This is a genomic window from Serratia sp. CMO1 (assembly GCF_015689115.1).
Classification (GTDB): domain Bacteria; phylum Pseudomonadota; class Gammaproteobacteria; order Enterobacterales; family Enterobacteriaceae; genus Serratia; species Serratia marcescens.
In genome coordinates, this window is the sequence record NZ_CP065032.1 from 2,099,076 (window position 1) to 2,211,807 (window position 112,732).

109 protein-coding genes, 3 tRNA genes, 1 other RNA gene and 1 pseudogene (2 of these 114 only partly in view) are annotated in these 112,732 nt (G+C 59.6%); 55 read left to right on the forward strand and 59 right to left on the reverse strand.

The genetic code is table 11. From position 1 onward, the window contains the following. The 3 genes in view from pheS to ihfA are tightly spaced (at most 14 nt apart) and all read left to right on the forward strand, a layout consistent with a single transcriptional unit that may run on beyond the window. A protein-coding gene (pheS, locus tag IT763_RS10070; protein WP_004931416.1) for a phenylalanine--tRNA ligase subunit alpha crosses the window boundary here: on the forward strand, window positions 1-102 show its 3' portion. 882 nt of this gene lie to the left of the window's left edge; 102 of the gene's 984 nt are visible here — the last part of the coding sequence; its start codon lies beyond the left edge, outside the window; its stop codon occupies window positions 100-102. Between the two features lie 14 nt (window positions 103-116). Next, window positions 117-2,504, forward strand: a complete 2,388-nt coding sequence (pheT, locus tag IT763_RS10075; RefSeq protein ID WP_206195383.1) for a phenylalanine--tRNA ligase subunit beta — start codon at window positions 117-119, stop codon at window positions 2,502-2,504. A 4-nt stretch (window positions 2,505-2,508) separates the two neighbouring features. After that, on the forward strand, window positions 2,509-2,805 hold the full coding sequence (gene ihfA, locus IT763_RS10080) for an integration host factor subunit alpha (RefSeq protein WP_004931414.1): 297 nt from the start codon (window positions 2,509-2,511) through the stop codon (window positions 2,803-2,805). A gap of 187 nt (window positions 2,806-2,992) precedes the next feature. On the opposite strand, the gene IT763_RS23445 is transcribed toward ihfA, so the two are convergent. Beyond that, window positions 2,993-3,124: a hypothetical protein gene (locus IT763_RS23445; RefSeq protein ID WP_016927963.1), complete on the reverse strand. Its 132-nt coding sequence runs from the start codon at window positions 3,122-3,124 to the stop codon at window positions 2,993-2,995. Window positions 3,125-3,356: 232 nt separating this feature from the next. On the opposite strand from IT763_RS23445, the gene IT763_RS10085 reads away from it, so the two are divergent. The 15 genes from IT763_RS10085 (at window position 3,357) to IT763_RS10155 (ending at window position 18,764) form a co-directional block, all read left to right on the forward strand. Next, window positions 3,357-3,773, forward strand: coding sequence for a DUF2502 domain-containing protein (locus tag IT763_RS10085; protein WP_206195384.1), 417 nt, complete (start codon window positions 3,357-3,359; stop codon window positions 3,771-3,773). 179 nt (window positions 3,774-3,952) lie between these two features. Next, window positions 3,953-4,960 carry a vitamin B12 ABC transporter permease BtuC gene (btuC, locus tag IT763_RS10090; protein ID WP_016927961.1) on the forward strand — a complete coding sequence of 336 codons (1,008 nt, stop codon included), beginning with the start codon at window positions 3,953-3,955 and terminating at the stop codon, window positions 4,958-4,960. 45 nt (window positions 4,961-5,005) lie between these two features. Then, window positions 5,006-5,557: a glutathione peroxidase gene (locus IT763_RS10095; protein WP_004931411.1), complete on the forward strand. Its 552-nt coding sequence runs from the start codon at window positions 5,006-5,008 to the stop codon at window positions 5,555-5,557. A gap of 5 nt (window positions 5,558-5,562) precedes the next feature. Next, a complete protein-coding gene (gene btuD, locus IT763_RS10100) occupies window positions 5,563-6,318 on the forward strand; it encodes a vitamin B12 ABC transporter ATP-binding protein BtuD (protein ID WP_176063296.1) in 756 nt (251 codons plus the stop codon). 396 nt (window positions 6,319-6,714) lie between these two features. After that, complete coding sequence (gene arnB, locus IT763_RS10105; RefSeq protein ID WP_033640509.1) at window positions 6,715-7,869, forward strand: UDP-4-amino-4-deoxy-L-arabinose aminotransferase; 1,155 nt, start codon at window positions 6,715-6,717, stop codon at window positions 7,867-7,869. Continuing rightward, complete coding sequence (arnC, locus tag IT763_RS10110) at window positions 7,856-8,836, forward strand: undecaprenyl-phosphate 4-deoxy-4-formamido-L-arabinose transferase (protein WP_015377702.1); 981 nt, start codon at window positions 7,856-7,858, stop codon at window positions 8,834-8,836. Before arnB ends, arnC begins: the two co-directional genes overlap by 14 nt. Next, on the forward strand, window positions 8,836-10,818 hold the full coding sequence (gene arnA / locus IT763_RS10115; RefSeq protein WP_206195452.1) for a bifunctional UDP-4-amino-4-deoxy-L-arabinose formyltransferase/UDP-glucuronic acid oxidase ArnA: 1,983 nt from the start codon (window positions 8,836-8,838) through the stop codon (window positions 10,816-10,818). The genes arnC and arnA overlap by 1 nt, the downstream gene beginning before the upstream one ends. Continuing rightward, window positions 10,815-11,720 (forward strand): 4-deoxy-4-formamido-L-arabinose-phosphoundecaprenol deformylase, encoded by a 906-nt coding sequence (gene arnD, locus IT763_RS10120; protein WP_016927957.1) that lies wholly within the window; start codon window positions 10,815-10,817, stop codon window positions 11,718-11,720. The genes arnA and arnD overlap by 4 nt, the downstream gene beginning before the upstream one ends. Beyond that, window positions 11,717-13,381, forward strand: coding sequence for a lipid IV(A) 4-amino-4-deoxy-L-arabinosyltransferase (arnT, locus tag IT763_RS10125; protein WP_016927956.1), 1,665 nt, complete (start codon window positions 11,717-11,719; stop codon window positions 13,379-13,381). The genes arnD and arnT overlap by 4 nt, the downstream gene beginning before the upstream one ends. Next, entirely contained in the window at window positions 13,378-13,722 is a 345-nt protein-coding gene (arnE, locus tag IT763_RS10130; RefSeq protein WP_206195385.1) for a 4-amino-4-deoxy-L-arabinose-phosphoundecaprenol flippase subunit ArnE, read from the forward strand. Before arnT ends, arnE begins: the two co-directional genes overlap by 4 nt. Further along, window positions 13,719-14,111: a 4-amino-4-deoxy-L-arabinose-phosphoundecaprenol flippase subunit ArnF gene (arnF, locus tag IT763_RS10135; RefSeq protein WP_016927955.1), complete on the forward strand. Its 393-nt coding sequence runs from the start codon at window positions 13,719-13,721 to the stop codon at window positions 14,109-14,111. The genes arnE and arnF overlap by 4 nt, the downstream gene beginning before the upstream one ends. A gap of 171 nt (window positions 14,112-14,282) precedes the next feature. Beyond that, window positions 14,283-14,747: an NlpC/P60 family protein gene (locus IT763_RS10140; RefSeq protein WP_016927954.1), complete on the forward strand. Its 465-nt coding sequence runs from the start codon at window positions 14,283-14,285 to the stop codon at window positions 14,745-14,747. Window positions 14,748-14,806: 59 nt separating this feature from the next. Next, the gene (locus tag IT763_RS10145) at window positions 14,807-15,820 is read left to right on the forward strand and encodes a lipoate--protein ligase A (RefSeq protein ID WP_033640505.1); all 1,014 of its coding nucleotides are present in this window, start codon (window positions 14,807-14,809) and stop codon (window positions 15,818-15,820) included. Between the two features lie 513 nt (window positions 15,821-16,333). Beyond that, window positions 16,334-17,065 (forward strand): EAL domain-containing protein, encoded by a 732-nt coding sequence (locus IT763_RS10150; protein WP_016927951.1) that lies wholly within the window; start codon window positions 16,334-16,336, stop codon window positions 17,063-17,065. 256 nt (window positions 17,066-17,321) lie between these two features. After that, window positions 17,322-18,764, forward strand: coding sequence for a protein adenylyltransferase SelO (locus tag IT763_RS10155; RefSeq protein WP_206195386.1), 1,443 nt, complete (start codon window positions 17,322-17,324; stop codon window positions 18,762-18,764). Window positions 18,765-18,797: 33 nt separating this feature from the next. On the opposite strand, the gene IT763_RS10160 is transcribed toward IT763_RS10155, so the two are convergent. From IT763_RS10160 to IT763_RS10200, 9 genes are all read right to left on the reverse strand, one after another. Then, window positions 18,798-19,583, reverse strand: a complete 786-nt coding sequence (locus IT763_RS10160) for a heme ABC transporter ATP-binding protein (protein WP_016927949.1) — start codon at window positions 19,581-19,583, stop codon at window positions 18,798-18,800. Beyond that, entirely contained in the window at window positions 19,576-20,580 is a 1,005-nt protein-coding gene (locus IT763_RS10165; protein WP_016927948.1) for an iron ABC transporter permease, read from the reverse strand. The genes IT763_RS10160 and IT763_RS10165 overlap by 8 nt, the downstream gene beginning before the upstream one ends. After that, window positions 20,580-21,410 (reverse strand): hemin ABC transporter substrate-binding protein, encoded by an 831-nt coding sequence (locus IT763_RS10170; protein ID WP_049300238.1) that lies wholly within the window; start codon window positions 21,408-21,410, stop codon window positions 20,580-20,582. The genes IT763_RS10165 and IT763_RS10170 overlap by 1 nt, the downstream gene beginning before the upstream one ends. Beyond that, the gene (locus IT763_RS10175) at window positions 21,407-22,444 is read right to left on the reverse strand and encodes a hemin-degrading factor (RefSeq protein WP_049300239.1); all 1,038 of its coding nucleotides are present in this window, start codon (window positions 22,442-22,444) and stop codon (window positions 21,407-21,409) included. The genes IT763_RS10170 and IT763_RS10175 overlap by 4 nt, the downstream gene beginning before the upstream one ends. Before the next feature lie 66 nt (window positions 22,445-22,510). Next, window positions 22,511-24,583: a TonB-dependent hemoglobin/transferrin/lactoferrin family receptor gene (locus tag IT763_RS10180; protein WP_016927945.1), complete on the reverse strand. Its 2,073-nt coding sequence runs from the start codon at window positions 24,581-24,583 to the stop codon at window positions 22,511-22,513. Between the two features lie 94 nt (window positions 24,584-24,677). After that, entirely contained in the window at window positions 24,678-24,860 is a 183-nt protein-coding gene (gene hemP, locus IT763_RS10185; protein WP_016927944.1) for a hemin uptake protein HemP, read from the reverse strand. Window positions 24,861-25,031: 171 nt separating this feature from the next. Further along, the gene (locus IT763_RS10190) at window positions 25,032-25,517 is read right to left on the reverse strand and encodes a glutathione peroxidase (RefSeq protein ID WP_015377714.1); all 486 of its coding nucleotides are present in this window, start codon (window positions 25,515-25,517) and stop codon (window positions 25,032-25,034) included. 105 nt (window positions 25,518-25,622) lie between these two features. Next, window positions 25,623-26,669 (reverse strand): 3-deoxy-7-phosphoheptulonate synthase, encoded by a 1,047-nt coding sequence (locus tag IT763_RS10195; RefSeq protein WP_015377715.1) that lies wholly within the window; start codon window positions 26,667-26,669, stop codon window positions 25,623-25,625. A gap of 196 nt (window positions 26,670-26,865) precedes the next feature. After that, window positions 26,866-27,726, reverse strand: coding sequence for a pyruvate, water dikinase regulatory protein (locus tag IT763_RS10200; protein ID WP_161544659.1), 861 nt, complete (start codon window positions 27,724-27,726; stop codon window positions 26,866-26,868). A 460-nt stretch (window positions 27,727-28,186) separates the two neighbouring features. Here IT763_RS10200 and ppsA point away from each other — a divergent pair, with 460 nt between their 5' ends. Then, the gene (gene ppsA / locus IT763_RS10205; protein WP_206195387.1) at window positions 28,187-30,565 is read left to right on the forward strand and encodes a phosphoenolpyruvate synthase; all 2,379 of its coding nucleotides are present in this window, start codon (window positions 28,187-28,189) and stop codon (window positions 30,563-30,565) included. Between the two features lie 109 nt (window positions 30,566-30,674). Here the strand turns inward: ppsA and rprA are convergent. Beyond that, window positions 30,675-30,786: antisense sRNA RprA (gene rprA, locus IT763_RS10210), an RNA gene on the reverse strand. Between the two features lie 256 nt (window positions 30,787-31,042). Further along, complete coding sequence (gene ydiK, locus IT763_RS10215; protein ID WP_049191420.1) at window positions 31,043-32,143, reverse strand: AI-2E family transporter YdiK; 1,101 nt, start codon at window positions 32,141-32,143, stop codon at window positions 31,043-31,045. A gap of 245 nt (window positions 32,144-32,388) precedes the next feature. Here ydiK and IT763_RS10220 point away from each other — a divergent pair, with 245 nt between their 5' ends. Next, window positions 32,389-35,445, forward strand: coding sequence for an FAD-binding and (Fe-S)-binding domain-containing protein (locus IT763_RS10220; protein ID WP_028128173.1), 3,057 nt, complete (start codon window positions 32,389-32,391; stop codon window positions 35,443-35,445). Then, on the forward strand, window positions 35,442-35,858 hold the full coding sequence (gene menI, locus IT763_RS10225; protein WP_016927938.1) for a 1,4-dihydroxy-2-naphthoyl-CoA hydrolase: 417 nt from the start codon (window positions 35,442-35,444) through the stop codon (window positions 35,856-35,858). Before IT763_RS10220 ends, menI begins: the two co-directional genes overlap by 4 nt. A 45-nt stretch (window positions 35,859-35,903) precedes the next feature. Here the strand turns inward: menI and IT763_RS10230 are convergent, their stop codons facing one another. After that, entirely contained in the window at window positions 35,904-36,308 is a 405-nt protein-coding gene (locus tag IT763_RS10230; RefSeq protein ID WP_004931369.1) for a hypothetical protein, read from the reverse strand. 526 nt (window positions 36,309-36,834) lie between these two features. On the opposite strand from IT763_RS10230, the gene sufA reads away from it, so the two are divergent. The 7 genes from sufA (at window position 36,835) to IT763_RS10265 (ending at window position 43,753) form a co-directional block, all read left to right on the forward strand. Beyond that, on the forward strand, window positions 36,835-37,206 hold the full coding sequence (gene sufA / locus IT763_RS10235; RefSeq protein WP_004931368.1) for a Fe-S cluster assembly scaffold SufA: 372 nt from the start codon (window positions 36,835-36,837) through the stop codon (window positions 37,204-37,206). A 14-nt stretch (window positions 37,207-37,220) separates the two neighbouring features. Continuing rightward, complete coding sequence (gene sufB / locus IT763_RS10240; protein WP_025302644.1) at window positions 37,221-38,717, forward strand: Fe-S cluster assembly protein SufB; 1,497 nt, start codon at window positions 37,221-37,223, stop codon at window positions 38,715-38,717. A gap of 43 nt (window positions 38,718-38,760) precedes the next feature. Then, window positions 38,761-39,507, forward strand: coding sequence for a Fe-S cluster assembly ATPase SufC (gene sufC / locus IT763_RS10245; RefSeq protein WP_016927936.1), 747 nt, complete (start codon window positions 38,761-38,763; stop codon window positions 39,505-39,507). Continuing rightward, entirely contained in the window at window positions 39,482-40,768 is a 1,287-nt protein-coding gene (gene sufD, locus IT763_RS10250) for a Fe-S cluster assembly protein SufD (RefSeq protein WP_049300241.1), read from the forward strand. The genes sufC and sufD overlap by 26 nt, the downstream gene beginning before the upstream one ends. Beyond that, window positions 40,765-41,991, forward strand: a complete 1,227-nt coding sequence (sufS, locus tag IT763_RS10255) for a cysteine desulfurase SufS (RefSeq protein WP_206195388.1) — start codon at window positions 40,765-40,767, stop codon at window positions 41,989-41,991. The genes sufD and sufS overlap by 4 nt, the downstream gene beginning before the upstream one ends. A gap of 35 nt (window positions 41,992-42,026) precedes the next feature. Further along, window positions 42,027-42,443 carry a cysteine desulfuration protein SufE gene (gene sufE / locus IT763_RS10260; protein WP_206195389.1) on the forward strand — a complete coding sequence of 139 codons (417 nt, stop codon included), beginning with the start codon at window positions 42,027-42,029 and terminating at the stop codon, window positions 42,441-42,443. A gap of 296 nt (window positions 42,444-42,739) precedes the next feature. Next, on the forward strand, window positions 42,740-43,753 hold the full coding sequence (locus IT763_RS10265; RefSeq protein ID WP_004931356.1) for a L,D-transpeptidase family protein: 1,014 nt from the start codon (window positions 42,740-42,742) through the stop codon (window positions 43,751-43,753). 143 nt (window positions 43,754-43,896) lie between these two features. Here IT763_RS10265 and IT763_RS10270 read toward each other — a convergent pair whose 3' ends face one another. From IT763_RS10270 to IT763_RS10300, 7 genes are all read right to left on the reverse strand, one after another. Beyond that, the gene (locus IT763_RS10270; protein WP_004931354.1) at window positions 43,897-44,133 is read right to left on the reverse strand and encodes a major outer membrane lipoprotein; all 237 of its coding nucleotides are present in this window, start codon (window positions 44,131-44,133) and stop codon (window positions 43,897-43,899) included. Between the two features lie 308 nt (window positions 44,134-44,441). After that, complete coding sequence (pykF, locus tag IT763_RS10275) at window positions 44,442-45,854, reverse strand: pyruvate kinase PykF (RefSeq protein ID WP_143778926.1); 1,413 nt, start codon at window positions 45,852-45,854, stop codon at window positions 44,442-44,444. A 393-nt stretch (window positions 45,855-46,247) separates the two neighbouring features. Beyond that, window positions 46,248-46,553: a hypothetical protein gene (locus tag IT763_RS10280; RefSeq protein WP_016927932.1), complete on the reverse strand. Its 306-nt coding sequence runs from the start codon at window positions 46,551-46,553 to the stop codon at window positions 46,248-46,250. 121 nt (window positions 46,554-46,674) lie between these two features. Next, window positions 46,675-46,751: transfer RNA gene (locus IT763_RS10285), tRNA-Val, on the reverse strand. A 20-nt stretch (window positions 46,752-46,771) separates the two neighbouring features. After that, window positions 46,772-46,848: transfer RNA gene (locus tag IT763_RS10290), tRNA-Val, on the reverse strand. Between the two features lie 20 nt (window positions 46,849-46,868). Beyond that, window positions 46,869-46,945: transfer RNA gene (locus tag IT763_RS10295), tRNA-Val, on the reverse strand. A 181-nt stretch (window positions 46,946-47,126) separates the two neighbouring features. Continuing rightward, window positions 47,127-48,503: an MATE family efflux transporter gene (locus tag IT763_RS10300; RefSeq protein ID WP_049300311.1), complete on the reverse strand. Its 1,377-nt coding sequence runs from the start codon at window positions 48,501-48,503 to the stop codon at window positions 47,127-47,129. Window positions 48,504-48,742: 239 nt separating this feature from the next. On the opposite strand from IT763_RS10300, the gene IT763_RS10305 reads away from it, so the two are divergent. Together IT763_RS10305 and IT763_RS10310 are read left to right on the forward strand one after the other, a co-directional pair. Next, a complete protein-coding gene (locus IT763_RS10305) occupies window positions 48,743-49,393 on the forward strand; it encodes a riboflavin synthase (RefSeq protein ID WP_016927930.1) in 651 nt (216 codons plus the stop codon). 54 nt (window positions 49,394-49,447) lie between these two features. Further along, a complete protein-coding gene (locus IT763_RS10310; protein WP_016927929.1) occupies window positions 49,448-49,741 on the forward strand; it encodes an I78 family peptidase inhibitor in 294 nt (97 codons plus the stop codon). 70 nt (window positions 49,742-49,811) lie between these two features. Here the strand turns inward: IT763_RS10310 and cfa are convergent, their stop codons facing one another. Further along, the gene (gene cfa / locus IT763_RS10315; protein ID WP_004931341.1) at window positions 49,812-50,963 is read right to left on the reverse strand and encodes a cyclopropane fatty acyl phospholipid synthase; all 1,152 of its coding nucleotides are present in this window, start codon (window positions 50,961-50,963) and stop codon (window positions 49,812-49,814) included. A 344-nt stretch (window positions 50,964-51,307) separates the two neighbouring features. Then, window positions 51,308-52,519: a purine nucleoside transporter PunC gene (punC, locus tag IT763_RS10320; RefSeq protein WP_028128175.1), complete on the reverse strand. Its 1,212-nt coding sequence runs from the start codon at window positions 52,517-52,519 to the stop codon at window positions 51,308-51,310. A gap of 123 nt (window positions 52,520-52,642) precedes the next feature. On the opposite strand from punC, the gene punR reads away from it, so the two are divergent. Beyond that, complete coding sequence (punR, locus tag IT763_RS10325) at window positions 52,643-53,599, forward strand: DNA-binding transcriptional activator PunR (protein ID WP_089184537.1); 957 nt, start codon at window positions 52,643-52,645, stop codon at window positions 53,597-53,599. Here punR and purR read toward each other — a convergent pair. Continuing rightward, on the reverse strand, window positions 53,587-54,612 hold the full coding sequence (gene purR / locus IT763_RS10330) for an HTH-type transcriptional repressor PurR (RefSeq protein ID WP_004931336.1): 1,026 nt from the start codon (window positions 54,610-54,612) through the stop codon (window positions 53,587-53,589). The two genes, punR and purR, sit on opposite strands and share 13 nt — an antisense overlap. 324 nt (window positions 54,613-54,936) lie before the next feature. Here purR and IT763_RS10335 point away from each other — a divergent pair, with 324 nt between their 5' ends. Continuing rightward, window positions 54,937-55,026: a YnhF family membrane protein gene (locus tag IT763_RS10335; RefSeq protein ID WP_004931335.1), complete on the forward strand. Its 90-nt coding sequence runs from the start codon at window positions 54,937-54,939 to the stop codon at window positions 55,024-55,026. 64 nt (window positions 55,027-55,090) lie between these two features. Here the strand turns inward: IT763_RS10335 and sodB are convergent, their stop codons facing one another. Both sodB and IT763_RS10345 read right to left on the reverse strand, forming a co-directional pair. Beyond that, window positions 55,091-55,669, reverse strand: coding sequence for a superoxide dismutase [Fe] (sodB, locus tag IT763_RS10340; RefSeq protein WP_004931333.1), 579 nt, complete (start codon window positions 55,667-55,669; stop codon window positions 55,091-55,093). Window positions 55,670-55,868: 199 nt separating this feature from the next. Then, window positions 55,869-56,687, reverse strand: a complete 819-nt coding sequence (locus IT763_RS10345; RefSeq protein WP_049300308.1) for a C40 family peptidase — start codon at window positions 56,685-56,687, stop codon at window positions 55,869-55,871. Between the two features lie 416 nt (window positions 56,688-57,103). Between IT763_RS10345 and IT763_RS10350 the strand changes: the two genes are divergently transcribed. Continuing rightward, window positions 57,104-57,451, forward strand: coding sequence for a Grx4 family monothiol glutaredoxin (locus tag IT763_RS10350; protein WP_004931329.1), 348 nt, complete (start codon window positions 57,104-57,106; stop codon window positions 57,449-57,451). Window positions 57,452-57,519: 68 nt separating this feature from the next. Here IT763_RS10350 and rnt read toward each other — a convergent pair whose 3' ends face one another. From rnt to IT763_RS10380, 6 genes are all read right to left on the reverse strand, one after another. Next, window positions 57,520-58,203, reverse strand: coding sequence for a ribonuclease T (gene rnt / locus IT763_RS10355; protein ID WP_016927925.1), 684 nt, complete (start codon window positions 58,201-58,203; stop codon window positions 57,520-57,522). 79 nt (window positions 58,204-58,282) lie between these two features. Next, window positions 58,283-58,690, reverse strand: coding sequence for a lactoylglutathione lyase (gene gloA / locus IT763_RS10360; RefSeq protein WP_004931325.1), 408 nt, complete (start codon window positions 58,688-58,690; stop codon window positions 58,283-58,285). Window positions 58,691-59,032: 342 nt separating this feature from the next. Next, entirely contained in the window at window positions 59,033-60,136 is a 1,104-nt protein-coding gene (locus IT763_RS10365; RefSeq protein ID WP_016927923.1) for an alkene reductase, read from the reverse strand. Between the two features lie 89 nt (window positions 60,137-60,225). Next, window positions 60,226-60,846 carry a TetR/AcrR family transcriptional regulator gene (locus IT763_RS10370; RefSeq protein ID WP_079449299.1) on the reverse strand — a complete coding sequence of 207 codons (621 nt, stop codon included), beginning with the start codon at window positions 60,844-60,846 and terminating at the stop codon, window positions 60,226-60,228. A gap of 103 nt (window positions 60,847-60,949) precedes the next feature. After that, window positions 60,950-62,587 (reverse strand): phosphoethanolamine transferase EptA, encoded by a 1,638-nt coding sequence (eptA, locus tag IT763_RS10375; protein WP_016927921.1) that lies wholly within the window; start codon window positions 62,585-62,587, stop codon window positions 60,950-60,952. A gap of 139 nt (window positions 62,588-62,726) precedes the next feature. Next, entirely contained in the window at window positions 62,727-63,368 is a 642-nt protein-coding gene (locus IT763_RS10380) for an NAD(P)-dependent oxidoreductase (RefSeq protein WP_016927920.1), read from the reverse strand. Between the two features lie 139 nt (window positions 63,369-63,507). Between IT763_RS10380 and IT763_RS10385 the strand changes: the two genes are divergently transcribed. The 3 genes from IT763_RS10385 (at window position 63,508) to IT763_RS10395 (ending at window position 65,696) form a co-directional block, all read left to right on the forward strand. After that, the gene (locus IT763_RS10385) at window positions 63,508-64,437 is read left to right on the forward strand and encodes a LysR substrate-binding domain-containing protein (protein ID WP_187178368.1); all 930 of its coding nucleotides are present in this window, start codon (window positions 63,508-63,510) and stop codon (window positions 64,435-64,437) included. A gap of 23 nt (window positions 64,438-64,460) precedes the next feature. Beyond that, window positions 64,461-64,700 (forward strand): DUF1289 domain-containing protein, encoded by a 240-nt coding sequence (locus tag IT763_RS10390; protein ID WP_015377731.1) that lies wholly within the window; start codon window positions 64,461-64,463, stop codon window positions 64,698-64,700. 99 nt (window positions 64,701-64,799) lie between these two features. After that, a complete protein-coding gene (locus IT763_RS10395; RefSeq protein ID WP_004931312.1) occupies window positions 64,800-65,696 on the forward strand; it encodes an aldo/keto reductase family oxidoreductase in 897 nt (298 codons plus the stop codon). A gap of 59 nt (window positions 65,697-65,755) precedes the next feature. Here IT763_RS10395 and IT763_RS10400 read toward each other — a convergent pair whose 3' ends face one another. Next, window positions 65,756-67,600, reverse strand: a complete 1,845-nt coding sequence (locus IT763_RS10400) for a polyurethanase (protein ID WP_049300536.1) — start codon at window positions 67,598-67,600, stop codon at window positions 65,756-65,758. A gap of 241 nt (window positions 67,601-67,841) precedes the next feature. Between IT763_RS10400 and sodC the strand changes: the two genes are divergently transcribed. Continuing rightward, window positions 67,842-68,363, forward strand: a complete 522-nt coding sequence (gene sodC, locus IT763_RS10405) for a superoxide dismutase family protein (RefSeq protein ID WP_033640491.1) — start codon at window positions 67,842-67,844, stop codon at window positions 68,361-68,363. Here the strand turns inward: sodC and IT763_RS10410 are convergent, their stop codons facing one another. From IT763_RS10410 to IT763_RS10420, 3 genes are read right to left on the reverse strand one after another with little or no spacing between them, the layout of a single operon-like run. Continuing rightward, window positions 68,364-70,394, reverse strand: a complete 2,031-nt coding sequence (locus IT763_RS10410) for an FUSC family protein (RefSeq protein ID WP_049300533.1) — start codon at window positions 70,392-70,394, stop codon at window positions 68,364-68,366. It abuts the gene before it with no gap. Window positions 70,395-70,397: 3 nt separating this feature from the next. After that, entirely contained in the window at window positions 70,398-71,261 is an 864-nt protein-coding gene (locus IT763_RS10415; RefSeq protein ID WP_004931305.1) for an HlyD family secretion protein, read from the reverse strand. Between the two features lie 3 nt (window positions 71,262-71,264). After that, window positions 71,265-71,501, reverse strand: coding sequence for a DUF1656 domain-containing protein (locus IT763_RS10420; protein WP_197758028.1), 237 nt, complete (start codon window positions 71,499-71,501; stop codon window positions 71,265-71,267). A gap of 180 nt (window positions 71,502-71,681) precedes the next feature. Here IT763_RS10420 and slyA point away from each other — a divergent pair, with 180 nt between their 5' ends. Next, on the forward strand, window positions 71,682-72,113 hold the full coding sequence (slyA, locus tag IT763_RS10425) for a transcriptional regulator SlyA (protein ID WP_004931301.1): 432 nt from the start codon (window positions 71,682-71,684) through the stop codon (window positions 72,111-72,113). 92 nt (window positions 72,114-72,205) lie between these two features. On the opposite strand, the gene IT763_RS10430 is transcribed toward slyA, so the two are convergent. Further along, entirely contained in the window at window positions 72,206-72,670 is a 465-nt protein-coding gene (locus tag IT763_RS10430) for a glycine zipper 2TM domain-containing protein (RefSeq protein WP_028128178.1), read from the reverse strand. A 359-nt stretch (window positions 72,671-73,029) separates the two neighbouring features. Here IT763_RS10430 and anmK point away from each other — a divergent pair, with 359 nt between their 5' ends. The 4 genes from anmK to tyrS all read left to right on the forward strand — a co-directional run bounded on the left by anmK (window position 73,030) and on the right by tyrS (window position 76,654). Continuing rightward, complete coding sequence (gene anmK / locus IT763_RS10435; RefSeq protein ID WP_016927911.1) at window positions 73,030-74,151, forward strand: anhydro-N-acetylmuramic acid kinase; 1,122 nt, start codon at window positions 73,030-73,032, stop codon at window positions 74,149-74,151. 44 nt (window positions 74,152-74,195) lie between these two features. Continuing rightward, complete coding sequence (locus IT763_RS10440; protein ID WP_016927910.1) at window positions 74,196-74,498, forward strand: MliC family protein; 303 nt, start codon at window positions 74,196-74,198, stop codon at window positions 74,496-74,498. Between the two features lie 89 nt (window positions 74,499-74,587). Beyond that, window positions 74,588-75,241, forward strand: coding sequence for a pyridoxamine 5'-phosphate oxidase (gene pdxH / locus IT763_RS10445; RefSeq protein WP_028128179.1), 654 nt, complete (start codon window positions 74,588-74,590; stop codon window positions 75,239-75,241). A 138-nt stretch (window positions 75,242-75,379) separates the two neighbouring features. Further along, entirely contained in the window at window positions 75,380-76,654 is a 1,275-nt protein-coding gene (gene tyrS, locus IT763_RS10450) for a tyrosine--tRNA ligase (RefSeq protein ID WP_049300531.1), read from the forward strand. Window positions 76,655-76,730: 76 nt separating this feature from the next. Here the strand turns inward: tyrS and IT763_RS10455 are convergent, their stop codons facing one another. Both IT763_RS10455 and IT763_RS10460 read right to left on the reverse strand, forming a co-directional pair. Next, window positions 76,731-79,835 carry a DUF4214 domain-containing protein gene (locus IT763_RS10455; RefSeq protein ID WP_206195390.1) on the reverse strand — a complete coding sequence of 1,035 codons (3,105 nt, stop codon included), beginning with the start codon at window positions 79,833-79,835 and terminating at the stop codon, window positions 76,731-76,733. 139 nt (window positions 79,836-79,974) lie between these two features. Then, entirely contained in the window at window positions 79,975-82,329 is a 2,355-nt protein-coding gene (locus tag IT763_RS10460; protein WP_164052863.1) for a hypothetical protein, read from the reverse strand. Window positions 82,330-82,634: 305 nt separating this feature from the next. Here IT763_RS10460 and pdxY point away from each other — a divergent pair, with 305 nt between their 5' ends. Continuing rightward, a complete protein-coding gene (gene pdxY, locus IT763_RS10465) occupies window positions 82,635-83,495 on the forward strand; it encodes a pyridoxal kinase PdxY (RefSeq protein ID WP_033640488.1) in 861 nt (286 codons plus the stop codon). A 39-nt stretch (window positions 83,496-83,534) separates the two neighbouring features. Here pdxY and gstA read toward each other — a convergent pair whose 3' ends face one another. From gstA to IT763_RS10485, 4 genes are all read right to left on the reverse strand, one after another. Beyond that, window positions 83,535-84,140, reverse strand: a complete 606-nt coding sequence (gene gstA / locus IT763_RS10470; protein WP_016927904.1) for a glutathione transferase GstA — start codon at window positions 84,138-84,140, stop codon at window positions 83,535-83,537. 92 nt (window positions 84,141-84,232) lie between these two features. After that, complete coding sequence (dapA, locus tag IT763_RS10475) at window positions 84,233-85,117, reverse strand: 4-hydroxy-tetrahydrodipicolinate synthase (RefSeq protein WP_049300527.1); 885 nt, start codon at window positions 85,115-85,117, stop codon at window positions 84,233-84,235. Window positions 85,118-85,478: 361 nt separating this feature from the next. Next, entirely contained in the window at window positions 85,479-85,742 is a 264-nt protein-coding gene (locus tag IT763_RS10480) for a DUF3811 domain-containing protein (RefSeq protein ID WP_004938373.1), read from the reverse strand. A gap of 95 nt (window positions 85,743-85,837) precedes the next feature. Next, the gene (locus IT763_RS10485) at window positions 85,838-86,533 is read right to left on the reverse strand and encodes an HD domain-containing protein (protein ID WP_079449294.1); all 696 of its coding nucleotides are present in this window, start codon (window positions 86,531-86,533) and stop codon (window positions 85,838-85,840) included. A 202-nt stretch (window positions 86,534-86,735) separates the two neighbouring features. Here IT763_RS10485 and IT763_RS10490 point away from each other — a divergent pair, with 202 nt between their 5' ends. Continuing rightward, a complete protein-coding gene (locus tag IT763_RS10490; protein WP_004938379.1) occupies window positions 86,736-87,128 on the forward strand; it encodes a nuclear transport factor 2 family protein in 393 nt (130 codons plus the stop codon). Here IT763_RS10490 and IT763_RS10495 read toward each other — a convergent pair. Then, window positions 87,125-87,394, reverse strand: coding sequence for a hypothetical protein (locus IT763_RS10495; protein WP_004938382.1), 270 nt, complete (start codon window positions 87,392-87,394; stop codon window positions 87,125-87,127). The two genes, IT763_RS10490 and IT763_RS10495, sit on opposite strands and share 4 nt — an antisense overlap. Window positions 87,395-87,670: 276 nt before the next feature. On the opposite strand from IT763_RS10495, the gene IT763_RS10500 reads away from it, so the two are divergent. Then, window positions 87,671-88,051 (forward strand): nuclear transport factor 2 family protein, encoded by a 381-nt coding sequence (locus tag IT763_RS10500; protein WP_015377744.1) that lies wholly within the window; start codon window positions 87,671-87,673, stop codon window positions 88,049-88,051. Window positions 88,052-88,058: 7 nt separating this feature from the next. On the opposite strand, the gene IT763_RS10505 is transcribed toward IT763_RS10500, so the two are convergent. Further along, window positions 88,059-88,439 (reverse strand): RidA family protein, encoded by a 381-nt coding sequence (locus IT763_RS10505; protein WP_028128181.1) that lies wholly within the window; start codon window positions 88,437-88,439, stop codon window positions 88,059-88,061. Between the two features lie 188 nt (window positions 88,440-88,627). Here IT763_RS10505 and IT763_RS10510 point away from each other — a divergent pair, with 188 nt between their 5' ends. After that, window positions 88,628-89,473, forward strand: coding sequence for an aminoglycoside phosphotransferase family protein (locus tag IT763_RS10510; protein ID WP_370446670.1), 846 nt, complete (start codon window positions 88,628-88,630; stop codon window positions 89,471-89,473). Here the strand turns inward: IT763_RS10510 and IT763_RS10515 are convergent. Both IT763_RS10515 and IT763_RS10520 read right to left on the reverse strand, forming a co-directional pair. Further along, on the reverse strand, window positions 89,438-89,941 hold the full coding sequence (locus IT763_RS10515) for a cupin domain-containing protein (protein ID WP_004938395.1): 504 nt from the start codon (window positions 89,939-89,941) through the stop codon (window positions 89,438-89,440). The two genes, IT763_RS10510 and IT763_RS10515, sit on opposite strands and share 36 nt — an antisense overlap. 100 nt (window positions 89,942-90,041) lie before the next feature. Next, window positions 90,042-91,229, reverse strand: coding sequence for a benzoate/H(+) symporter BenE family transporter (locus IT763_RS10520; protein ID WP_164052860.1), 1,188 nt, complete (start codon window positions 91,227-91,229; stop codon window positions 90,042-90,044). A gap of 115 nt (window positions 91,230-91,344) precedes the next feature. On the opposite strand from IT763_RS10520, the gene IT763_RS10525 reads away from it, so the two are divergent. Next, the gene (locus IT763_RS10525) at window positions 91,345-91,908 is read left to right on the forward strand and encodes a helix-turn-helix domain-containing protein (RefSeq protein WP_049300525.1); all 564 of its coding nucleotides are present in this window, start codon (window positions 91,345-91,347) and stop codon (window positions 91,906-91,908) included. 194 nt (window positions 91,909-92,102) lie between these two features. Next, the gene (locus IT763_RS10530) at window positions 92,103-94,196 is read left to right on the forward strand and encodes a prolyl oligopeptidase family protein (RefSeq protein ID WP_049300524.1); all 2,094 of its coding nucleotides are present in this window, start codon (window positions 92,103-92,105) and stop codon (window positions 94,194-94,196) included. A 75-nt stretch (window positions 94,197-94,271) separates the two neighbouring features. Here the strand turns inward: IT763_RS10530 and IT763_RS10535 are convergent, their stop codons facing one another. The 5 genes and pseudogenes from IT763_RS10535 to IT763_RS10555 form a co-directional block, all read right to left on the reverse strand. Beyond that, complete coding sequence (locus IT763_RS10535; RefSeq protein ID WP_241005498.1) at window positions 94,272-95,168, reverse strand: oligopeptide:H+ symporter; 897 nt, start codon at window positions 95,166-95,168, stop codon at window positions 94,272-94,274. Next, window positions 95,090-96,313: pseudogene (gene rsxC, locus IT763_RS10540) on the reverse strand (electron transport complex subunit RsxC); the annotation flags it as partial. The gene IT763_RS10535 and the pseudogene rsxC, both read right to left, overlap by 79 nt. After that, window positions 96,306-96,878: an electron transport complex subunit RsxB gene (rsxB, locus tag IT763_RS10545; protein ID WP_004938428.1), complete on the reverse strand. Its 573-nt coding sequence runs from the start codon at window positions 96,876-96,878 to the stop codon at window positions 96,306-96,308. The gene rsxB and the pseudogene rsxC, both read right to left, overlap by 8 nt. Next, window positions 96,878-97,459 carry an electron transport complex subunit RsxA gene (gene rsxA, locus IT763_RS10550; protein WP_004938443.1) on the reverse strand — a complete coding sequence of 194 codons (582 nt, stop codon included), beginning with the start codon at window positions 97,457-97,459 and terminating at the stop codon, window positions 96,878-96,880. Before rsxA ends, rsxB begins: the two co-directional genes overlap by 1 nt. A 135-nt stretch (window positions 97,460-97,594) precedes the next feature. Continuing rightward, on the reverse strand, window positions 97,595-98,035 hold the full coding sequence (locus IT763_RS10555; protein WP_016927891.1) for a DUF2569 domain-containing protein: 441 nt from the start codon (window positions 98,033-98,035) through the stop codon (window positions 97,595-97,597). Between the two features lie 222 nt (window positions 98,036-98,257). Here IT763_RS10555 and IT763_RS10560 point away from each other — a divergent pair, with 222 nt between their 5' ends. Then, on the forward strand, window positions 98,258-99,298 hold the full coding sequence (locus tag IT763_RS10560; protein ID WP_033640475.1) for an oxidoreductase: 1,041 nt from the start codon (window positions 98,258-98,260) through the stop codon (window positions 99,296-99,298). Between the two features lie 72 nt (window positions 99,299-99,370). Next, window positions 99,371-100,375 (forward strand): bile acid:sodium symporter family protein, encoded by a 1,005-nt coding sequence (locus IT763_RS10565; RefSeq protein WP_016927889.1) that lies wholly within the window; start codon window positions 99,371-99,373, stop codon window positions 100,373-100,375. Between the two features lie 11 nt (window positions 100,376-100,386). On the opposite strand, the gene IT763_RS10570 is transcribed toward IT763_RS10565, so the two are convergent. From IT763_RS10570 to IT763_RS10580, 3 genes are all read right to left on the reverse strand, one after another. Next, window positions 100,387-100,932, reverse strand: a complete 546-nt coding sequence (locus tag IT763_RS10570; RefSeq protein ID WP_016927888.1) for an AAA family ATPase — start codon at window positions 100,930-100,932, stop codon at window positions 100,387-100,389. A 110-nt stretch (window positions 100,933-101,042) separates the two neighbouring features. Continuing rightward, window positions 101,043-102,041, reverse strand: coding sequence for an adenosine deaminase (gene add / locus IT763_RS10575; RefSeq protein ID WP_049298931.1), 999 nt, complete (start codon window positions 102,039-102,041; stop codon window positions 101,043-101,045). Window positions 102,042-102,176: 135 nt separating this feature from the next. After that, window positions 102,177-102,932 carry a DeoR/GlpR family DNA-binding transcription regulator gene (locus IT763_RS10580; protein WP_033640472.1) on the reverse strand — a complete coding sequence of 252 codons (756 nt, stop codon included), beginning with the start codon at window positions 102,930-102,932 and terminating at the stop codon, window positions 102,177-102,179. A gap of 96 nt (window positions 102,933-103,028) precedes the next feature. Between IT763_RS10580 and IT763_RS10585 the strand changes: the two genes are divergently transcribed. Then, the gene (locus IT763_RS10585; RefSeq protein ID WP_016927885.1) at window positions 103,029-103,625 is read left to right on the forward strand and encodes an NUDIX domain-containing protein; all 597 of its coding nucleotides are present in this window, start codon (window positions 103,029-103,031) and stop codon (window positions 103,623-103,625) included. Then, window positions 103,622-103,990 (forward strand): NUDIX hydrolase, encoded by a 369-nt coding sequence (locus IT763_RS10590; RefSeq protein WP_143778939.1) that lies wholly within the window; start codon window positions 103,622-103,624, stop codon window positions 103,988-103,990. Before IT763_RS10585 ends, IT763_RS10590 begins: the two co-directional genes overlap by 4 nt. Window positions 103,991-104,022: 32 nt before the next feature. On the opposite strand, the gene IT763_RS10595 is transcribed toward IT763_RS10590, so the two are convergent. Beyond that, window positions 104,023-105,204 (reverse strand): MalY/PatB family protein, encoded by a 1,182-nt coding sequence (locus IT763_RS10595; RefSeq protein WP_143778940.1) that lies wholly within the window; start codon window positions 105,202-105,204, stop codon window positions 104,023-104,025. Next, window positions 105,197-106,816, reverse strand: a complete 1,620-nt coding sequence (malX, locus tag IT763_RS10600) for a maltose/glucose-specific PTS transporter subunit IIBC (RefSeq protein WP_033640468.1) — start codon at window positions 106,814-106,816, stop codon at window positions 105,197-105,199. Before malX ends, IT763_RS10595 begins: the two co-directional genes overlap by 8 nt. Before the next feature lie 223 nt (window positions 106,817-107,039). Between malX and IT763_RS10605 the strand changes: the two genes are divergently transcribed. Then, window positions 107,040-108,071 carry a Mal regulon transcriptional regulator MalI gene (locus IT763_RS10605; protein ID WP_033640467.1) on the forward strand — a complete coding sequence of 344 codons (1,032 nt, stop codon included), beginning with the start codon at window positions 107,040-107,042 and terminating at the stop codon, window positions 108,069-108,071. Here the strand turns inward: IT763_RS10605 and IT763_RS10610 are convergent. Beyond that, window positions 108,068-108,949 (reverse strand): LysR family transcriptional regulator, encoded by an 882-nt coding sequence (locus IT763_RS10610; RefSeq protein ID WP_049298939.1) that lies wholly within the window; start codon window positions 108,947-108,949, stop codon window positions 108,068-108,070. The genes IT763_RS10605 and IT763_RS10610 overlap by 4 nt on opposite strands. Window positions 108,950-109,155: 206 nt before the next feature. Here IT763_RS10610 and blaSRT point away from each other — a divergent pair, with 206 nt between their 5' ends. Next, window positions 109,156-110,292, forward strand: a complete 1,137-nt coding sequence (gene blaSRT, locus IT763_RS10615) for an SRT/SST family class C beta-lactamase (protein WP_016927879.1) — start codon at window positions 109,156-109,158, stop codon at window positions 110,290-110,292. 29 nt (window positions 110,293-110,321) lie between these two features. On the opposite strand, the gene IT763_RS10620 is transcribed toward blaSRT, so the two are convergent. After that, window positions 110,322-111,227 carry a LysR family transcriptional regulator gene (locus IT763_RS10620; RefSeq protein ID WP_033640465.1) on the reverse strand — a complete coding sequence of 302 codons (906 nt, stop codon included), beginning with the start codon at window positions 111,225-111,227 and terminating at the stop codon, window positions 110,322-110,324. A 102-nt stretch (window positions 111,228-111,329) separates the two neighbouring features. Between IT763_RS10620 and IT763_RS10625 the strand changes: the two genes are divergently transcribed. Beyond that, the gene (locus tag IT763_RS10625; RefSeq protein WP_206195391.1) at window positions 111,330-112,484 is read left to right on the forward strand and encodes a serine hydrolase; all 1,155 of its coding nucleotides are present in this window, start codon (window positions 111,330-111,332) and stop codon (window positions 112,482-112,484) included. 44 nt (window positions 112,485-112,528) lie between these two features. Here the strand turns inward: IT763_RS10625 and IT763_RS10630 are convergent, their stop codons facing one another. Next, window positions 112,529-112,732, reverse strand: the end of a protein-coding gene (locus IT763_RS10630; protein ID WP_028128187.1) for a YdgA family protein. The gene runs 1,329 nt beyond the window's last position; only the last 204 of its 1,533 coding nucleotides appear in the window; its start codon lies off the right edge, out of view — the gene reads right to left on this strand; the stop codon is at window positions 112,529-112,531.

Genomic DNA, 112,732 nt, shown 5'->3' on the forward strand with positions numbered 1-112,732 from the left:
TTCGGCATGGGCATGGAGCGCCTGACGATGCTGCGTTACGGCGTCACCGATCTGCGCGCATTCTTCGAAAACGATCTGCGTTTCCTCAAACAGTTTAAGTAAGGCGGGAATATCACATGAAATTCAGTGAACTCTGGTTGCGCGAGTGGGTAAACCCGGCCATCAGCAGCGAAGCATTATCCGATCAAATCACCATGGCCGGCCTGGAAGTGGACGGCGTGGATCCTGTCGCCGGCGCGTTTAACGGCGTTGTGGTGGGTGAAGTGGTCGAGTGCGGTCAGCACCCGAACGCCGACAAACTGCGCGTCACCAAGGTCAACGTCGGCGGCGATCGCTTGCTCGACATCGTCTGCGGCGCGCCGAACTGCCGTACCGGCCTGAAAGTGGCGGTCGCCACCGTGGGCGCGGTGCTGCCGGGCGATTTCAAAATCAAGGCCGCCAAGCTGCGCGGCGAGCCTTCGGAAGGCATGCTGTGCTCATTCTCCGAGCTGGGCATTTCCGACGATCATGACGGCATCATCGAGCTGCCGCTGGATGCGCCGATCGGCACCGACATCCGTGACTACCTGAAACTGAACGACAACACCATCGAGATCAGCGTTACCCCGAACCGCGCCGACTGCCTGGGCATCATCGGCGTTGCGCGCGACGTGGGCGTACTGAACCAGGTGGCGCTGACCGAGCCGGATATGAGCCCGGTGGCTGCCACTATCGACGCCACGCTGCCGATCCGCGTTGACGCGCCGCAGGCGTGCCCGCGTTATCTGGGCCGCGTGGTGAAAGGCATCGACGTCAAGGCGCCAAGCCCGCTGTGGATGCGTGAAAAACTGCGTCGTTGCGGTATCCGTTCTATCGATGCCGTCGTCGACGTCACCAACTATGTGCTGTTGGAACTTGGCCAGCCGATGCACGCCTTCGATCTGAGCCGCATCGACGGCGGCATAGTGGTGCGCATGGCGGAAGAAGGGGAAACCTTGACGCTGCTGGACGGTAACGAAGCCAAACTGAACGCCGATACCTTAGTGATCGCCGATCATCAAAAAGCGTTGGCGATGGGCGGCATCTTCGGCGGCGAGCATTCCGGCGTCAACGGGGAAACTCAGGACGTGCTGCTTGAGTGCGCCTTCTTCAGCCCGCTGTCGATCACCGGCCGCGCGCGCCGTCACGGCCTGCACACCGACGCTTCTCACCGCTATGAGCGCGGCGTCGATCCGGCGCTGCCGTACAAAGCGATGGAGCGCGCCACGCGCCTGCTGCTCGACATCTGCGGCGGCCAGGCCGGCCCGATTATCGACGTGACCCACGAGAACGAACTGCCGAAGCGCGCCACCATCACGCTGCGCCGCGAGAAACTGGATCGCCTGATCGGCCACGTGGTGCCGAGCGAGCAGGTCAGCGACATTCTGCGCCGCCTGGGTTGCCAGGTGACCGAGCAGGGCGACAGCTGGCAAGCGGTCGCGCCGAGCTGGCGTTTCGATATGGAGATCGAAGAGGATCTGGTGGAAGAAGTGGCGCGCGTTTACGGCTACGACAACATCCCGGATGTGCCGGTCCGCGCAGATCTGGTGATGACCCAGCATCGCGAAGCCGATCTGACGCTGAAGCGCGTGAAGACCATGCTGGTCGATCACGGTTATCAGGAAGCGATCACCTACAGCTTCGTCGATCCGAAGGTGCAGGCGTTGTTGCACCCGAATGAAGAAGCGCTGATCCTGCCAAGCCCGATTTCGGTAGAAATGTCGGCGATGCGTCTGTCGCTGTGGACCGGCCTGCTGTCTGCGGTGGTGTATAACCAGAACCGCCAGCAGACGCGTCTGCGTCTGTTCGAAAGCGGTCTGCGCTTTGTGCCTGATAGTGCGGCAGATCTGGGTATCCGTCAGGATGTCATGCTGGCGGGCGTGATCGCCGGCCATACACACGATGAACATTGGGATCTGGCGCGCAAGCCCGTCGACTTCTATGATTTAAAAGGGGATCTGGAGTCTGTCCTCGAGCTGACCGGTAAATTATCCGAAATTCAGTTCCGGGCGGAAGCCAATCCGGCCCTGCATCCAGGGCAAAGTGCGGCGATTTATTTGCATGGCGAACGCGTTGGTTTCATCGGTGTGGTTCACCCGGAACTTGAACGTAAACTGGATCTTAACGGCCGCACCGTGGTGTTTGAACTGGAGTGGAACAAGCTTGCGAGCCGCGCCGTGCCTCAGGCGCGGGAGATTTCGCGCTTCCCGGCAAACCGCCGTGATATCGCCATTGTGGTGGCTGAAAACGTCCCCGCAGAAGATATTTTGGCCGAGTGTAAGAAAGTTGGCGCAAATCAGGTAGTTGGCGTAAACTTGTTTGACGTGTACCGTGGCAAGGGCGTGGCAGAAGGTGACAAGAGCCTGGCTATCAGTCTGGTATTGCAGGATACCGCTCGTACACTGGAAGAAGAGGAGATAGCCGCTACCGTTGCAAAATGCGTAGAGGCTCTAAAACAGCGATTCCAAGCATCCTTGAGGGATTGAACCTATGGCGCTTACTAAAGCTGAAATGTCAGAACACCTGTTTGAGAAGCTTGGGCTTAGCAAACGGGACGCCAAAGACCTGGTGGAACTGTTCTTTGAAGAGGTCCGTCGGGCCCTTGAGAATGGCGAACAGGTAAAACTGTCGGGTTTTGGCAACTTTGATCTGCGTGACAAGAACCAACGTCCGGGGCGTAACCCGAAGACCGGCGAAGACATTCCGATTACGGCGCGCCGCGTGGTGACCTTCCGTCCGGGGCAGAAGCTGAAAAGCCGGGTAGAAAACGCCAGCCCGAAAGGGTGAGTGACGTGACATCAAAAAAGGCCGCTTGCGCGGCCTTTTTCTTTTCTGAGACAAAATTCAGTTTATTCCTAATCGATAAGACAAGACGTCATTGAGCCGTTAAGTTGGCACGGCGAAAATCATCTCCCTTAATTGCAGAATATTCTCATATCTTATTTCGTATAATGCGTGGCTTTTATTTCCCGCTTCAATAACGGCCGTAATAATGGCCAGGGCCGTCGCCGCGATGGCCGCCGCCCCCGTGCGGGCCCCAGCAGCAGGCGCTAAGGGTTGAGGCGAGGGCGACCACGGCCAGCAGCATACCGATACGTTTAATCATCTTATTATCCTCCGGTGGGGATCCGTTTAATTATCATTGTCGTGCCGCTTAAGCGATGTCAGTTATTCGTTAAGCCTTGGCAGAGGCAATAATAATTAAAGGCGGCGGCAAACAGTGTCGGGATTGTGTAAGGCCGTCGAAAACGATCTGAAAATAGGCGCCGGTGAGATAGTCGCTAAATAAGCGCACTGATATAACCACTGCAGCAAGAAAAATAGAGTGAGAAGGCAAAATGAAAAAGATCCTGTTGCTGGTGTGTTTCCCGCTGTTGCTGCCGCTGGCGGCACAGGCCGATGTCTCCGTCGATATCAACGTGCCGGGCGTTTCCCTGCATTTGGGGGATCAGGACCGCCATGGCTATTACTGGGATGGCTACGACTGGCGTCCCCCGCAGTGGTGGCATGCGCACCAGGGCCGCGGCCTGGGTGAGCGCAATGCGCGCGGTATGTACTGGGACGGCGGACGCTGGCAACCTTCGCCGCCGCGTGGCTATGCGCATCGTGAACCGGAACGCAGCGGCAATCCATTCCACGGCGATCGCGATAGTCGCGACCACGACCGCCGTCATGACGATCGCGGTGACCATGACCGCCGCGATGACGGCCGCGGCCAACCTTATCCGCCGGGCAACGCCGGCCCGCATCGTTAATCCCTGAGTTTATCGGCGGCTGGTTTTGCCATCATTGCTGCGATGACGGGCAAGGCCAGCCGCTGCTTTCCTGAGCCACGATCCACGCAAGACTTCCCCTTGCGGCGTTAACCCCCTAATATTCGACTCAAACGTCAATTATCCGGCCACGACAGCGGCCGGCAGGGAACCGCCGCGCCATGCCAACCAGCCGTACCTTCACCTTACTGTTGCAACATCAACGCTACCGCGATAAACGCCAGCTCGGTCTGTTGGCGCTGGGCGTGGCGGTGGCGTTGCTGGTCAGCCTTTGCGCCGGCGACCAATGGATATGGCCGTCAGCGTGGTTCAGCGATCGAGCGCAACTGTTCGTTTGGCAACTGCGTTTGCCGCGCGCGCTGGCGGTGATGCTGGTCGGCGCCGCCCTGGCGGTGGCGGGCGCGGTGATGCAGGCGCTGTTTGAAAATCCTCTGGCAGAGCCCGGTCTGCTGGGCGTCGCTAACGGCGCCGGCGTAGCGTTGGTGCTGACGGTGTTGTTGGGGCACGGTTTGTTGCCGGTGGCGCTGATGAGCGCCGCCGCGATAGCCGGTGCGCTGGCGATGACCTTCTTGCTGCTGGGTTTCGCTCGCCGGCGACGTCTGACCAATGCAAGGCTATTGCTGGTCGGCGTGGCGCTGGGCATCGTGTGCAGCGCGCTGATGACCTGGGCGGTCTATTTCAGCACCAGCCTCGATCTGCGGCAGCTGATGTACTGGATGATGGGCGGTTTCGGCGGCGTCGACTGGCGCCAAAAGTGGCTGGTGCTGGCGCTGCTGCCGGTGTTGCTGTGGCTGTGTGGCCAGGGCCGAGCGCTCAATCTGATGGCGCTGGGCGAGGTGCAGGCGCGCCAGCTCGGGCTGTCGCTGCATTTGTGGCGTAACCTGCTGGTGCTGGCGATCGGCTGGCTGGTTGGCGTCAGCGTGGCGCTCGCCGGGGTGATCGGCTTCGTTGGGCTGGTGATCCCGCATATTTTGCGGCTCACTGGCCTGACAGACCAGCGTTATCTGCTGCCGGCCTGCGCGCTGGCGGGGGCCGGGGTGTTGCTGGTGGCCGATGTGATCGCTCGCGTTGCGCTGCTGGCGGCCGAGCTGCCGATCGGCGTGGTGACCGCCACGCTGGGGGCGCCGCTATTTATCTGGTTACTGACCCGGACAAAAGGCGTAAGGTAGTTTTCTTCATTCACCTGCCATTAAAAAACCAAAGGATGACAACCGATGAGCAAGCCAATCGACAACCTGCCGTTACAAACCATCGAAAATCAGACGACCACGCTGGGTGCCTATCAGGGCAAGGTGCTGCTGGTGGTCAACGTGGCCTCGGAGTGCGGCCTGACCAAGCAGTACGAAGGGCTGGAAGCGCTGTACGAAACCTATCGCGAACGAGGGCTGGAAGTCTTGGGGTTCCCGTCCAATGAATTCCTGGGCCAGGAGCCGGGCAGCAACGAAGAGATCCTGGCGTTTTGTCGCGGAACCTTCGGCGTGCAATTCCCCATGTTTGCCAAGATTGAGGTGAACGGCGAACACCGTCATCCGCTGTATCAAGCGTTGATTGCCGCACAGCCGGAGGCTGTCGCGCCGGAAGGCAGCGAGTTCCTGGCGCGGATGACCAGCAAGGGGCGTGCGCCGAAGCACCCCGGCGACATTCTGTGGAACTTCGAGAAATTCCTTATCGCGCGCGACGGCACGGTGATCCAGCGCTTCTCGCCTGACACCACACCTGAGGATCCGGCGCTGGTGGCGGCGGTGAAACAAGCGCTGGCAGGATAATACGGATGCTGCAACTCGTTGAGGTTGGGGTGGCGGGGCGCCTGGCGCCTTTTTCGGCACAGATTGACGGCGGGTTGCAGGTTCACCTGATCGGCCCAAATGGCGCAGGGAAGAGTACCCTGCTGGCGCGGGTGGCGGGCATGCTGCCGGGGCTGGGCGAAGTCTGCCTGGACGGACGCGCGTTAGCCGATTATCCGGGGAGCGAGCTGGCGCGCCGACGCGGTTATCTCAGCCAGCAACAGCCGCCGGTGTCGCTGATGCCGGTGTTTCAGTATTTGGCGTTGCACCGGCCTGCCGGCGCGGCGCAAACCGAAGTGGAGCACACCATCCTCTATCTGTGCCAGCGGTTGAAGCTGGTGGATAAACTGTCACGCATGCTGACACAGCTTTCCGGTGGCGAATGGCAACGGGTGCGGCTGGCGGCGGTATTGCTGCAGGTATGGCCCAGCGTCAACCCGCACAGCCGATTGTTGATGCTGGATGAACCGACCAATAGCCTGGATGTGGCGCAAAAGGTCGCGCTGGATCGCCTGCTGCGCGAATTCTGCCAAAGTGGGCGAAGCGCGCTGGTATGCGCGCACGATCTGAATCATACCCTGCAGCAGGCCGATCGGGTTTGGTTGTTGCACGCTGGGCAGTTGGTCGCGCAGGGCATCACCCGTGAGGTGATGGCACCCGCACTGTTGTCGCAGATCTATGAAGTGGATTTCCACCTGCAATGGGTGGGGAACCAGCGTTGGATCATGACCCGCACGGCTTAATTCGTCCCGCGGCATAAATGTAAACGAAAACTAAACATAGTGAATATAAATAGCCGGGTAATCATCGGCTATTATTGTTCTGCCTCTCATTTTTTCGTGAGTTTTCTTGAAAAACGCCAATGACGTGCTACGCTTGATTCGGCAAAAATAAAATAAGTAAATAATTATTAATAAATATAATTACTTGATTTACATAATAAACTTAAATTAATGATGACGGCACCTATCCATCAGTTCTCCTACTGATGACAATCCTCGTCTTAAGGTTTAGTTAAGCTTGCGGCCTTACATTGGCAGTTAATCCACGGAAACGATTCTTCTCTGGCGTTTAATATTCGTTAAACGAAAGGGATTTACAGTGTCATCAAAAGCAGTTCGATACGTTTGGGGTTAACTATGGATCAATTTTTGCCTTTCTCTCGTCCGGCCATCGGCGACGAAGAAATCGCCGCGGTAGAGAAAGTGCTGCGTTCCGGCTGGATCACCACCGGGCCGCAAAACCAGCAACTGGAAAATGACTTCTGTTCCACTTTCGGCTGTAAGCACGCCATCGCCGTCAGTTCCGCCACGGCGGGCATGCACATCACGCTGATGGCGCTGGGCATCGGCCCCGGCGACGAAGTCATCACCCCTTCGCAAACCTGGGTTTCCACCCTCAACATGATTGAGTTGCTGGGCGCCACGCCGGTGATGATCGACGTTGACCGTGATACGCTGATGGTCAGCGCCGCCGATGTCGAGGCTGCCATCACCCCCAATACCAAAGCGATTGTTCCGGTGCATTATGCCGGTGCTCCCCTGCAGATGGATGCGCTGCGCGCCGTGGCCGAACGCCACCGCTTACCGCTGATCGAAGACGCCGCCCATGCGGTCGGCACGCGCTACAACGGCGAATGGGTCGGCGCGCGCGGCACGGCGATTTTCTCTTTCCATGCGATTAAAAACGTGACCTGCGCCGAAGGCGGCCTGATAGCCACCGATGACGATGCGCTGGCGGATCGCCTGCGTTGTCTGAAGTTCCATGGTCTGGCCGTCGATGCCTTCGATCGCCAGCAGCTAGGCCGCAAACCGCAGGCCGAAGTGGTGGAGCCGGGTTACAAGTACAACCTGTCCGACATTCACGCGGCGATCGCCGTGGTGCAGCTGTCACGCTTCGCTGAGCTGAACGCACGGCGTAAGGCGCTGGCACAGCGCTACCTGAGCGCGTTGGAAGGCTCGCCGTTCCAACCGTTGGGCGTGCCGGATTATCCGCATGACCACGCCTGGCACCTGTTCATGGTCCGCGTCGATCCGGCGCGTTGCGGCATCGATCGCGACCAGCTGATGGAGCGCCTGAAAGAGGTTGGCGTCGGCACCGGGCTGCATTTCCGCGCCGCGCACACCCAGAAATTCTACCGTGAGCGTTATCCACAGCTTTCTTTGCCGAATACCGAATGGAACTCGGCGCGGCTGTGCACCTTACCGCTATTCCCTGACATGACCGACGCCGACGTGGATCGCGTGGTCAATGCCTTGTCTTCTGTTGTGGAGTCTTTACGTGTCTCGCGTTGAACCGATTAAAAAAGTGTCGGTAGTCATCCCGGTATACAACGAGCAGGAAAGCCTGCCGGCGTTGCTGGAGCGTACTACTGCCGCCTGTAAGCAGTTATCTCAACCTTATGAAATCATCCTCGTCGACGATGGCAGCAGCGACAACTCCGCTGACATGCTGACCGCGGCGGCGGAAAAGCCGGACAGCCACGTGATCGCCGTTTTGCTGAACCGCAACTACGGCCAGCACTCGGCGATCATGGCCGGTTTCAACCAGGTGACCGGCGATCTGGTGATTACGCTGGACGCCGATCTGCAGAACCCGCCGGAGGAGATCCCTCGTTTGGTCAGCGTGGCGGAAGAGGGCTATGACGTGGTGGGCACCGTGCGCGCCAACCGTCAGGACTCCTGGTTCCGCAAAAGCGCCTCGCGCGTGATCAACATGATGATTCAACGCGCCACCGGCAAGTCGATGGGGGACTACGGCTGCATGCTGCGCGCCTACCGTCGTCATATCGTTGAGGCGATGCTGCACTGCCATGAGCGCAGCACCTTTATCCCGATTCTGGCGAACACCTTCGCCCGCCGCACGACCGAGATCGACGTGCGTCACGCCGAACGCGAGTTTGGCGACTCCAAGTACAGCCTGATGAAGCTGATCAACCTGATGTATGACCTGATCACCTGCCTGACCACCACACCGCTGCGTTTGCTCAGCGTGGTCGGCAGCATTGTGGCGCTGTCCGGATTTGTGCTGGCGCTGGTGCTGATTGCACTGCGTCTGCTGCTCGGCCCTGAATGGGCCGCCGGCGGCGTGTTCACCCTTTTCGCCGTCCTGTTCACCTTTATCGGCGCCCAGTTTGTCGGCATGGGGCTGTTGGGTGAATACATCGGCCGCATCTATACCGACGTGCGTGCGCGTCCTCGCTATTTTGTTCAGAAAGTGGTCGGTGCACAGCATGACCACAATACTCAGGAAGAAGAATGATGAAAGCTATTGTATTTGCTTACCATGATATTGGCTGCGCAGGTCTGAAAGCGCTGACTGAGGCGGGTTATGACGTGCAGGCCGTGTTCACGCACACCGACGACCCTGGTGAGAACAACTTCTTCTCCTCTGTGGCCCGTTTGGGCGCCGAATTGGATCTGCCGGTCTATGCGCCGGAAGACGTAAATCACCCGCTGTGGGTTGACCGCATTCGCGCACTGCAGCCGGACGTGATCTTCTCGTTCTATTACCGTCACATGCTGAGCGACGAGATCTTGTCGCTGGCGCCGCAGGGCGGTTTCAACCTGCACGGCTCGCTGCTGCCGCGTTACCGCGGCCGCGCGCCGGTGAACTGGGCGCTGGTGAATGGCGAAACCGAAACCGGCGCCACGCTGCATAAAATGGTGAAACGCCCGGACGCCGGCGACATCGTCGGTCAGCAGAAAGTGACCATCGCAGACAACGACACCGCGCTGACGCTGCACAAAAAAGTGCTGGAAGCCGCGCAGGTCGTGTTGAAAGAGCAACTGCCGAAACTGAAGAACGGCACCGCCACCTTCACCCGGCAGGATGAGTCTCAGGCCAGCTACTTCGGCCGTCGCACCGCGGCGGACGGCGAGATCCTGTGGCACAAATCCGCTAAAGAGATCAATAACCTGGTGCGCGCAGTCACGGAGCCGTACCCGGGCGCGTTCAGCTACCTCGGCCAGCGCAAACTGATTGTCTGGCGCTCTCGCGTGCTGGACACCCAACACGATAAACAGCCGGGCACCGTGCTGAGCACCTCGCCGCCGGTCATCGCCTGTGGCGAAGGCGCGCTGGAGATCGTCGCCGGTCAGAACGACAGCGGTCTGTACGTGCAGGGCAGCCGCCTGGCGCAGGAAATGGGCATCGTCACCGACGTGCGTTTGGCCGCCAAGCCGAACGCCGTAATGAAACGCCGCACCCGCGTGCTGATCCTCGGGGTTAACGGCTTCATCGGCAACCACCTGACCGAGCGCCTGCTGCGCGACGACCGCTACGACATCTACGGTCTGGATATCGGTTCTGACGCCATCAGCCGCTTCCTCGACAACCCGCGTTTCCACTTTGTGGAAGGCGACATCAGCATCCACTCCGAGTGGATCGAGTATCACATCAAGAAATGCGACGTGGTGCTGCCGCTGGTGGCGATCGCGACGCCGATCGAATACACCCGTAACCCGCTGCGCGTGTTCGAGCTGGACTTCGAAGAGAACCTGAAGATCGTTCGCGACTGCGTGAAATACAACAAGCGCATCATCTTCCCGTCCACCTCAGAAGTGTATGGCATGTGCGACGACAAAGAGTTCGACGAAGACCATTCGCGTCTGATCGTCGGGCCAATCAACAAGCAGCGCTGGATCTATTCGGTCTCCAAACAGCTGCTGGATCGGGTGATCTGGGCTTACGGCGCCAAAGAAGGCCTGAAGTTCACGCTGTTCCGTCCGTTCAACTGGATGGGGCCGCGTCTGGATAACCTGGACGCTGCGCGCATCGGTTCTTCCCGCGCCATCACTCAGCTGATCCTCAACCTGGTGGAAGGTTCGCCGATCAAACTGATGGACGGCGGCGCGCAGAAACGTTGCTTCACTGACATCAACGACGGCATCGAAGCGCTGTTCCGCATCATCGAGAACCGCGACGGCCTGTGCGACGGCCAGATTGTCAACATCGGCAACCCGACCAACGAAGCGAGCATTCGCGAGCTGGCGGAAATGCTGCTGGAAAGCTTCAACAACCACCCGTTGCGCGACCGCTTCCCGCCGTTTGCCGGCTTCAAGGACGTAGAGAGCAGCAGCTACTACGGCAAAGGTTACCAGGACGTCGAGCACCGCACGCCGAGCATCAAAAACGCTCACCGTCTGCTGGGCTGGCAGCCGACCATCGAGATGAAGCAAACCGTCGCCGATACGCTGGACTACTTCCTGCGCACTACCGTTCAGGAAGGGAACGGTGCATGAAGAAAGTCGGTCTGCGGGTTGATGTAGATACCTTCAGCGGCACCCGTGAAGGGGTGCCGCAGTTGCTGGACCTGTTCGAAAAGTACGACATTCAGGCCAGCTTCTTCTTCAGCGTGGGACCGGACAACATGGGGCGCCATCTTTGGCGCCTTTTGCGTCCGAAATTTCTGTGGAAAATGCTGCGTTCGAACGCCGCCTCGCTGTACGGCCTGGATATTCTGCTGGCCGGCACCGCCTGGCCGGGGCGCAATATTTCGCGCGCGTTGGGGCCGCTGATGAAGCGCACCGCCGAAGCCGGCCATGAAGTCGGGCTGCACGCCTGGGATCACCAGGGCTGGCAGGCCAAGGTCGGCAAATGGAGCGAGGCGCAGCTGACCGAGCAGGTGCAGCGGGGCGTCGACGCCCTGAGCGCCTGCACCGGCCAGCCGGTGAAATGCTCCGCCGTGGCGGGCTGGCGCGCCGATACGCGCGTGCTGGAGGTCAAGCAGCGCTTCGGCTTCCATTACAACAGCGATTGCCGCGGCACCCATCCGTTTCGTCCGGTGCTGAGCGATGGGCGTCACGGTACGGTGCAGATCCCGGTCACGTTGCCGACCTTTGACGAAGTGATCGGCAGCGAAGTCAGCATGGCCGACTTCAACGACTACATTCTGCGCGCCATCGAGAACGATCGCGGCGTGCCGGTGTACACCATTCACACCGAAGTGGAAGGCATGTCGCAAGCGGCGATGTTCGAACAGTTATTGCAACGCGCACAGCGGCAGGGCATCGAATTCTGTCCGCTGAGCGCGCTGTTACCGCAAGATTTGGCGTCACTGCCGTTGGGCCGCATCAAGCGCGCTCCTTTCCCCGGCCGCGAAGGTTGGCTGGGCTGTCAAACCGATGTGAAGGACGTTACATGAAGGCGCTAAAAGGATCCTGGGCCATTCTGCTGGCCGTTTTTTTTGCTCTGGTTTACCTGATCCCGCTTAACGGCCGCCTGCTGTGGCAGCCGGATGAAACGCGTTATGCCGAGATCAGCCGTGAAATGCTGCAACGCGGCGATTGGGTGGTGCCGCATCTGCTGGGGCTGCGTTATTTCGAGAAGCCGGTAGCGGGTTACTGGTTCAATAACATCAGCCAGTGGCTGTTTGGCGAAAACAACTTTGCGGTGCGCTTCGGCTCGGTGTTCAGCACCGGCATGACCGCATTGCTGGTGTTCGCGCTGGCGATGCTGATGTGGCGCAATGCGCGCCGTGCCAGCCTGGCGATGTTGATGTTCCTGTCGATGGTACTGGTGTTCAGCATCGGCACTTACAGCGTGTTGGATCCGATGATTTCGCTGTGGCTGGCGGCGGCGATGGTCAGCTATTACCTGACGCTGCAGGCCTCCTCGGTCAAGGGCAAGCTGGGCGCTTACGCATTGCTGGGCCTGGCCTGTGGCATGGGCTTTATGACCAAGGGCTTCCTGGCGCTGGCGGTGCCGGTGATCGCGGTGATCCCGATCGTCATTCAGCAACGCCGCATCAAGGATCTGCTGTGCTATGGCCCGGTGGCGATCGTGACCGCTACGCTGCTCAGCCTGCCGTGGGCGCTGGCTATCGCGCAACGCGAACCCGATTTCTGGAATTATTTCTTCTGGGTCGAGCATATTCAGCGTTTCGCCGAAGATAATGCTCAACACAAGGCGCCGTTCTGGTATTACCTGCCGGTTCTGCTGGCGGCGGTGCTGCCTTGGCTGGCGCTGCTGCCCGGCGCGCTGCTCAAAGGTTGGCGCGAGCGCGTACAGCGTCCGGAGCTGTTCTTCCTGCTGAGCTGGGCGCTGATGCCGCTGATCTTCTTCAGCATCGCCAAAGGCAAGCTGCCGACCTACATTCTGCCGTGCATGGCGCCGCTGGCGCTGCTGATGACCGCCTATGCGGAAGACTATGCCGCCACGCTGCGCGCCAAGCTGTTCAAGGCCAATGCCTGGTTGAACGGCCTGTTCGGGCTGATTGGCATCGTGGCGCTGGTGGTGTTGAGCTCCGGTCTGCTGCCGAAAGCGCATCTGTTTACTCCCCAGGAGTGGCCGAAAGTGGTGCTCGGCCTGATCGCCTTCGGCGGCTGGCTGCTGTTCGCATTGGTTTCTGCGCGCGATAACGGCCGCCAATGGCGCTGGGCGGCGGCTTGCCCGGTGCTGCTGTGCCTGGTGATCGGTTACGCCATTCCGCAACAGGTGACCGATTCCAAACTGCCGCAAAACTTCGCCCGCGCCACGATGGCCGAACTGAGCGACAGCCGCTATGTGTTGAGCGACAGCGTCGGATTGGCGGCCGGTCTGGCCTGGGAACTGAAGCGCAGCGACGTGCTGATGTACAGCCAGAAAGGCGAGGTGGCCTATGGTCTTGAGTACCCGGACGCCAAGGGGCACCTGATCAGCGATGCCGACTTCCCGCAGTGGCTGGCGCAGGCGCGCAAGCAGGGCAATGTGTCGCTGGTGTTGCAGCTGTCCCGTGATGAAGCGCTGCCGCAGGAGCTGCCGGTCGCAGACAAGGTGGATCGTATGAACCGCCTGGTGCTGATGTGGTATAAACAGCAACCATGATCGGTTTTTTGTTGGTGATAGTGGTCAGCCTGCTCACCTGTTGTGGGCAGCTGTGCCAGAAACAGGCGGCGCACTGCTGGGAACGGGCAGACGAGGCGCGGCTGAAACAGACGCTGCGCTGGTTGGCGCTGGCGGTGTTGCTGTTGGGGCTGGGCATGGCGGTGTGGCTCAATGTGTTGCAACGCCTGCCGCTCAGCCTGGCTTACCCGATGCTCAGTCTGAACTTCGTGATGGTGACGCTGGCGGCGCGCTGGCTGTTTCATGAGCCGACGACCGTTCGCCACTGGTGCGGCGTGGCGTCGATTATGCTGGGGATCCTGCTGATGAGCGTGCATTCATGAAGGGCTATGCCTGGGGCGCCGCCAGCGTACTGCTGGTGACGCTGGCGCAGTTGCTGATGAAGTGGGGCATGGTGCAGATCCCGCTGATGTCGTTCGCCGACGTCTCGTTGGCGCTGATCGGCGACAACGGGTTGCCGCTGCTGGCGGTGGGCGGCGGCATCTTCGGTTATGCGCTGTCGATGCTGTGTTGGTTCTTTGCGCTGCGCCATCTGCCGTTAAACCGCGCTTATCCTCTGCTGAGCGTCAGCTATGCGCTGGTTTACCTGGCGGCGGTGATCCTGCCGTGGTTTAACGAGTCCGCTACGCTGCTGAAAACGTTGGGCACGCTGTTTATTCTGTTCGGCGTCTGGCTGATTAACAGCAAACCCGAGACAAAATCGCCGGAATAGCGCCAAAACCGGCGATCCCTCCATTATCTCCCTTATGGAGCTTGCCTTTTTCATCGTGCGGGAGATAAATTAACGCCAAATGGCGCTCTCCTTACGTGATGCCGGCTTTGCCTCGCAGGCGGTGGTGTACCGGATGGCATAATGCGGCGACGTGTTCAATGAAGGGATATTATGCGGATGCGTGTGTGGTTTTTATTAGCCAGTTTGATCCTCGCCGGGTGTAGCAGCCATGCGCCGCCACCCAGCGGCCGCCTGGCGGACTCTATCGTGGTGGTGGCCCAGCTCAACGAACAGTTGCGCCAGTGGTACGGCACGCCATACCGTTACGGTGGTCTGGATCGCGGCGGCGTAGATTGTTCCGGCTTTGTTTACCGCACGTTCCGCGATCGTTTCGACATGCAACTGCCGCGTTCGACCGAAGAACAGACCTCCCTGGGCACCAAGGTTTCACGCGATGAGCTGATGCCGGGCGATCTGGTGTTTTTCAAAACCGGCGGCGGTGAGAACGGCCTGCACGTCGGCATTTACGATACCAACGACCAATTTATCCACGCGTCGACCAGCCGCGGGGTGATCCGCTCCTCGCTCGATAACGTCTACTGGAAGCGGGTGTACTGGCAGGCGCGACGCATTTAGCCTTAACCCGTTGATTTGGTGTATCATGGCGGCATCTCGTGTTTTGAACGGTGCCTGCCATGAACAGCCTGCGTTTACTGATCTCCGACTCCTACGATCCCTGGTTCAACCTGGCGGTGGAAGAGTGCATCTTCCGCGAAATGACCACGCAAAAGATTCTCTTCCTGTGGCGCAATGCCGAAACGGTGGTGATTGGCCAGTCGCAAAACCCCTGGAAAGAGTGCAATACCCGGCGTATGGAGCAGGACGGCATTCGGTTGGCGCGGCGCAGCAGCGGCGGCGGGGCGGTATTTCACGATCTGGGCAATACCTGCTTCACCTTTATGGCCGGCAAACCGGGCTACGACAAGAGTGTCTCGACCGACATCATTCTGCAAGCGCTGCGGCAGTTGGGCGTCACAGCCGGCGCGTCGGGGCGCAACGATCTGGTGATGGAAACCGCCGACGGGCCGCGAAAAATATCCGGATCGGCCTATCGAGAAACGCAGGATCGCGGTTTCCACCATGGCACGCTGCTGCTGAATGCCGATCTGGAACGGCTGGCGGACTACCTCAATCCGGATCCCAAAAAACTGCAGGCCAAGGGCATCACCTCGGTGCGTTCGCGCGTCGCCAATCTGGCGGAGTTTTTGCCGGGCATCAGCCATGAGCTGGTGTGTGAGGCGATCGTTCAGGCCTTCTTCGCCCACTATGGCGAGACGGCCGAGCCGGAGATCATTTCGCCGGATGTATTCCCCGAACTGCCCGATTTTGCCGCGCAGTTCGCCAAACAGAGCAGCTGGGAATGGAATTTTGGCAAGGCGCCGGCGTTCAGCCACTTACTCAACGAGCGCTTTGTCTGGGGCGGTGTAGACCTGTTCTTCGATGTGGAGAAGGGGGCGATCGTTCGCGCGCAGGTATTCACCGATAGCCTGAATCCCGCCCCGCTGCAGCGGTTGGCGGAAATGCTGGTGGGCTGCGCGTATCGAAGCGAGCCCGTTGCCGCTTGCTGTGACCGACTGATGGCGGACTATCCTCAGCAGGCGGCCGAATTAGCCGAGCTGCGGCAATGGCTGAGCGAAACGATCCGCTAGCGCGCGCAGGCCAGGTGATGAAGGGATGAGCGTGCTCATCCCTTTTTTATTGCTGAAATCGACGTTTTGCATGGCGGTAGCGCAGATTTTCTGAAAATCAAGGTGGGCATTTTTTTACGTTTTCAATGCCGCGAATAACGGGCGGAATTGATGCGTTATTAAATTTAATCAGTCGTCGTTAACGGCAGGAAAAATTGGCGTTAAGGAGGAAAGATTATTTTACTTTATTTAGGATTTTTCTTAAATAAAACAAAGGAGATAAGTCAAATTTAGCCATAAATCCATTCAACTTAAGTCAAATACCATTTTGCATAACGCGTTTGGCGCCCGCCATGGCATAAGTCCGGCTGCTTTTCTTTGCGCCTTTCACGATTGTCGTATAGCTTTAATCTATCAATTAAATGATATTTCATGGGTATTTACATTGATATTTCCGATTAATCCCAGAGGGATTGATCGATAAAATATATTGATATACGATGATACGCTAGCCATTCATCCTGTGGCATTAAAATGAACATCCAACTCGAAGCTGACTTTATTAGTAGCTATGTTTTTCAACCTGTTTACTCAATGGAGGGCGGGCTGTTGGCGGTGGAAATGTTGAGCCGTTTCAACAGTCTAGATGGTGATTTAGCCATGCCGGCCGAAATTGGGATTAATTTATTGGCGCCTGAACAAAGGATTGAGTTATTTAATGAGCAACTGAAACTTGCGGAGCAGCATGCGGCTTGGTTTACCGGTAACAACGTGCAGTTGACCATCAATATCGAAGAAACCATCGTTGAGCTTATTCTTTCCGATTCGGCGTTGGGCCAAAGGATCGGGCAATATCCTTTTATTGCATTTGAAATCAGTGAGAGTTTTCCGAATCTTTCGGCCGGCAAGAACAACCCGAGCGTGCGGCGATTAAGCGAAATGTTTACGCTGTGGCTCGATGATTTCGGTTCCGGTAAGGCCACGTTGACTGCGTTGTACGACGGTTTGTTTGACTACGTAAAGATAGACAAACGTTTTTACTGGCAGCTGTTTACCCATCAGGGGTATGACGTGGTCATTGACTCGTTGTTAAAGAATATCAACCTGTTATGTAAAGGCGTGATCGTCGGAGGAATAGAGAAAAAAGAGTATTTTAATAAACTCAGATACGCCGGTGTTTTAGGCCTGCAAGGTTTTTTATGGCCCAGCGTTGGTGTGGATAATCTGCAGGCTTTGCTGACGATGCCCAGCGAGTTCAATAATTAAGAAGTGATATAAAAAACTACACCCTATGAGGTCAATAATGCGCGGAGTGAGGTTACCGTGATCCCGCCGTCGTTATTCACCTCGTTTTGGGCTGATAACCGCGTTTGTCCGCCAGCGTTAAACCGCGTTCCCCCCGCCAAGCGGAAGCGCCAAACTCCCTGCATCCGTCCTGACGGCAGGCGGATGCGTTCTCCCTGCATTCCTTCGGTGTTAATCCGCCCGTTCACGCTCTACACTACGCTGAAACGGAGGGCCTATGCCGCAGTTCGATAACGCTTACTACCAACAGTTACCTGGTTTCTACACCGCTCTGAATCCAACGCCGCTTAAGGATGCGCGCCTGCTGTACCATAGCGAGCCGCTGGCGCGTGAACTGGGGCTGGATGAAAGCTGGTTTACTCAGGATAAAACCCCGATTTGGGTGGGAGAAACGCTGCTGCCGGGCATGCAGCCGCTGGCGCAGGTGTACAGTGGCCACCAGTTCGGCGTGTGGGCCGGGCAACTGGGAGATGGCCGCGGCATTTTGCTGGGCGAACAGCGCCTGGCGGACGGCAGCCACCGCGACTGGCACCTGAAGGGCGCCGGGCTGACGCCGTATTCGCGCATGGGTGATGGCCGCGCGGTGCTGCGTTCGGTGATCCGCGAGTTTCTGGCCTCTGAGGCGCTGCACCATCTGGGGATCCCCACCACCCGAGCGTTGACCATCGTCACCAGCCAACAACCGGTATATCGCGAGCAGCCGGAACGCGGCGCCATGCTGATGCGGGTGGCGGAAAGCCATGTGCGCTTCGGCCACTTCGAACACTTTTATTACCGTAAACAGCCGGAGCAAGTGCGGCAACTGGCGGATTTCGTCATCGCCCATCACTGGCCACAGCTGCAGGATCAGGCTGAGCGTTACCTGCTGTGGTTTACCGACGTGGTCGAACGCACGGCGCGTTTGATCGCCCATTGGCAAACCGTCGGTTTCACCCACGGCGTGATGAACACCGACAATATGTCGATTCTCGGCATCACCATCGATTACGGCCCTTATGGCTTCCTGGACGACTACCAGCCCGGCTATATTTGCAACCACTCCGATCACCAGGGACGTTACGCCTTCGACAATCAGCCGGCGGTGGCGCTGTGGAACCTGCATCGCCTGGCGCAGACCCTGTCGGGGCTGATGACCACCGAACAGCTGCAGCAGGCGCTGGCGGCGTATGAGCCGGCGCTGATGCGCGCCTACGGTGAACAGATGCGCGCCAAACTCGGCTTCTTCACGCCGACGGCGCAGGATAATGACGTGCTCACCGGTTTGTTGAGCCTGATGGCGCAGGAAGGGCGGGACTATACCCGCACGTTCCGCTTGTTGAGTGAGACCGAACAGCAGCAGGTGCAGTCGCCGCTGCGCGACGAGTTTATCGACCGTGCGGCGTTCGACGCCTGGTATCAGCAGTATCGTCAACGTTTGCAACAGGAACAGGTCAGCGATGCGGAACGGCAACGGGCGATGAAGGCGGTGAACCCGCGCCTGATCCTGCGCAACTATCTGGCGCAGCAGGCGATTGAGGACGCAGAGAAAGACGACGTGGGCCGTTTGCAGCGGTTGCATCAGGCTCTGCTGAGGCCGTTCGACGATGCGCCGGAGTATGACGATCTCGCCGCGCTGCCGCCGGACTGGGGCAAACATCTGGAGATTTCCTGTTCCAGCTGAGATGAAAAAGGGCGCCTCATGGCGCCCTTGATGTTATTGACGTAGATAGACCTGCGGCAGCGACGCTTCGGGATGATGCACCACGCCGAGATCGGCCTGATACCAGCGGGTGAGAATGTCGGCCTGCAGCACTTCCTGCGGCGTGCCGCTCGCCACCAGGCGGCCCTGATGCAACAGCAGGATCCGATCGGCGTACAGCGCGGCCAGATTGAGATCGTGCAGCACGCAGCAGACGCCCAGCGGCTGTTGGCGCGTCAGCGAGCGCAGCAGGCGCAGGGTGTGCTGCTGGTGATACAGGTCCAGCGCCGAGGTCGGCTCGTCGAGGAACAGCCAGGCGGGGGACGGTTGCGGCTGCCACAGCTGCGCCAACACCCGCGCCAGCTGCACCCGTTGTTGTTCGCCGCCGGAAAGCTGACGGTAGTCGCGCTGCGCCAGCGCCAGACAGTCGGTTTGTTCCATCACCTGTTGGAGCGCCTGATGCTCGTCGCGTTTGCCGTGCGGCGCTCGCCCCATGCTGACCACTTCTTCCACGCTGAAGGGAAACGCCAGATCGCTGTACTGGCGCATCACGGCCCGGACTTTGGCCAACTGCTGCGGCGCCCAGTGTTCCAGCGGGCGGTCGAGCAGCCGGCATTCGCCGCAGTCCGGCGTCAGATAGCCGGTCAGCAAGCGCAACAGCGTCGATTTTCCGGCGCCGTTAGGGCCGATAATCGCCACCATCTCACCGCTGGCGAGGCTGAGTGAAACGTCGTTGATCAGGCGGCGCGTACCGAGGCTGTAGCGCAGCTCTCGGGCCGTCAGGCAGGCGGCGTTATCCACCGGTTCGCTCCCGCTGGCGCATCACCAGCCACAAGAAGTAAGGACCGCCGATCAGGCTGGTCATCAACCCCACCGGCATTTCGGCCGGCGCCACCAGCGTGCGCGCCAGCGTATCGCTGACCAGCAACAGGCAGGCGCCGCCCAGCGCGGAGCAGGGCAGCAGCCAGCGGTGATCGCCGCCGAGACGCATGCGCACCAGATGGGGCACCACCAGACCGACGAAACCGATCACGCCGCTCATCGCCACCGCCGCACCGATCAGCAGCGCGCTCAGCAACAGCAGCTGCAGCTTGGCGCGCTGGACGTTCACCCCGAGATAGTGGGCCTCTTCATCCCCCAACTGCAACAGGTTCAGCCGGCGCGCCTGCAGCAGCGTCAGCAGCGCCGTAGGCAGGATCAGCGAGGCCGAAACCGCCAGCGTCGGCCACTGCGACTGGCTGAGGCTGCCCATCATCCACAGCGAGAACTGGCGCAGCTGTTGATCGCTGCTGACGTAAGAGAGCACGCCGATGGCCGCCATGCACAGGGCGTTGATGGCGATGCCCGCCAGCAGCAGCCGCGACAGATTGCCGTGCCCGCTGCGGCTGATGCCGTAGATCAACAACGATACCAGCAGGCTGCCGAGGAACGCCGCCAGCATATGGCCGTACAGCGCGATCGTCACCGGCAACGCCAGCGGCATCACGATGAACAGGGCGACAAACAGCGCGCCGCCGCTGCTGATGCCCAGCAGGCTCGGATCCGCCAGCGGGTTGCGGAACAGCCCCTGCATCACCGCGCCGGACACCGCCAATGCGCAGCCGATCACTACCGCCAGCAGCACGCGCGGCAGACGAATGTTCAGCCAGATGTGCCAGGCGGCGTCGCTGAAGGGTTCGCGCCACAGGGTGCGAAACGACAGCGTCAGCGCGCCCAGGTTGGCGGCGACCAGCGCCAGCAGCGTCAGCAGCACCAGCAGACCGATGATGGCCAACTGAGGCGAGGTGCGACAGCGCATTACTTTTGCTCCGCCGCGTGGCGCAGCTTGGCCAGCGCCGCCGGCGTTTCCAGACCGAAACCCAGCAGCGCCATGTCATCGACGATCAGTACGCGACGCTGCTTGCCCGCCGGCGTCAACGCCAGGCCCGGCAGCGTCCACAGCTGCTGTTCGCCGCCGAGGGTGCGCACGCCGTCGGTGGTGACCAGCAACAGATCCGGCGCGCTGGCGATGACGCCTTCCTGCGACAGCGGACGGTAGCGGTCAAAGCCCTGCATGGCGTTTTTCAGTCCGGCGGCGGCGATCACCGCGTCGGCGGCGGTGTGTTGCCCGGCGGCCATCGGCGTAATGCCGCCGTGGCTCATCACAAACAGCACCTTGACCGGCAGCGGAGAGGTGTCGACCGCTGCCAGCTGCTGTTGATAGCGCTCGCTCAGCTGTTTGCCTTGCTCAACGCGTTGCAGCGCGGCGGCGATCGTAGCGATTTTCTGCGGCACCGCCTGCAGGGTGGTGTCACCCGGCACGCTGACCACTTTGACGCCGCTGTCCGCCAGCTGTTTGAGCACCAGCGCCGGTTGCGCCAGCTCGGTCGTCAGCACCAGCGTCGGTTTGAGCGCCAAAATGCCTTCGGCATTCAGCTGGCGCATGTAGCCGACGTCCGGCAGCGTTTTCACCGCCGCCGGGTGCAAGCTGGTGCTGTCACGGGCGATCACGTCGTCGCCGGCGCCGAGCGCGAAGGCGATTTCCGTCACGTCGCCGCCGATCGAGACGATGCGCGGCGCCGCCGCCGCGGTGAGCGGCAGCGCCAGCGTCATCATCAGCGCCAGGCGGCGGATCAAGGAAGATTTCATGCGGCGATGTCCTTGGCGGCGAGCGCGGCAACCTGCTCGCGCCACTGGGTTTGTTCCGGCTGGCCTTCGGTGCGTTGGCCATACAGCTGCGCGATCTGCGTGCCGTCGGCGGCGAACAGCTCCAGGCTGGTGACGATGCCGTCCTTGGTCGGTTTGCGGGTGATCCAGCTTTCGGCGATGGCGTCTTCGATCAGGTGCAGCGTGAAGCGGCGATTGAACACGTTGATCCAACCTTCCTGCGGCATCAAACGTTCGATCTGGCCGGTGAAGATCTGCACGCAGCCGCGGTTGCCGACGAATATCATGATCTCGTTTTGCTGCTGCTGCGCTGCTTCCAGCAGCTGCGACAGCGCGCTGTTGTCCACCTGATAGGCCAGATCGTCGCCGACGGCGCGGAACGCCTGCTGGCGCGTGAGTTTATTGCGGCTCAGCAGCTGGAAGAACTGGTGAACGTCGGTCATCGCGCGCCATTCAGCGTCGATTTTGGCATGATCTTGCGTTGTTTCATCAACGGTGTTCGCCTCGACGGGCTGCAGCGTCAGCGCCGGGTTTTCTTCGCTCAGATGGCGTTCCACCAGCGCCATCCAGGCCGGCAGATCGGTTTCCTCGGTGGTGTAGACCTTGTGCAGCGCATCGCCCTGTTGGTCGAAGAACTGGATGCTGTGGCGCACGCCGCGTTTGTTGGTTTCGCTCATGGCGAAAACGCTGGTCCAGTGGTTGAGGAACAGACGCAGATCCAGCTCGCGCGGGTTGAGGATCAGCCCGGCGTGGCCGTTAAGGTGCTGGTTGCGGTAGCGGCCCATCTGCTCATGCACCGCATAGCTGTTGCGGGTGATGGACTTGGTGACGCCGACCTGCTCAAGCTCGGTCAGCAGGGTGCGCGCGTCGGCCTGCAGGCGGCGGGCGTCGTGGCCGACGCGGGCGTGCGTCAGCTCCGCTTCGCTGACGCCAAGGATCGCCGCCAGATCGCGGGCGTATTTGCCGGGGTGATCGATTTTAGCCTGTTGGTAGCGTTCGTATAGGGTGTTGCTCATGCCGGATTCTCCTGCGCTGTAATGCGAACGGCGGACAATCGGGTTGTCCGCCAGATAGTCAAATGATTACCACTGGTAGCTGACCAGCAGTTTGGCGTTGCGGCCATCCTGCGGGATGCCCTGCGGCGAGTAATATTCTTTGTCGAAGGCGTTACCCAACACCACGGTGGTGGTCATGCCCTGCAGACGGTCGCGTCCCTTGTAGCTCAGATAGAAGTCGTTGACGCCATAACCGGCTTGTTCGGCCGTGCCTGTCTCCACGCGCGTCGCGCGTTCGGCGAAGGTGGCGACCCAGCCGGCAGACAGACCGGTTTCGCCCAGCGGCACGTCCAGCGAGCTGGTGACGGTGTCCGGATTGATGCTGCTTAACCAGTCACCGGTCGCTTCATTTTTGCCACGGGTGCGGTTGTAAGCCAAATCCCAGCCGAACCAGGGGGTTTTATAGCTGAGCGTAGCGTCCCATCCCCAGATTTTGGCGCGATCGACATTGGTCGAGAAGGTGGTGCAACTGATGCAGTAAGGGCCGCGCGGACCGCGTCCCAGTTCCATCGTGACATCGGTGGTGATGTAGTCCTTGGCTTTGGTATCGAAATAGCTGGCTTTGAACTGCAGGCTATCATCGGCCAGCATCAAATCATCGAAACGCAGACCAAACCCGTACTCTTGGGTCTCGTTGGTTTCCGGCTTCAAATTCGGGTTAGGTACCCAATAGTTGGTGATGGTGGTTGGTCCCATTGGAATTGAGAAGTGCTTGGAGTCGTTGTACATCTCACCCATCGTTGGCGCGCGGAACGCCTGAGAATAGGAGCCGAACAGCATCAGCCAGTCGGTAGGCGTAATGCTGACTGCGCCGCGTGAGGACCATTTGTTCGCATCCACATCGGCATAGCCGTCGCTTGAGCCCTTGTAATTGTCATAGCGGGTGCCGGCGAGCAGGGTGACGGGCAGATCGCGCAGCGTGATTTCGTCCTGCAGCCAGCCTGAAGCGAAGTTGATTTTTGCGTGCGGGAAACTTTCGGTAGCGCCGCCCGGCGTTTGCTCCTGTTTGTAAGCCTCGGTGCCGTAGGTCAGCAGATGTGAAGCGAAAGTATCCGCAAACAGGCGCGTGCGGTTTTCGAGTTTGGCGCCTTTCGTGGTTTGTTTACGCGCTTCATCCTCGCTGCCATTGGCGTGAGCGTTAATTTTCACGTCTGAATAATACACTTTCGCTTCCGCATCCAGCCAATCCTGGCCGATCGGCTTCAGTTTGTAACTCAATGCCGCATCGCGTTGAATCGTCGAACGATCGGTCATTAAGTTTCCACTGGAGCTGGCTGGGGTTTGCGGGTTTTTCGGCTCCTGGGCGCTGTTGTTGTAGTAGCGCAGGTTGCCGCTTAGCGACTGGCTATCGTCGATCTTCCAGGTGCCTTTAGCCAGCACGTTGCTGATGGTTTCGTCGTTAGGCGCATCGAAGCCGTTGCCCTGACGAAGATCGCCGACGTCGCGGGTGCCGAACGACAGCAGGCCGTCGAGGTTATCGGTCTTGCCGTAGGCGCTGGCGCCCATGCCCAGGCTGTGGTCGCCGGTGCCGGCGGTGCCGTAGACGCGGAACCCGCTATCCTGGCCCGGCAGCAGCAGATCGGCGGCATCGACGGTCTCATAAGACACTACGCCACCCAACGCGCCGCTGCCGTACAGCAACGCGGAGGGGCCGCGCACGATTTCAATGCGTTTCACTAACGCAGGATCCAAAAAAGTGCCGTTAATATGGCCGGTATCGGTCCCCTGGCGGATGCCGTCAACTAACGTCAGCACGCCACGTCGGTCGTAACCGCGCATCATGAGATCCTGCCCATTGCTGCGCCCGGAACCCGTGACGGTAATGCCCGGCACGCGGCGCAGCATATCGGCGGCGGTGCCTGCAGTTTGACTTTCCGGCGAGTTGCCTTCGATGACCGTGACCATCATCGGCGCTTCAAAGCTGCTGCGTTGGTTGCCGGTGGCGACCACGGTCATGGTCTCGTCGGCGTTTTTGGCCGCTGCCGCGTTGGAAGAAGTTGTTGTGCTGGTGTTTTGTGCCAAGGCCACCGTAGGCAGAGCGCAGGCAATCGCCAGACTCAACGCGGAAAAACGCAGCCGGGTGGAAAATGTCAGAGGCATGGTGCAACTCTCCGTATGTAATAAAACATATCAATAGATTTGCTGGCTGCCTGGATCAAACGATCGGGGTGGCTGGCGTTTGAGGGTTCTGTGGTTATTTGGTCAGGATCAATTTCCCGGCTTTGGTCTGCCGCAGCTGATAGCGCTGGCCCTGATGGGTAATGAACGCGATGCCGTCGGCGCCGAGCAGCTGTGCGCTGTCGTAGCTGGGCGGCGCGTTTGCGCTGTGCTCGGTCGGGGCCGCGGCGGCGGGGGTTGGCGTGTTGGCAGTATCCATCATCATTGTGCTTATAAAACAGGTTATTAAATGGTAATTAATATCAAACTGAGAATCATTATCATGTGAAGGAAAGGTTACATCAAGGAAAATTTTCTTACCGATGGAACCTTTTTGTCGAACGGACATCCGGCGGCGGGCCGAGCGCACTCGGCCCGTAAAAAAGGGGCGTTATTTCAGCAGGGTTTCGATGCGGTCAAACAGGCGTTCGGGCTTGGTGATCGGCGCAAAGCGCGTCACGCGCTGGCCGTCGGCGGTGAGCAGGAACTTGGTGAAATTCCATTTGATGCGGCGGCTGCCCAGAATGCCGGGCGCCAGGCGTTTCAGCTCATTGAACAGCGGGTGGGCGCCGGGGCCGTTAACGTCGATCTTGCTGAACAGCGGGAAACTGACGCCGTAGTTGAGGCTGCAAAAATTGGCGATCTCCAGCGGACTGCCCGGCTCCTGAGAACCAAACTGGTTGCAGGGGAAGCCGAGCACCATCAGGCCGCGCTCGCGATAGTATCGCCACAAATTTTCCAGCCCGCGGTATTGCGGGGTGAAGCCGCACTTGCTGGCGGTGTTGACCACCAGGTAAGCGCGCGCCGGGAAATCGCCCAGCGTTTTTTGCTCGCCCTGCAGCGTGACGCAGGGAATGGATAACAGAGAGTGAATCATGCCGGGGCTCCCAGTGCGTTTCGGCGGGTGCTAAAGCGTTGCAATCAGTATAGATGAGCGGGACAGAAGGGAGAAAGCCGGGGCGAGGCCCCGGTCTATGTTGCGTCAGAAACGGCTATCGACCGCATCCGCCAGCATCGCCAGCAACTGTTCGCTGTCGGACCAGCTCAGGCAAGGATCGGTGATCGACTGACCATAGGTCAAGGGTTGGCCGGCGACGATCTTCTGCGTGCCTTCCACCAGGAAGCTTTCCGCCATCACGCCGGTGATGGCGGCAGAGCCGGCGCGGATCTGCTGGCAGACGTTGTCGGCCACTTCCAACTGGCGGCGGTGCATTTTCTGGCAGTTGCCGTGGCTGAAGTCGATCACCAGGTGCTCCGGCAGATCGAATTCACGCAGGCTGTCACAGGCGGCGGCGATATCGCTGGCGTGGTAGTTCGGCGTTTTGCCGCCGCGCATGATGATGTGGCCGTACGGGTTGCCGCTGGTCTGGTAGATGGTCATCTGGCCATGTTTGTCCGGCGACAGGAACATGTGCCCGGCGCGCGCCGCGCGAATGGCGTCGATGGCGATGCGGGTGTTGCCGTCGGTGCCGTTTTTGAAGCCGACCGGGCAGGAGAGCGCCGAGGCCATTTCACGGTGGATCTGGCTTTCGGTGGTGCGTGCGCCGATGGCGCCCCAGCTGATCAGATCGGCGATGTATTGGCCGACGACCATGTCCAGGAATTCGGTGGCGGTCGGCAGGCCGAGCTGGTTCACTTCCAGCAGCAGGCGGCGTGCCATTTCGATGCCGCGGTTGACCTGGAAGGTACCGTCCAGCGCCGGATCGGAGATCAGGCCTTTCCAGCCGACGACGGTGCGCGGTTTTTCGAAATAGGTGCGCATTACGATCTCCAGGCGATCCTGGTAGCGCTCGCGCAGGGCGTTCAGCCGGCCGGCGTAATCGACGGCGGCGTCGAGATCGTGGATCGAGCAGGGGCCGATCACCACCAGCAGGCGGCGGTCTTCACCGGTGAGGATTTTTTCAATGCGTTTACGTGACGCTGTCACGTTATCGGCGATGGCCGCCGAGATCGGCAGCTTGTCCGCCAACGCTTGCGGCGTGACGAGGCTGTCGATGCGCGCGGTCCGCAGTTCATCTGTTTTGTGCATGTTGTTCCCTGGAAACTGTTCTTCTCTGCGGCAGGAGTGCCGGGAAGTGATGGCGATCACAATAACGCAAAAAGCGCTGAATTCAACCGTAGAGATTGTGTTCTGTTGATCAAAGCCGCGAAAAAAAGCACAAAAAAATCAGCTGCTGCTGAAATAAACGGCAGGCGGCGGGGCACGGGGCCCCGCGAGGGAAAGATCAGAACATGCGGCGGCTCATGCCAAGGATGTCGAGGATTTTGGTGGAGATCTCTTCGACCGAATAGTTGGTGGTATTGAGGTAGCGGATCTGATTTTTGCGGAACAGCGCCTCGACCTCGGCGAGCTCCATGCGGCACTGGCGCAGTGAGGCGTAACGGCTGTTTTCGCGCCGTTCTTCGCGGATCGCCGCCAGGCGTTCCGGATCGATGGTCAGGCCGAATAATTTATGCTGAAACGGTTTCAGCGAGGCCGGCAGGTGCAAATTGTCCATATCGTCGGCGATAAACGGATAGTTGGCGGCGCGGATGCCGAACTGCATCGCCAGATAAAGGCTGGTGGGGGTTTTGCCGCAGCGCGACACGCCGAGCAGGATCACCTGCGCCTGATCGAGATTGCGCAGCGAAATGCCGTCGTCATGCGCCAGGGTATAGTCGATGGCGGCAATGCGCGCGTCGTACTTGCCGAGGTTGCTGGCGGTCAGACCGTGGGTGCGGTTCGGCACCGGCGTTGGCTCCACGTCCAGCTCACCCTGCAGCGGGCCGACCAGCGCCTGCACGATATCCTGACAGAAGCCTTGGCTTTGCACGATCACATCGCGCACTTCCGGCGAGATGATGGAGTAAAACACCAGCGGCCGCACACCGGTTTCATTATAGATATCATCGATTTGTTGGCGAACTGCGCGTGCGCGCGCCTCGGTTTCGACAAACGGCAAGGTGTAAGTGGTCGCCGTGACCGGGAACTGCGACAGCACCGCGTGCCCCAGCACTTCGGCGGTGATCGCCGTACCATCCGAAATATAAAAAACGCTTCTTTCCACCCGAGGCTCCTTACCTGAAAACGGTGTTCCTGCTGTCATCACTGCCAATATCATGAGCCGCAGACGATCCGCGGGTAAAGGGGCGAGGGAAAAAATTGTGACGGCGGGGCGGTAAAGCGTCTTGCGGCGGCGCGCGAAAAAAAAGCGCGCGTTGGCGGCGATAGAAATCGCGGCGCAGCGACGCTTTTCGAGCCGAAACGTAAATTTGCCGCTATTTTCACCAAAAACGATAGCGTTTGCGTGGTCATTAAAACAGAATTTTAAAAAGAGCGTAATTTGTTGAGAACTAAGCTTTTCGTGCGATTGGGAACGGTTCCCAGGCAAATCAGCCGGTTAGGACATTCTCTTAAAAACCACTTTCTTCAGTGGGTTGATCGATTCACCTTTCCATTTTCCCCGGATCAGTGTGCTAGTCTGATTCGGCTCCGTGTTAGCGGCGCCGTAAAGCAAGCGAATTAAATCCGTCTTTACCCTACTGATAGCAATAAGGATTGTCTCGATGTCCAACAATGGCCCAGACTTGCGTAATGTGCTTTGGTACAACCAGCTTGGCATGCACGACGTTGACCGTGTCGGCGGCAAAAATGCCTCCCTCGGTGAAATGATCACCAATCTTTCCGATTTGGGCGTGGCCGTGCCTAACGGTTTTGCCACCACCGCACAGGCGTTTAACGATTTCCTCGAACAAAGCGGTGTTAACCAGCGCATCTATCAGCTACTGGATCAGACCGACGTTGACGACGTTGCCCAACTGGCCAAGGCCGGCGCCCAGATCCGCCAATGGGTGATCGACACGCCGTTCCACGCCGAGTTCGAGCGTGAAATTCATCAGGCTTACCAACAGCTCGCCGACGGCGAACCGGAAGCTTCCTTTGCGGTGCGCTCCTCCGCCACGGCGGAAGACATGCCGGACGCCTCCTTCGCCGGCCAGCAGGAAACCTTCCTCAACGTGCAGGGCATCGACGCCGTAATGGTGGCGATCAAGCACGTGTTCGCGTCACTGTTCAACGACCGCGCCATCTCTTATCGCGTGCACCAGGGCTACGATCACCGCGGCGTGGCGCTGTCGGCCGGTGTACAGCGCATGGTGCGCTCGGATCTGGCCTCCTCGGGCGTCATGTTTACTATCGACACCGAGTCCGGCTTTGATCAGGTGGTATTCATCACCTCCGCTTTCGGCTTGGGTGAAATGGTGGTGCAGGGCGCGGTGAACCCGGATGAGTTCTACGTGCACAAACCGACGCTGCAAAACGGCAAGCCGGCGATCGTGCGCCGCAACCTGGGTTCGAAAAAGATCCGCATGGTATACGCGCCGTCGCAGGATCACGGCAAGCAGGTGCGCATTGAAGACGTGCCGGAAGCGCAGCGCAGCCGTTTCTCGTTGACGGATGACGAAGTGCAGGCGTTGGCGCAGCAGGCGATCCTGATCGAAAAACATTACGGCCGCCCGATGGATATCGAGTGGGCGAAAGACGGCCATACCGGCAAGCTGCTGATCGTGCAGGCGCGCCCGGAGACCGTACGCTCCAACGAACAAACCATGGAGCGCTACCAGCTGAACGGCACCAGTCCGGTGTTGGTGGAAGGCCGCGCCATCGGTCACCGCATCGGCGCCGGTCCGGTGAAAGTGATCCACGACATCAGCGAAATGGATCGCATCCAGCCGGGCGACGTGCTGGTCACCGACATGACCGACCCAGACTGGGAACCGATCATGACGAAAGCCGCCGCGATCGTCACCAACCGCGGCGGGCGCACCTGTCACGCGGCGATCATCGCCCGTGAGCTGGGCATCCCGGCGGTGGTGGGCTGCGGCCACGCCACCGACGTGCTGAAAGACGGCCAGAAAGTCACCGTATCCTGTGCGGAAGGCGACACCGGCTTCGTTTACAGCGACATGCTGGATTTCAGCGTGCAGAGCTCCGAAGTGACCGAGCTGCCGGATCTGCCGCTGAAGATCATGATGAACGTCGGCAACCCGGATCGCGCTTTCGACTTTGCGCGTTTGCCGAATGAAGGCGTGGGCCTGGCGCGGCTGGAATTTATCATCAACCGCATGATTGGCGTGCACCCGCGCGCGCTGCTGGAGTTCGATCAGCAGACGCCGGCGCTGCAAAACGAAATTCGCGCGTTGATGCAGGGTTACGACCACCCGGTCGAGTTCTACGTTGGCCGCCTGACAGAAGGGATCGCGACGCTGGGCGCCGCCTTCTGGCCGAAGCGTGTGATCGTGCGGCTGTCCGACTTCAAATCCAACGAGTACGCCAACCTGGTGGGCGGCGATAAGTATGAACCGCACGAAGAGAACCCGATGCTGGGCTTCCGCGGCGCCGGCCGTTACGTGGCCGACAGCTTCCGCGATTGCTTCGCGCTGGAGTGCGAGGCGGTGAAACGCGTGCGTAACGACATGGGGCTGACCAACGTCGAAATCATGGTGCCGTTCGTGCGCACCGTGGCGCAGGCGGAAGCGGTGGTGGCCGAGTTGGCGCGTCAGGGGCTGAAACGCGGCGAAAACGGGCTGAAAGTGATCATGATGTGCGAGATCCCGTCCAATGCGCTGTTGGCGGATCAGTTCCTCGAGCACTTCGACGGCTTCTCCATCGGCTCCAACGACATGACTCAGCTGGCGCTGGGGCTGGATCGCGATTCCGGCGTGGTGTCGGAACTGTTCGACGAGCGCAACGAGGCGGTGAAAGCGCTGCTGTCGATGGCGATTCAGGCGGCCAAGCGCCACGGCAAATACGTCGGCATCTGCGGCCAGGGTCCGTCTGACCATGAAGACTTCGCTGAGTGGCTGATGGAGCAGGGCATCGACAGCCTGTCGCTCAACCCGGACACTGTGGTGCAGACCTGGATCAATTTGTCGAAAAAGAAATAATGTCTCGGCCTCGCTGAGGCATTAACGTCAGGCCGCAGTTAACGCTGCGGCCTTTTTATTTCTGAATGTAAATAACGGCGCGTAAAATAATCAATTCGACGAAAAAAGAATAAAAAAAAGCCCACCGTAGGAGATGGGCAAAGACTACACACAGCAATTCACATGTATGGCATTACATTGTTCAGAAAGGTTGCTTTAAAATCAGTGATTTGAAGCAATAGATGGCCATAATACTAGATTTTTGAACGCGACTAGTCATTAAGAATCATCCTAATCGATAGCGGCATCACATTTTATTTGCGGTAGTTATCTCTTTTTTCCGTTTGCAACAAACAGGGATTTACATTGCACCTTTCATTCGCCGTACTGAAATCAATATAGGGCGGCATTATATTGGGCGGAGATATTACTCGAATGAGGTAGGAATAATGGCAGGCGTGAAAAGTTCCGCCCGACGATGCGGGCGGAAGGGGGGAATTAGCGTTTTTCCAGATCTTCGATGACTTGCTCCGGTGCGGAGGTCGGCTCCGGCGCTTCATCCATCCAGGCGGTCAACAGGCGATAAGATACCGCCAACACCACCGGGCCGATGAACAGGCCAATCATGCCGAAGGCCAGCAAACCGCCGATAACGCCGGACAGGATCAGCAGCAGCGGCAGGTCTGCGCCCATGCGGATCAGCACCGGGCGCAGCACGTTATCCAGCGTGGCCACCACGCAGCTCCAGACCAGCAGCACGGTGCCCCAGGTGGTGTCGCCGTGCCAGTACAGCCAGATGATGGCCGGCACCAGCACCAACAGCGGCCCCAATTGCGCCACGCAGCAGATAAAGATCAGCATCGTCAGCAGAGTGGCGGCAGGAATGCCGCTTACCGCCAGACCGATGCCGCCCAGCACCGACTGCACCAACGCCGTCACCACCACGCCCAGCGCGACGGCGCGGATCGCCTGGCCGCCCAGCAGCACCGCCGCATCGCCGCGTTTGGAACCGAGGCGCACCGCAAAGTGACGGATACCCAGCGCCACCTGCTCGCCGCGCGCATACAACAAGGCGCTGAACAGCAGCATCAGCGCGCAGTGCAGCAGCAGACGACCGATATGCGCCGCCTGCGCCACGAACCAGGTGGCGGTTTGGCCGAAGTACGGCTGCACCTTCGCCAGCAGCGCAGCGCCGCCGGCGTTAACCAATGTGTGGTAGCTGGTATAGAGCCTGTCGCCGATCATCGGCACGGACTGCAGCCAGGCGAGATCGGGAATGTGCAGCTTGCCGGGCGAACTGGCCCAGGCGATCAGCGGTGCGCTGTTATCCACCACGCTGCTGATCAGCAGGGAAATAGGCAGAATGAACAGCAGGATCAGCAGCAGGGTCATGACCAACACCGCCAGCGAGCGGCGGCCCCACAGCAGCTTTTGCAGTTTGAGCAGCAACGGCCAGGTGGCGATCACCACCATGCCCGCCCAGGCGAAGCCGAGAATAAACGGTTGGATCACCCAAAAACAGGCAACGATCATGATGGCGATAAACAGCACGCCGAAAATAATTCGCGGTAAGTCGTAACGCGATTGCGGGAGTGGCATCAGTGGGTTCTCATCCTGGTCAATTAAATCCCTGGCACCGGCGAATCGGGGTGCCTGTCGGTCGGTTTATCACCGCCGGGCGGCCGCCTGGGGCGGCGCTCGCAGGGCGGTAATAATGTGAATGCCTTCACTAAACGAGTATGTTAGTTTTTAGTGTCACTAAAAAATAGGGTGGGTCTGAATTAAAGGCCCGATTCAGCGTACATCAGCGCATAAAAAATAGACGGACAGGGTCAAAAAAGCGAATGATCCCACAGATTTCTCAGGCGCCCGGCCTGGTTCAACGGGTGCTCGACTTTTTGGAAGCACTGAAGCAAAACGGATTCAACGGCGATACCGCCACCAGCTATGCCGACCGGCTGACGATGGCCACCGACAACAGTATCTATCAGCTGCTGCCCGATGCGGTGGTGTTCCCCCGTTCCACCGCCGACGTGGCGCTGATCGCCCGTCTGGCCGGAGAAGAGCGCTTCAATACGCTGACCTTCAGCCCGCGCGGCGGCGGCACCGGCACCAACGGCCAGTCGCTCAATACCGGCATCGTGGTCGATATGTCGCGCCACATGAACCGCATTCTGGAGATCAACGTCGAACAAGGCTGGGTGAAAGTCGAAGCCGGCGTGATCAAGGATCAGCTGAATCAATACCTGCGGCCGTTCGGCTACTTCTTCTCGCCGGAACTGTCCACCAGCAACCGCGCCACGCTGGGGGGCATGATCAACACCGATGCTTCCGGCCAGGGCTCGCTGGTGTACGGCAAAACCTCCGATCACGTGTTGGGCCTGCGGGCGGTGCTGCTGGGCGGCGAGATGATCGATACCCGCGCCATGCCGACAGCGCTGGCGGAAACGATTGCTCAGGAAGAGACCGCCGAAGGGCGCATCTACCGCACGGTGCTCAACCGCTGCCGCGAGCAGCGCGCGCTGATCCTGGAGAAATTCCCCAAGCTCAACCGCTTCCTCACCGGTTACGATCTGCGCCACGTGCTGAGCGACGATCTGCAAACCTTCGATTTGACGCGCATCCTGACCGGCGCCGAGGGCACGCTGGCGTTTATCACCGAGGCGCGGCTGGACATCACGCCGCTGCCGAAAGTGCGCCGCCTGGTCAACGTGAAGTACGACTCCTTTGACTCTGCGCTGCGCAATGCGCCCTTTATGGTCGAGGCCAAGGCGCTGTCGGTGGAAACCATCGATTCCAAGGTGCTGAACCTGGCGCGTGAAGACATTGTTTGGCACTCGGTGAACGAACTGATCGCCGACGTGCCGGATAAAGAGATGCTCGGGCTGAACATCGTCGAGTTCGCCGGCGACGATCGGGCGCTGATCGACGGCCAGATGGAAGCCCTGTGCCAACGGCTGGACGAATTGATCGCGCAGCGGCAGGGCGGCGTGATCGGCTACCAGATCTGCGGCGATCTGGCTGGCATCGAGCGCATTTACAACATGCGCAAGAAGGCGGTCGGGCTGCTGGGCAACGCCAAAGGGCGCGCCAAGCCGATTCCGTTCGCCGAGGACACCTGTGTGCCGCCGCAACATCTGGCGGACTATATCGTCGAATTTCGGCAACTGCTCGATGACCACAATCTGAGCTATGGCATGTTTGGTCACGTTGACGCCGGGGTGCTGCACGTGCGCCCGGCGCTTGACATGTGCGACCCGCAGCAGGAAGTGCTGATGAAGCAGATCTCCGATCGGGTGGTGGCGCTGACCGCCAAATACGGCGGCCTGCTGTGGGGAGAGCACGGCAAGGGGTTCCGCGCGGAATACAGCCCTGAATTCTTCGGGGAAACGCTGTATGAAGAGCTGCGCCGCATCAAGGCGGCGTTCGATCCGGATAATCGCCTGAACCCAGGCAAGATCTGTTCGCCGCTGGCGGTCGATGCGCCGATGATGCAGGTGGACGCGGTCAAACGCGGCACCTTCGATCGCCAGATCCCGGTCGAGGTGCGCACCTCGTTCCGCGGCGCACTGGAGTGTAACGGCAACGGCCTGTGCTTCAACTTCGACGTGCGCAGCCCGATGTGCCCGTCGATGAAGATCAGCGGCAACCGCATTCATTCGCCGAAAGGGCGGGCGACGCTGGTGCGCGAGTGGCTGCGTCTGTTGGCCGAGCAGGGCGTCGATCCGTTGGCGCTGGAGAAACAGCTGCCGCAGCAGCGCCTCAGCTTGCGCGGTCTAATCGAGAAAACCCGCAACAGCTGGCATGCCGGCAAGGGCGAGTACGACTTTTCGCACGAAGTGAAAGAGGCGATGTCTGGCTGTCTGGCCTGCAAGGCCTGCTCCACCCAGTGCCCGATCAAAATTGACGTGCCGGGGTTCCGTTCGCGCTTCCTGCAGCTCTACCACACCCGCTATCTGCGCCCGGTGAGTGACTACATGGTCGCCGGCGTAGAGAGCTATACCCCATTGATGGCCCGCGCGCCGAAGGTGTTCAACTTCTTCTTCCGCCAGCCGTGGCTGCGAGAGATGAGCCGCAACGCCATCGGCATGGTCGATCTGCCGCTGTTGTCCAGCCCGACGCTGCGTCAGCAGCTGTCCGGCCACCGCGCGACCACTCTGACGCTGGAGCAGCTGGAAGGGCTGAGCGCCGAGCAGCGGGCAGAACACGTGTTGATCGTCCAGGATCCGTTCACCAGCTATTACGACGCCAAAGTGGTGGCGGACTTTGTCCGGCTGGTGGAGAAGCTCGGTTATAAACCGGTGCTGCTGCCGTTCTCGCCGAATGGCAAGGCGCAGCATGTGAAAGGTTTCCTGACGCGGTTTGCCCGCACCGCGCGCAAAACCGCCGATTTTCTCAACCGCGTGGCGCAGCTCGGCATGCCGCTGGTGGGCGTCGATCCGGCGCTGGTGCTGTGTTACCGCGACGAATACCGCGAGATCCTCGGCGCCGAGCGCGGCGATTTCCAGGTGCAGCTGGTGCATGAATGGCTGCAGCAGCGGATCGCGGATCGCGCCGAACAGCCGGCGACCGGCGAGCCGTGGTATCTGTTCGGCCACTGCACCGAAACCACCGCGCTGCCGGCCAGCGGCCAACAGTGGGCGGCGATCTTCGCCCGCTTCGGCGCCAAACTGGAGAACGTCAGCGTCGGCTGCTGCGGCATGGCGGGCACTTACGGCCATGAAGCCAAGAACCTGCAAAACTCGCTCGGCATTTATGAGCTATCATGGCATCCGACGCTACAGCGTTTGCCGCGGCAGCGCTGCCTGGCGACCGGCTATTCCTGCCGCAGCCAGGTGAAACGCATCGAGGGCAATGGCGTGCGCCACCCATTACAGGCACTTCTGGAGATGATTGAGTGAAATTGTGGAAACGTGAAACGTCGCTGGAGCAGCTGAACCGCGCCGGTGACGGCTGCATGGTCAGCCATGTGGGCATCGAGTTTACCCAGCTGGGCGAGGACTTCCTCGAGGCCACCATGCCGGTCGATGGCCGCACCCGGCAGCCGTTCGGGCTGTTGCACGGCGGGGCGTCGGTGGTGCTGGCGGAATCGATGGGATCGATGGCCGGTTACCTGTGCAGTGAGGGCGAGCAGAAAGTGGTGGGGCTGGAGATCAACGCCAACCACCTGCGCGCGGTGTTCGATGGCCAGGTGCGCGGGGTGTGCCGCGCGCTGCACGTTGGCCGCCGTCATCAGGTATGGCAAATCGAGATCTTCGACGCGCGCGATCGGCTGTGCTGCACTTCGCGTCTGACCACGGCGGTCATCGACTGATCCCCGCCGGTTTCCGCAGGCGCTCGGCCTGCGGAGCCTTTCGCTTTACAGTTGAAACGGCACGCGTTTGACGAAGTCCTTCTGAAACGCGTTCGCCTTCTCCCAGGTGCCTTCCATTGCGTATTTTTGGCAGATCAGCGTCAGCGTATGGCGCGCGAAGTGGTAACTTTGCACCCGAAACAGCTGGCAACGCTGCGGATTGTTGATCTCGACGATCAGCCGGTTGTGCAGCTTGCTGAGCGCGTGCAGGTAGCTGTCGTCGTCGCCGTTCTCCAGACACAGATTGGCCATGGTAAGGCTGACGCTGTTGTACCGCTTCAGGTGGTCGATATTGCATTCCGGGCGCCGTAGCGCCGCTTCGGCCATGTAAAAGTCCACCGTGGCGTCGCGCACGCTGAATTTGTAGTCATCAATCTTGCCCAGCAACCATGCGTTGATCGAAAGAGTCATTGGCTTCGCGCTCAAATTACAATTGAATGATAATCATTATCATATAAACTGCCGCGTTGCCGATCAATCCCCGGCGTGGCGTTTTTTCATTGCGTGAGGTGTAAAAGGCTGCCGATGACCCAACTTGAGCCTGAGCGACTAAACTTTAACCTGAGGGGGCGCGCTTGCGCTGCGCCACGAAATGCCGATAAACGCACATTTACGACAGACAGAATGCAGAAATAGGTATTTTCTATGAATGTTTAGATCGGCAATGCACCGCGGCGCTGTAACGCTGACGGGCCACCGGGGAGTGCGGTACGGTGATGCAGGATAAAGAACAAATTCATAGGGATAGCATGTACACCTTGCCGCCAGACGCCGCAAGCCGCCACGGATGTCTCGCTGGCTTGCCGCACGCCGCAGCGAAAAACCGCGCTCGCGGCGGATACCCCCGCAAAACAAACGGTTGAAGTGATAATCGTTATCACTAACATATAAGCAACCCAGATTGGCTGTGGCCAAACACGAGTGTGAGGTAGACCCTATGCAAACGGAAAATGTCGGCACTTTTTCTCTGGATGAAAATGTCTGGCAAGGCATTTCGCTCAGCGACAGCGCCGTACGACAAATAACCAAACTGATGCAGCAGGATCCGCAGGTGAAAGGGCTGCAGCTAGGGGTGAAACAATCCGGCTGCGCCGGCTTTGCCTATGTGCTGGATCTGACCCGCGAACCCGCCGATGACGATCTGCTGTTTGAGCGCGACGGCGCCAAACTCTACGTGCCGCTGAAGGCCATGCCGTTCATCGATGGCACCACGGTAGATTACGTCCGCGAAGGGCTGAATCAGATATTCAAATTCAACAACCCTAAAGCTCAGCATGCCTGCGGGTGCGGCGAGAGCTTTGGCGTTTGAGCGATGCAATCAACATGACACGAAGCAATGTAGAAATGCCTAATGAAGTGCAGGCTTGGGTCAGCGAAGGTCGCTACAAAGAAGGTTTCTTCACCCAGCTGGCAACCGATGAGTTGGCCAAAGGCATCAACGAAGAGGTGGTGCGCGCCATCTCGGCCAAGCGCAACGAACCCGAGTGGATGCTGGAATTCCGCCTCGAGGCCTACCGCGCCTGGCTGCAGATGGAGGAGCCGCACTGGCTGAAGGCCAATTACGAACGCCTGAACTACCAGGACTACAGTTACTATTCGGCGCCGTCCTGCGGCAGCTGCGACGATGCCTGCGGTTCGCAACCCGGCGCCGAGCAGCAACCGGGCGCGGCGACGGAAAAAGATTACCTGACCAGCGAAGTGGAGCTGGCGTTCAATCAGCTCGGCGTGCCGGTGCGCGAGGGCAGCGAGGTGGCGGTGGACGCCATCTTCGACTCGGTCTCGGTCGCCACCACCTACCGTGAAAAACTGGCGGAGAGCGGGGTGATCTTCTGCTCGTTCGGCGAAGCGATCCAGGAATACCCGGATCTGGTGCGTCAGTACCTGGGGCGCGTAGTGCCGTCCAACGATAACTTCTTCGCTGCGCTGAACGCCGCGGTGGCCTCCGACGGCACCTTCGTCTATGTGCCGAAAGGCGTGCGCTGCCCGATGGAGCTGTCGACCTATTTCCGCATCAATGCCGCCAAAACCGGCCAGTTCGAGCGCACCATCCTGATCGCCGACGAAGGCAGCTACGTCAGCTATATCGAAGGCTGTTCCGCCCCGGTGCGCGACAGCTACCAGCTGCATGCGGCGGTGGTGGAAGTGATCCTGCATAAAGACGCCGAAGTGAAATACTCGACGGTGCAAAACTGGTTCTCTGGCGGCGAGAGCAAGGGCGGTATCCTCAACTTCGTCACCAAGCGCGCGCTGTGCGAAGGCGCCGGTTCGAAAATGTCCTGGACCCAGTCGGAAACCGGCTCGGCCATCACCTGGAAATACCCGAGCGTGATTTTGCAGGGCGATAACTCGATCGGCGAATTCTTCTCGGTGGCGCTGACCAGCGGCCATCAGCAGGCGGATACCGGCACCAAGATGATCCACATCGGCAAAAACACCAAGTCGACCATCATCGCCAAAGGCATCTCCGCCGGCCACAGCGAGAACACCTATCGCGGCCTGGTGAAAATCCTGCCGGGGGCGGAAAACGCCCGTAATTTTACCCAGTGCGACTCGATGCTGATCGGGCCGGACAGCGGCGCCCACACGTTCCCTTACGTTGAAGCGCGCAACAACAGCGCGCAGCTGGAGCACGAAGCCACCACCTCGAAGATCGGCGATGACCAGCTGTTCTACTGCCTGCAGCGCGGCATCAGCGAGGATGACGCCATTTCGATGATCGTCAACGGTTTCTGCAAGGACGTTTTCTCCGAGCTGCCGCTGGAGTTCGCCGTCGAGGCGCAAAAACTTCTGGCCATCAGCCTGGAACACAGCGTGGGTTAATCGCCGCATTTTTAGCGCCGTCGGCGCTATCTGAGGACACAGCATGTTAAGCATCAAGAATTTGAAAGTCAGCGTGGAAGGCAACGAGATCCTCAAGGGATTGGATCTGGAGATCAAACCGGGCGAAGTGCACGCCATCATGGGGCCGAACGGCTCGGGCAAGAGCACGCTGTCCGCCACGTTGGCCGGGCGTGAAGAATATGAAGTGACCGAAGGGGAAGTCACCTTCAAAGGCAAGGATCTGCTGGAGCTGGATCCGGAAGATCGCGCGGGCGAGGGCGTGTTTCTGGCCTTCCAGTACCCGGTGGAGATCCCCGGCGTCAGCAACCACTTCTTCCTGCAGACATCGGTCAACGCGGTGCGCAAATACCGCGAACAGGAGCCACTGGATCGCTTTGACTTCGCCGATTTCATCGAAGAGAAAATCGCGCTGCTGGACATGCCGGCCGATCTGTTGACCCGTTCGGTCAACGTCGGCTTCTCCGGCGGCGAGAAAAAACGCAACGACATTCTGCAGATGGCGGCGCTGGAACCGGATCTGTGCATTCTCGATGAAACCGACTCCGGCCTGGACATCGATGCGCTCAAGATCGTCGCCAACGGCGTCAACTCGCTGCGGGACGGCAAGCGCGCCTTTATCATCGTCACCCACTACCAGCGCATTCTGGACTATATCCAGCCGGATTACGTACACGTACTGTCGCAGGGGCGCATCGTCAAATCCGGTGATTTCTCGCTGGTGAAACAGTTGGAGGAGCAGGGCTATGGCTGGCTTACCGACCAACAGTAATTCAAACGCGCTGCAGCAGCTGTATCGCCTGTTCGAAGGCCGCGGCGGCGAGCGTTCGCCGCATGCGCTGGCGCACTGGCAGCAGGCGCTGCGCCTCGGCTGGCCGACGCGCAAGCATGAAAACTGGAAATACACGCCGCTGGAGAGCCTGCTGGAGCAGCAATTCCTCGAACCGCAGCCCGCCCCGGTGAGCGCAGAGCAGCTCGATGTGCTGGCGCTCGGCATCGATGCCTGTCGGCTGGTGTTTATCGACGGCCGCTACAGCGCCGCGCTGAGCGATGGCGACCTGGGCGACTACCAGTTCGAGTTGACCGCTTATGGCACGCCTCAGGCGTTGCCGGAGCCGATCCAGCCAGAGATTTTTCTGCACCTGACCGAAAGCCTGGCGCAGGAAACCAGCCTGATTCGCTTGCCGGCCGGCAAGATCCCTGCACGCCCGCTGTATCTGCTGCACATCAGCAGCGGACGCGGCGCAGCCGGGGAAGTGAACACCGTGCATCACCGCCATCATCTGGAGATCGGGCGCGGGGCTGAGGCGGAAGTGATCGAACACTACGTCAGCCTGGGCGAGGCCGCACACTTCACCGGCGCGCGCCTGACCGCCAATGTGGCGGACAACGCCGGGCTGTTGCACTGCAAGCTGGCGTTTGAGAGCCAGCCAAGCTACCACTTTGCCCACAACGATCTGGTTATCGGCCGCGACGCGCGGGTGAAAAGCGACAGCTTCCTGCTGGGCGCCGGCCTGACGCGGCACAACACCAGCGCGCAGTTGAACGGCGAAGGCGCGAATCTGGTGATCAACAGCCTGGTGCTGCCGGTGGGCAAAGAGATTTGCGACACCCGCACCTATCTGGAGCACAACAAGGGCTATTGCGAAAGCCGGCAGCTGCATAAAACCGTGGTCAGCGATCGCGGCAAGGCGGTGTTCAACGGCATGATCAAAGTGGCCAAGCACGCGATCAAAACCGACGGCCAGATGACCAACCATAACCTGCTGTTGGGCAAGGTGGCAGAAGTGGATACCAAGCCGCAGCTGGAGATCTACGCAGACGACGTCAAGTGCAGCCACGGCGCCACCGTGGGGCGCATCGATGAAGAGCAGCTGTTCTATCTGCAGTCGCGTGGCATCGACAAGCACGCGGCGCAGCAGATGATCATCTTCGCCTTCGCCGCCGAGCTGACCGAAGGCATCGCCAACGACACCATCCGGGAACGGGTGCTGGCTCGCATCGCCCAGCGCCTGCCGGGGGAGGCTGCATGAGTTATCCGATTGAACGCGTACGCGGCGATTTCCCGCTGTTGGCGCGTGAGGTGAACGGCCAACCGCTGGCCTATCTCGACAGCGCCGCCAGCGCGCAGAAACCGCAGGCGGTGATCGACCGTGAGCTGGGGTTCTACCGCCACGGTTATGCGGCGGTGCATCGCGGCATCCACACCCTGAGCGCCGAGGCGACTCAGCAGATGGAAGCGGTGCGGGAACAGGCGGCGCGCTTTATCAATGCCGCCTCGGCGGAAGAGATGGTGTTCGTCAAGGGCACCACCGAAGGCATCAACCTGGTGGCCAACAGCTTTGGCCGCCACCTGCTGCAGCCGGGCGATGCGATTCTCATCACCGAGATGGAGCACCACGCCAACATCGTGCCGTGGCAGATACTGGCGCAAGAGCGTGGGTTGCAGCTGCGGGTGTGGCCGCTGCAGCCGGACGGCACGCTGGATCTGGCGCGGTTGCCGGAACTGGTCGACGCGTCCTGCAAACTGCTGGCGCTGACCGAGGTCTCCAACGTGCTGGGCACCGTCAACCCGGTGCGTGAGATCATCGCCCGCGCCAGAACCCTGGCGCCGGATCTGACGGTGCTGGTGGACGGCGCGCAGGCGGTGATGCACCAGCGCGTCGATGTCCAGGCGCTGGACTGCGATTTCTACGTGTTTTCCGGCCATAAGCTGTATGGCCCTTCCGGCATCGGCATGCTGTATGGCCGCCAGGCGTTGTTGCAGCAGATGCCGCCGTGGGAAGGGGGCGGCTCGATGATCCGGCAGGTCAGCCTGACGGCGGGCACCACCTTCGCCGATCCGCCGTGGCGCTTCGAGGCCGGTTCGCCGAACACCGCCGGCATCATGGGGCTGGGCGCGGCGTTTGATTACGTCGAAGCTTTGAGCCTGAATGCGATCCACGATTATGAACAGTCGCTGATGCATTACGCGCTCGAGGCGCTCAAGCAGGTGCCAACGCTGAAAATCTATGGTCCGGCGCATCGCGCTGGGGTGATCGCCTTTAATTTGGGGGAACACCACGCCTATGACGTCGGCAGCTTCCTCGATCAGTACGGTATCGCCATTCGCACCGGCCATCACTGCGCGATGCCGCTGATGGCGTTTTATCAGGTGCCGAGCATGTGCCGCGCTTCGCTGGCGTTATATAATACCCGCGAAGAGGTGGACCGGCTGGTGGCCGGGCTGCAACGCATTCATCAGCTATTAGGTTAGGCCGGGGCGCGTCCCCGGCGTACAAAAGGATCCCCATGGCGAATTTGCCGGACAAAGATAAATTGGTGCGTAATTTCTCCCGCTGTCTGAACTGGGAGGAGAAATACCTGTACGTGATTGAACTCGGCGCCAAATTGCCGCCGCTGGACGAGGCCGAGCGGCAGGCCGGCAACCTGATCTCCGGCTGTCAGAGCCAGGTGTGGATCGTGATGCGCCGCGATGAGCAGGGGCAGGTCGAGTTTCACGGCGACAGCGACGCGGCGATCGTCAAAGGGCTGCTGGCGGTGGTGTTCATTCTTTATCGTCAATTGACGCCGCAGCAGATCGTCGATCTCGATGTGCGGCCGTTTTTCACCGAGCTGGCGCTCAGCCAACATCTGACGCCTTCGCGCTCACATGGGCTGGAGGCGATGATCCGCGCCATTCGCAGTAAAGCGGCGCAGCTGGCCTGACCTATAACGCCCTCATCCTCAAGACTCATTGATATCTTCGCTTTGTCAATGAGTCTTTACAATTCACGGTTTTCCCCCGAACAACGCGCCCAATTCAGTGATATTTCAGCAGCTTATCTGTTGACGTTTCGTTGACAATCAATGACGGCGATTACGTTATAACGTGTTGATTTTTAGAGGACTTATTGCCTTTGATACCAGCGTTGCTAGTATTAATCAGGTATTGTCTGATTTACCCACCACCAGGCGCTCGTTAGCCTTGTGGGCGAACCGTCATAAAAAATATAGGGATGATAATGAAACGTGCGTTGAGTTTAATGGGCATGGTCTTCGCCACCGTATTGGCCGGCACGCAGGCCGCCAGTGCGACCGAGTACCCGCTGCCGCCGCCGGACAGCCGTCTGATCGGCGAAAACACCACTTATACCGTGCCAAACGACGGCCGCCCGCTGGAAGCCATCGCCGCTGACTACAAGATCGGTCTGCTGGGCATGCTGGAAGCCAACCCTGGCACTGACCCGTTCCTGCCCAAGCCGGGTACGGTGCTGACCATTCCGACCCAAATGCTGCTGCCTGACACCAAGCGTGAAGGGATCATCGTCAACCTGGCCGAGCTGCGCCTTTATTACTACCCGAAAGGCGAGAACAAAGTGATCGTCTATCCGATCGGCATCGGCCAGACCGGGATGCACACGCCGCTGGAGGTAACCTCCATCAGCCAGAAGATCCCTAACCCGACCTGGACGCCCACCGCCAACATCCGCAAGCGCTATCAATCCCAGGGCGTGACGTTGCCTGCGGTGGTGCCGGCCGGCCCTGAAAACCCGATGGGGCTGTTCGCCCTGCGTCTGGCGATGGGGCGCGGTGAATACCTGATCCACGGCACCAACGCCAACTTCGGTATCGGCATGCGCGTCAGCTCCGGCTGCATTCGTCTGCGTCCGACGGACATCGAGGCGCTGTTCAACATGGTGCCGCGCGGCACGCGGGTGCAAGTGATCAACGATCCGGTGAAGATTTCCGTCGAGCCGGACGGCAAACGCTATGTGGAAGTGCACCAGCCGCTGTCGCGGGTAGAAAGTGATGATCCGCAGACCATGCCGATCGCGTTGTCTAAAGCGGAGAAAGCCTTTGCGGCCGATGGGCAAACCGATCGCGCCGTATTCGATAGCGCGGTTGTACGCCGTTCTGGCATGCCGGTGCTGGTCAACGTAGGGGAGAGCCCGTCGGCGGTGAGTTTGACGCCTGCAGCGGCTCCTGCGGCGAATAAGAGCCCATTCAAGGCAGCGCCAATCAGTTCGGTGAACTAAGTTTGCAGGATTGAGCGGTCGAAGAGGGGTTCAGCGTGCTGAACCTCTTTTTTTTGCCTGCCGTGCAGGCAACATCCAGTGCTGACGGACAGACAAAAAAAAACGGCGCACAATGTGCGCCGTTTTCAATAACCAAAGCTATCTTACTTTTTGTAAGCGTGAGCTTGGTTGTCCAGACGCTGGTTAGCGCGTGCTGCGTCGTCTTTAGCAGCTTGAACGTCAGAACGCATTGCGTTCACGTCGTTGCTCAGCTGATCAACTTTAGCGTTCAGAGTCTGAACGTCAGAAGACAGTTGATCGATTTTAGCGTTGCTAGAGCAGCCAGCCAGCAGAGTGGAACCCAGGATTACCGCGCCCAGTACCAGTTTAGTACGATTCATTATAACACCCTCTAGATTGAGTTAATCTCCATGTAGCGTTACAAGTATTACACAAACTTTTTTCGAAAGAGAATAATTTTTTAGTGTTGAGGTGCTTTATTTTGATCGTTCGCTCAAACTTGCATCTGGTTTTACAAATTAGTTAAAAAAACGAGGGAAAACAGCCGGCTTCCATGGGACTACTCCGATTCTTTATTAGCTAAATAATGAGCGGATCGCGGTTGCGTTTTGAGAAAAATAGTTTACTGCTGATAAAAAAAACGCCGCAAAGCGGCGTTTTGATCAAGACAATTATGTCACGTTTTATATTACAGCACGTGTACCGAGGCCGTGTTGGTGGTGCCGCTTGGCACCAGCGCGCCGGAAACCATCACCACGACGTCGCCTTTCTGCGCCAGGCCGCTGGCTAGGGCGGCTTCTTTACCGATGCGGTAGAAGTCGTCGGTAGAGGCGATTTCCTTGACCATCTGCGGAATGACGCCTTTGCTCAGCACCAGCTGATGCGCGGTAGTTTCATTGGTGGTCAGCGCCAGGATCACCGCGTTCGGGAAGTATTTACGCACGGATTTCGCCGATTTGCCGCCGCTGGTGGCGACCACGATCAGCGGCGCGTCCAGTTTCTCGGCGGTTTCAACCGCGCCGCGGCACACCGCTTCGGTGATGCGCAGCTTGCGGCGATCGTTCAGGGAGTCGATGCGGCTAGGCATCACGCGATCGGTGCGCTCGCAGATGGTCGCCATGATGTTGACCGCTTCCAGCGGGTATTTGCCCTTGGCGCTCTCGCCGGACAGCATGACGGCATCGGTGCCGTCCAGGATGGCGTTGGCGACGTCGCCGGCTTCCGCGCGGGTAGGGCGCGGGTTTTTGATCATGGAATCGAGCATCTGGGTGGCGGTGATGACCACTTTACGCGCGCGGTTGCATTTCTCGATCATCATCTTCTGGGCGAAGATCACTTCTTCTACCGGGATCTCGACGCCCAGATCGCCACGGGCAACCATGATGCCATCGGACGCTTCGAGGATTTCGTCGAAGTTGTTCAGGCCTTCCTGGTTTTCGATCTTGGAGATGATCTGGATCTGCTCGCCGCCGTGGGCTTTCAGGTGCTCGCGGATCTCCAGCACATCGGAGCGTTTGCGGATGAAGGACGCTGCCACGAAGTCGACGCCTTGCTCGCAGCCGAAGATCAGGTCGCGTTTGTCTTTCTCGGCCAGCGCAGGCAGCTGGATGGACACGCCCGGCAGGTTAACGCCTTTGTTCTCGCCCAGGTCGCCGTTGTTCAGCACCTTACAGATGACTTCGTTCTCGGTCACGTTGGTGACTTCCATGCCGATCAGGCCGTCGTCAACCAGCACGGTGTTGCCGATCTTCAGGTCGGCGGCGAAGCCGGCGTAGGTGACCGCCACGCGCTCGCTGTTGCCGATCACGCTCTGGTCAGTGGTGAAGGTGAAGGTTTGGCCGGCGACCAGCGAGGCGTCTTTGCCGCCTTCCAGTTTCATGGTGCGAATTTCCGGGCCTTTGGTATCCAGCAGGATGCCGGCGTTGATACCGGTTTTCGCCATCACGGCGCGCATGTTCTTGATGCGGTTGCCGTGCTCTTCATAGTCGCCGTGAGAGAAGTTGAGACGCATCACGTTCATGCCCGCATTGAGCAGGTTGGTCAGCATTTCTTCCGATTCGGTTTTTGGACCGATGGTACAAACAATTTTGGTCTTTTTCATGGCGGAGTTTTCTACAAGTTGTGATGGATAAAAAAACGAATTTGACCGGCGCGGTTTACGCCGATAGGGAATTTGAGCCGTGCCTGGTGGTGAAAAACATAGTTAAGGATAGGTGACGACAGTTGAAGTGGGGCGGAAAAATTCAGCCCGCGCGGGGGCGCGGAGATGCTGCGCAACGGGGTGAGATCACATCGTGTTGTTATTGCGTTTTCGCAGATCAAGGGCTGAAACCATTCAACTGATAGACGTTGCGCATTATAAAGGCTAAGCGGCGGGAAACAAAATAAAAAACCGCGGCGGTGTGGCGGATATGTCAAAACGGGGGCAAATGTGGCGCAAATGCAACGCGTTGCGCACCGCTTGTTGCGCAAATAACCTTGCTGTAAATATGGCTTAGCGCGTTTGCGGGATTTCCAGCAGCACGCCAGCGCTCAGGCAGAAGCAGCCGCTGGCGACGTTGGCCGGCAGGGTTAGGCTCTCGCCGGCACGTACTATCCGGGTGTCGCCGCCGAGGGTGAACTCGAATTCGCCGGATATCACCCGGGTTTGCCGCGCGTGCGCGGGCTTTTGCAGTTGGCCGAAGGCGCCGGCCTCGAAACGCACTTCCGCCGCCGGCGAACCGTCGCTCATCACGCCTTCACGGCGGGCAAGGCCATTGTCGAGCGGTAAAAAGGCGGTTTTGGCGGTGAAGGTGGTCATGTGGCGTTCCTGATGGCTGATGGCGGTAGTTCGGCGCAATCGACATGAAAAATCGAACGGTCGGGCAGAGACGAAACAACGGGAAGTATAACGCGATAGGGGAAGAGATGAATCAGCAATATGGTGCGTCCGAGTGGACTCGAACCACCGACCCCCACCATGTCAAGGTGGTGCTCTAACCAACTGAGCTACGGACGCACTGCGCTGCTTCTGAAATTTGGTGCGTCCGAGTGGACTCGAACCACCGACCCCCACCATGTCAAGGTGGTGCTCTAACCAACTGAGCTACGGACGCACTGTACTGCTTCTGGAATTTGGTGCGTCCGAGTGGACTCGAACCACCGACCCCCACCATGTCAAGGTGGTGCTCTAACCAACTGAGCTACGGACGCATCTTTTCCTGTCTGTCATGGCTGACAGCGGGGACGAATATTAACGAGCTACCTGCGTGCTGGCAAGGGGAAAAGCGCAATTTTATTCGGTATTTCACGCGATTGCTGAGGTTGTGCGCAGTCCGGCGTTTTTTTCCGCAAACCGCGACCCGGCCGGGGAGGAAACCGGCCGGGCGCGGGTTCAGCGCGTGGATCGCTGCAGAATGACGGCGGTCGGCTGTTTCTGCAGCCAGCGCATGCGCAGCGCCATCATGATGGCGGCGAAGGTCAGGCCGATGATAAAGCCGATCCAGAAACCGCTTGGCCCCATCGCCGGCACCACCGCATCGGTTAACGCCAGCAGATAGCCGCTCGGCAGGCCCAACACCCAATAAGCGATAAAGGTGATGAAGAAGATCGCGCGGGTATCTTTATAACCGCGCAGCACGCCGCTGCCGATCACCTGGACCGAATCCGAGATCTGGTACAGCGCCGCCAGCAGCATCAACTGCGAGGCCATCGCCACCACCGCCGGGCTGTCGTTGTACAGCAGGGCGATCGGTTCGCGGAAAGTGGCGGTAAACAGCGCGGTGCAAACGGCCATGGTGATACCGACGCCGATGGCGGAGTAAGCGGCGACGCGCGCGCCTTCGACCGAACCTTCCCCCAGACGATAACCGACGCGGATGGTGGCGCCGACGCCCAGCGACAGCGGCAACACGAACATCAGCGCGCTGAAGTTAAGCGCGATCTGGTGGCCGGCGACCGCGACGATCCCGAGCGGCGACACCAGCAGCGCCACCACGGCGAACAGGGTGACTTCGAAGAACAGCGCCAGCGCCACCGGCATGCCGATGCCGATCAGGCGCTTCAGCGCCGCCCAGTCCGGGCCGCCGAGATCGCCTGCCTGGCGCTTGATGTCGCGCTGCGACGGCGCGCGCTTCACGTACCAGCGCATCATCAGGAACATGATCCAGTAGACGCTGCCGGTGGCGACGCCGCAGCCGACGCCACCCAACTCCGGCATGCCGAACTTGCCGTAGATGAAGATGTAGTTGATCGGGATATTCACCAGCAGGCCGAGGAAGCCGATCACCATGCCGGGCTTGGTTTTGGACAGCCCTTCACACTGGTTGCGCATCACCTGGAAGAACAGGTAACCCGGCGCCCCCCACATGATGGCGTGCAGATAACCGACGGCTTTATCCGCCAACTGCGGATCGATGTTGTGCATCATGTCGATGACGAACTTGCAGTTATACAGCACGACGATCAACAGCACGGACACGCCGGAGGCCAGCCAGAAGCCCTGACGCACCTGATGGGCGATGCGATCGCGACGGCCGGCGCCGTTGAGCTGGGCGATCACCGGGGTCAGCGCCAGCAGCAGGCCGTGGCCGAACAAAATGGCCGGCAGCCAGATCGAGGTGCCGACCGCCACCGCCGCCATGTCGGTGGCGCTGTAAGCGCCGGCCATGATGGTATCCACCACGCCCATGGCGGTTTGCGATATTTGCGCGATGATGACTGGGATAGCGAGAGCCAATAAACTACGCGCTTCAATTAAGTACTTCTGCACGCATACACCTTTTCTATTTATATATGTGGGAGGGAGGGCTGCCGCGAGAGGACAACAATTAAAATAGCGGAATTTTGTCAAAAAGATTGTACCTGCTCGGCGCCGTTAAGCAAACGCCGCAGATAAAGAGTTATTAAATGCGCAGCCATTCGTTTTTTGCCGTCGCGGATTTGGTTTTCAGCGCCAACTGGGGCAAACTGCCGGTAGCGTTTTAACCTATTTAGCAAGAAGAGGCACATATGTTCACCGGTATCGTACAAGGCACCGCGCCGTTGGTCGCCATTGATGAGAAACCCAATTTCCGCACCCACGTGATCGAAATGCCTGCCGAGCTGCTGCCGGGGCTGGAGCTGGGCGCGTCGGTGGCGCATAACGGCTGCTGCCTGACCGTCACCGCGGTGGAAGGCAACCGCGTCAGCTTTGATTTGATCAAGGAAACGCTGCGCCTGACCAACCTCGGCGATCTGGCGCTGGGCGACATCGTCAATATCGAGCGCGCGGCGAAATTCAATGATGAAATTGGCGGTCATTTGATGTCCGGCCATATTATCTGCACGGCGGAAGTGGCCAAAATTTATACCTCGGAAAATAACCGCCAGGTATGGCTGCGCATGCCGAATGCGGAATTGATGAAATATGTGCTGCACAAAGGTTTCATCGGCATCGACGGCATTAGCCTGACCATCGGTGAAGTGGTGAATAACCGTTTCTGCGTGCACCTGATCCCGGAAACGCTGGATCGCACCACGCTGGGTAAGAAACGCCTCGGCGACAAGGTGAACATCGAGATCGATCCGCAAACGCAGGCGGTGGTGGACACCGTCGAGCGCGTGCTGGCCAATCGGGAAGCGACGTTGGCCGCGGCGATGGCGCCGGCGCACAAAGACTGACAGCGATTCTGGCGTGACCGCCGGCATCGAATCATAAGCAGAGAGGAGAAACGCGTGAAGTTTTATGGGAAAACGTTGTTGTTAACCGCGTTGCTGGCGCTGAGCGCCTGCAGCAGTTCGCCTGAGCAGGGCGCTGGCGCTCAAATGGCCGATGCGGACGATACCTGTGGCGCATCGCAGTATCAAAACTTCGTCGGCAAACCGATGACCTCGTTGGAAGGCGTGCGGATCGACGCCAAGGTGCGAGCGATTCCGTACAACTCTGCCGTCACCATGGATTTCAACCTGCGCCGCCTGAACTTCCTTGGCGACAGCGACGATAAAATCATCCGCGTTTACTGCGGCTAAGCCGCCTGGTTAGAAAGAGCAAAAAAGCCCCGGCGATGAGGTTGCCGGGGCTTTTTTATTAGGGGAGCGTTCAGCGTGCGACGCGGATGCCGCCTTCCACGCCTTTCGGGCTGAACACCACCTGCCATAGCTGCAGATCGCGCGCCCGGAACGCGCCGGCGCAGGCGTTCAGATAATAGCTGAACATCCGTTCGAAGCGCTCGGAATAGCGCTCGGCGAGCTGCGGCCACGCCTGTTTGAAGCGCTCGAACCAGGCCATCAGCGTGCGATCGTAGTCGGCGCCGATGTTGTGCCAGTCTTCCATCACGAAATGACCTTCGCTGGCCTCGGCGATATGTCTCACGGAGGGCAGGCAGCCGTTCGGGAAGATATATTTGTTGATCCAGGGATCGACGTTCATGTCGGTCTTGTTGGAGCCGATGGTGTGCAGCAGGAACAGGCCGTGCGGCGCCAGATTGCGCTCCACCACGTCGAAATAGGTGCGGTAGTTTTTCGGCCCGACATGCTCGAACATGCCAACGGACACGATGCGATCGAACTGCTGATGCAGATCGCGATAATCCTGCAACAGGATCTGCACATCCAGCCCGGCGCAGCGCGCCTGAGCCAGCTTCTGCTGTTCGGCGGAGATGGTCACGCCGACCACCGACACGCCGTAATTTTTCGCCGCATAGGCGGAAAGGCCGCCCCAGCCGCAGCCGATGTCCAGCAAACGCATGCCCGGTTGCAGCTGCAGTTTCTCGCAGATCATCCGCAACTTGGCTTCCTGCGCTTCCTCCAGCGTGGTGGCGTCTTTCCAGTAGCCGCAGGAATATTGCATGTAAGGATCGAGCATCAGGGTAAACAGATCGTTGCCAAGATCGTAATGCTCTTTGCCGACGATCCAGGCGCGCTTTTTCGATTGCAGATTGGTCAGGCGCGCGGCGGCGATACGCAGGGTATCTTTCAGGTGGTGGGGGAGTTTCTTCTCCAGCCCGGCGCTGACCACGCGCTGAAAGAACATATCCAGCCGCTCGCACTCCCACCAACCGTCCATATAGCTTTCGCCCAGGCCCAGTGACCCTTGCTGCAAAACGCGTTTAAAGAATTCGGGATTTTTAACCTGAATATCGAAAGGGCGCGATCCGTTGATTTCGATACCGGCCAGACCGAGCATTTCGTGCGCGATACGGTACCACTGGTTATCCTGGATGCTCAGATCTTCTATACACGATGAACTCATAGCTTCTCCATCACCTTCTTCTGACTGATGACCCGTTAGGAAACAGCTTAGACAATTTCTGCGGGTGCATACGTATACCAGCGGGAAATAAGCCCGCGGCGTCTGATATCCGACTATGAACAGAGGAAATTTAAAGAAACGGCCCGACGCAAACGGCGCAGGATAAACGCCTCTTTAAAAAAAGAGTGTGACGCAAGGCGCGTACACAATAGCTGATTGAGATATAGAGATTATAAGGTGCTACTTTACAAGGTTGTTTTTGAGTATAGGCGTGCCGGGGCGTTGACTCAACTGTAAATCGCACTCGGCACGCATATTCTTTAAGTGATTATTAATCTTGGTAATTATGACGCTGAGTTAGCATGTTCCCGCTGTGCCTTTTGCTGCGCATCGGCCGCTTTTCCCCGCTGCAGGAAATAACCCAGCGCGGCCAGGACTACCGTAGATACCATCACCGTCACCGTTGCCAACAGCGGCTGGGCAATAAACGCCGACACCAGCATGCTTGCCACAAAACACAGCCCCAATTGCAGCGTATTTTGCAGCGCGGCGGCTTTACCGCTGCTTTCCGGGAATGGCATCAGCGCATTCGCCACCATGATCGGGTAGCCGGCGCCGTTGACCAGCGCCATGACGCAGAACGGGATCAGCAGCGTGGTGAGCGTCGGATTGGTCAGGGTCGCCACCAGATACAGGGCCACCATGCTGACAGCGTAAGCTACCAGCAGCCACGGCAGCAGGGTTTTGCCATTGATGCGCTTGAGCGCGGCGCGGCAGCCATAGCCCCCCAATAGGAAAGCCAGCGTCTGCGGCACATAGCTCAGACCGATGTCGCTCGGGCCGTAGCCCATATCACCGAGGATGAACGGCGAGCCGGTCAGCCAGGCAAAGAAGCCGGCCGAGCAGGCGGCGTACATAGCGACGTTGCCGCTGAACACCGGGGATTTCAATAATTGCCAAAAACTGACGCCGCTTTTTGGCGCATCGGCGGCGGGTTGCGTTTTGGCGCGATCTTTGAGCAGCAACGTCGGCAGCAGCAGCAGGGCGGTGATGGCCAACAGCACGGCGAAGATCGCGCGCCAGCTGGCGTGGTTCAGCAGCCAGGCGCCAAGCAGTGGCGCCAACGCCGGCGACAGCGCCACCAGCGGCATGATGGTGGCGAATACGCGGTTGGCCTGGCCTTCGCGATAGCGGTCGACCACCAGCGCTTGCCAGATGGCGGCGGCGGAACAGACGCCGACGGCCTGAATAAAGCGCAGTATCCAGAGCTGCACGGCATTTTCCACCCACAGCATGCCCAGGCAGCCGAGCGCGAACAGCGACAGGCCAATCAATAATACCGGTTTGCGGCCCAGTCGGTCGGAGAGCGGCCCCCACAGCAACTGCGCGAAGGCGAAGCCGGCCAGAAAGATGCTCAGGCTGGCGCTGACCGCGCCGGCGGAAATTTGCAGTTCCTCCCGCATGGCGCCGAAGGCGGGCAGGTACATATCGGTCGCCAGATAACCCAGCATGCTCAGGCCGGCGAGGTAGAACATAAAACCAAAGGAATTTCGCATGGTATTTCTCGTTAATATTTTAGTGTCGCAGGTTTTTAGCGCCGGCCAGTGTATCCGGCTGGATCTCTGCTTGTGAAACGGTAATATTTGCAAAGTGCTGTTAAAAAAATTGAAGGCAAAGCGATGTGGTCTGAATATTCTCTTGAAGTTGTTGACGCGGTGGCGCGCACCGGCAGTTTCAGCGCGGCGGCGCAGGAGCTGCACCGGGTGCCGTCGGCGGTGAGCTATACCGTGCGGCAACTGGAACAATGGCTGGCGGTGCCGCTGTTTGAGCGGCGTCACCGTGATGTGGAGTTGACGCCGGCCGGCGCGCTGTTTATCAAGGATGCGCGAGTTGTTATCAAAAAAATGCTCGACACCCGCCGCCACTGTCAACAGGTGGCCAACGGCTGGCGCGGCCAGCTGAATATCGCAGTTGACATCATCGTCAAACCGCAGCGCAGCCGCCAGCTGGTGCTGGATTTCTACCGCCATTTCCCCGACGTTGAACTGATGCTGCAACCCGAGGTGTTCAACGGCGTGTGGGATGCGTTGGTGGACGGCAGGGTGGACATGGCGATCGGCGCCACGCGCGCGGTGCCGGTCGGCGGCGGCTTCGCTTTCCGCGACATGGGGGATATGAACTGGCTGTGCGTAGTCAGCCCACAGCATCCGTTGGCGCAGCTGGCAGGGCCATTGAATGACGATCGGTTGAGGCCATACCCTGCGCTTTGTCTGGAAGACACCTCGCGCAATCTGCCCAAGCGCGTCACCTGGACGCTGGATAACCAGCGGCGGCTGGTGGTGCCGGACTGGACCTCGGCGCTCGACTGTTTGTGCGCCGGATTGTGCGTCGGCATGATGCCGGCGCATCTGGCGCTGCCGCTGGTGCAGCGCGGTGAGCTGAAGGCGTTGCAGTTGCAGCAGCCGTTTCCCGCCAGCCCCTGCTGCCTGACCTGGCAACAGGATAAACCGTCACCGGCGATGAGCTGGCTGCTGGCGTATTTGGGCGATGGCGAGACGCTGAATCAGGAGTGGCTGAGTGAGGCCGCACCGGAAGCCGCGCAGGCCTCCGGCAGGGAAGATGATCAGCGGCGGTAGTCGATGAACGGACCATCGGCGACCGAACGGCGTTCGACCAGCTTCGGATGCACTTCGATCACCTGCGATTCTTCGCGCTTGCTGATGATGCGATCCAGCAGCATGGTGAAGGCCATTTCTCCCAGGCGTTCTTTCGGCTGATGAATGGTGGTCAGCGCCGGGGTGAAGTAGCGGGCGTTGCGCACGTTGTCATAGCCGATCACGGAAATATCCTGCGGCACTCGCAGCCCCAGCTCGTCAGCGGCGCAGATGGCGCCCATCGCCATGATGTCGCCGCCGCAAAATACCGCGGTCGGCCGCTGTTTTTGCGACAGGATTTGGTGCATCGCCTTGTAGCCGGACTCCGGCTCGAAGTCACCCTGGACGATCCACTCTTCGCGAATGTCGATATGCGCTTCCTGCAGCGCCTTCATAAAGCCCTGATGACGGCCGCCACCGGTGTTGCGCGACAGCTGGCCCGGGATGGCGCCGATATCGCGGTGGCCGCGCTCGATCAGGTAACGGCCGGCCAGATAGCCGCCTTCGAACGCGTTATCGATGATGGTGTCGGTGAAGTCGCCGCGCGCGGCGCCCCAGTCCATCACCACCATCGGGATATTACGGTAGTCCTCCAGCATGCCCAGCAGTTGATCCGGGTATTCGGAACACATGACCAGCAGGCCGTCGACGCGCTTTTGCGCCAGCATCGCCAGGTAGGCGCGCTGCTTGTCCAGATTGTTGTGCGAGTTGCACAGGATCAGGGTGTAACCTTTGCTGTAGCAGCTGTTTTCCACCGCCTCGATCACTTCGGCAAAATAGGGCGCTTCGCTCGAGGTGGCCAGCAGGCCGATCGACTTGGTGTGATTGACTTTCAGGCTGCGCGCCACGGCGCTCGGCGAGTAGTGCAGCTCTTTGATGGCGGCCCACACGGCCGCTTTGGTCTCTTCGGCGACGAAACGAGTCTTATTGATGACGTGCGAAACGGTGGTGGTGGAAACGCCCGCGCGTTTGGCCACATCTTTAATCGTTGCCATGTAAGGAATGACTCCTGAACTCACATGTTTACAGCATGTAAGTGTGATGTTAATCGTTTGCCTACGTAGATCCTTCTCCAGAGAAGCGAAAACTGAGTTTTTAGTGTGTTGAAGTCTTCAGCGCTTAATCAGGAGGGGCATGGATGCCGGTACGCAGTTGTGAACTGCGAATTTTGTCGCATATTGAACAAAAGTGGAAGAGGTAATCGAGATTATAAACCGGGAAATGATAACAAGATTTTATCGGCGAACTGTGGGAAAATGATTTGACGTACTAATTGTGCGCCTTTTATCCTTAGGAAAGCCCATTTTAAAGGAGTTGTCATGGATACCGATCTGAAGATGTCTCTGTTCACTACCGTCGGCGCGTTGGCGATGATCATCGCTTTCAGCTTTGTCGCCGCGTTGAACTGATTTCCCGCCAGTTTTAAAAAAGGCGCAGCCAAGCTGCGCCTCATCACTTAGGCAAGGCCTGCGCTTACGCCAGGTTTTCCGCCGCAAATGTCCAGTTGACCAACGCCCAGAAGTTTTCCAGGTATTTTGGACGCGCATTGCGGTAATCGATGTAATACGCGTGTTCCCACACGTCAACGGTCAGCAGCGGTTTATCTTCACCGGTCAGCGGAGTTGCCGCGTTGGAGGTGTTGACGATCGCCAGCGCGCCGTCCGGTTTTTTCACCAGCCAGGTCCAGCCGGCGCCGAAGTTTTTCACGGCGGCATCGGTGAACTGTTCTTTGAACGCAGCGAAAGAACCGAAGGATTTGACGATCGCGGCCGCCAGTTCGCCCTGCGGTTCACCGCCGCCCTGTGGCGACAGGCAGTGCCAGTAGAAGGTGTGGTTCCACACCTGCGCGGCGTTGTTGAACACGCCGCCGTTGGAGGTCTTGATGATCTCCTCGAGCGATTTGCCCTCGAACTCGCTGCCTTTCACCAGGTTGTTCAGGTTAACTACGTAGGTATTGTGGTGTTTGCCGTAGTGGTATTCCAGGGTCTCGGCGGAGATGTGCGGCTCGAGCGCGTTTTTCTCATACGGTAATGCAGGTAATTCAAACGACATTGCTTCCTCCTTTACAGCGCCACTTTTTTCCCGCCGAGGCGGGAGCCAGATGGGCCGTTTTTTATTGTGGTCATTCAATCTTAACAATTTTCATCATAAAAAACAGGAGGAAAAGCGAGAAATGCGCGTGGGAGAGTGCGATGGGCGATAGCTTGAGCAGGCGGTTGCGACCGGGGCCGCAACCGCGCAGAACAGGGAATTAACGGATGGTTTTCGGCGTCACTACGCGGCGTGCGCCGATGTAGTGGTTCTGCCAATAGTCGTTGTCGAGCTGGCTGATGCGGATCTCTTCGCCGGTGCGCGGCGACTGGATGAATTTGCCGTTGCCGAGATAAACGCCGACATGATCCGCCACGCCGCGGTTGTTGATGCGGAAGAACACCAAATCGCCGCTTTCCAGTTCGCTTTTCTTGATCGGCGCCGCGTCTCGCAGGTGATACATTTCGTTGGCGGTGCGCGGCATCTTGATTTTCACCACGTCTTTATAGGCGTAATAGATAAGTCCGCTGCAGTCGAAGCCGGTGCGCGGCGAGCTGCCGCCCCAGCGGTAAGGTTTGCCCATCTGATCCATCAGCTTGGCCATCGCGGTCTGCTTGGCGTGCTGGTAACGCTTTTTGTGCGCCGGGCTGAGTTTCAACGGTTTTTCATCACGCGCCAGCTTGGCGGTAGCCATACCGGCGTCGCGGTGGCGGCCATAGCCTTTTTTATAGCCCTTTTTCGGCGGGGTGACTTTAATTTTGGCGATTTTCTGCGCTTTGGCCTTGGGTTTGGCGCTGACGATCTTTTTCGCGCTTTTCTCGCTTTTGACCTTGGCGGTCCTGGTTTTTTTCTCGGGGGCCGTCACTTTGGCTTTTTTGGCGGCTTTATCCGCTTTCTTTTTTCTGCGGTCATCGGGCCGCGCTTCATTAGCATGGCTTTTACGCTGCTCGGCGGCAACGCGCGCCTGTGGCGCAGCGTGCGCCAAATTGAAGAAGAGCTGCGTAAACAGCAGCGCAAAGAGCGTAAGAATTAAACGCATGTCGACGTCACCAACCTTGGCCCCGAAACGGATATCGAAAGAGTTACAGTATTCCCGAACTTCGCCATATAAAACAGCGAAGAACTCATAAATAATAATCCATATTGTGAGAAAACGTTAATGACATTTTTTTTGGTTTAAAATCAGCCTGTTGATGTATAAAAAAGCGCCAGGCGACGGTGGCGGATATAATTAAGCCGCGCCGTCATCGCGGCGCAATATATTAGTGAAATGGTCGGATTAAAAATGTTATTCTCAACGTATGTTTTGACCGGAATGACGTGGCCGGTGAAACGCGATCGGCGGCGGGCGAATATCCTTGCAAAAGATGGCGTTTTCTTGCGACTGTTCCAGCCGCTACAATAGCCCGCGTGATGCATGTTGTAGCCATGAAATGTGGCTTGAGGAAGCAATAAATGACGACGACACTTGAAAAAATTCAGCACCAGATCGCTGAAAACCCGATTCTGCTGTACATGAAAGGTTCGCCAAAGCTGCCGAGCTGCGGCTTTTCCGCGCAGGCTGTGCAAGCGCTGTCCGCCTGCGGCGAGCGTTTCGCCTACGTGGACATTTTGCAGAACCCGGACATCCGCGCCGAGCTGCCAAAATACGCCAACTGGCCGACGTTCCCGCAGCTGTGGGTAGATGGTGAGCTGGTTGGCGGTTGCGATATCATCATCGAGATGTATCAGCGCGGCGAACTGCAGCAGCTGATCAAAGAAACGGCAGAAAAGTATAAAGCGCAAGAAGACCAGCAGTCTTAATCGACGGGCTTGCGATTATCGCGTAACGGGCGGCGCCAGTGCAAACTGGGCCGCCTTTTTTGTTGATTTTATTCGGCGAGATCGCCGGCGGGCAGCGGCCAGCCGCCGAGACGTTTCCAGCGGTTAACCAGCTCGCAAAACAGCAGGGCGGTTTGCTCGGTGTCGTACAGCGCAGAGTGCGCCTGGCTGCTGTCGAACGGCATACCGGCCGCGATACAGGCTTTCGCCAACACCGTTTGGCCCAGCACCAGGCCGCTCAGCGCGGCGGTGTCGAAGGTGGCGAACGGATGGAACGGGTTGCGCTTCAGGCCGGCACGTTCGGCCGCGGCCATCAGGAAGCTGTGATCGAAGTTGGCGTTGTGCGCCACGATAATAGCCCGGTTGCACCCGCGATCCTTGAGCCCTTTGCGCACCGCTTTGAAAATGGCGTGCAGCGCGTCGTATTCGCTGACCGCGCCGCGCAACGGGTTGTGCGGATCGATGCCGTTAAACGCCAGCGCTTCCGGCTGCAGGTTGGCGCCCTCGAAAGGCTCCACGTGGAAGTGCAGGGTCTCGTCCCGCTGCAGCCAGCCATCTTCATCCATTTTCAGCGTGACGGCGGCGATCTCCAGCAACGCATCGGTATTGGCGTTGAAGCCGGCGGTTTCAACATCTATTACTACGGGATAAAACCCACGAAAACGACCACTCAGGGCGTTAAGATCACTTTTTTCGGCCATCAGTTTCTTATCTTCATCGAATGCAGCGCGCATTATGGCAAATTTTGCGCCCGGTTGCAGGCGCTATCGCGCGGAGAATCAGCAGGGCGCCAGCGCGCCCTGAAGGGGAGGCTTAGTGGCCGAGGCCCTGACCGGCGTGTTTGTTTTCGATCAGCTCAATTTTGTAGCCGTCCGGATCTTCGACGAAGGCGATGACCGTGGTGCCGCCTTTCACCGGGCCGGCTTCGCGGGTGACTTTGCCGCCTGCGCGACGGATGCTGTCGCAGGTGGCGGCAACGTCGTCCACGCCCAGCGCCAGGTGGCCGAAGGCGGTGCCCATGTCGTAGCTGTCGGTGCCCCAGTTATAGGTCAGTTCGATAACCGCGCCTTCGCTCTCTTCCGTATAGCCGACGAAAGCCAGGGAGTATTTGTACTCCGGGTTTTCGCTGGTGCGCAGCAGGCGCATGCCTAATACCTTGGTGTAGAAGTCGATGGCGCGTTGCAGGTCACCGACGCGGATCATGGTATGGAGTAAGCGCATAATTCCTCTGAATTGACTGTGCCGTGGCAGACGGCGGGTGGATTGAAGCACAAGCGAGTATAGCCTTGTCCCGCAAGGGAATTCAACGTAACGAGTTGGTGACAATGTCACTTCATGGTCTCGCGTCGCGGGTGTCTAAATATTGATCGAGCGTACCGATCGATACAGAGTAATTGATCTGCACAATCAATTATCTATTCCAGCGGCGATCGTGTAAAAATCGAACGGCAATAAAGATCAACACCAGGGAACACCGGCCCGCCTCGTGCGGGCCTTTTTGCGTTTGCGCGCGATGCATAAAAAACGGCCATGCGATTGCGTGGCCGTTGGAGTCAGGACGGGTTACTTCGCCAGAAACGGATAGTCGGTATAGCCTTCGGCGCCGCCGCCGTAGAAGGTTTCCGGCTTAGGTTCGTTCAGCGGGGCGTGCTGACGGAAACGCTCTACCAGATCCGGGTTGGCGATGTAGCTGCGGCCGAAGGCCACCGCGTCGATAAAACCTTTTTCGATCAACGCTTCGGCTTTTTCAGCGGTGTAGGCGCCGGCGCCGACGATCACCCCTTTAAAGTGGGCGCGCACCGAGTCGCGGAAGGCGTCGGAATACGGTTTGCCGCCGGCCCAGTCCGGTTCGGAGATGTGCAGGTAAGCGATGTTGCGCTTATTCAGCTCTTCCACCAGATACAGCGCCGCTTCTTCCTGATCTTCGCCGTTGTCCAGCCCGTTGAACGGCCCCAGCGGCGAGATGCGGATACCGATGTGTTCGGAACCCCATTCGGCGATGGTGGCGTCGACCACTTCCAACGTCAGGCGGGTGCGATTCTCGATGCTGCCGCCGTATTGATCGGTGCGTTGGTTGGAAGCCGGTGACATGAACTGGTGCAGCAGATAGCCGTGGGCAGCATGCAGCTCGATGAAGTCGAAGCCGGCTTCGCGCGCGTTAGCGGTTGCTTGGCGGAAATCGTTGATGATGCCCGGGATCTCGCTGGTTTCCAGCGCGCGCGGTGTGGAGGTCGGTACGCGCACCCAGGCGCCGGTTTCATCTCGCACGGTGGTGCGGGTTTCGGCGTTGATTGCCGAAGGCGCGACCGGCGCTTGTCCGCCCGGCTGCAGGCTGGCGTGGGAGATGCGGCCTACATGCCACAGCTGTACGGCGATGTGGCCGTTTTTGTCGTGTACCGCCTGCGTGATGTGTTTCCACGCGGCGATCTGTTCCGGGGTATGCAGGCCCGGCGCGCCGGCGTAGCCTTTCGCCTGGAAGGAGATCTGCGTCGCTTCGGTCACGATCAGGCCGGCGCCGGCGCGCTGCGCATAATATTCCGCCATCAGTGGCGTAGGAATATCGCCCGGTTCGATGCTGCGCAGACGCGTCAGCGGAGCCATAAACACGCGGTTGGGCAGGGTGACGGCGCCAACCTTCAGCGGAGAGAGCAATTTTTCAGTCTTCATAGTGCATCCTGTATTTAATAGACCGGTCGTCTAGTGATGGGCGATAAAAAAACACGAACTGCATTTTTCACGAAAAAAGACGGTTGTCGTTACCGTTGCGGCGGGCGCAGCAGCAACTCGATGCTTTCCAGCGCACTGGTTAACGGCGCCAGCGAATGACGGATCTTGGCGCGCAGCGAGGCACCGAGCCACAGTGAATACAGCGTTTCTGCAGTCGCCGCCGGGCTCATGGCCACCGACAGCGAGCCCTCGGCGATACCGCGCTCGATGGCCTCCTGCAGATGGCCGATCACGCGAGCGGTGCCCGTTTCCAGCGCATGGCGCATCGGTTCCGACAGATCGCTCACCTCGGCGGAAAGTTTCACCGCCAGGCAGGCGTTGTGGCATTCGCTGCGGCAGTGGTAGCTGATAGCCTGGGCGTAATAGCCGAGCAGCTGGTGGCGGGCATCGCCGCGTCTGTCGGCAAACAGCGCCTGCATTTCTGCATCATAATGCGCGAAATAGCGCTGCAGCATCGCTTCGCCGAAGGCTTCCTTCGAGCGAAAATAGTGGTAGAACGAGCCTTTCGGCACGCCCGCGGTGGCCAGCAGTTCGCTCAGCCCCATGCCGGTAAAGCCCAGGCGCAGGCTGAGGGTTTCGCCGGTGGCGAGCAGATGTTCACGTGTATCCACGTTGCAATGCGTTGATTTGGTCATCATGGCGCCGAGCATAATAGACCGATTGGTCTAGGTCAATGGGAATAAAAAAACCGGCGCACAAAACGCCGGTTTGTCTGCAAGACATTGTGCCCCAGCGGCACGCGGAAGTTAAGCGCTACGCCGCGTTGCGGCAACGCTGCAGGATATCCAACTGGGATTGATATTCGCGGGTCTGTACGTTCAGCATGCCCAACAGGGTGTGGAACAGGTTGTCCTGTGAAACCTCGTCCTTTTCCGCCAACGTATTCAGACACTGGCGATCGATGTCGAAATTGCGCTGATAGTCGGCCGACATCCACATCAGGAAAGGCACGTGCGTTTGTTGGCTCGGCGCGAAGACATAAGGCGTGCCGTGCAGATACATGCCGTTCTCCCCCAGAGATTCGCCGTGATCGGATAAATAGACCAGCGCGGTATTGAACCGATCGTCATACTGCCGCAGCAGCTTGATGGTGGCATCGAGCATCGCGTCGGTATACAGGATTGAGTTGTCGTAGGTATTCACCAACTGTTCATGGCTGCAATCCTGGATCTGATTACTGTTGCAGGTCGGTGAAAACGCCTGGAACTCTGGCGTGCTGCGGCGATAGTAAGCCGGGCCGTGGCTGCCCATCTGGTGCAGCACGATCACACCATCGTCTTTCAGGCTATTGATGTAGTCGTTCAGCTTGTACAGCAGCACGTTGTCCATGCAAACCTCGCCGTCACAGTCCTGCGGCAGTTTCAGCTTGGTCATGTCGATGTGCGGCACCCGGTCGCAGGCGCCTTTGCAACCGCCGTCGTTATCGCGCCACAGCACATTGACGCCGGCATGCGCCAGCACGTCGAGCATGCCTTCCTGGTGCGTCGCCTGAGTCGCGTCATACTCCTTGCGTGGCATGTTGGAGAACATGCAGGGCACGGAGATCGCCGTTTCGGTGCCGCAGGAACTGGCGTTCTTGAAGTAGACCACGTCGTCCTGCTTCAGGCGCGGGTTGGTTTCGCGCCCGTAACCGCCGAGGGAGAAGTTTTCGGCGCGGGCGGTTTCGCCCACGACCAGGATCACCAGCGTTTTCTTGGTCTGCCTGGCGATCAGCGGCCCTTTACGCGCATCTTCGCCGATCTTGACCAGCGGCAGATTGCGGGTGAAGTAACGCTGTTCGGTAAACTTGATGGTGCCGGCCACGAAGTTGGAAGGCGTCAACATCTTCACCACGCTTTTATTGTTGCGGATCAGCGAAGCGTAGTCTTTGTAGAACAGCGCGGCGACGATCAGGATCACCACCAACGACAGCATGACGTTGGCGGCGCGCAGCCCGACCATGTACCACCAGGGGCGAGTCTGGCGAATTTGGGTGAAGCAGACCGCCACCGCCGGCAGAATGCCGAGCAGCGCCAGCCACAATCCCATGCGCGGCGTCAGCAGCGCGGTCGCCTCCTGGGGGTTGGTTTCGAAGGCGTTTTGCATCATGTTGCCATCGATCACCACACCATAGCTGAACATGAAATAGTTGGCTGCGGCGCTGCCGAGCAAGAAAAAGATGATCAACGGCTTACGCAGGTAGGGCACGGTCAACACGCTGAAGATAATATTCAGCGCACAAAAGATCACCACCGGCATACTGGCCGCGAAAATCACGCTGTGGACGCTATCGAAGGTGATATACGACCAGGCGCGATGCAGGAATAACGCGTTTTGAAACAGAGTGAAGAACAGGGCGGCGGCGAGGGTAAAACCGAGGCTGTTGCACTGTAAGCGTTGACGTAACCACATTGCCAATGTCGGGATCCTGAAAGTAGATAATGTCGTGAAATCTACCGGATGAAACTTAAGAAAACCTTAGAAATTCAGAATACTGGCGACGGAGAATACGTGAAAACCGCCAGGCCGAGCGGCCTGGCGGCAGGGCAGTTTAGTAGGCGGCGGTGAATTGCGCGCGAATAAACTGAGGTTTTTCAATCTCATCAACGATAGCGACTGCCAGATCTTCCACCGAAATGCTGGCCGGCGCTTCGCCGTTCATCAGCAGTTGCGTGGTGCCGAGGCGGAACTGGCCAGTGCGTTTGCCCGGCTCCAGCAGGGCGGCCGGCGAAAGATAGGTCCAGTCGAGTGCCGACTCGTTACGCAGTTTGTTGCGCAGATCGCGCACCGCCTGCGCGCCGGGGCGGATATTTTCCGGGAACTGCGGCGTATCCACCAGTTCAACGCCCGGCGCCACTTCCAGGCTGCCGGCTCCGCCGACCACCAACAGGCGTTTGACGCCGGCCTGCTCGACCGCGGTGAGGATCTGCTGGGCGCCGCGGGTGGTTTTCTCATACAGGTTGTCTTCGCCCCAGCCTGGGTTGTAGGCGCTGATCACCGCGTCCTGGCCGCGCAATTGTCCCGCCAGCCAGGCGGTGTCGGCGACGTCGCCCAGTGCGACGGTCAGATTGGCGTGCTCCGGCAAATCTTTTTTCTGGCGCGCGATTGCCGTCACCTGAATACCGCGAGCCAGCGCTTCATCCACCACGCGGCGGCCAACAAAACCGGTTGCTCCAATAATGGCTACTTTCATCTGTATGCTCCTTCGGGGATAGGTTCAGTATCGTGAGGCAGGCCGAGGTGCCTGCCGCGTGGTTTCTACTCTAGTCCTTAACAATAGCCGTGATTAGTGCCATATTCATGCTTTCTTGATTAAGTAAAACTTCATAATCGTGGATAAACTCAATCGAATGGCGGTATTCGCCACCGTGGTGGCGGAAGGCTCGCTGGCCGGTGCGGCGCGGCGTCTGGGCATGACGCCGTCGGCGGTCAGCCAGCACATGCGCTCGCTGGAGAAGGCGCTTGGGGTGCCGTTGCTGCATCGTTCCACCCGCCGTCTGGCGCTGACCGAGGCGGGAGCGGCGTTCTATCCCGGCTGCGAGGCGATGCTGCAACAGGCGCTGCAGGCGGAGCAGCGGTTGGCTGAGCTGCGGGATACGCTGGTGGGTGAGCTGCGCATCGCCACCCCGGTCGGCATCGGCGGCCGTTCGTTGGCGGAGGCGCTGTCGCCGCTGTTGCAGGCGCATCCCAAGCTCACGCTGCGCGTGCTGGCGGACGATCGCATCGTCGATATGATAGAACAACGGGTCGACATTGCGCTGCGGGCCAACCGGCAGCTGGCGGACGCCAATATGATCGCGCATCCGCTGACGGCGTGGCCGATGGTGCTGTGCGCCGCACCGCGCTACCTCAGCCAGCATGGGGTGCCGGAAAAACCGCAGGATTTGGTACAGCACCGTTGGATTTCCAGCGGCTACAGCGGGGCGCATCTGGATTTGCTGCACCAGTCCGGCCAGCAGGTAAAGCTGCGGCTGGCGGAAGGACAGATCGTCAGCGAGAGCATGAACGTGATGCGCGCCTTTACCCGCGCCGGGCTGGGCATTTCCGCTCAGCCGCTGTATGAAATTGGCGACGAACTGCAGCGCGGCGAGCTGTTGCTGCTGTTGCCGGAGTGGCGGCCGGCGGCGCTCCGGCTGCACGCGCTGACGCTCGAACGCAATGTGCCGGAAAAAAGCCGCCAGGCGCTGCGCTATTTGCGCGACTATTTTCGCCGCAATGGCGAAAAGGGACTTGCCAGCGGCGGCGATGGCGTCTTCAATTAGCAAGAGAACGCAGGAGGAGCCTCGTGGCGCAGCAGCTTGAGTTTTTCGACATCCCCAGCCCGTGTCGCGGCATTTGCCAGGCCGACGATCGTGGATTCTGCCGTGGCTGCCTGCGCAGCCGCGAGGAGCGTTTCGGCTGGATGAACATGAGCGATGCGCAAAAGCGCGAGGTGCTGCGCCTGTGCCGTCAACGCTTCCTGCGGCTGCAGCGCGCCAATAAAGCGCCCGACGAGCCGCTGCCGGAGCAACCGTCGCTGTTTTAACCTTTCCTGATCTGCCGCACGTTCGTGTGGCTTACCGCTTCCCTGTGCCTCACCGGCTTGTGTATGCTGGCTGACAACTAATGTCATGAGGTTTTCGCAATGGTAGAACGTATTCGTCTCGCGCCGCAGGGGCCTGAATTTTCCCGCATGATTTGCGGTTACTGGCGGTTGATGGAGTGGGGCATGTCGCCGCAGCAACTGCTGACGTTCATCGAACAGCATGTCGAACTGGGCGTCACCACCGCCGATCACGCCGATATCTACGGCGGCTATGCCTGCGAACAGGCGTTCGGCGACGCGCTGCGCCTGAAGCCGGCGTTGCGTCAGTCGCTGGAATTGGTGACCAAGTGCGGCATCGCCACCACCGCCAAGCCCGGCAACCCGATCGGCCACTACATCACCGACCGCGATCATATCGTGCAGAGCGCGGAACAGTCGCTGCGCCATCTGCATACCGATTACCTCGATCTGCTGCTGATCCACCGCCCGGATCCGTTGATGGACGCTGACGATGTAGCCGAAGCCTTCGTTGCGTTGCACAAAAGCGGCAAGGTGCGCCATTTCGGCGTCTCCAACTTTACGCCCGCGCAGTTCCAACTGCTGCAGTCGCGTCTGCCGTTCACGCTGGCGACCAACCAGGTGGAGATCTCGCCGATTCACCAACCGGCCATTCTCGACGGCACGCTTGACCAGTGCCAGCAACTGCGCATCAAGCCGATGGCCTGGTCCTGCCTGGGCGGCGGGCGCCTGTTCAACGACGCCGAGTTTCAGCCGCTGCGCGACGAGCTGCAGCGGGTGGCGCAAGAGATCGGCGCGGAGACCATCGAGCAGGTGGTGTACGCCTGGGTGATGCGCCTGCCGTCGTCACCGTTGCCAATCATCGGCTCCGGCAAGATTGAGCGGGTGCGTTCGGCGCTCAAGGCGCAGAAACTGGTGCTGAGCCGCCAGCAGTGGTTCCGCATTCGCAAGGCGGCGCTGGGGTATGACGTGCCTTAAGGCGGGCAGAAAGAGGAAAGCCGGGCGGCGAAAGCGCCCGGCTTTTTTTATGCCGATGCTTAGGCCAACACCACCTGATCGGTGCTGAAGTGATCGAGCGAGACGCCGATCAGCGTGACCTGGCTGTGGCCGAAGGCCAGCACCAGATCGTCGTTTTGCTGCGTGGCGTAATCGCGGATATTGCCGCTGGCGCCTTCGGTGCCGATAAACACCAGTTTATCGCTGGCGTTGAAGCCATACAGCTGATCGCGGCCGAAATCGCCGCTGAACAGGAAGGTGTTGCCGTTGCCGACGCCCTTCAGAATGTCATCGCCGCTGCCACCGACGAAGGTCAGGTTGCCGCCGGCGTGGCCGATCAGCGTGTCGTTGCCGGCGTTGCCGAACAGCCAGGCGTCGTGGCTGCGAGCCTGCAGGACGTCATCGCCGTCACCGCCGGTGGCGGCGGCGGCATAGGCTTTGAGGCCTGAGTCCGATTTCAATCCGGCGGCGGTTACCTGATGATCCACTTCTTTGTTGAAGATAAGCCAGGAGGTTTCTTTGCTGCGCAGGGTGCTGATGTCGTCCGCCAGCGTAATGCCGCCCTTGGCATCGCGCAGGTAAAGCGTGTTGCCGTCGTAGGCGACCTCGGTATTTTTCAACGCCTGCTGGGTATCGAAGATATTGTGGCCTTTGCCGCCGGCGATCAGGTTATAGCCGCCGGCGTCGCGGAAGATATCGTTGCCGTCGCGGCCCTCGAGATAGTCGTTGCCTTTGCCGCCCTTGATCAAATCATTGCCGTCGCTGCCGATGATAAACGTCGGCCCGCTGTGCGTTTCCGCGTTGCGGTTCAGGTCTTCCACCCAGGTATTGCCACGCGTGACGTTCGACAGGTTGGAGACGATGATGGTCGAGTCTTTGTCGGTCAGCGAATAAAACTCGGAGTTCAGCACCCGCATCAGGCCGTCCTGATAGAAGAACGGCAGGTGCGACAGCCAGGTCGGAATGTTGAGAATGGAAAACGGCAGCAGGTTCCAGGCGTCCGAGGCGTAGTGATCGTTGAAGTTGACGATATTGTTGGTGGCGGAGGTATGGGGCGCATCGTGAACGCCCAACGACGCCCCGGTCAGCGTGGTGCCGTCGAGCGCGCGGAACACCGGGTCGTTCTCGTAGCCGATGTTGAGCACCTTGCCGCCGGTTTCGTACTGGGTCGGCGAGGCGAAGGCGACATAGTTGGACTGCGCGTAGAAGCCGCTCCAGCTGGCGTCGCTCTGCGCCGCCATGCTGTTGACCGCCAGCCCGCCGAGGCTGTGGCCGCTGACCACCACGTCCTCGCCGCTCAGCCCGTGGGCCTGCGCGAATTTCGCCACGTCGCCCAGCAAGTTGCCGAAGGCCTTCAGCGTGTAGCCGTCGGCGTAGCCTTTCGGCCCGAACCCGGCCAGCAGATCGTTAATCACATCGCCGATGGTATCGCCGATCAACGACTCGCGCGGGCCGCTGGTGCCGCGAAATGAGATGCCAATGGCGGTGAGATTGCCTTCGCTGTCATATTTGCCCAGCACCTCGGCCTGTGCGGTGGTGTAACCGGCGGTCTCGCCGTAGTAGGTGCCGCGCGCATCGGTTTTGCCGGCGTAACCGAGCTGCTCGGCGCTGATCACCGACCAGCCGGCATTGTTTACCGCCTCCTGCGCGGCCTGTTCGGAGTCGGGATTCCAGGGGAGGCCCGGCAGGCCGCCCTGCGACTGGGTGCTGCCGATGAGCGCAGTGACCAGCGTCAGCGGCAGACCCAGCCCGAAACCGGTCTGGTGATAGCCTTCATCGAAGCCGTTATCGATATTGTGGTAAGCGTAGGTAGAGATGGCCAAGGCGTCGGAAAATAGCGCCTTCGACGCGTTTTCGTCCAGATCCTTATAGCTAAAGATGCCCATATCAGTTCCTTATGAAGTATGCCGCCTGGCCTGGAAGCGAACTCTCATGCGCCGGCGGTGGAAACAGGGAAACAACGTTAGCCGAACGACAGCTGGTCGGAGGACCAACATCGGTAGAATTATTATTAGTGCCAAATATTAGGTCTGCGAATCAAATTGGCGAGATTGTGCGTTGGTTAACAGTGCCGGCGCAGGCTCTCCTATACTGATAGCTCGATATAGTCATTAAGGAGACTGATTGATGAAACGTTATTGGTATGCGGCGCTCGGCCTGATGGCGTGTGGCGCGGCTCAGGCGGCGGCAACCGACGTCGAGATGCATCTGGTGACCGGGCAGGGTATCGGTCAGGACATCGGCAACGTGGTCATCAGCGAAACGCCGTACGGCTTACTGTTCACGCCGAGCCTGAAAGCGTTGCCGGCCGGAGTACACGGTTTCCACGTGCATGAAAAAGGCAGCTGCGAGCCGGGCATGAAGGACGGCAAAGCGGTGGCGGCGCTGGCGGCCGGCGGACATTTCGACCCGCAAAAGACCGGGAAACACCTCGGGCCGTACGCCGACGGGCACCTGGGTGATTTGCCGGCCATCTATGTGACCGCCGACGGCATGGCGAATTACCCGGTGTTGGCGCCGCGGCTGAAAAAAATCAGCGAAATTGAGGGCAAGGCGCTGATGGTGCACGCCGGCGGCGATAACCATTCGGATCATCCACAGCCGCTCGGTGGCGGCGGCGAACGCTTCGCCTGCGGCGTGATCAAGTGATCACCCGCCGCTAACGGCCGGTGCGGCGGCGGGCTGGCTCATCGCCTGTTGCAGCTGCTGCAGTGAGCAGTAAAGCCGCCAGATCAGGCCGGCCAGATCGCGCGCCGCCTGTTCCGGGTGATGCGCCAACGCGTTGCTCATGCGCAGCAGTTCCTGCAGCGTGGCGTCCAGCGAACTGTGCTGCACGCCTTTCTCCGTCATGATGCCGCGCAGGCAGTGGATACAGACGTTGCGCACCGCCGACAGTGGATCGGAACGGGTCTGCCAGTCGCGCAGCTGCCAGACGATATGGCTGCAGTTGAGCAGCACCACGCCCCAACGCAGCAGCCAGGTGCGCGCTTCCTGATCCTGACTTTGATTGAGTTGGCTGATGCGATGGTAGATCAGCGATTCGAACTGACTTTCGCTCTGCTGCGGCCGTTTGCTCAACTGATCGATAAAATCGCGCCGCAGCGCGCGGATAATGCGGCGGCTTTTGCGTTTGTCCGAGCTGGGGCGCAGGATCTGAAACGCCAACCCGGCCAGCAATACACCGACGATTTTAGCGATGTTGTCATTGATAAAGGACTGGTAGTCATAGCTCGGCGGATTGCTGACGGTCAGAAACGAGCCCATAAAGACGATCAGCTGCCCCCAAAGCGCGGCATAAGGCGGGTTCTGCAGCTTGAGCATCTGCATGGTCACCAGGATCGGGAACAGGAAGGCGCAAAACACCCAGAAATCGTCAATCTGGATCATCAAACCGAATTTCACCACGAAGCAGGCGACCGAGAGCAGCAGCACCGCCTTGAGCAAGGTGCTGACGCTGTTGATCGGCGAAGGCGTGGAAGAGTAGAGCACGCAGCTGATGGCGGTGAGCGTCAGCGCCGCGCTGCCGGCGTCCCATTGCGTGTTGATCCAGTAGGCGCAGCCGATCACGATGCATAAAAAGGTGCGCAGGCCGTTATAGGCGGCTTCGTAGCTGTCGGTATGGCGCGCCAGTGGGGTGACGCGCGGCGGCTGGAGATCGCTGACCGCCGTGGCGCTTTCCAACCGCCGCAGCCAGCGGTTGCAGCGCAGGTAGAGCCAACAGAAATCGCGCAACCGCAGCCAGAAGGCGCGATGGCGATAGTCCGCGGGATCGTGCGGCGCGATCTGCTGGAGCAGGCGCGCCAAGCGATATTTATCGGTGGCGGGATCGCGCAGTTCGTCCAGCAGTTGCGTCAGCACCGGCATCAGATTGGCGGGGCGATCCGGCCAGTTCAGCAGCATGCGGCGCAGGCTGGAGATGACGCTGGTAATGCGCAGCTGTTGATGCAGCAGATAGTTGAGCAGGTTATTTTGCCGCCGCAGCCGGTAGTGGCTCCAGAATGCCTGAATGCGCAGCAGGTTCATGGTCAGGATCTGGCCGATGACCCCTTCGTGCGAGGTGCGCATCTGCGCGGTGACCTCCGGCTGCCACAGCATGGCGGCGTGCTCCAGCAGCCGCAGCTGCATGCGCCGCAGCGAGGTCAGCAGGGCTTCGCCGTCGGAGGTGCTGGGCAGGATCATCATCATCAACCCGCCGCACAGAATGCCGGTGATCACTTCGCAAACGCGCGCCTGAGCGATGTCGAAGATCTGCTGGGTGTCGGTGACGTTGACCGTGCCGAAGGCGATGATGGCGGCGGTATAGCCCGCCAGCGCGAAGGCGTAAGAGACGTTGTTTTGGTAATGATTCGAGACGTAGGTGCACAGCCCGATCCAGGCGGCGATGAACAGCGTAAACAGCCAGGGATCGTTCAGGCAGTGGCCGGCGATCGCCACCGACGCGGCGGCGCCCACCAGGCTGCCGAAGATGCGGCCGATGCTTTTGCTGATCACGCCGCCGATGGTGGGGAAGCTCACCACCGCGGCGGAGGTGAGTGCCCAATAGGGTTCGTCGAGTTCGAGCACGAACGCCACCCACAGCGCCAGACACATCGCCAGCGAGTTGCGCAGGGCATAGCGCCATTGTCCGCCGGTCGCCTTACCCCAGGGGGTCCGGCTCCACTCCAGAAAAGGCAGATTCACACTTTAGTTCCGCTGATGAATCGAGATGGTGCAGGTGGTGCCGGCGACCAGCGTCAAATCGGCGGGCACGTTGAGCAATTTTATCCGCACCGGCACGCGCTGGGCCAAACGCACCCAAGGCACATTAGGCTTAACGTCCATTAATAGATCGTTGCTGCTGTCGACGCTCTGATCGTAAATGGCGCGCCCGATGCTCTCTACTTCCCCCTGCAGCGGCGTGTTGCCGTTATATAAAACGATGTCCGCTTTATTGCCTTCTTTTATATGCTTCAGCTTGGTTTCTTCGAAATATCCGAGCACATAAAACGAATGCACATCCACCAACGCCACCAGGGGCGTGCCGGCGTTGGCGTAGTTTCCGACGCGTGCCTGCAGGTTGGTGATATAACCGTCGGTTGGCGCATAAATTTTGGTTTTGCTCAAATTCCATTTGGCCTGTTCCAGGTTGGCCAGCGCGGCTTTATAGGCGGCCTTCATTGCCTGAGCGGCTAAATTGGACTCGTCCAAGTCTTCAGCGGAAATAACGTTACGCGGTAAACCGCGGCGGCGGGCAGCCTCGTGGTCCGCTTTGGCCAGATCGGATTGCGCTTTTGCCACCGCGGCCTCGGCATTGTCCAGCGCAATCTGGTAGGGCACCGGGTCGAGGGTAAAAATCAGACTTCCCGCAGGTACGAACTGATTGTCATTCGCGCTTATTTTCTCTAATCTTCCAGAGACTTCAGGGGTGATATTGACGAGTTCGGCGCGCACTTTTCCATCACGGGTCCATGGGGATTGCATATAATAATTCCAGAGCCACCAACCGGCGCAGACGGCAATGGCGCAGACGATCACCGTAGAGAAGTATTTTAATGTTTTATGCTGCATGGGTTACCAACTCGCTAAAATCCATAAGGAACCGCTGACGGTCAGAACGAAAATGGACAGGTCCATCAACATGGGATGCCAGATTTCACCGGAATACATCCAGTCTCTCAGCAGTTGATGAGTCAGCAGCCATAAGACCAGTCCTAGTAAAAAAGCTTTAAATATAGGCGGAAAATAAAGCGATGCCCCCAGGACCAAATCGGGTAAGGGGGATGAGGTGTGTAACCATGATGTATTCACATTAACAATCCCTAAGGGTGAATATGTTGAATATTTGCATAACGATTAAACGATAACGGCCGAAAATAGTGGCTATTTCCACAATATACATTATATACATTTGTGTTTTTAATGTGAGTTACCCAAAATAGTCTAAACTCTGGGAGGTAATGTTAGCATGCTAATTATAAGGAGGGGGAAGTGGAGTCAACATTAGGTTCAGATTTAGCACGATTAGTTCGTGTTTGGCGCGCGCTCATCGATCATCGGCTCAAGCCGTTGGAGCTGACCCAAACGCACTGGGTCACTTTGCACAATATCAATCGTTTGCCGCCGGAGCAGTCGCAAATCCAGTTGGCCAAGGCGATCGGTATCGAGCAACCGTCACTGGTTCGCACGCTGGACCAATTGGAGGAGAAGGGGCTGATCACGCGTCACACCTGTGCCAACGATCGCCGCGCGAAGCGCATCAAGCTGACCGAGGCGGCCGATCCGATCATCAGGGAAGTGGACAGCGTGATCACGTCTACACGCAGTGAGATTTTAAGCGGCATTACCGCCGACGAAGTGCATCTGTTGGTAGGGCTGATTGGCAAGTTAGAACAAAATATCACCGAACTGCAGAACAAATAATAATATTCTTATTTTCTACGATTACAGTTTCACAGCATCAGAAATAAAACCGGAGGCGATTGCCTCCGGTTTGCCGTTTGTCGCCGACTGACTTACAGCGGGGAAACGGTGATGGTGTCGCCCATGCGCGCCATGCGCACACGCTGGCCAGGGCTGAACTTGGTGTCGCCCGCTTTCTGTACCACCACGATGTTCTCTTTCTGGTCGGTCTTGATTTCCAGCTCGTAGCCGGAGGTCCGACCGGCCACTTCACCGATGCTGTTACCCGCCGCGCCGCCGGCAATAGCGCCCGCCGCGGTAGCCAGCGTACGACCGGTGCCGCCGCCAACGGTGTTGCCCAACAGCCCGCCAATCACCGCGCCGCCGATCATCCCCATGGCGTTGGAGCCTTCGCCGCCCTGAATTTTAACCGGACGCACGGAAACCAGCGTCCCGTAGGTGACGGTCTGTACCTGCTTGGCCTGCGAGGACGAGTAGACATCGCCGGACATGGATTCATTGGCACAGCCGGCCAGCGTAACGGCGGCGACGGCAACGACGAGAAGACGCTTGATCATATAAAACTCCTGATGGTAGTAGTCCATAACCTGGCAATGCTCACCAGGCAAGATTCAGTGAAAATGATAGACAAAGTATGGCTGAAAGTTGACACACCGCCATGCTTCATCGCTGCATGCAGCTTAACTTTTCTCTGTTCAACCAATAATAAACCGCGGTTTACCTTTATGACAGCCTTGGCGACATTCCGTCGCCTGTTATGGCACGGTTTAACACATAGCCCGTGCCACAGCGGCGCCAGGGGGCATCTGGCTCACGGTGCGTAAAAAAAGCATCATAATTCATGGCGTTAATCCGGCAATTCTGGTTTATTTGTCAGGATAAATTTTGCTTACCGCGCGGGTTAGAGGATGTTGCTATGAAGTCAGGCCGCTATATAGGCGTCATGTCCGGCACCAGTCTGGACGGAATCGATGTGGTATTGGCCGCGATCGACGATCGCATGGTGGCGCAGCAGGCCAGCTATAGCCATCCGATGCCGATGGCGTTGAAAAAAGAGATCCTGGGGATGTGCCAGGGGCAGCAAACTACGTTGGCCGCCGTCGGCCGGCTGGACGCGCAGTTGGGCTCGCTGTTCGGCGAGGCGGTGCTCGGCCTGCTGAAGCAAACCGGCATCGACGCGGAGCAGGTCACCGCCATCGGTTGCCACGGCCAGACGGTGTGGCACGAGCCGGAAGGCGACGCGCGTTTCTCGATGCAGCTCGGCGATAACAACCGCATCGCCGCGCTGACCAATATCACCACCGTCGGCGATTTCCGCCGGCGTGACATGGCGTACGGTGGGCAGGGCGCCCCGCTGGTGCCGGCATTTCATCAGGCGCTGCTTGGGCATCCCGTCGAGCGGCGCATGGTGCTAAACGTCGGCGGCATCGCCAACCTTTCTCTGCTATTGCCCGGTACGGCAGTGCGCGGTTTCGATACCGGGCCGGGCAACATGCTGATGGACGCCTGGGTGTGGCGCCACCGCGCGCAGCCTTATGATCAGGACGGCGGCTGGGCGATGCAGGGGCGGGTCTGCTTGCCGTTGTTGCAGCAGATGCTGGCGGATCCGTACTTCGCGCAGCCGGCGCCGAAAAGCACCGGCCGCGAGTATTTCAATATCGCTTGGCTGGAACGGCAGCTGGCCGGATTGCCGGCGATTGCGCCGGTCGACGTACAGGCCACGCTCACGGAACTGACCGCCGTCAGCATCAGCGAACAGGTGCAGCTGGCCGGCGGGTGCGAGCGTCTGTTGGTGTGCGGCGGCGGGGCGCGCAACACGCTGCTGATGGCGCGTTTGTCGGCGCTGCTGCCGGGCACGGAAGTTGGGCTGACCGACGATTTCGGCGTCAGCGGTGACGACATGGAGGCGTTGGCCTTTGCCTGGCTGGCCTTCCGTACGCTGTCCGGCCAGGCCGGCAATCTGCCTTCGGTAACCGGCGCCAGCCGTGAAACGGTGCTGGGTGGGATTTATCCGGTTTTGCCATTGGGGGGCCGTTAGCTCTGTTAGGATAGCCTGTGAGGATTTTTCTAAGGAGCAACAGCATGAAAAAAGTCTTTTTCGTCGCCGGCGCGCTGGCGCTGTCCGGCTGCAGTTACATCCTGCCGCAGAGCAGCCAGACGATGCACTATCAGTGTGGCACTACGCCGCTGACGGTGGCGCTCGACGGCAAGGCGAGTGAAGTCAGCCTGCTGATGGATGGCGAGCAGCTGCATCTTAAGCAGGTGCTGGCGCTGACCGGCGCCAAATACAGCGACGGTAAATACACTTTTTGGTCGAAAGACCGTAACGCCTATCTTGAGCGCAACGGCAAGGTAGTCATGAGCGACTGCGTGTTGACGGAGTGAGGGTTGACGGCGGCGTCGGAGCGATTGAGTTCCTGACGCCGCAGGCGCAGAATGTAACGACGGATTTTTTCAGTTGGTCGATAACCCAGATGATTGAAAAGAATGAGTTTGATGTTGCGGACCTGCGCCGTGAATACACCCGGGGCGGCCTGCGCCGCAACGATCTGACCGCCAGCCCGCTCGAACTGTTCGAGCGTTGGTTGAAACAGGCCTGCGACGCGCGCCTGGCGGATCCCACCGCCATGTGCGTCGCGACCGTCGACGAACACGGCCAGCCTTATCAACGCATCGTGCTGCTGAAGCATTTCGATGAGCAGGGGCTGGTGTTCTACACCAACCTCGGCAGCCGCAAGGCGCAACAGCTGGCGCACAACCCGCATATCAGCCTGCTGTTCCCCTGGCACATGCTCGATCGCCAGGTGATTTTCCTCGGCCAGGCGGAGCGTCTGTCGACGCTCGAGGTGCTGAAGTATTTCAACAGCCGGCCGAAGGACAGCCAGATCGGCGCCTGGGTCTCGCAACAATCGTCGCGCATTTCCGCGCGCGGCGTGCTGGAAAGCAAATTCCTCGAGCTGAAGCAGAAGTTCCAGCAGGGCGAGGTGCCGTTGCCGAGTTTCTGGGGCGGATTCCGCGTGAAATTTGACTCTGTCGAGTTCTGGCAAGGCGGCGCCCATCGTCTGCATGACCGTTTCCTGTATCAGCGGGACGGGAATGACTGGAAAATTGACCGACTGGCACCCTGAAGGCGGAAAATCCTCTCTAAGCGCTGGTGCTGATGCCGCCGGCGCTTTATTCTATGCGCTACCCTGAATTTTTATTTCGCCACTGGGCGAAAGGCCGTGTACCGGCAAAGGTGCATTCGTTTATACATGGAGTCATTGATGGCAAGCAGCAACTTGATTAAACAACTGCAAGAGCGGGGCCTCGTTGCCCAGGTTACGGATGAGGAAGCGTTAGCGGAGCGACTGGCGCAAGGGCCAATTGCACTGTATTGCGGTTTCGATCCGACCGCTGACAGCTTGCATTTGGGCCATCTGGTTCCTCTGTTGTGCCTGAAGCGCTTCCAACTGGCCGGCCACAAGCCGGTAGCGTTGGTGGGCGGCGCCACTGGCCTCATCGGCGATCCGAGCTTCAAAGCGGCGGAGCGCAAGCTGAACACCACCGATACGGTGAACGAGTGGGTCGAGAAGATCCGCAAACAGGTTTCCCCGTTCCTCGACTTCGACTGCGGCGACAACAGCGCTATCGCGGCCAACAACTACGACTGGTTCGGCGGCATGAACGTGCTGACCTTCCTGCGTGACATCGGCAAGCACTTCTCCGTCAACCAGATGATCAACAAGGAAGCGGTCAAGCAGCGTCTGAATCGCGACGACTCCGGCATCTCCTTCACTGAGTTCTCGTATAACCTGCTGCAGGGCTACGATTTCTCCGAGCTGTATAACCGCCACCAGGTGGAACTGCAGATCGGCGGTTCCGATCAGTGGGGCAACATCACCTCGGGTATCGATCTGACGCGCCGTCAGCACCAGAAGCAGGTGTTCGGCCTGACCGTGCCGTTGATCACCAAAGCCGACGGCACCAAGTTCGGTAAAACCGAGGGCGGCGCGGTCTGGCTGGCGCCGGAAAAAACCAGTCCGTACAAGTTCTACCAGTTCTGGATCAACACCGCCGACGCCGACGTCTACCGCTTCCTGAAGTTCTTCACCTTCATGAGCCTGGAAGACATCAACGCGCTGGAAGAAGAAGACAAGAACAGCGGTAAGGCGCCACGCGCCCAGTACGTGCTGGCGGAAGAAGTGACCGGCATGGTGCACGGTGCGGAAGGCCTGGCGGCCGCCAAGCGCATCACCCAGAGTCTGTTCTCCGGTGCGCTGCACGACATGACCGAAGCGGACTTCGCCCAACTGGCGCAGGACGGCATGCCGACCATCAAACTTGAGCGCGACGCCGATCTGCAGCAGGCGCTGGTGAATGCCGAACTGGTGCCGTCACGCGGCCAGGCGCGCACCATGATCGGCTCCAACGCGGTGACCATCAACGGCGAGAAGCAGTCCGATGCCGAATACCGCTTCAGCGATTCAGACCGTCTGTTCGGCCGCTACACGCTGTTGCGTCGCGGCAAAAAGCATTACTGCCTGGTGGATTGGCAGTAAGCGTCAGCCAGTCTATATGACATGAAAAGCCCGGGGAGCTCCCCGGGCTTTTTTTATCGCATGGCGCGGATGACGATTAGGCAAACGCCTCCGGCAGCGAGTTTTCGGCCGCAACACCGTTCACGGTGACGGCGGGCGAGTGGTAGTGCAGAGAGACGGCAGCCAGATAAGGATCCTGATTGCCGATCGAGAACACCACATCATCGGCGTCAAAGCTGTGATTATGATTGCTATCCACGATGACATAGAGCGATTTGTCCAACTTTAGCAATCCGACTTCCGCCAGGTTATTGGTACTGGCGCCGTTCGTTATTTTCGCCAGTACCTGTGAGAACAGCGCTTGGGCATTGTCCGTCGCATTCAGGCCACTGAACGCATTTTGTAACTCAGCTTGGGTGGTGGCGCTGCCGTACAAGGTTGCGGTCTTGTCTCCTGTCTTGGAGAAAACCCACGGGTTGTCGGTTTCTCCCACGGAGATGACGCTGTTGGCATAGCCGGTATTGAGCGTGACCATATTGTCTATTTTGCTATCGGTAAAATGTAACGTACCGGCGCTATCCAACGTCGTGTTGCCCTTAACGTCGGCTTTATAGACGGTCAATCCGGTGCGGTCGACCGTTAACTGGTCGCCGGCAAGTTCGGCAATGACATGGGCGAAATCGTCTTTATTGGCCAGCGTGTTTAGCGTGTTGTAGAAAGCGCCGCCGCCGGTGCCGCCTTTTTCTGCGACGAGGAACAGCTTCATGTCGGAGTAATAACGGCGTTCATCGGTAAATTCGCTGCCTATGATGGTTTTCAGGTTATCACTAAAATCTGCGGCAACGGTCAGATTAAGCACCAGCGGCTTATCGCCTGTGTACATATAGCCGCTCAGCATCAACGTGCTAATCGAGTTGTCCCCGCCGCTCAGGGTCAACGTGCGATTTTGCACAATGTCGAGATTGCTGCCCATACGGATTTCGAGCGTTTCTTTATGGTTCGATGTAAAGCTGAAAGTACCCATATTGAGGTTGGTTACCGTATGGCTAGCCGTATCGGTAAAGAACAATTTAAAACTGTCGTCGCTATGTGCCGTATCGCTGATGTGGATACGGCTTTTCGCGGTCAAGTCGCCGCCGAGGGTAAACTGTCCGCTGCTGACGTTGAGCAGCGTTAAATCTCCGGAGTAGGCCGTAATTACCCCTCCAGCCGACCCCGTAGCGTTTTGCGAAGCATTGGGTTGCGCCATTTCGCCTTGTTTTAGCGAGTTGATGTTACCGTAAATCGGGTGGGAGACGGTGGCTTCTTGCGTGAACACCCCAAAGTCAAATACCTTGTTGCCTTCGGTAGCGACCCGCTGCCCGTTAAGATAAATCTCTCCGGTACCGCGATAGTGGGTCAAATCTACATAGTTGAAATATAGGAACTGATTAACGTTATTTGTAATTTCAGCGTCATAGCCGCCGCCGACGCTGGCCGTCAGGTGGACGACCTTGGTGAAAAAATTGGCTGAGACACTATAGTAAGATGTCTCGGGATCGCTATTAAGCGCCGTCGCTTTGAAATCACGGCTGACCCTATTGCCGCTGTCGGCGGTGGCATTGCCTTGCCAGACAAGCTGATGCTTCCCGGCGGCCAGATTGATTTGCGCGGCTGCCGTCGTCATATCGAGCCGGTCGGCGACGACGGTGCTGTTCTTCACGTTGGAAAAGTTAATCCCTTCGGGGGCGTTCAGCAGGTTGCCCTCGCTAAGAAAAAGGGTGACATTCAGGTTTCTCAGCGATTGAAGTATTGCTTCACTGGTGGCGAAGTCGCCCTGCAGCGTGACTTTTTGCAACGATTTGGCAAAGCTGAGATCGACCGCGGAGCCGATCTCGGCGTTAAGGGTGATCTCGCGCAGCTGGCTGATTTCCGCATGGCTTAACGCGTGTTGCTTACCGGTATTCAGGCTGCCGTTGAGGGCGCCGTCGGCATTCGACATCGTGACGTTGCCGCGGATCTGGTATCCCAGCTCGCTGCCAATTTTGTATTCGAGATTGACGAGTTGCTCGTGACTTGGGCTGACTCCGCCCTCCAGCGGCGCTTCCCCGTTGCGGAACGCATGCAAAATATTCAGCGTCGCCTGCAGCGGATTATTGCCGGCTTTGAGCAAAATTGCCTGTTTTTGCAGTTCGCTCAGCGCCGGGCCGTAATACAGTTCGTGATAAATCCTGGCGAAGTCTGCGGCATCTTTGAAGGGGGAGGATTTAGCCAGAATGGTCAGCAGATCGAGCTCGGAGTTCCCCGCGGCGAGGAATTTGCTGTAACTGTCCAGTCCGGTTGATTCCAGCGTGGTCTTTTTCCCCAGTTGCAGAAAGAGCAGCGCCACGCTTTCCTGATAGTTGGCCGCAGCCATCTCACCCGCAGCGTAGACATGGGTAGCATTAAGAAAAGCCTGTTTGGCGGCGGCATGTGCTGTGTCGTTGCGAATATCGGCGATCAGACGCATGATGACGTCGCCTCGCGTTTCGGTGTGATTATTCAACCCGGTGACATAATTGGCGAGCTCGCTTGCGGCAGCATCAACGCCGAAAGTATTTTTATAGACGGTTTTGACGAAGTCTTCATTACTTAACGTGGTCAACGCGCTACGCGTATCGACGAAACGGCCGGCGATATAGCTGGCGTCAGCTTTTCCTGTCGCCAGCACCTGGCTCCAATAATTGACGCCTTCCGCCACCGCGAGGCTGCCTACGATGTAAAACAGGGCTTGAATATCGGCTGCCGCTTCAGCATTCGCGGGATAGGGGGACAAAGCGGGGTGTAAGGTTGTATCAATAATATCAAACAAATGCTGTTGCTGTGCGACCGGTGCCGCAGCATCACCCATATAGCTCTTCACGCCGGCGATAAGATCCTTGGTAATCAGCCCCAGCGTTTTTCCTGCATTGGCTTGCGCGACCAGCGTGGCCAGCAAATCGGGTGCTGGATCGGCGCCTGTCGTATTTTTATAGATGTATTGAATTTTTTGCGACGTTGTCAGGCCGTCATAGCGATGATGCCCATCTTGAGACTGGATGAATTTTTCGGCCAGTTGATCTCTGCTGTACTGCCCCGATTCCAGCTGGCGGGCAAAGAAGTTTAATGCGACGCTATCGGCTTTTTTACCGAGTGTGGCATAAAAAAGGATGGCTACATCCTGTTGTGACGATAATAAACTCATGTTAACCCCTGTGTTGACAAAAAATAAGCATCAACAAGTACAGTCCAAATCCACATGATTGCAATGCGGTTGAGCCTAAGGAAATTCTGTATTTTTCGCGAATGCGGCCGCCGTTTGATGCGACCGCACCCGCAGAGAGTTAGACCAAACTTAGCTCTGTGACGGATGGGGTGGAAGTGCCGGCAAGATCAATAGTCGGCGCCCGATAATGAAGGTTTGCTGCAATCTCATAAATATCTTTATCTCCCAAGGAGAATACAATGTCCTCAGCGTCAAATTGCTTATTGTGATTATTATCAATGATAATGTATGCATTGGTTGCCAACTTGAACACGCCTACGCTTTGCAGATTATTTTCACTGCCGCCATGGGTTATTTTTGATAGCGCCTGAGCAAATATATCTTGCGCCGTGCTGTCGTCTGCGACGGTTAATGAATCAAACAGGGTATTGATGTCGGCCATTTGCGTCAGGCTGCCATAAGGCACGATATTGCCGGATTTTTCGCTGTCGAACAGCCACTGTTGACCCCGAACACCAACGGTAAGCGTGTCGGTCGGCGTGAGAGTGTTAATCGTGACCATGCTGTCGACCGTGCTTTGTTCAAAGTTGATTTTGTTGTGGTGCGCGTATTGATTGGCCATCGCCAGGTTATTCAGCGTGGTATTGCCTTTGATAGTCAGGGTCTGAGTATTGGTGTACTGGATGTTGATCTGTTCGCCGGTCAGTGCGCCGATAATACCGCCATAGGCGCTCGGGTCGTTCAGTGCGGATAGCAGTTTATAAAACTCGCCGCCGCCGCTGCCGGCCTTATCCAGCTTCAGATCGGTTTCAACGCGCGGGATCCCTTCATTCATGGGATCGAAAATGGGTTCAATAACAATATGTTTCAAGCTGTCGCTAAAGTCAGCTTTTACCGTCACTTCCAGCTTTCCTATGCCGCTGATGTTGATCTTGGAAATATTGTTGCCGGCGCCTTCCAGCGCCACCGAGGCGAGTTTCGAACCATTGGCATACAGCCGCAGCTCTTCTTGCGGCCGTGCGCCAATGAAATGGCTGGCGAAACTGAGCGTTCCTGCGTCCAGGCGTTCGATGGCGCTATTTCCGATGCTTACCCCCCAAGGGCCAAATAACGTCGAGGGAGGCGTAACCGGCGCCAGTTCCAGGTGAAGCTTGCTCTGCGCACCGGCATCGCCGTTGATGGTGAGAAAAGGCAGCGTGTCGAAGACGGGAAGATTGATGATATGTACATTATCGGCGAAACCGGAAAGCGTAAGCCCTTGACTTCCCGTCCAGTAATAACCGTCACCACTTTTTACAGCATGGGGCGCCTGCTGTAAGTGGGTGACGCCTGTATAATGGTCGTTATAAATACTGGCCGTTTGATTGATTACGCCATAATCGAATACGTTGGCGCCTTCTGTCGCGATCAATTTGCCATCCAGATAAATGTTTCCGGTACCGCGATAACCTGCCAGATCGATCTGAGGAAAGAATTGGAACTGGTTAACATTGGTTTTGATTATTCCTTCAATACTGCCGCTTGCCGTTGTGGTCAGATAGATATCCTTTAAGATCAGGTTGGCGGAAATAACGCCATCCGCATCAAAATAGTTCTGTGCGGTGAACGTCGTGCTGACAATATTGGCGCTATGATTCACGCCATTGCCATTCCAAAACAGACTGGCACCACCGATGCCAAAAAGAATTTCCATTTTGGCATTGGCGAGATCGAACTTATCGGAAATCACCACCACATCCCGTTCGGTACCAAATGTAATCTTGTCTACCGTTTTGAAGTAAGGGTTATCATCCAGATTAAGCCGCAAAGCGAATCCCTTATTTTTTAGCGAGTTCAGGGCGGTGGTATCGGTTGGCGCACTCCCTTGCAAGGTCACCTCTTTCAACTGGGGCGAATGGCTGAAATCAACGGCGGCCGAGGCATTCACATTAAGAAAGACGTGCGTCAGAGCGGCCAATTCCTCAGGACTCAACGGATGCTGACTGCCGGTGTTCACCGAGCCGCTCAATATGCCGTCGGCGGAGAGCGACAATTCGGCGATAGGCGTGTAATTCAGCGGTTGAGCGATCTTGAGTTGATAGGCGGCGACATCCGTCGACTGAGGCTCACGAGCGCCGTCGAGTGGGAGCATCCCCTTGCAGAATGACGCGATGCTGGTTTGGTATCGATCGTGGCCGGCGTTCTGTAGCAAGGTCAGGGAGACGTCCTGGCTCAGATTTTCGTGATACAGCGAAGCGTAGATTTTTTCGTTGTTGTCAGCCCGCAGGAAGTGGCGGGCGCTGGCCAGCAGCTTAAACTGCTCGACGGAAGGTGTCCCGCTGGCGAGCGAACGGCCAAAGGTATCGAGAGCGGCCGCGTCGGCGAAGGCACCTGACTCACTTTGGCTATCAGCGCTTTTCTCAAGCTGTTTAGCTAAATAAGTCAAGGTATTGGCATCGGCCTTCTTTCCCCATTGAAGTTTCAGTAAGCTCATGAAATATATCCTCTGGATACGCTGAAGTGATAGTGAATGAATAGACAATTACAGTTCATAAGGGCCGAAATGCAATGTTAGGCCAGTCTGAGGATGGCCTGATTTTTCCCGCTGTCACTGCCTTGTCGGTCGGTTCTCGGCTTTTTTTGGATCGGACTTTTCGCTACAATATGCCGCCGTCGAAAGCATAAAAATTCCTCTCATTTCTTGTTTTTAACAGCGCCGGCATGACGTTTTCGCGTTGTGCACCCATTATCATTTCGCCGCGGGCTGATGCACACGGCATGGCGAGGTCAGTTGTTCCGATGAAAAACATTCTTTCTATCCAGTCGCACGTGGTGTTTGGTCACGCCGGCAACAGTGCGGCTGAATTTCCGATGCGCCGCATGGGCGTCAACGTCTGGCCGCTGAACACGGTACAGTTCTCCAACCATACGCAATACGGCCAGTGGACCGGCTGCGTCATGCCGGCCAATCACCTGACCGAGATCGCGCAGGGCATCGCCAATATCGATCAGCTGAAGCGCTGTGATGCGGTATTGAGTGGCTATATCGGTTCGCCGGAGCAGGGCGACCATATTCTGGAGATCGTGCGTCAGGTTAAGCAGGCGAACCCGAATGCCTGGTATTTCTGCGATCCGGTGATGGGACATCCGGAAAAAGGCTGCATCGTGGCGCCGGGCGTGGCCGAGTTTCACTGTCGCCAGGCGTTGCCGTGCAGCGACATGATGGCGCCGAACCTGCTGGAGTTGGAGATGCTGAGCCAGATGGCCGTCGCCAACGTGGCCGATGCGGTGCAGGCCGCCCGCGCGCTGATCGCCAAAGGGCCGCGGCTGGTGCTGGTCAAGCACCTGGCCCGCGCCGGCTATCACGCCGACTGCTTCGAAATGCTGCTGGTGACGGCGGACGAGGCTTGGCACATCAGCCGGCCGCTGGTGGACTTCGGCGCGCGTCAACCGGTCGGCGTCGGCGATTTGACCAGCGGTCTGCTGCTGGTGGATCTGCTGAAGGGTGAGGCGCTGGATAAAGCGCTGGAGCACGTGACCGCCGCCGTGTATGAGGTGATGCTGACGACTCAGGAGATGGGGGAATACGAGCTGCAGGTAGTGGCGGCGCAGGATCGGATCGTGCAGCCGCGCAGCGAGTTCAAAGCGGTAAAACTGTAAGTGCAACGGGCCCCGGCGATAGCCACCGGGGCCGAATGTTTACTTCAATCCTTCGGCGTTCAGCGCCGCATCCACCGCCGGGCGCGCCGCAACGCGATCGAACCAGGCCGCCAGATGGGCGTGCTTGCGCACGTCAAACTGCAGGGCGAATGCCCAGCGCAGCACGGTGAACAGGTAGGCGTCAGCCACGCTGAAACGGCTCCCCAACAGGAAGTGCTGCTTCGCCAGTACCGAATCCAGATAGCTGAACTGCTGCTCCAGCTTGGCGCGCGCGATGGTTTTGTATTCCTCGGGCGTTTTCGGGTTGAACAGCGGGCTGAATCCTTTGTGCAGCTCGGTGGCAATGTAGTTCAGCCATTCGATCGCGTGGTAGCGCGACAGGGTGCCCGCCGCCGGGATCAGGTTGCGATCCGGCACGCGGTCCGCCAGATATTGCACGATCGCCACGCCTTCGGTCAGTAGGCTGCCGTCATCCAGCAGCAGCGCCGGGACCTGTCCCTTGGGGTTGATGGCGAGGTAATCGGCGCCGCTCTCGGTTTTCTTCTGCGCCAGATCGACCTTCTCCGCCGTAAAATCCAGCCCTGCCTCACGCAGCACGATATGCGGGGACAGCGAACAGGCGCCGGCTTTATAGAACAGTTTCATCGGAAGCTCCTTGTTGATGACGAATGACGGGCATGCTTAACCTCTCATCGTAGTCCCGTGGCGCCAAAATTACAGCGGCTTAGCTAACAAATTTAACCGACGATCGCCTCTGCGGGCTGCAGTTGCGCCAGCGTCGCGGCGATCTGTTGCTGCAGCGCCGGCGGCGCCACCTGCATCGGCGAACGCAATTCGTTGGCGATCAGCCCCTGCTGGGCCAGCACCGTCTTGACCGGCGCCGGATTCGGGAAGCTGAACATCTGGTGGATCATCGGCAGCAGCTCATAGAAGTTGCTGCGCGCCGCGGCCAGATCGCCGGCGGCGACCTGCTGCACCAGCTGGACGAAACGTTCCGGGTGAACATGCGCGGCGGCGGAGATGGCGCCGGTGCCGCCCAGGCACAGCGTGGTGAGGATCAGATTGTCTTCCCCGGTCATCACATCGATTTCGCCATCGGCGATCAGCGCCATGGTGGCGTCAGGGTTGCCGCCGCAGTCCTTGATGGCGGTGATGCGCGGATGGCGAGCGAGCCGGCGCAGCGTGGCCAGCTCCATGGCGATGCCGGTGCGCTGCGGAATGTTGTACAGGATCACCGGCACGGCGGAGGCGTCGGCCAACTGGGTAAAATAGTCGATCAGGCCGCATTGCGAAGGGCGGATGTAGTAAGGCGCCGGGATCAGCACGCCAGCGATGTCGCGCAGCTGAATGGCCTGCTGCATTTGCAGTGTGGCGGCCATGTTATTGCCGGAAAGGCCCATCACCACCTGGCGTGCAGGCGCCACCTCCAATACGGCGTCGAGCACCGCCAGCTGTTCTTCTTTGCTCAGCGCAGCGGCTTCACCGGTGGAGCCGCAGACCACCAGACCATCGACGCCGGCGTCGAGCAGGTGCCGCGCCAGGCGTTGCACCGCCGGCAGGTCGACGGCGTCGTGATTGAAAGGGGTAACCATCGCCACCCAAATACCCGAAAATGAGGCCATAAAATATTCCTTCTGTGTGACCGACAGAGAAGCCAGATGAGAAAATTGAAGGCGGGGCGTTGCGTGCCATCCAATCAGCTCATCTGACGGGACAGCGCGCCCCGGTCAAATGAGCGTCTGTTTCTTCGATGTAACCGCCGCCAAACCGCCAACGAGCAACGCAGGTGTCATCAGAATATCAGCGTTGCGTGGGTAGGCCATGGCAGTCTCGCGAAAAGGGGAAGTGGGGTGATAATGAATATTCTTCATCAGACTGTCAATTTACAACAGATTGATAACATTGTTATTCATGATTCACCGGTGAGGATGAGTTTGGCTAATAAATAAAAATCCCCGCCGCGGCGGGGAGGGTTGAGTTGGCTCAGCGCGGCGGGCGGGAGCCGATGGTGGCGGACCAACTGAAAGTGTCGCCGCTCGGCCGGTAGCGATTGGCTTTGCGTTCTGCACGCTCCGCCTTGGCGAGCTTCGCTCTGGCGGCCATGATGCGCGCCACCACTTCATCCTTGACCTTGTGCTGTTCGGCATTGGTCAGCGGCCTGCCATGGCTTTTACGCGCCTTGTCCAATTCGGTTTTCACTTCCCGCTGTTCGCTTTCCGTCATCTCTTTCAACGTCAACTTTTTCATCTGTGCCGCCCGTTCGGTGAAGTTGACTTACAGTTTAGCGGCGTTATATGACCGAAAATGTTATGGGCATAACGAAAATGCCCCATAGGCCGGCATTACACCTCTTCCAGCAGATCGTCGACAAAGCGCCGCATGCGTTCGGTGCGCTGTTCGGCCATCTGCCGCCCGGCGGCGGTCTGGAAGCCGTCTTGCAGTTTGAACAGCTTGGTTTCGAAGTGATCCAGGCTGAAACGCTTGTCGTCGTATTGGCGATGTTCAGCCCGCGGGTCGGCGGCGTCGTACAGCGCGCTGCGCATGCGGCCGCCGATATAGAAGCAGCGCGCCACGCCGATAAGGCCGATAGCGTCGAGGCGATCGGCATCCTGCAGGATCTTCGCCTCCAGCGTTTGCGGCGGGATGCCGGCGGAAAAACTGTGCGCTTCAATGGCGTGAGCCACCGCCGCGATGTCCGCCGGCGCCCATTCCAGCCGGGTCAGCGTCAGCGTGGCTTGCTCCGCCGCCATGCGCGAGGCCAGATGGCGCTGCGGCGAATTCTTTTCCACCGCGACGGCGTCGTGCAGCAGCACCGCCGCGCAGAGAATGCGCCGGTCGCCGCCTTCCAGCTTGCTGATCCGACGGCAGTTCTTCCAGACCCGATGCAGGTGCGCCACGTCATGCGAACCGTCGTCCGACTCGAGGGTGAGCGGCAACAGCGTTTGCGCCAGCGTCTGGTAGGGGGAAAACGGTTGTAACAACTCTTGCGTCAGCGAGGGTAAAGACACGTTCAGCTCCTGTTGGGGAAAATCGGTCAATCAGCATAGCCGTGTCGGATGCCGGGAAAATGACAGAAAAATGGCTATTGTTTACTAAAGTGCAACCCACTATTGTCATAACTGCGGTTTTTGCAGCGAAACAAGCAACCTAGAATAGCCGCATTCCGCCGTCTCCGCTTGGTGAGAGCCTGTGTCCGCGGGGATGGCCGGAATATCCTCATCAGCCATTTGGAGAAGAGACATGCCAACCCCTCTTGAAATAGTGCGCGCAACCTATGAAGGCAGCTCCGAAGAAAACGGCCGTAATCTGCTGGCGGCGCTGGCCCCCGATGCCGAGTGGACCGAAGCCGCCGGTTTCCCTTACGCCGGTACCTATATCGGCCCGGAGAACATCATCAAGAACGTGCATCAGCGCCTGGGCAGCGAATGGCAAGGTTACCGCGCCGACGTCGATCACTTTTACGACGCCGGCGACAACGTGATCGCTCAGGGTTTTTATCACGGCACCTACCGGGCCACCGGCAAATCCTTCAGCGCCTCTTTTGCGCATATTTATACGCTGCGCGCCGGCAAAATCGTGAAGTTCGTGCAGATCGTCGACAGTGCTAAAGTGCTGGAGGCGATGCAGCCTTAATCGCCGCTGCGCTTGCCGAATTTGCGGTCGAACTCGCGCCGATAACCCCGGGCCTTGTTGCGATCGCGGATCCACAAATAGCCGCATACCAGCGCAACCGCTCCCGAGAAGGTGACGTTGCGCATATCCCGGTCATACCAAAACACCAACAGCGCATCCAGCGCCGCAATCAGCGCGATCCATTTGTACATATGGGATTGGCGCCGCGTGGCGGCGTTGAGTCGTTTTAACTGTCTGGCTTCGTCCAACACCGGTTTTTGCTGCATAGCGTTTCGTTATCGTCAGGCTGTTCACGCTAAATTAGCAGAATTTCCCTCACCGTCGCAAAGATTAACGCGCGGCGCCATGCGGTTTTCATCGCCCCTGGCACGGCGCAGAAAATTTATGCGCGGGCGCTTGAATTGTTCATCGGGCGTGATAGGTTGTTTATTCGTTATTTTTGGTTTTTTATTCAAAATTCACCGTGTCATCAAGCTGCAGCACGGGGCGGTTAACGTGATGGGTTCGACGCATGCGGCGGTTAACTTCGGCAGGAGGATGTGATGAACGATAAAACGGCACGCCCGCAGGATGTGGTTCAACAACAGCTTGACGCCTATAACGCCCGCGACATCGAGGCCTTTATGGCCTGCTGGGCGGACGACGCCCAGTATTACGAACATCCAGACACGCTGTTGGCCAGCGGCAAAGCGGCGATCCGTGAACGGCATCTGGTGCGTTTCCAGGAGCCGAGTCTGTATGGCGAACGGATAAAACGCATGGCGGTAGGCAATATGGTAGTCGATCAGGAGGTGGTGACGCGCAATTTCCCGCAGGGGCGCGGCAAAATGGATGTCATCGCCATCTATGAAGTGGAGCAGGGGCGGATCGCCAAAGCCTGGTTCAAGATCGGCCCCTGCGTGCCGGATGAGGGCGCGCTCTAGCCGCGCATTATTGCAACGCCATCACCGCCTCTATTTCCACACACACCGCGGGTGAGAACAACGCGCTGACCGCCATCAGTGAACAGGCCGGCAGCGCGCCATCGAAATAGTCAAACAGCACCGGGCGCACGCCCGCCAGATCGGCGATGTCGGTCAGGAACACGCTGATTTTAATCAATGCCTTGAGGTTGACGCCTTCGCTGGCGGCAATGGTGGCCAGCTGTTCGAGGATCTCCTGCGTTTGCTCCGGCGCGCTCAACCCCTGAGCGTCGGTGGCGAAAGCCGTCAATCCGGAAACGTATAAGCGATCGCCGTGGCGCACCGCATGCACATAGGGGCCGCCCGGCGTCGGCAACTGCGGATAATTCGTGCGTTTTAATGATGTCATGGTCAAACCCCGCGCAAGACCGGTTAAAAAAATCGATAAACTTGGTTAGGATACTGAAGAAACGGCGGCCAGGCGCCGCGCACCGATGATATTTGAGAGTATCATCCCTCTTTTTTATACGTCGTCTTCACCCGAATGTGACAGTGCGGCGCAGCTCGGCCACAAGGACGCATGAGACGATGAACCCGATTTTTACTCCCTACCTGCAACGCTGGCAACTGGAACAGGACGGCAAAGCCTTCGAAACCCACAGCAGTCTGCTGATGCCGGTGCGTTACCGGGGCGAGGCCGCCATGCTGAAGATCGCCCGCGAGCAGGAGGAGCGCTTCGGCGGCCAGCTCATGTGCTGGTGGCGCGGGGAAGGCGCCGCGCTGGTGCTGGCGTGGCACGACGACGGCATTCTGCTGGAGCGCGCGCAGGGCGAAGGTTCGTTGGCGCAGTTGGTGCGTGATGGCGACGATGAGCAGGCCACGCAGATCCTGTGTCGGGCGATCGCCGCCTTGCATGCGCCGCGAGAGGCACCGCTGCCCGAATTGATCCCGCTGCAGGAGTGGTTCAGCTCGCTGTGGCCGGCGGCGCAGGCGCACGGCGGCATGCTGCGCCTCAGCGCCACAACGGCGGCGGAATTGCTGAGCAGCCCGCGAGAAGAAAGCGTGCTGCACGGCGACATCCACCATGACAATGTGCTCGACTTCGGCGAACGCGGCTGGCTGGCGATCGACCCCAAGCGTTTGTACGGCGAACGGGGCTTCGATTACGCCAATATCTTCTGCAATCCCAACTACGGTATCGCCACCGATCCGGCCATTTTCCAGCGCCGCGTGGAACAGGTGTGCCGGTTGGCCGGGTTGGAGCGCCGGCGCTTGTTGCAATGGATCCTGGCCTGGTCGGGGCTCTCCGCCGCTTGGTTCATGGAAGACGGGCAGGCGGCGGATATCGACTTCCGCGTGGCCGAACTGGCGGCGCGCGCGTTGGATATCCCGTTGCCGGACGGCGATTCAGGGTTCATCCTGCCAGTAATCGAGCGAGGTTGAAGGGCGCTGCAGGTAGCGCACCTGCTCGCCGTCTGCGCTGCGCGCCATCGCCTGGTATTTGCCGGAATCCGGGTACATCACCAGCTCCGGCTGTTCGCGCGTGCTGACGGACAGGTACTTCAGCGGCGCATCGGAAGTGTTGATGATCTGGTGCGGGTATTCCGGGCCCGGCGGAATGAAAATGACATCTCCGCTGACGATCGGCAGCATTTCTCCAGCCACCCGCAGCGTACCGCTGCCTTCCAGAATGATGAACATTTCTTCCTGAGCGTAGTGAAAATGGTAGGGGCAGGAACGCATGCCCGGCGCCACGCAATCGAAAGAGGCGCCCAGTTTGTCGGCGGCGGTGCCGGTGCCGAGACGGGCGCCGACGCTGTCATACAGCGGCGGCCGCCGGTCATGTTTCATCTCTACCTGTTCGACATTGCGTATCAGGCGCTGAGCTAACAGCGCGGCTTTCTCAGTCATAAGCTTCCTTGGTGACGGCGTCACTTATTAGGTGAATTGACAGTCAGACGACAGAGAAAGTGAAGGCGCCACGGCGTCGCTTGTCAATGTAGACCGCCCGTTACGCCTCGGAGGTTCGCCGCGGCAGCGACAGCAGCAGATGGGCGATGGCGCCGCCGACAATCCCCCAGAAGGCAGAACCGATGCCGAGCAGCGTGACGCCGGAGGCGGTGATGAGGAAGGCGATCAGCGCCGCGTCGCGCTGTTTTTCATCATGCAGCGCGCGTTGCAGGCTGCCGCCAATGGTGCCGAGCAACGCCAGCCCGGCAATGGTGTGGATCAAGGCGACCGGCAACGCGCTGAATAGCAGGCCGATGGCGCCGCCGAACAGACCGGCCAGCAGATAGAAGCCGCCGGCGGCCACTGCGCCCATATAGCGCCGCTGCGGATCGGGATGCACATCCGGCCCCATGCAGATGGCGGCGGTAATGGCCGCGATGCACACCGAGAAACCGCCGAATGGCGCCAGCAGCAGCGCGGTCAGAGCCGTCCAGGCGATCAGCGGTGAGGTGGGGACGCGGTAGCCCGCCGCCTGCAGCGTAGCGATCCCGGGGGCGTTCTGTGAAGCCATTGTGACCACGAAGAAGGGCACGCCGATGCCGAGCAGCGTCGGCCAGCTGAAATGCGGCGCGATAAATTCCGGCACGGCGAACGCCGGCGTCTGTTGCGCCAGCTGGATATCGCCCTGCAGCGCGGCGATCGCCAACCCAATCGCCAGCGTCAATACGATGGCGTAGCGCGGCAGGAAACGGCGGCTGAGCAGATAGGCCAGCCCCATGCCGGCGCTGAGGGGAAAATTGAGCTGCAGCGAAGCGAAGGCGTCCAGCCCGAAACGCAGCAGGATCCCCGCCAGCATCGCCGCAGAAATCGCCTGTGGAATATAGCCCATCAGGCGGGCAAACAGCCCGGTGACGCCGCAGAGCAGGATCAGACCGGAGGCGAAGATAAACACGCCGATCGCCTCGTTGATCGGCGTGCCGGGCAGGCTGGTGACCAGCAGCGCCGCGCCGGGCGTCGACCAGGCGGTGAGGATCGGCGTGCGATAGTAAAGCGACAGCCCGAGGGAGGTGACGCCCATTGCGATCCCCAGTGCGCTCAGCCAGCCGCCGATCTGCGCCGGCGTGGCGCCCGCGGCGGCGGCGGCCTGGAAAATGATGGCGGCAGAGCTGGTATAACCGACCAGAACGGCGACAAAACCGGCCATGACGGCAGGCAGGGTCAGATGACGCAGGGTGACGGCAGGGCGCATGGGCAGCTCCAATCGGTGGTTGTGCGTTATAACGCACAGCGAGAAATCAGCATAGCATCGTGCGTTATAGCGCACAAGCGGGTATAATCGGGCACGATACGCAGAGGAGAACAGGATGCAGGAACTTGCCGGCCATTTGGCGCACACCCTGCGCACGTTGCGCGCACAGCGCGGTTGGAGCCTGACGCAGGCGGCGGAATACACCGGCGTCAGCAAGGCGATGCTCGGGCAGATTGAACGCGGCGAGTCCAGCCCGACGGTGGCGACGCTGTGGAAGATCGCCACCGGTTTCAACGTGGCGTTTTCCGCCTTCCTTGAGGCCTCGCCCGCGCAGCAGCAGGCGACGCTGCATCGCTACGGCGAGCTGCCGGTGTACGATCAGGACAATGCCGATATGCGCGTGGTGCCGCTGTTTCCCTACGATCGCCAACTGGGTTTCGACATGTTCGTCATCGATCTCGCGCCGGGCGCGCTCAGCGAATCGTCGCCGCATGAGCCGGGCGTGATCGAGCATGTGATCGTGATCAGCGGCCGGTTGGAATTGGCGATAAACGGCGAGTGGCACCGCCTGGCGGCCGGCGAGGCGATGCGCTTTCAGGCCGATCGGCCGCATGCCTACCGCAACGCCGGTTCACAAACGGTGCGTATCCACGATCTGATCCACTATCCTCAATCCTGAATCAACGCGGCGGCCGTGGGCTTTGACTCCGCGCCGCCAAACGCCTACCTTGTTGAAAATGACTCTTATTTCACAGGTTGTCGCCCATGACGGGGCGGCGTTGCAGCCGACTCAAAAGGAGCTTGATTTTGCCGGTCACCAATCGACGTCAGTTTATTAAACTCAGTGCACAAACCGCAGGAGCCGTATTCGCGATGACTTCATTACCCAACAGTATCCGCCTGGCGATGGCGGCGGAGGGCGGCGCGGCCGCCGGCGATGAATTCCTGTGGCTGGAAGAGCTGCAGGGTAAAAAAGCGCTGCAATGGGTGCAGCAGGAAAATCAGCGCACCGTGGCGCGTTTCGGCCAGGGCGAAGACTTTCAGCGCATTGAGCGCGAAGTTCTGGATATCCTCAATAAAGACACCCAGATCCCGTGGGTGAGTAAACGCGGCGAGTACTATTACAACTTCTGGCAGGATCAGGCCAACCCGCGCGGCCTGCTGCGGCGCACCACGCTGGACGAGTACCGCAAGGCCAAACCGGCCTGGGAGACGGTGCTGGATATCGATGCGTTGGGCAAGGCGGAAGGCAAGGATTGGGTCTATCAAGGCTCGCAACCGCTGGCGCCGGAATACCGTTATTGCCTGATGCAGCTGTCGCCGGACGGCGGTGACGCCACCGAAATCCGTGAATTCGATCTGGTGGCCAAACGCTTTGTCAAAGACGGTTTCAACGTGCCGGTGGCGAAAAGCCGGGTTTCCTGGGTCGATCGGGACACGCTGTTCATCGCCACCGATTTCGGCCCCGGTTCGATGACCCAGTCAGGCTACGCGCGCATCGCCAAACGCTGGCGGCGCGGCACGCCGCTGAGCGCCGCCGAAACGCTGTACGAAGCGCAGCCGGAAGATATGGCGGTCTTCGCCTATCACGATCGCACGCCGGGTTTTGAGCGTGATTTCGTCGGCCGCAGCCTGGACTTCTATCGCCGTGACTATTTCTTGCTGGCTCAGGATGGCCGGCAGAAAAAAATCGACATCCCGGCCGACGCCGAGCTGGATACGCATCGGGAATGGCTGCTGATCAAACCGAGCAGCGACTGGGAAGTGGGCGGTAAGCGCTATCCGTCCGGCGCGCTGCTGGCGGCCAACTTCGATGACTATCTGGCGGGCAAGCGCGAGCTGCAGCTGCTGTTTACCCCAACGGCGGAGCAGGCGCTGAGCGGCTACAGCGGCACCCGCGATCACCTGATCCTCAGCATCATGGATAACGTGGTCAACCGGCTGGAAGTGCTGACGCCGCAGGGCGGCAGCTGGCAACGTCGCCCGCTGGGCAACCCCGACGCCATCAGCACCCTTTCCGCCGGCGGCATCGACGAAGAGAGCAACGCCTATTTCCTGACCGTCAGCGGGTTCCTGCAGCCGACCTCGCTGTACATGGGCAATCTCGACGGCGGTGAGGCGACGCTGTTGAAACAGGCGCCGCAGGACTTTGACGCCGCCGGCTATCAGGTCAGCCAGCATTTCGCGCGCTCCAAGGACGGCACCCGCGTGCCGTATTTCCAGATCGCCGCCAAAGATCTCAAAGCGGACGGCAGCACGCCGACGCTGCTGTATGGCTACGGCGGGTTTGAAGTGCCGCTGTTGCCGGGCTATCTCGGCGGCAAGGCGCCGGCCTGGCTGGAACGCGGTGGAGTATACGTGGTGGCCAACATTCGCGGCGGCGGCGAATACGGTCCGGCCTGGCATCAGGCGGCGCTCAAGCAAAACCGCCATCGCGCCTACGAGGATTTCGCCGCCGTGGCCGAAGATCTTATCGCACGCAAGGTGACCTCGGCGCCGCATCTTGGCGCGCGCGGCGGCAGCAATGGCGGCCTGCTGGTGGGCAATATGCTGACGCTGTATCCGCAGCTGTTCGGCTGCATCGTCTGCGAAGTGCCGCTGCTGGACATGCAGCGCTATACCCAGCTTTCCGCCGGCGCGTCGTGGATCGCCGAATACGGTGACCCGAGCAAGCCGGAGGAATGGGCCTACATCAAGACCTTCTCGCCATACCACAACATTCAGGCGCAGACGGCCTACCCGCCGGTGCTGTTCTATACCGCGACCAGCGACGATCGGGTCAACCCGGCCCACGCCCGCAAAATGGCGGCGCGCATGCAGGCGATGGGGTATCAGCAGGCCTATTTCTATGAAAATACCGAAGGCGGGCACAGCGCCGCCGCCGACAAGCAACAGGCGGCGTTCCACAGCGCGCTGGTAAGCGAATTCATGTGGGCCAACCTGAGCGGCAAACCCAAGTCAGCGTAAGCCTTTTTCTTGCGGCATAAAAAAACACCGGGGCGTTAACCCCGGTGTTTTTATTTACGCTCAATCCGCCGGCGGTCAGCGAGCCGCAGTGGCTTCCTGCGCTTGCTGATTGGCGTCTTCGGTGGTGTCCAGCGTCATGCGGTACAGCTTCGGCGCGGTCAGCATCATCAGGATAGCGATGACGGCGGTGACGATGCCGATCTGCATAAACACATGGCTGTAGATGGCCAGCGAAGCGTGCGCGTCGTTGATGTCGCTTGGCACGGCGGTCAGACCGGCAACCTTACCGGCGATCAGCGCGGCGGCGGCGGTAGTCAGGAACCAGGAGCCCATGATGAAGCCCATCAGACGCTGTGGCACCAGCTGCGCTACCATCGCCAGGCCCAGGCCGGAAATCATCAGCTCGCCGATGCTCTGCAGCGCGTAGCTCAGGATCAGCCAGTTGACCGACACGATGCCCTGTTCGTTGGCGAAGCTGGCACCCCATGGCAGCACCAGGAAGGCGCAGGAGCAGAGGATCATGCCGAAAGCGAACTTGTGCGGCATCGGCAGGCGATCGCCCATTTTGTTATACAGCGCGGCCAGAATCGGGCTGGCGAGCATGATCCAGAACGGGTTCAGCGCCTGATACTGCTCCGGCTCGAAGGCGACGCCGAAGATGCTGTGTTCCACGTTATGGATGGCGAAGAAGTTCAGCGAGGTTGGCATCTGGCTGTACAGCACGAAGAACACCACCGCTTCCAGCATCAGCAGGAAGGCGACGATCATCTTGCGGCGTGCAGCGCCGTGCAGGGCGAAGGTTTCCTTGGCGAACACCAGAACGATGCCGGCGGAAACGAGGGCCAACGCCCAGCGCGCGATCACCTGGTTGTGCAGCAGCCAGCTGGACACGGCGATTTGTCGTGCTCCTGTCCACGGCTGAACCAGTACAGCTGTTGTGGCAGCAGCCCGGCAGGGCAAGCGTCTACGCACAGGCCGCAGCGGATGCAGGACTGCTCCGGTTCCTGCGGCGTCATTTCATCCACCGTCGGCGCCAGAATGCAGTTGCTGATCTTGACGATCGGCACGTTCAGCGCGGGCAGGGTGAAGCCCATCAGCGGGCCGCCCATGACCACCATCTGCTGCGCCTGCGGGCGGAAACCGACGACGTCGAGCAGGTGCTGCACCGGCGTGCCGATGCGAGCCCACAGATTGCCGGGGCACTCAATCGCCTCGCCGGTCAGGGTCACTACGCGCTCAATCAGCGGTTCGCCGTCGACGATCGCTCGCTTGATGGCGAAGGCGGTGCCGACGTTTTGCATCAATACGCCGATAGCGGAGGAGTGCTTGCCGTGCGGCACTTCCTTGCCGGTCAAAATTTTGGTCAGCTGCTTGGCGCCGCCGGACGGGTATTTGGTCGGGATGACGCGCAGCGCAATGCCGGACTGGCCGCGCAACGCCAGTTTCAGCGCCGCGATTGCCTCCGGCTTGTTGTCTTCGATGCCGATCAGCGTGACCTTGGGCTGCAGAATGTGTTGCAGGATCTGCGTGCCTTCAATGATCTGATCGGCATGTTCCTGCATCAGGCGATCGTCGGCGGTGATGTAAGGCTCGCACTCGGCGGCGTTGAGGATCAGCGTTTCCACGCCGCTCATGCCGCCTTGCAGTTTGCTGGCGGTCGGGAAACCGGCGCCGCCCAGGCCGGCGATGCCGGCCTGATGAATACGTTGAATCAGTTCCGTGGCGGGCGATTGGCGATAGTCCGCCACCGGATCGCGCTCGCACCAGCGGTCTTCCCCGTCTGCCTCGATAATCACGCACAGCTCCGTCAGCCCGGACGGGTGAGCGGTGATGTGCGGGGTAATGGCGCTGACGGTGCCCGAGGTCGGGGCATGCACCGGCACGGTGCGGCCGCGGCCGACGGTCAGAGGTTGGCCTTTCAACACCCGATCGCCGGCGCTGACGCACAGCTCGCCTTCCGGCCCCAAATGCTGCTGCAGCGGAATGATAAAGGTCTTGGGCAGGGGCGCGACACGCAGCGGCGCACCGCTGGACTGCGTTTTCATTTCCGGTGGATGGATCCCGCCGTCGAAATCCCAGATCCGGTCTTTTTTAAAGGCGGCGAACAGATTAAGCATGTTGCTCCACGTGGATCACTTGCACCGGGATCGTCTTCATGTCCCACTTCCAGTTGGCGGTGGTGGTAGCGACCGGTCTCATTTCAATACAGTCGGTAGGGCAAGGGGCGACGCACAGATCGCAGCCGGTACAGAGGTCGGTGATGACGGTGTGCATGGCGCGGGTGGCGCCGACGATGGCGTCCACCGGGCAGGCCTGAATGCACTTGGTGCAGCCGATGCAGTTGGCCTCGTCGATATAGGCCACTTTACGCTCCGGCTCGGCGGCGGCTTCGCTGCCCAGCGGCTGCGGCTCTACGTTGAGCAGCTCCGCCAGTTTCAGCATCACCTGTTCGCCGCCCGGCGCGCATTTGTTGATCATCTCGCCGTTGGCTACCGCCTCGGCATAGGGGCGACAGCCGGGGTAGCCGCACTGCCCGCACTGGCTCTGCGGCAGGATCGCGTCGACCTGCTCGGCGACCGGATCCTCTTCCACCTCAAAACGGCGCGCGGCGTAGCCCAGCACCAGTCCGAACAGCAGCCCGAGCGCGCTCAAAGCCGCGATAGCTATCCACAACGCAGTCATTAGAATTTCACCAGCCCGGTAAAGCCCATAAAGGCCAGCGACATCAGCCCGGCGGTGATCAGCGCGATCGAGGAGCCGCGGAACGGCGCCGGCACGTCGGCGACCGCCAGACGTTCGCGAATGGCGGCGAACAGCACCATCACCAGCGAGAAACCGGCGGCGGCGCTGAAGCCGTAAACGGCGGACTGCAGGAAGTTATAGCCGAGGTTGACGTTAAGCAACGCTACGCCCAGCACTGCACAGTTGGTGGTGATCAGCGGCAGGAAGATGCCCAGCAGGCGGTAGAGCGCCGGGCTGGTCTTGCGCACCACCATCTCGGTGAACTGAACGACGACGGCGATCACCAGAATGAAGGAGAGCGTGCGCAGATACACCAGATCCAGCGGAACCAGAATAAAGGTGTTGATCACCCAGGCGCTGACGGAGGCCAGCGTCATGACGAAGGTGGTGGCCATTCCCATGCCGATGGCGCTTTCCAGCTTCTTGGAAACGCCGAGGAACGGGCACAGGCCAAGAAACTTCACCAGAACGAAGTTGTTCACCAGTACGGTGCCGACAAACAGGAGCAGGTATTCGGTCATTGCGATGCCTAAAAAAATAAAAGCCGCCTATTATCGGGAATCGGCGGCCGGACGACAACATATGAATCGCAGGGGTATTGCCTTTTTTGGCGAAAATTTACACAAAAAACCCGATAAAACGTGCTGCAATCCCCATTAACGTTCGGTAAAGGTGCCTTTGACCCGCTGCGAGCGCTTGATATAAGGCACCAGCAGCGCCGCCATCAGCAGCGGCCAGCCGAGGCTGCGCACCGCCACTTCATCCGGTACCGGCGCAAAGGCGAAGGCTTTCACCGCCAGGATCACCGTGATCAGCAGCCATAACAAGAACAGTTTGGGGAAGCGCTGCGAGCGCTGGCAAAATAGAAACACCAGCCACAGGGTGAAGCCCCACATCAAAAGCGTGGTCAGCACCGAAAAGTACCATTGCAGGGTAAACGCCTGGGCGTTGGTCAACAGATAATCGCGCGACTCGGGCATGAAGATCGCCATGGCGTACAGGAGCAGCATCAGGCTGGCGCTGAGCAGGGTGACGATCAGATAGGCCAGCGGGGCCAGCAACCAACCGCCGATACGAGTGTATTCAGCTTGAGACATAAAGGCTTCCTGATTGAAACGGGGATCACAGGCGGCATAGCTTAGCGGGTAATATAGGCTTCGTCATCTCTATCAAGCGGATAGCTCGGCATCGCGACGCCGGGCCGCACGTTTGGCTACTCCGGCCTCGCTTCGAATTAACATCTCATTTACTTCTTGTTCCATCCGGCCGCATGGTGTCAAATCGAAAGGGTCTGTCGTGAGCCAGCAAGAGGAAATCCCATGGCTGAGAAAATTCGTGTCGGGCTGGTCGGTTACGGCTACGCCGGCAAAACCTTTCATGCGCCGCTGATTGCCGGTACGCCGGGGCTGGAGTTGGCCGCCGTCTCCAGCAGCGATGCCGGCAAAGTGCACGCCGACTGGCCGTCGATGACGGTGGTGGGGGATGCGCAAGCGCTGTTCGCCGATCCGGCCCTCGATCTGATCGTCATTCCTACCCCCAACGATACCCATTTCCCGCTGGCGCAGCAGGCGTTGGCCGCCGGCAAGCACGTGGTGGTGGATAAACCGTTTACCGTGACGTTGTCACAAGCGCAGGCGCTGCAACAGCAGGCGCAGCAGAGCGGTTTACTGCTGTCGGTGTTCCACAACCGCCGCTGGGACAGCGATTTCCTTACCCTTAAAGCGCTGTTAAAGGACGGTTCGCTGGGCGAGGTGGTGTATTTCGAGTCGCATTTCGATCGCTACCGGCCGCAGGTGCGCCAGCGCTGGCGTGAACAAGGCGGCGTCGGCAGCGGCATCTGGTTCGATTTGGGGCCGCATCTGCTCGATCAGGCGCTGCAACTCTTCGGCAAACCCGAACGGCTGTTTGTCGATCTGGGTGAGCTGCGGCCGGGGGCGCAGGCGGTGGACTATTTCCACGCGCTGCTGAGCTATGGCGATCGCCGTGTGGTGCTGCACGCCAGCATGCTGGCGGCGGCAGAGAGCCCGCGCTACGTGGTGCACGGCACCCGCGGCAGCTATGTCAAATACGGCCTCGATCCGCAGGAAGACCGACTGAAGGCCGGCGAGCGTCTGCCGCAGGCCGATTGGGGCTATGACATGCGCGAGGGTGTAGTGACGCTGTCACGTGACGATCTGCTGGCGGAGCAACCGCTGCTCAACATTCCCGGCAATTACCCGGCTTATTACGCGGCGGTGCGCGACGCGATCGCCGGTACAGGCGAAAACCCGGTGCCGGCCGCCGACGCCATCGCGGTGATGGCATTGATCGAACTGGGGCTGGAATCGGCCCGGCTGCAGCAGGCGCTGCCGGTGGTTTGATACTGCCCATTTCTCTGTGCCCGGCGAAGCGTCGGGCCTTTTTACGACTTTACGTGCAAGGAAATTCGTTTCATGTCCTGGTTGCAGCGTTTGCGCATTGATAAATTTTTGCTGGTTCTGATTTTGGTGGTGATCGTCGCCTCGCTGTTCCCCTGCGAAGGCATCTGGAAAACCTTCTTTGAACACCTGACCACCGCGGCCATCGCGCTGCTGTTCTTTATGCACGGCGCCAAGCTGTCGCGCGAGGCGATCATCGCCGGCATGAGTCACTGGAAGCTGCATCTGCTGGTGTTCCTCAGCACCTTTGCGCTGTTCCCGCTGCTCGGGCTGGCGATGAACCTGCTGGTGCCGGGCATCATGACGCCGACGGTCTATCTCGGCTTCCTCTATCTGTGCGCGCTGCCGGCCACGGTGCAGTCGGCCATCGCTTTTACCTCGGCGGCAGGCGGCAACGTGGCGGCGGCGATCTGCAGCGCCTCGGCGTCGAGCATTCTTGGCGTGTTCCTGTCGCCGCTGCTGGTGGGGGCGTTGATGCATACTCAGGGCGGCAATACCGACGTGCTGCACGCCATCGGTTCAATCATTTTGCAATTGATGGTGCCGTTCGTGATCGGTCACCTGGCGCGGCCATTGATCGGCAAGTGGATCGACCGTCATCGCAAGCTGATCAACCTGACCGACCGTTCGTCGATCCTGCTGGTGGTGTATACCGCGTTCAGCGCGGCGGTGGTGGAAGGGATTTGGCACCGCATCGACGGTTGGTCGCTGCTGACCATCCTGGTGATGTCGCTGGTGCTGCTGACGGTGGTGCTGGTGATCAACACCTACGCGGCGCGCTGGCTGGGCTTCAACACCGCCGATGAGATCACCATCGTCTTCTGCGGTTCGAAAAAGAGCCTGGCGAACGGCATTCCTATGGCCAACGTGCTGTTCCCGGCCGCGGCGGTGGGCGCCATGGTGCTGCCGCTGATGATTTTCCACCAGGTTCAACTGATGGTGTGCGCGGTGCTGGCGCAGCGCTATGCGCGTAAAACCGCCAAACAGCGGGCCGAGGCGGAGGCGCTGGTGGCCAAATAGGCCGCAGGCCGCTAACGGTGGCTCAGCGCGTCGAGCAGAAAGTCGGCGCGTTCGTCCGGTGAGGCGCGCGGCAGTTCTTGCAGCTGATAGCCATAGCGGCGATAGACGGCCACCATTGCCCGGTAGGTCAGCTCGGCTTCGGCGAAAGATTGTTTTCTCTCGCTGTCCTGCGCGTAGATCGCTTGCCACGGCGGGGCGATGAACACCCTTTCGGCATAGCGAAAGGCGCCGATCGCCGCCGTCAAATGCGCGGGGATCGGCAGTCTGCACAGCGTGAGATACCCGGCGATATCCGGCAGCCCGCGATCGAAGAACCAGCATGTTTCCCCCGTCGCTTCGCGCCATGAGCGCAGTTCCCAATCGAGCATCCGCTCGGCGAAGGCCTGGCGATCGCCCCACGGCAGCGCATGGCCGCCGGTACTCACCTGATCCTGAATAATCGCCCGGCCCGCCTCCAAGGAGTGCGGGTAACCACGGCGATGAAGAACGTCGATGAGCGTGCTTTTGCCCGAACCCGGGCCGCCGGTCAGCACGATGCGGCGTAGTTTGTCAGACATGCGGAATTCCTCTCTTGCAACAGAGTGATGGGGTGAAAACAGCGATAAAGACGCGCAGGCGGAAGAAAACGGGGGGATGAGAAGAAGGCGCCGTTTGGCGCCTTGGGAGATTAGCCTTGAACTTTGGCGCGCAGCGCCTGTTTTTCCTGCTCGCTGAGGAAAGCCAGCTTCAGGCCGTTTTCCTGCGCGGTGCGGATTTCTGCCGGCGTCAGCCCGGCCTGCGGCGCGGCGACGCGGTATTCATGCTCGATCTCGATGCCCTGAACCGCCGGATCGTCGGTGTTGATCGACGCCAGCACGCCATGGCGCAGGAAGGTGGCCAGCGGATGCTGCGCCAGTGACGGCACGGTGCTGGTCTGGATGTTGGAGGTCAGGCAGGATTCGATGCCGATGCCGTGTTCCGCCAGGAAGTCCATCAGCGCCGGATCTTCGACCGCTTTCACCCCGTGGCCGATACGTTCGGCGCCCAGCTCGCGGATCGCCTGCCAGATGCTTTCCGGGCCGGCGGCTTCGCCCGCGTGCACGGTGATGCGCAGGCCGGCGTCGCGGGCGCGGTTGAAGTGGCTGAGGAACAGGCTGCCGGGGAAGCCCAGCTCATCGCCCGCCAAATCCAGCGCGGTAATGCCGTCGCGGTGCGCCAGCAATCCTTCCAGTTCCTGCAGACAGGCGGCCTCGCCGAAGGTGCGGCTCATGATGCCGATCAGGCGAATGTCGATATCGCGATCGCGGCAGCCCGAACGGATCCCGTCGATCACCGCTTCCACCACGCCGGCGACCGGCAGTTGATGTTTCATCGCCATGTAGTAAGGGGAGAAACGCAGCTCGGCATAGTGCAGGCCGGCGTTGGCGGCATCCTCGACGTTTTCGTAAGCCACCCGGCGGCAGGCGTCCAGATCGCCCAGCACCGCCACGCCCCAGTCCAGTTTCTGCAGGAAGCTGACCAGATCCGGTTCGGCATGGGTGATCTGCACGTGCGGGCGCAGGCTCTCCAAATCGTTGGCCGGCAGGGCAAGATTGAACTGGCGGCCGAGGTCGAGAATGGTCTGCGCGCGGATGTTGCCGTCGAGATGGCGGTGAATATCGGTAAGCGGTAGGCGGGGATCGATCATGCTGGGCACTCGCTAATTATCGTAGGTAAAGTGCAGAACAGTATAAAAACAAATGGATGAAACTTGCCATCGCGTTGCATAAAAAAGTGATGTGAATCACAAATAATGCGCAATATATCGCATTATCGTCGCGAATCAGGCTTTCAACACGCTGACGCCCGCCTGCTGCAACGGCGCGATCAGCGCGTCATCGGTAGCCCGCTCAACGATGACGGTGTGCGCCAGCGTAATATCGCCGATCGCATACTGCGAGGCGGCGTTAAGCTTGGCGGCGGAGGCCAGCACCACGGTTTCCGCCGCGCGGGCCGCCAGCGCGCGTTTGATGTAGGCCTCCTCCAGATCGCCGGTGCTCAGCCCCGCGGTGGGGTGCACGCCGGTCACGCCCATGAAATAAATATCGGCGCGGATATGCGACATCGCTTCTACGGCGGCGGCGCCGACGCTGACGATCGAATGCTTATACAGTCGGCCGCCGATCAGGATCACCTCGACGGTGGGGTGATCGACCAACCCCACGGCGACGCTGGGGCTGTGGGTGACGATGGTGGCGTTGAGGTTGGCCGGCAGTTGCCTGACCAGCTCTGCGGAGGTGGTGCCGCCGTCGATGATCACCACCTGGCCGGGGGCGATCAGCGCCGCCGCCGCTTTGGCGATCGCGCGTTTGGCGCCGGATTCCAAGTGATTGCGTTCGGCGAAGCTGGCGATGGCGGAAGAAACCGGCAGGGCGCCGCCGTGCACCCGCTGCAGCAACCCCTCGGCGTCCAGTTCGCGCAGATCGCGCCGGACCGTATCTTCCGACAGCCCGAACATCTCGCTGAGCTGTTTGGCCAAGACCTGACCATCCTGGGCCAGTTTTTCCAAAATGATCTTCTTGCGTTGGCTGGTCAACATGGCCATTTCCTCTCAAATTTCCTATGCACGAAATATCTTGATCATACACGAAACTGCACGATAGTATCAATTTCCTTCCTCTGGCGGAGTAAACCGATGATAGCCACCAAAGACAGGGTTCGCATTGTCGAAACCCGGGTGTTGTCCGATGACTGGTACCTGCTGAAAAAAACCACCTTTGATTTTCTGCGGCGCGACGGCGTCTGGCAACGGCAAAGCCGTGAGACTTACGATCGCGGTGACGGCGCGGTGATTTTGCTGTTCAACCGGCAGGCGCAAACGGTGATCCTGACGCGCCAGTTCCGCTTTCCGGTGTTCGTCAATGGTCATGACGGCATGCTGATTGAGGCCGCCGCCGGGCTGTTGGACGACGCGTCGCCGGAGGCGCGCATCCGCGCCGAAGTTGAAGAGGAAACCGGCTATTTCGTGCAGAACGTGGAGAAAGTGTTTGAGGCGTACATGAGCCCTGGCTCGGTCACCGAAAAGCTGCACTTTTTCGTCGGTGAATATCAGGCGAGCGATCGCCTCAACGAGGGCGGCGGGCTGGCGGCGGAGGGGGAAGATTTGGAGGTGATCGAGCTGCCGCTGGCGCAGGCCCTGCAGGCGGTTCGTCAGGGTACGATCGTTGACGCCAAAACCATCATGCTGTTGCAGTTTGTCGCCTTGAATCGGACGTTGGAGGAACAACGATGAAAGCACAACAAATCTTGATCGCCGGCCCCTATCGCAGCGGCACCGATGGCGATCCGCAGCGTATCGCCGCCAATCTGGCGCGCCTGGAACAGGCGGCGCTGGCGGTTTACCAGCGGGGGCACGTGCCGGTGATCGGCGAGTGGCTGGCGCTGCCTTTGGCGGCCGCGGCCGGTTCCACTCAGGTTGGCGATGCGGTCAGCGAGGCGTTTCTTTACCCGGTGGCTCACCGACTGATTGCGCAGTGTCAGGCGGTGTATCGCATCGAAGGGGTGTCTGCGGGGGCCGATAACGACGTGCGGTTGGCTAGCGAATGGGGATTGGCGGTCTATCGTCATCTGGAGGAAATCCCGTTTGTTCAGACGTAACGGAGGGGCGGGCAGAGGCTCGCCCCCTCGCGCTATTGCTCGTCCAGCACAAACCTCAATCCGGCGATCAGCTTGTCCATGCCGGCTTCCAGCTTGCTGCGCGGGCAGCCGACGTTGAGGCGCAGGAACCCGCGGCCTTCTTCGCCGTAGGTAAAGCCCGGCATGATCGCCACCTTTTCACGCTCGATCAGCACCTGCTGCAGCGCCCGATCGTCCACGGCCAGCGGCCGCAGATCGATCCAGGCCAGGTAGGTGGCCTGCGGCGGGTGCCAGCCCAGCGCGGGAAACGCCTGCTCCAGCCGCTCGGCGACGTAGGTCAGATTATCCTGCAGATAGTCGCGCAGGGCGTCCAGCCAGGGTGCGCCGTGGCGATAGGCGGCCACGTGCGCCGCCACCGCCAGCACCGCCGGCGAGGAGAGGCCGTCGCGGGCTTTGAGCTGCTGGAAATAGGTTTCGCGGCTGGCGTCGTCGCTGATAAAGCCGTAGGCGCCGGTCAGTGCCGGAATGTTAAAACTCTTGGAGCCGGAGGTCAGCAAGGCCCAGGCGCCGGTCGCCACCTGGCTCCACGGTGTATGGCGGTGTTCACCCCATACCATATCCATGTGGATTTCGTCGCTGATGACGCGCACGTCGTGGCGCTCGCACAGTTCGGCCATTTGCTGCAGCTCGTCGCGGCGCCACACCTTGCCGGTGGGGTTGTGCGGGCTGCACAGCAGCAGGATCTTGGTTTGCGGCCGCGCCAGCAACGCCTCAAGGTGCGCCATGTCGCAGCGCCAGTCGTCGCCGGCCTTGTGCAGCGGGCAGGCCAACAGCTGGCGTTGGTTGGCGAGGATCACCTTGTAGAAGGCGTCGTAAGCCGGGGTATGGGTCACCACATAGTCGCCCGGTACGGACCATTGGCGGATCAGCTGCGCCGCCATGTAGATAACGGAAGGGCCGTACACCGCCGTTGCGGTGTCGATGGCGACGTTGAAACGTTGCTGATACCAGTGGCGCAGCGCGCCGAGAAAATCTTCGTGCTGCCAGCGGCTGTAGCCCAGCACGCCGTGCTGCAGGCGCTGTTGCAGCGCCTCGAGAATGCACGGCGCGGTGGCGAAATCCATATCGGAGATGGTGAACGGCAGCAGGTCGTCGCTGCCGAAACGATCGGCGATATAGTCCCACTGGGTGCACCAGGTGCCGTGGCGGTCGATCGGGGTGGAGAAATCAAACATGGGTGGCTCCCTGCAGCGCCGCGGCAGGTTGCGCCGTGGCTATCAGTGAGTCTAATTCATCTTTCACCGATTGCACCTGCGGGCCGATCACCACCTGCAGATTGTGGTCGTTGAGATGCACTACGCCGATGGCGCGATTGGCTTTCAGCGCCGCGTCGTCCACCCGGCTCATGTCGTTGACCGACAGGCGCAGGCGGGTGATGCAGTTGTCCAGCGTGATAATGTTGCCCGGGCCGCCGAGGGCCGCCAGAATCGCCGGCACGTTGTAGCCGGATTTGCCCACCGCGCCGCTCGGCGCGCTTTGGCTGACGGCGCTGTCGCTCTCACGGCCCGGCGTTTTGATGTTAAAGCGCTGGATGGCGAAGCGGAAAATGGCGTAATAGCCGACGAACCAAACGGCGGCCACCACCGGCACCAGATACCACTTGGTGGCGGTGCCGTGCAGAATGCCGAACACCACGAAGTCGATGATATTGCCGTCGGTGTTGCCGATGGTCACGCCCAGCAGCGCCATCACGGTAAAGCCCAACCCGGTGAGCAGCGCGTGGATCAGATACAGGAACGGCGCGACGAACAGGAACAGGAACTCGATCGGCTCGGTGGTGCCGCCAACCACGCAGGCCACCACGCCGGAAATCAACAGCCCTTTGATTTTATGGCGGTTCTCCGGTTTGGCGCAGTGGTACATCGCCAGCGCCGCGCCCGGCAGCCCCCCGAGGAACGCCGGCATTTTACCCTGCGACAGGAAGCGGGTGGCGCTCTCGGCGAAGCCGGTGGTGGTCGGACAGGAGAGCTGCGCCTGGAAGATGGTCAGGGCGCCGCTGACGCTGTGGCCGCACACCTCCATCGTGCCGCCTGCCTCGGTAAAGCGGATCAGCGCCACCAGAATGTGCTGCAGGCCGAACGGCAGCAGCAAGCGTTCGCCGGTGCCGAACAGCATCGGGCCAAAGGCGCCGGCGCTGTTGATCACCCAACCCAGCCCGGTGATGCCGGCGGCGAACCACGGCCAGATCAGCGGGATCACCAGGCCGCACAGGCCCAGCACCACGGTGGTCACGATCGGCACGAAGCGCGTGCCGCCGAAGAACGCCAGCGCGTCCGGCAGGCGGATGGTGTGGAAACGTTCATGCAGGCGATAGACGATGATGCCGACGATCACCGCGCCGAGGATGCCGGTATCGATCGACTGAATGCCGAGGATGTTCTGGATATTGTTGGCTTTCAGCACCAACGGATCGCTGGTGGGCAGCACGCCGGCGGCGGTCAGGTAGAAGTTGGTGCCCAGATTCAGCACGGCGAAGCCGACGAAACCGGAGAAGGCGGCGACGCCTTTGTTTTCGCGCGCCATGCCCAGCGGAATGGCGATGGCGAACATCACCGGCAGGAAGCTGAAGGCGAAGGAGCCTACCTTGCTCATCCAGGTAAAGATCAGCTGGAAGATCGGGTGGCCGATAAACGGCATCAGGGTGATCACGTCGCGGCTGCTCAGCGAGCTGCCGATCCCCAGCATGATGCCGCAGAAAGAGAGCAAGGCGACGGGCAACATGAACGTTTTGCCCAGGCTCTGGAAGAACTCCCAGAGGGTGATTTTGGGTTTGTTGGCTGCTGACATAACCGACTTCTCCTGGCGAAAAGACGAGCAAAAAGGGGACTTCTGATTAGGTAAAAAGAAGATAAAACGTTTTACCTAGCAAAAATGCGCCGCCAATCACAAATCTGCCGCCCGGTTTTTGGCGACAATGCGGCAGGCAGTAAAACGTTTTACTGAGCTAACGGATTCGGTATACCCTTGATCATTACGGCGCGGGTTGCCCAGGAACGGGTTCGCAGAGACTATGAGCATCAAAAAAATCACCATCACCGATGTGGCGCAGCAGGCGGGCGTGTCGGTCACCACGGTTTCCCTGGTGTTGAGCGGCAAAGGGCGCATTTCGCCGACCACCGCCGAGAAGGTCAATCAGGCGATAGAGCAGCTGGGTTATGTGCGCAATCGCCAGGCGGCGACGCTGCGCGGCGGGGAGTCCGGAGTGATTGGCCTTATTCTGCGCGACATTTGCGAACCCTTCTATGCCGAAATGACCGCCGGGCTGAGCGAAGCGCTGGAGGCGCACGACAAGCTGTTGTTTTTGACGCAGAGCGGGCGCGACGGCCAGGGCTTGCAGCGGGCGTTTGACGCGCTGCTGGCGCAGGGCGTCGACGGCATCGTGCTGGCGGGCGGCATCCGCGCGGCGGCTGGGCTGAAGGAAAAGGCGGCCGAGCAGGGCGTGCCGCTGGTCTGCGTGGCGCGCTCCAGCGGTCTCGATGGGGTGGACGTGGTGCGGCCGGACAATATGCAGGCCGCCAAGTTGGCCACCGAATTTTTGATCAAACGCGGTCACAGCCAAATCGCCTACCTTGGCGGCCAGAGCGACTCATTGACGCGCGCCGAGCGGTTGGGCGGTTTTTGCGCCACGCTGGTGCAGTACGGCCTGCCGTTTCGCAGCGAATGGATCGTCGAGTGCGATTGCCGGCAGCGTGAGGCGGCGGAAGCGGCAGAGCAACTGCTGCGCCACTACCCGAACATTACCGCCATCGTCTGCCACAAGGCGTCGGTCGCGCTCGGCGCCTATTTTGGCCTGACGCGCAGCGGCCGCAGTATCGGCTCGGACGGGGTCGACGCCTACTATGGCCGGCAGGTGGCGCTGATCGGTTTCGGCGACGTGCCGGAGGCCGAACTGACCGAGCCGCCGCTGACCTTCGTCTCCAGCTCGGCGCGGGAAGTAGGGCGCAGCGCCGCCGCGCGCCTGCTGCAGCGCATCGGTGACGCCGATCTGCCGGCGCAGAACGTCATTTTGCCGCCGACGCTGATCCGGCGCGGCTCCGCCTAGTCCCGCCGCTGTTCCTCTTCCGCCTCCCGGCGGATCCAGCCGATAAAGGTTTTCATCGCCGGCGTCAGATCCCGCGATTTCAAATGAGTCAGCCAATAGGCGCCGAGCGCGGCCTCGGCAGCGAATGGCCGCTGCAGCGCGCCGGCGGCCAGTTCGCGGCGGAACATGCTGACCGGCGCCAGCGCTACGCCGTCGCACTGGATCGCGCCTTCCACCATCAGCCGGGATGAGTCGAACACCGGTCCGTTGATCCGCCACGGCGTCACCTGCGCAGCCGTGAACCAGCGCTCCCATTCATCCTTGCGGTAAGTGCGCATCAGCTGCTCGTGCTGCAGATCCTGCGGCGTGCGCAAGCGCGCGGCGACCGCCGGCGGGCAGAGCACCGTCAGCGGCGCGTCGAACAGCTTGATATTGCAGGTGGCGGGCCAGAGGCCTTCGCCGAAGCGGATGGCGAAATCCATGCCGTCGGCCGACAGATTGACCAGGTTGTTGTGGGTCAGCACCCGCAGATCGATGAACGGATGCGCCGCGCGGAACGCCGCCAGCCGCGGCATCAGCCAGCCGACGGCGAAGGTGCCGACCACCGCCACCGTCAGCACCTCGTGGAAATGCCCGCCTTCGAACTGCTGCAGCACCGCCTCGATGCGGTCGAAAGCGTCGCTCAACACCGGCAGCAGCGCCTGGCCCTCTTCGGTCAGATCCAACCCGCGCGGCAGGCGGCGGAACAGCTGAATGCCCAGCTGTTCTTCCAGCATGCGCACCTGCTGGCTGATGGCGGCCTGGGTGACGCGCAGCTCCAGGCCGGCGCGGGTGAAGTTCAGGTGGCGGGCGGAGGATTCGAACGCCCGCAGGGCGTTGAGGGGAAGTCGGTTGCGCATTGTCGATAGCCATAAGTTTTTCTTTATGCTGGCTGAAATTATTATCGCTTGTCAACCCGACGGCAAAATCCGATATTTGGCGCGGCTGCTAAGAGCGTCGCGGCAGCCGTAAAGGAATGACATCATCAACCAGGGAAAGCGCCGTGCATAACGCCAATAAAAACTTTTGGCCGCGGCCGATGCCCTGCAACCGAAGAGCCTCTATCATGACGAAAATGAACCGCCTGGCGTCCGCGCTGATCGCCGCACTGATCTTGCCGACCGCGCACGCCGCGCAGCAGCAGGATATCGACGCCGTTATTCAGCCGCTGATGAAAAAATATGGCGTGCCGGGCATGGCGATCGCCGTGTCGGTCGACGGCAAACAGCAGATTTACCCGTATGGCGTCGCTTCGAAGCAGACCGGCAAACCGATCACCGAGCAGACGCTGTTCGAAGTGGGCTCGCTGAGCAAAACCTTCACCGCGACGCTGGCGGTCTATGCGCAGCAGCAGGGCAAGCTGTCGTTCAACGATCCGGCCAGCCGCTACCTGCCCGAGCTGCGCGGCAGCGCCTTCGACGGCGTCAGCCTGCTGAATCTGGCGACGCATACCTCCGGCCTGCCGCTGTTCGTGCCGGACGACGTGACCGACAACGCCCAACTGATGGCCTACTACCGGGCCTGGCAGCCGAAACATCCGGCGGGCAGCTACCGCGTCTATTCCAACCTCGGCATCGGCATGCTGGGCATGATCGCCGCCAAGAGCCTCGACCAGCCGTTTACCCAGGCGATGGAACAGGGGATGCTGCCGGCGTTGGGCATGAGCCACACCTACGTTCAGGTGCCGGCGGCGCAGATGGCCAACTATGCGCAGGGCTACAACAAGGACGATAAGCCGGTGCGGGTCAATCCCGGCCCGCTGGACGCCGAGTCTTACGGCATCAAGTCCAACGCTCGCGATCTGATTCGCTATCTGGACGCCAACCTGCAGCAGGTGAAGGTCGCGCAGCCGTGGCGCGAGGCGCTGACCGCGACGCACGTCGGTTATTACAAGGCGGGCGCGTTCACGCAGGATCTGATGTGGGAGAACTACCCATACCCGGTGAAACTGTCTCGTTTGATCGAGGGCAACAACGCCGGGATGATCATGAACGGCACGCCGGCTACCGCCATCACGCCGCCGCAGCCGGAATTGCGCGCCGGCTGGTATAACAAAACCGGCTCTACCGGCGGTTTCTCCACCTACGCGGTGTTTATCCCGGCGAAGAATATCGCCGTGGTGATGCTGGCCAACAAATGGTTCCCGAACGACGATCGGGTCGAGGCGGCTTACCGCATCGTGCAAGCGCTGGATAAGCGCTGATCGTGGGGGGCGCCGTCGGGGCGCCCCTGTTACCGGTGCTGTCGATCTCGCCGCTCGCGCATGAAATCGATAAAGGCGCGCAGCTTGAGCGGCAGATGCCTGCCGGCGGGAAAGTAGATGAAAAATCCGGATGCCTCGCTGGCATACTCCGGCAGCACTTCCACCAGATCGCCCTGCGCCAGCTCCTGCAACACCGTACCCTGAAAACGCTGTGCGATACCCAGCCCCGCCAACGCCGCATCCTTGATCAGCCGATCTTCGTTAAAGATCAAACTGCCGCTGACGTCCAGCGCCCGCTCATCGCCGTGCCGACTGAAATACCAGGGTTCCAATTTGCCGCTGCCGGGAAAACGGTAGCGCAGGCAATGGTGCGCGAGCAGATCGTCCGGCGTGGCCGGCGCGCCGCAACGCGCCAGATAGTCGGGCGAGGCGACCAGCACCCGGCGCTGGCCGTTGTCGATTGGCACGGCGATCATGTCCTTTTGCAACATGGCGTGCATGCGAATGCCGGCATCGAAACTGCCCAGCACCAGATCGGAAAAGCGGTCTTCGGTAAACAGCTCAAGCTGCACTTCGGGATAGCGTCGCTGAAATTCCGCCAGGTGCGGCATCACCAGCAGCGAAGCGGCCAGCTGCGGCAGCGTAATGCGCAGCAGGCCCGCCGGCTGCGCGCCCAGGGCGCGCACGTCGTCCGCCGCCACGTCGATCTGGCTCATGGCTGGCGACACCTTCTGATAGAACAATCGGCCCTCGTCGCTGAGGCGCACCGAGCGGCTGGTGCGGTGGAATAACCTCACTCCGAGCTGATTCTCCAGCGCCTGAATGTTTTGCGACACCGCCGGCGGCGTGACGCCCAGTTGGCTGGCCGCGCGGGTAAAGTTGCCCAGCCGTGCCACGGCTTCGAAATAGGGCAGCAGTTGCAGGAGTGAACTCATCTATTAATAACCTGTGCTTAATGATTCATTAAATTATGACTTATTTTAATTTATGACGAACGTTTTAGACTGGTTTTACTTTCCCTCAGCGAGATGAAAATCATGTCGGCAACACAACAGGCGTTAACAGAACGGATCGCGGCGATCGATCAACAGGCGATGGCCGAAGGGCGCATCGTGGGCAGCGTGGTGCTGGTGGCGCGGCGGGGCGAGATTTGTTACGCCGGGGCGGCCGGCTATGCCGACCGCGAAGCGCGCCGGCCGATGCGGCGGGAAACGCAGTTTCGGCTGTCGTCGGTCTCCAAACCCTATACCACGCTGGCGGCGCTGCGCCTGATTGAGCGGGGCAAACTGAGCCTGGACGATGCGGTCAGCGATTGGCTGCCGTGGTTTACCCCGGCGCTGGCGGATGGCCGCCGCCCGACGATCAAGATCCGCCATTTGCTGAGCCATACCGCCGGTCTGGACTATCGGCTGAACCAACCGCCGGCGGGCGTTTACCATCAGTTGGGGATCCAGGACGGCGTGGAGCTGTCGACGCTGACGCTGGAGCAAAACCTGCGGCTGTTGGCGCAGGCGCCGTTGCTGTCGGAACCGGGAGAGCGCTTCAATTATTCACTGGCGATCGACGTGCTTGGCGCGGTGCTGGAGCGGGTGACGGGCATGTCGCTGCCGCAGCTGTTTGTCGAATGGGTGGCGCAGCCGCTGGGGCTTGGCAACACCGCATTCCATGCGACGGACGCCGTGAACCTGGCGACGCCGTATTACAACACGCCGCAAGGGCCGCTGCGCATGCATGAAGGTCTGCGGATCGCCTTGCCGGAAGGCATGGCGGGGGGAGAAGTGACGTTCTCGCCGGCGCGCGCGCTTAACGTGGAGGCTTATCCTTCCGGCGGCGCGGGCATGGTCGGCGATGCCGACGATGTGCTGAAGCTGGTGGAAGCGTTGCGCAGCGGCGGGCAGGGCATGTTGCAGCCGGAGACGGTGGCGTTGCTGCGCAGCCCGCACGTGGGCGCGCAGGCGCAAACGCAAGGGCCGGGCTGGGGCTTCGGCTTTGGTGGCGCGCTGCTGATGGACGCAGAAGCGGCGCAGACGCCGCAGCACGCCGGCACGCTGACCTGGGGCGGCGTTTACGGCCACAGCTGGTTCTTTGATCCACAGGCGCAGCTGAGCGTGGTGATACTGACCAACACCGCGTTTGAAGGCATGTGCGGTTATTATCCGCAGCAGATCCGCGATGCGGTTTATGCGGCGTAAATAAAAAGGGCCCCGCAGGGGGCCCTTGTTAGGTTTTCAGGCGATTACTGCGCCGGTGCCGGAGCGGGTTCCGCTTCCTGCGCCGGTTCAGCGTCTTCCGCCGGGGCGCCCAGCATGGCGAACTGGCCGATGAACTCCTGCAGCGACATTTTGTTGCCGTTCAGGTCAACCTGATTGTCAGCGTAATGGAACTGGCTCGCGATCACGCCGTCTTTCTGGGTGGTCAGTTTGAACATCTGGCCCATGGC

Bases quoted from the DNA above. Each gene is read 5' to 3' on its own strand.
- ihfA (WP_004931414.1), top strand. From the start codon at position 2,509: ATGGCGCTTACTAAAGCTGAAATGTCAGAACACCTGTTTGAGAAGCTT.
- gloA (WP_004931325.1), bottom strand. From the start codon at position 58,690: ATGCGCTTACTCCATACCATGATCCGCGTCGGTGACCTGCAACGCGCC.
- IT763_RS10525 (WP_049300525.1), top strand. From the start codon at position 91,345: ATGCAGGAACTTGCCGGCCATTTGGCGCACACCCTGCGCACGTTGCGC.
- IT763_RS10395 (WP_004931312.1), top strand. From the start codon at position 64,800: ATGGTAGAACGTATTCGTCTCGCGCCGCAGGGGCCTGAATTTTCCCGC.
- IT763_RS23445 (WP_016927963.1), bottom strand. From the start codon at position 3,124: ATGATTAAACGTATCGGTATGCTGCTGGCCGTGGTCGCCCTCGCCTCA.
- IT763_RS10570 (WP_016927888.1), bottom strand. From the start codon at position 100,932: ATGTCTGACAAACTACGCCGCATCGTGCTGACCGGCGGCCCGGGTTCG.
- IT763_RS10200 (WP_161544659.1), bottom strand. From the start codon at position 27,726: ATGACAGCAGGAACACCGTTTTCAGGTAAGGAGCCTCGGGTGGAAAGA.
- sufS (WP_206195388.1), top strand. From the start codon at position 40,765: ATGAGTTATCCGATTGAACGCGTACGCGGCGATTTCCCGCTGTTGGCG.
- IT763_RS10140 (WP_016927954.1), top strand. From the start codon at position 14,283: ATGCGGATGCGTGTGTGGTTTTTATTAGCCAGTTTGATCCTCGCCGGG.
- rsxA (WP_004938443.1), bottom strand. From the start codon at position 97,459: ATGACCGAATACCTGCTCCTGTTTGTCGGCACCGTACTGGTGAACAAC.
- IT763_RS10175 (WP_049300239.1), bottom strand. From the start codon at position 22,444: ATGAGCAACACCCTATACGAACGCTACCAACAGGCTAAAATCGATCAC.
- IT763_RS10280 (WP_016927932.1), bottom strand. From the start codon at position 46,553: ATGACCACCTTCACCGCCAAAACCGCCTTTTTACCGCTCGACAATGGC.
- IT763_RS10490 (WP_004938379.1), top strand. From the start codon at position 86,736: ATGCCAACCCCTCTTGAAATAGTGCGCGCAACCTATGAAGGCAGCTCC.
- IT763_RS10530 (WP_049300524.1), top strand. From the start codon at position 92,103: ATGACTTCATTACCCAACAGTATCCGCCTGGCGATGGCGGCGGAGGGC.
- IT763_RS10505 (WP_028128181.1), bottom strand. From the start codon at position 88,439: ATGACATCATTAAAACGCACGAATTATCCGCAGTTGCCGACGCCGGGC.
- IT763_RS10610 (WP_049298939.1), bottom strand. From the start codon at position 108,949: ATGCGCAACCGACTTCCCCTCAACGCCCTGCGGGCGTTCGAATCCTCC.
- arnD (WP_016927957.1), top strand. From the start codon at position 10,815: ATGAAGAAAGTCGGTCTGCGGGTTGATGTAGATACCTTCAGCGGCACC.
- IT763_RS10605 (WP_033640467.1), top strand. From the start codon at position 107,040: ATGAGCATCAAAAAAATCACCATCACCGATGTGGCGCAGCAGGCGGGC.
- IT763_RS10145 (WP_033640505.1), top strand. From the start codon at position 14,807: ATGAACAGCCTGCGTTTACTGATCTCCGACTCCTACGATCCCTGGTTC.
- IT763_RS10590 (WP_143778939.1), top strand. From the start codon at position 103,622: ATGAAAGCACAACAAATCTTGATCGCCGGCCCCTATCGCAGCGGCACC.
- punR (WP_089184537.1), top strand. From the start codon at position 52,643: ATGTGGTCTGAATATTCTCTTGAAGTTGTTGACGCGGTGGCGCGCACC.
- IT763_RS10620 (WP_033640465.1), bottom strand. From the start codon at position 111,227: ATGAGTTCACTCCTGCAACTGCTGCCCTATTTCGAAGCCGTGGCACGG.
- IT763_RS10460 (WP_164052863.1), bottom strand. From the start codon at position 82,329: ATGAGCTTACTGAAACTTCAATGGGGAAAGAAGGCCGATGCCAATACC.
- IT763_RS10230 (WP_004931369.1), bottom strand. From the start codon at position 36,308: ATGACTCTTTCGATCAACGCATGGTTGCTGGGCAAGATTGATGACTAC.
- IT763_RS10365 (WP_016927923.1), bottom strand. From the start codon at position 60,136: ATGAAGACTGAAAAATTGCTCTCTCCGCTGAAGGTTGGCGCCGTCACC.
- IT763_RS10195 (WP_015377715.1), bottom strand. From the start codon at position 26,669: ATGCACAAAACAGATGAACTGCGGACCGCGCGCATCGACAGCCTCGTC.
- IT763_RS10150 (WP_016927951.1), top strand. From the start codon at position 16,334: ATGAACATCCAACTCGAAGCTGACTTTATTAGTAGCTATGTTTTTCAA.
- IT763_RS10455 (WP_206195390.1), bottom strand. From the start codon at position 79,835: ATGAGTTTATTATCGTCACAACAGGATGTAGCCATCCTTTTTTATGCC.
- pheT (WP_206195383.1), top strand. From the start codon at position 117: ATGAAATTCAGTGAACTCTGGTTGCGCGAGTGGGTAAACCCGGCCATC.
- IT763_RS10515 (WP_004938395.1), bottom strand. From the start codon at position 89,941: ATGACTGAGAAAGCCGCGCTGTTAGCTCAGCGCCTGATACGCAATGTC.
- IT763_RS10415 (WP_004931305.1), bottom strand. From the start codon at position 71,261: ATGCAGCATAAAACATTAAAATACTTCTCTACGGTGATCGTCTGCGCC.
- IT763_RS10430 (WP_028128178.1), bottom strand. From the start codon at position 72,670: ATGATCAAGCGTCTTCTCGTCGTTGCCGTCGCCGCCGTTACGCTGGCC.
- IT763_RS10580 (WP_033640472.1), bottom strand. From the start codon at position 102,932: ATGTTGACCAGCCAACGCAAGAAGATCATTTTGGAAAAACTGGCCCAG.
- IT763_RS10625 (WP_206195391.1), top strand. From the start codon at position 111,330: ATGTCGGCAACACAACAGGCGTTAACAGAACGGATCGCGGCGATCGAT.
- IT763_RS10560 (WP_033640475.1), top strand. From the start codon at position 98,258: ATGGCTGAGAAAATTCGTGTCGGGCTGGTCGGTTACGGCTACGCCGGC.
- IT763_RS10565 (WP_016927889.1), top strand. From the start codon at position 99,371: ATGTCCTGGTTGCAGCGTTTGCGCATTGATAAATTTTTGCTGGTTCTG.
- IT763_RS10480 (WP_004938373.1), bottom strand. From the start codon at position 85,742: ATGAAAAAGTTGACGTTGAAAGAGATGACGGAAAGCGAACAGCGGGAA.
- sodB (WP_004931333.1), bottom strand. From the start codon at position 55,669: ATGTCGTTTGAATTACCTGCATTACCGTATGAGAAAAACGCGCTCGAG.
- arnT (WP_016927956.1), top strand. From the start codon at position 11,717: ATGAAGGCGCTAAAAGGATCCTGGGCCATTCTGCTGGCCGTTTTTTTT.
- IT763_RS10265 (WP_004931356.1), top strand. From the start codon at position 42,740: ATGAAACGTGCGTTGAGTTTAATGGGCATGGTCTTCGCCACCGTATTG.
- IT763_RS10270 (WP_004931354.1), bottom strand. From the start codon at position 44,133: ATGAATCGTACTAAACTGGTACTGGGCGCGGTAATCCTGGGTTCCACT.
- IT763_RS10555 (WP_016927891.1), bottom strand. From the start codon at position 98,035: ATGTCTCAAGCTGAATACACTCGTATCGGCGGTTGGTTGCTGGCCCCG.
- IT763_RS10190 (WP_015377714.1), bottom strand. From the start codon at position 25,517: ATGATTCACTCTCTGTTATCCATTCCCTGCGTCACGCTGCAGGGCGAG.
- IT763_RS10380 (WP_016927920.1), bottom strand. From the start codon at position 63,368: ATGAAAGTAGCCATTATTGGAGCAACCGGTTTTGTTGGCCGCCGCGTG.
- sufC (WP_016927936.1), top strand. From the start codon at position 38,761: ATGTTAAGCATCAAGAATTTGAAAGTCAGCGTGGAAGGCAACGAGATC.
- hemP (WP_016927944.1), bottom strand. From the start codon at position 24,860: ATGGATACTGCCAACACGCCAACCCCCGCCGCCGCGGCCCCGACCGAG.
- arnF (WP_016927955.1), top strand. From the start codon at position 13,719: ATGAAGGGCTATGCCTGGGGCGCCGCCAGCGTACTGCTGGTGACGCTG.
- sufE (WP_206195389.1), top strand. From the start codon at position 42,027: ATGGCGAATTTGCCGGACAAAGATAAATTGGTGCGTAATTTCTCCCGC.
- gstA (WP_016927904.1), bottom strand. From the start codon at position 84,140: ATGAAACTGTTCTATAAAGCCGGCGCCTGTTCGCTGTCCCCGCATATC.
- pdxH (WP_028128179.1), top strand. From the start codon at position 74,588: ATGATTGAAAAGAATGAGTTTGATGTTGCGGACCTGCGCCGTGAATAC.
- IT763_RS10495 (WP_004938382.1), bottom strand. From the start codon at position 87,394: ATGCAGCAAAAACCGGTGTTGGACGAAGCCAGACAGTTAAAACGACTC.
- IT763_RS10095 (WP_004931411.1), top strand. From the start codon at position 5,006: ATGAGCAAGCCAATCGACAACCTGCCGTTACAAACCATCGAAAATCAG.
- IT763_RS10350 (WP_004931329.1), top strand. From the start codon at position 57,104: ATGACGACGACACTTGAAAAAATTCAGCACCAGATCGCTGAAAACCCG.
- IT763_RS10305 (WP_016927930.1), top strand. From the start codon at position 48,743: ATGTTCACCGGTATCGTACAAGGCACCGCGCCGTTGGTCGCCATTGAT.
- sufD (WP_049300241.1), top strand. From the start codon at position 39,482: ATGGCTGGCTTACCGACCAACAGTAATTCAAACGCGCTGCAGCAGCTG.
- dapA (WP_049300527.1), bottom strand. From the start codon at position 85,117: ATGGCCTCATTTTCGGGTATTTGGGTGGCGATGGTTACCCCTTTCAAT.
- arnA (WP_206195452.1), top strand. From the start codon at position 8,836: ATGAAAGCTATTGTATTTGCTTACCATGATATTGGCTGCGCAGGTCTG.
- purR (WP_004931336.1), bottom strand. From the start codon at position 54,612: ATGGCAACGATTAAAGATGTGGCCAAACGCGCGGGCGTTTCCACCACC.
- IT763_RS10520 (WP_164052860.1), bottom strand. From the start codon at position 91,229: ATGCGCCCTGCCGTCACCCTGCGTCATCTGACCCTGCCTGCCGTCATG.
- sufB (WP_025302644.1), top strand. From the start codon at position 37,221: ATGACACGAAGCAATGTAGAAATGCCTAATGAAGTGCAGGCTTGGGTC.
- btuD (WP_176063296.1), top strand. From the start codon at position 5,563: ATGCTGCAACTCGTTGAGGTTGGGGTGGCGGGGCGCCTGGCGCCTTTT.
- tyrS (WP_049300531.1), top strand. From the start codon at position 75,380: ATGGCAAGCAGCAACTTGATTAAACAACTGCAAGAGCGGGGCCTCGTT.
- IT763_RS10585 (WP_016927885.1), top strand. From the start codon at position 103,029: ATGATAGCCACCAAAGACAGGGTTCGCATTGTCGAAACCCGGGTGTTG.
- ppsA (WP_206195387.1), top strand. From the start codon at position 28,187: ATGTCCAACAATGGCCCAGACTTGCGTAATGTGCTTTGGTACAACCAG.
- anmK (WP_016927911.1), top strand. From the start codon at position 73,030: ATGAAGTCAGGCCGCTATATAGGCGTCATGTCCGGCACCAGTCTGGAC.
- IT763_RS10165 (WP_016927948.1), bottom strand. From the start codon at position 20,580: ATGCGCTGTCGCACCTCGCCTCAGTTGGCCATCATCGGTCTGCTGGTG.
- IT763_RS10220 (WP_028128173.1), top strand. From the start codon at position 32,389: ATGATCCCACAGATTTCTCAGGCGCCCGGCCTGGTTCAACGGGTGCTC.
- IT763_RS10170 (WP_049300238.1), bottom strand. From the start codon at position 21,410: ATGAAATCTTCCTTGATCCGCCGCCTGGCGCTGATGATGACGCTGGCG.
- IT763_RS10155 (WP_206195386.1), top strand. From the start codon at position 17,322: ATGCCGCAGTTCGATAACGCTTACTACCAACAGTTACCTGGTTTCTAC.
- IT763_RS10345 (WP_049300308.1), bottom strand. From the start codon at position 56,687: ATGCGTTTAATTCTTACGCTCTTTGCGCTGCTGTTTACGCAGCTCTTC.
- arnE (WP_206195385.1), top strand. From the start codon at position 13,378: ATGATCGGTTTTTTGTTGGTGATAGTGGTCAGCCTGCTCACCTGTTGT.
- IT763_RS10595 (WP_143778940.1), bottom strand. From the start codon at position 105,204: ATGTTTGATTTCTCCACCCCGATCGACCGCCACGGCACCTGGTGCACC.
- sodC (WP_033640491.1), top strand. From the start codon at position 67,842: ATGAAACGTTATTGGTATGCGGCGCTCGGCCTGATGGCGTGTGGCGCG.
- IT763_RS10370 (WP_079449299.1), bottom strand. From the start codon at position 60,846: ATGCTCGGCGCCATGATGACCAAATCAACGCATTGCAACGTGGATACA.
- pdxY (WP_033640488.1), top strand. From the start codon at position 82,635: ATGAAAAACATTCTTTCTATCCAGTCGCACGTGGTGTTTGGTCACGCC.
- cfa (WP_004931341.1), bottom strand. From the start codon at position 50,963: ATGAGTTCATCGTGTATAGAAGATCTGAGCATCCAGGATAACCAGTGG.
- malX (WP_033640468.1), bottom strand. From the start codon at position 106,816: ATGTCAGCAGCCAACAAACCCAAAATCACCCTCTGGGAGTTCTTCCAG.
- arnB (WP_033640509.1), top strand. From the start codon at position 6,715: ATGGATCAATTTTTGCCTTTCTCTCGTCCGGCCATCGGCGACGAAGAA.
- pykF (WP_143778926.1), bottom strand. From the start codon at position 45,854: ATGAAAAAGACCAAAATTGTTTGTACCATCGGTCCAAAAACCGAATCG.
- rnt (WP_016927925.1), bottom strand. From the start codon at position 58,203: ATGCGCGCTGCATTCGATGAAGATAAGAAACTGATGGCCGAAAAAAGT.
- sufA (WP_004931368.1), top strand. From the start codon at position 36,835: ATGCAAACGGAAAATGTCGGCACTTTTTCTCTGGATGAAAATGTCTGG.
- IT763_RS10085 (WP_206195384.1), top strand. From the start codon at position 3,357: ATGAAAAAGATCCTGTTGCTGGTGTGTTTCCCGCTGTTGCTGCCGCTG.
- ydiK (WP_049191420.1), bottom strand. From the start codon at position 32,143: ATGCCACTCCCGCAATCGCGTTACGACTTACCGCGAATTATTTTCGGC.
- add (WP_049298931.1), bottom strand. From the start codon at position 102,041: ATGATCGATCCCCGCCTACCGCTTACCGATATTCACCGCCATCTCGAC.
- rsxB (WP_004938428.1), bottom strand. From the start codon at position 96,878: ATGACTGCGTTGTGGATAGCTATCGCGGCTTTGAGCGCGCTCGGGCTG.
- IT763_RS10400 (WP_049300536.1), bottom strand. From the start codon at position 67,600: ATGGGCATCTTTAGCTATAAGGATCTGGACGAAAACGCGTCGAAGGCG.
- IT763_RS10500 (WP_015377744.1), top strand. From the start codon at position 87,671: ATGAACGATAAAACGGCACGCCCGCAGGATGTGGTTCAACAACAGCTT.
- IT763_RS10440 (WP_016927910.1), top strand. From the start codon at position 74,196: ATGAAAAAAGTCTTTTTCGTCGCCGGCGCGCTGGCGCTGTCCGGCTGC.
- btuC (WP_016927961.1), top strand. From the start codon at position 3,953: ATGCCAACCAGCCGTACCTTCACCTTACTGTTGCAACATCAACGCTAC.
- IT763_RS10335 (WP_004931335.1), top strand. From the start codon at position 54,937: ATGGATACCGATCTGAAGATGTCTCTGTTCACTACCGTCGGCGCGTTG.
- IT763_RS10180 (WP_016927945.1), bottom strand. From the start codon at position 24,583: ATGCCTCTGACATTTTCCACCCGGCTGCGTTTTTCCGCGTTGAGTCTG.
- punC (WP_028128175.1), bottom strand. From the start codon at position 52,519: ATGCGAAATTCCTTTGGTTTTATGTTCTACCTCGCCGGCCTGAGCATG.
- blaSRT (WP_016927879.1), top strand. From the start codon at position 109,156: ATGACGAAAATGAACCGCCTGGCGTCCGCGCTGATCGCCGCACTGATC.
- eptA (WP_016927921.1), bottom strand. From the start codon at position 62,587: ATGTGGTTACGTCAACGCTTACAGTGCAACAGCCTCGGTTTTACCCTC.